115 protein-coding genes, 2 tRNA genes and 1 pseudogene (2 of these 118 cut by a window edge) are annotated in these 115,343 nt (G+C 45.3%); 83 read left to right on the forward strand and 35 right to left on the reverse strand.

Going from position 1 to position 115,343, the window contains the following annotated elements; translation table 11 throughout:
• From fliD (GQ359_RS02135) to GQ359_RS02175, 9 genes are all read left to right on the forward strand, one after another.
• Positions 1 to 4,345, forward strand: partial view of a flagellar filament capping protein FliD gene (gene fliD, locus GQ359_RS02135; RefSeq protein WP_215387304.1) — the 3' portion only. 119 nt of this gene lie to the left of the window's left edge; 4,345 of the gene's 4,464 nt are visible here — the last part of the coding sequence; the start codon falls outside the window, past its left edge; it ends in the stop codon at positions 4,343 to 4,345.
• Between the two features lie 269 nt (positions 4,346 to 4,614).
• Positions 4,615 to 5,175, forward strand: coding sequence for a hypothetical protein (locus GQ359_RS02140; protein ID WP_215387305.1), 561 nt, complete (start codon positions 4,615 to 4,617; stop codon positions 5,173 to 5,175).
• Positions 5,176 to 5,197: 22 nt separating this feature from the next.
• A complete protein-coding gene (locus tag GQ359_RS02145) occupies positions 5,198 to 5,608 on the forward strand; it encodes a flagellar protein FlaG (RefSeq protein WP_215387306.1) in 411 nt (136 codons plus the stop codon).
• A 371-nt stretch (positions 5,609 to 5,979) separates the two neighbouring features.
• On the forward strand, positions 5,980 to 8,331 hold the full coding sequence (locus GQ359_RS02150; protein WP_215387307.1) for a flagellin: 2,352 nt from the start codon (positions 5,980 to 5,982) through the stop codon (positions 8,329 to 8,331).
• Positions 8,332 to 8,405: 74 nt separating this feature from the next.
• Positions 8,406 to 8,792, forward strand: coding sequence for a flagellar protein FlaG (locus tag GQ359_RS02155; protein ID WP_215387308.1), 387 nt, complete (start codon positions 8,406 to 8,408; stop codon positions 8,790 to 8,792).
• Between the two features lie 101 nt (positions 8,793 to 8,893).
• On the forward strand, positions 8,894 to 10,327 hold the full coding sequence (gene fliD, locus GQ359_RS02160; RefSeq protein ID WP_215387309.1) for a flagellar filament capping protein FliD: 1,434 nt from the start codon (positions 8,894 to 8,896) through the stop codon (positions 10,325 to 10,327).
• 34 nt (positions 10,328 to 10,361) lie between these two features.
• Positions 10,362 to 10,805 carry a flagellar export chaperone FliS gene (gene fliS / locus GQ359_RS02165; RefSeq protein WP_215387310.1) on the forward strand — a complete coding sequence of 148 codons (444 nt, stop codon included), beginning with the start codon at positions 10,362 to 10,364 and terminating at the stop codon, positions 10,803 to 10,805.
• 81 nt (positions 10,806 to 10,886) lie between these two features.
• A complete protein-coding gene (locus GQ359_RS02170; protein ID WP_215387311.1) occupies positions 10,887 to 11,948 on the forward strand; it encodes a hypothetical protein in 1,062 nt (353 codons plus the stop codon).
• On the forward strand, positions 11,941 to 12,240 hold the full coding sequence (locus tag GQ359_RS02175; protein WP_215387312.1) for an EscU/YscU/HrcU family type III secretion system export apparatus switch protein: 300 nt from the start codon (positions 11,941 to 11,943) through the stop codon (positions 12,238 to 12,240). Before GQ359_RS02170 ends, GQ359_RS02175 begins: the two co-directional genes overlap by 8 nt.
• Positions 12,241 to 12,304: 64 nt before the next feature.
• On the opposite strand, the gene fliE is transcribed toward GQ359_RS02175, so the two are convergent.
• Genes fliE through GQ359_RS02190 form a run of 3 tightly spaced genes read right to left on the reverse strand, consistent with a single transcriptional unit; the run spans position 12,305 to position 15,322 of the window.
• On the reverse strand, positions 12,305 to 12,631 hold the full coding sequence (gene fliE / locus GQ359_RS02180; protein ID WP_215302772.1) for a flagellar hook-basal body complex protein FliE: 327 nt from the start codon (positions 12,629 to 12,631) through the stop codon (positions 12,305 to 12,307).
• 34 nt (positions 12,632 to 12,665) lie between these two features.
• Complete coding sequence (locus tag GQ359_RS02185) at positions 12,666 to 14,156, reverse strand: sigma-54 dependent transcriptional regulator (protein WP_215387313.1); 1,491 nt, start codon at positions 14,154 to 14,156, stop codon at positions 12,666 to 12,668.
• 23 nt (positions 14,157 to 14,179) lie between these two features.
• A complete protein-coding gene (locus GQ359_RS02190) occupies positions 14,180 to 15,322 on the reverse strand; it encodes a PAS domain-containing sensor histidine kinase (RefSeq protein ID WP_215387314.1) in 1,143 nt (380 codons plus the stop codon).
• A 179-nt stretch (positions 15,323 to 15,501) separates the two neighbouring features.
• On the opposite strand from GQ359_RS02190, the gene fliF reads away from it, so the two are divergent.
• The 32 genes from fliF to GQ359_RS02350 all read left to right on the forward strand — a co-directional run bounded on the left by fliF (position 15,502) and on the right by GQ359_RS02350 (position 45,416).
• Entirely contained in the window at positions 15,502 to 17,445 is a 1,944-nt protein-coding gene (gene fliF, locus GQ359_RS02195) for a flagellar basal-body MS-ring/collar protein FliF (protein WP_215387315.1), read from the forward strand.
• An 18-nt stretch (positions 17,446 to 17,463) separates the two neighbouring features.
• Positions 17,464 to 18,561 (forward strand): flagellar motor switch protein FliG, encoded by a 1,098-nt coding sequence (gene fliG, locus GQ359_RS02200; protein ID WP_215302778.1) that lies wholly within the window; start codon positions 17,464 to 17,466, stop codon positions 18,559 to 18,561.
• Positions 18,548 to 19,360, forward strand: a complete 813-nt coding sequence (locus tag GQ359_RS02205; RefSeq protein WP_215387316.1) for a FliH/SctL family protein — start codon at positions 18,548 to 18,550, stop codon at positions 19,358 to 19,360. Before fliG ends, GQ359_RS02205 begins: the two co-directional genes overlap by 14 nt.
• Complete coding sequence (locus GQ359_RS02210; protein ID WP_215387317.1) at positions 19,357 to 20,742, forward strand: FliI/YscN family ATPase; 1,386 nt, start codon at positions 19,357 to 19,359, stop codon at positions 20,740 to 20,742. The genes GQ359_RS02205 and GQ359_RS02210 overlap by 4 nt, the downstream gene beginning before the upstream one ends.
• Positions 20,743 to 20,748: 6 nt before the next feature.
• Positions 20,749 to 21,195 carry a flagellar export protein FliJ gene (locus GQ359_RS02215; protein WP_215387318.1) on the forward strand — a complete coding sequence of 149 codons (447 nt, stop codon included), beginning with the start codon at positions 20,749 to 20,751 and terminating at the stop codon, positions 21,193 to 21,195.
• Positions 21,196 to 21,221: 26 nt separating this feature from the next.
• Positions 21,222 to 22,811, forward strand: coding sequence for a flagellar hook-length control protein FliK (locus GQ359_RS02220; RefSeq protein ID WP_215387319.1), 1,590 nt, complete (start codon positions 21,222 to 21,224; stop codon positions 22,809 to 22,811).
• Between the two features lie 27 nt (positions 22,812 to 22,838).
• A complete protein-coding gene (gene fliL, locus GQ359_RS02225; protein ID WP_215387320.1) occupies positions 22,839 to 23,591 on the forward strand; it encodes a flagellar basal body-associated protein FliL in 753 nt (250 codons plus the stop codon).
• 32 nt (positions 23,592 to 23,623) lie between these two features.
• Positions 23,624 to 24,721 carry a flagellar motor switch protein FliM gene (gene fliM / locus GQ359_RS02230; protein WP_215302789.1) on the forward strand — a complete coding sequence of 366 codons (1,098 nt, stop codon included), beginning with the start codon at positions 23,624 to 23,626 and terminating at the stop codon, positions 24,719 to 24,721.
• A 32-nt stretch (positions 24,722 to 24,753) separates the two neighbouring features.
• A complete protein-coding gene (fliN, locus tag GQ359_RS02235; RefSeq protein ID WP_215302791.1) occupies positions 24,754 to 25,131 on the forward strand; it encodes a flagellar motor switch protein FliN in 378 nt (125 codons plus the stop codon).
• Between the two features lie 5 nt (positions 25,132 to 25,136).
• The gene (locus tag GQ359_RS02240; RefSeq protein WP_215387321.1) at positions 25,137 to 25,475 is read left to right on the forward strand and encodes a flagellar biosynthetic protein FliO; all 339 of its coding nucleotides are present in this window, start codon (positions 25,137 to 25,139) and stop codon (positions 25,473 to 25,475) included.
• Entirely contained in the window at positions 25,472 to 26,218 is a 747-nt protein-coding gene (fliP, locus tag GQ359_RS02245; RefSeq protein ID WP_215387322.1) for a flagellar type III secretion system pore protein FliP, read from the forward strand. Before GQ359_RS02240 ends, fliP begins: the two co-directional genes overlap by 4 nt.
• A 5-nt stretch (positions 26,219 to 26,223) precedes the next feature.
• Entirely contained in the window at positions 26,224 to 26,493 is a 270-nt protein-coding gene (locus GQ359_RS02250; protein WP_215387323.1) for a flagellar biosynthetic protein FliQ, read from the forward strand.
• A 3-nt stretch (positions 26,494 to 26,496) separates the two neighbouring features.
• Positions 26,497 to 27,279: a flagellar biosynthetic protein FliR gene (locus GQ359_RS02255; RefSeq protein WP_215387324.1), complete on the forward strand. Its 783-nt coding sequence runs from the start codon at positions 26,497 to 26,499 to the stop codon at positions 27,277 to 27,279.
• On the forward strand, positions 27,269 to 28,051 hold the full coding sequence (locus GQ359_RS02260; protein ID WP_215387325.1) for a hypothetical protein: 783 nt from the start codon (positions 27,269 to 27,271) through the stop codon (positions 28,049 to 28,051). The genes GQ359_RS02255 and GQ359_RS02260 overlap by 11 nt, the downstream gene beginning before the upstream one ends.
• Before the next feature lie 48 nt (positions 28,052 to 28,099).
• Positions 28,100 to 29,167, forward strand: a complete 1,068-nt coding sequence (locus GQ359_RS02265; RefSeq protein WP_215387326.1) for a carbonic anhydrase — start codon at positions 28,100 to 28,102, stop codon at positions 29,165 to 29,167.
• Positions 29,168 to 29,437: 270 nt separating this feature from the next.
• Positions 29,438 to 29,854, forward strand: coding sequence for a flagellar basal body rod protein FlgB (flgB, locus tag GQ359_RS02270; protein WP_215387327.1), 417 nt, complete (start codon positions 29,438 to 29,440; stop codon positions 29,852 to 29,854).
• Complete coding sequence (flgC, locus tag GQ359_RS02275; RefSeq protein WP_215302813.1) at positions 29,851 to 30,255, forward strand: flagellar basal body rod protein FlgC; 405 nt, start codon at positions 29,851 to 29,853, stop codon at positions 30,253 to 30,255. The genes flgB and flgC overlap by 4 nt, the downstream gene beginning before the upstream one ends.
• 36 nt (positions 30,256 to 30,291) lie before the next feature.
• On the forward strand, positions 30,292 to 30,987 hold the full coding sequence (locus GQ359_RS02280) for a flagellar hook assembly protein FlgD (RefSeq protein WP_215387328.1): 696 nt from the start codon (positions 30,292 to 30,294) through the stop codon (positions 30,985 to 30,987).
• Between the two features lie 85 nt (positions 30,988 to 31,072).
• A complete protein-coding gene (locus tag GQ359_RS02285) occupies positions 31,073 to 33,523 on the forward strand; it encodes a flagellar hook-basal body complex protein (protein WP_215387329.1) in 2,451 nt (816 codons plus the stop codon).
• Positions 33,524 to 33,545: 22 nt separating this feature from the next.
• On the forward strand, positions 33,546 to 34,307 hold the full coding sequence (locus GQ359_RS02290; RefSeq protein WP_215387330.1) for a flagellar basal body rod protein FlgF: 762 nt from the start codon (positions 33,546 to 33,548) through the stop codon (positions 34,305 to 34,307).
• A 28-nt stretch (positions 34,308 to 34,335) separates the two neighbouring features.
• Entirely contained in the window at positions 34,336 to 35,124 is a 789-nt protein-coding gene (flgG, locus tag GQ359_RS02295; RefSeq protein WP_215387331.1) for a flagellar basal-body rod protein FlgG, read from the forward strand.
• 2 nt (positions 35,125 to 35,126) lie between these two features.
• Positions 35,127 to 35,846, forward strand: coding sequence for a flagellar basal body L-ring protein FlgH (locus GQ359_RS02300; RefSeq protein WP_215387332.1), 720 nt, complete (start codon positions 35,127 to 35,129; stop codon positions 35,844 to 35,846).
• Positions 35,847 to 35,860: 14 nt separating this feature from the next.
• Complete coding sequence (locus GQ359_RS02305; RefSeq protein WP_215387333.1) at positions 35,861 to 36,979, forward strand: flagellar basal body P-ring protein FlgI; 1,119 nt, start codon at positions 35,861 to 35,863, stop codon at positions 36,977 to 36,979.
• Positions 36,979 to 37,422 (forward strand): hypothetical protein, encoded by a 444-nt coding sequence (locus tag GQ359_RS02310; RefSeq protein WP_215387334.1) that lies wholly within the window; start codon positions 36,979 to 36,981, stop codon positions 37,420 to 37,422. Before GQ359_RS02305 ends, GQ359_RS02310 begins: the two co-directional genes overlap by 1 nt.
• 13 nt (positions 37,423 to 37,435) lie before the next feature.
• Positions 37,436 to 39,556, forward strand: a complete 2,121-nt coding sequence (locus GQ359_RS02315) for a flagellar basal body rod C-terminal domain-containing protein (RefSeq protein ID WP_215387335.1) — start codon at positions 37,436 to 37,438, stop codon at positions 39,554 to 39,556.
• Between the two features lie 11 nt (positions 39,557 to 39,567).
• Positions 39,568 to 40,437, forward strand: a complete 870-nt coding sequence (locus GQ359_RS02320) for a flagellin (RefSeq protein WP_215387336.1) — start codon at positions 39,568 to 39,570, stop codon at positions 40,435 to 40,437.
• A gap of 18 nt (positions 40,438 to 40,455) precedes the next feature.
• Positions 40,456 to 41,316, forward strand: a complete 861-nt coding sequence (gene motA / locus GQ359_RS02325; RefSeq protein WP_215387337.1) for a flagellar motor stator protein MotA — start codon at positions 40,456 to 40,458, stop codon at positions 41,314 to 41,316.
• Positions 41,317 to 41,321: 5 nt separating this feature from the next.
• Positions 41,322 to 42,353 carry a flagellar motor protein MotB gene (motB, locus tag GQ359_RS02330; RefSeq protein WP_215387338.1) on the forward strand — a complete coding sequence of 344 codons (1,032 nt, stop codon included), beginning with the start codon at positions 41,322 to 41,324 and terminating at the stop codon, positions 42,351 to 42,353.
• Between the two features lie 4 nt (positions 42,354 to 42,357).
• A complete protein-coding gene (locus tag GQ359_RS02335) occupies positions 42,358 to 43,161 on the forward strand; it encodes a hypothetical protein (protein WP_215387339.1) in 804 nt (267 codons plus the stop codon).
• 27 nt (positions 43,162 to 43,188) lie between these two features.
• Complete coding sequence (locus tag GQ359_RS02340; RefSeq protein ID WP_215387340.1) at positions 43,189 to 43,596, forward strand: hypothetical protein; 408 nt, start codon at positions 43,189 to 43,191, stop codon at positions 43,594 to 43,596.
• Between the two features lie 26 nt (positions 43,597 to 43,622).
• Positions 43,623 to 44,216, forward strand: coding sequence for a tetratricopeptide repeat protein (locus GQ359_RS02345; RefSeq protein WP_215387341.1), 594 nt, complete (start codon positions 43,623 to 43,625; stop codon positions 44,214 to 44,216).
• A 66-nt stretch (positions 44,217 to 44,282) separates the two neighbouring features.
• Positions 44,283 to 45,416: a flagellar biosynthesis protein FlhB gene (locus tag GQ359_RS02350; protein WP_215387342.1), complete on the forward strand. Its 1,134-nt coding sequence runs from the start codon at positions 44,283 to 44,285 to the stop codon at positions 45,414 to 45,416.
• Here the strand turns inward: GQ359_RS02350 and GQ359_RS02355 are convergent.
• Both GQ359_RS02355 and GQ359_RS02360 read right to left on the reverse strand, forming a co-directional pair.
• Entirely contained in the window at positions 45,413 to 45,973 is a 561-nt protein-coding gene (locus tag GQ359_RS02355; RefSeq protein WP_215387343.1) for a hypothetical protein, read from the reverse strand. The genes GQ359_RS02350 and GQ359_RS02355 overlap by 4 nt on opposite strands.
• A gap of 103 nt (positions 45,974 to 46,076) precedes the next feature.
• Positions 46,077 to 47,012 carry a M23 family metallopeptidase gene (locus tag GQ359_RS02360; protein ID WP_215387344.1) on the reverse strand — a complete coding sequence of 312 codons (936 nt, stop codon included), beginning with the start codon at positions 47,010 to 47,012 and terminating at the stop codon, positions 46,077 to 46,079.
• A 215-nt stretch (positions 47,013 to 47,227) separates the two neighbouring features.
• On the opposite strand from GQ359_RS02360, the gene GQ359_RS02365 reads away from it, so the two are divergent.
• Positions 47,228 to 47,488 carry a hypothetical protein gene (locus GQ359_RS02365; RefSeq protein ID WP_215387345.1) on the forward strand — a complete coding sequence of 87 codons (261 nt, stop codon included), beginning with the start codon at positions 47,228 to 47,230 and terminating at the stop codon, positions 47,486 to 47,488.
• A 26-nt stretch (positions 47,489 to 47,514) separates the two neighbouring features.
• Here GQ359_RS02365 and GQ359_RS02370 read toward each other — a convergent pair whose 3' ends face one another.
• Positions 47,515 to 47,949, reverse strand: coding sequence for a surface-adhesin E family protein (locus GQ359_RS02370; protein WP_215387346.1), 435 nt, complete (start codon positions 47,947 to 47,949; stop codon positions 47,515 to 47,517).
• A 128-nt stretch (positions 47,950 to 48,077) separates the two neighbouring features.
• Here GQ359_RS02370 and GQ359_RS02375 point away from each other — a divergent pair, with 128 nt between their 5' ends.
• The 7 genes from GQ359_RS02375 to GQ359_RS02405 all read left to right on the forward strand — a co-directional run bounded on the left by GQ359_RS02375 (position 48,078) and on the right by GQ359_RS02405 (position 52,478).
• Positions 48,078 to 48,416, forward strand: a complete 339-nt coding sequence (locus GQ359_RS02375) for a polymer-forming cytoskeletal protein (protein WP_215302848.1) — start codon at positions 48,078 to 48,080, stop codon at positions 48,414 to 48,416.
• 20 nt (positions 48,417 to 48,436) lie between these two features.
• The gene (locus tag GQ359_RS02380) at positions 48,437 to 48,907 is read left to right on the forward strand and encodes a polymer-forming cytoskeletal protein (RefSeq protein WP_215302850.1); all 471 of its coding nucleotides are present in this window, start codon (positions 48,437 to 48,439) and stop codon (positions 48,905 to 48,907) included.
• Between the two features lie 9 nt (positions 48,908 to 48,916).
• Entirely contained in the window at positions 48,917 to 49,333 is a 417-nt protein-coding gene (locus GQ359_RS02385; RefSeq protein WP_215387347.1) for a polymer-forming cytoskeletal protein, read from the forward strand.
• Positions 49,334 to 49,352: 19 nt separating this feature from the next.
• A complete protein-coding gene (locus GQ359_RS02390) occupies positions 49,353 to 50,264 on the forward strand; it encodes an AAA family ATPase (protein ID WP_305848980.1) in 912 nt (303 codons plus the stop codon).
• Positions 50,265 to 50,302: 38 nt separating this feature from the next.
• Entirely contained in the window at positions 50,303 to 50,662 is a 360-nt protein-coding gene (locus GQ359_RS02395) for a hypothetical protein (protein ID WP_215387348.1), read from the forward strand.
• 113 nt (positions 50,663 to 50,775) lie between these two features.
• Positions 50,776 to 51,933, forward strand: a complete 1,158-nt coding sequence (locus tag GQ359_RS02400; RefSeq protein WP_215387349.1) for a hypothetical protein — start codon at positions 50,776 to 50,778, stop codon at positions 51,931 to 51,933.
• Positions 51,930 to 52,478, forward strand: a complete 549-nt coding sequence (locus GQ359_RS02405; RefSeq protein WP_215387350.1) for a hypothetical protein — start codon at positions 51,930 to 51,932, stop codon at positions 52,476 to 52,478. The genes GQ359_RS02400 and GQ359_RS02405 overlap by 4 nt, the downstream gene beginning before the upstream one ends.
• An 18-nt stretch (positions 52,479 to 52,496) precedes the next feature.
• On the opposite strand, the gene GQ359_RS02410 is transcribed toward GQ359_RS02405, so the two are convergent.
• Entirely contained in the window at positions 52,497 to 52,850 is a 354-nt protein-coding gene (locus GQ359_RS02410; RefSeq protein WP_215387351.1) for a hypothetical protein, read from the reverse strand.
• A gap of 66 nt (positions 52,851 to 52,916) precedes the next feature.
• On the opposite strand from GQ359_RS02410, the gene GQ359_RS02415 reads away from it, so the two are divergent.
• Together GQ359_RS02415 and GQ359_RS02420 are read left to right on the forward strand one after the other, a co-directional pair.
• The gene (locus GQ359_RS02415) at positions 52,917 to 53,528 is read left to right on the forward strand and encodes a hypothetical protein (protein WP_215387352.1); all 612 of its coding nucleotides are present in this window, start codon (positions 52,917 to 52,919) and stop codon (positions 53,526 to 53,528) included.
• Between the two features lie 59 nt (positions 53,529 to 53,587).
• On the forward strand, positions 53,588 to 54,766 hold the full coding sequence (locus GQ359_RS02420; protein WP_215387353.1) for an ion transporter: 1,179 nt from the start codon (positions 53,588 to 53,590) through the stop codon (positions 54,764 to 54,766).
• On the opposite strand, the gene GQ359_RS02425 is transcribed toward GQ359_RS02420, so the two are convergent.
• Complete coding sequence (locus GQ359_RS02425) at positions 54,759 to 55,058, reverse strand: hypothetical protein (protein ID WP_215387354.1); 300 nt, start codon at positions 55,056 to 55,058, stop codon at positions 54,759 to 54,761. The genes GQ359_RS02420 and GQ359_RS02425 overlap by 8 nt on opposite strands.
• Before the next feature lie 236 nt (positions 55,059 to 55,294).
• Between GQ359_RS02425 and fabI the strand changes: the two genes are divergently transcribed.
• From fabI to GQ359_RS02440, 3 genes are read left to right on the forward strand one after another with little or no spacing between them, the layout of a single operon-like run.
• Positions 55,295 to 56,053 (forward strand): enoyl-ACP reductase FabI, encoded by a 759-nt coding sequence (gene fabI / locus GQ359_RS02430; protein WP_215387861.1) that lies wholly within the window; start codon positions 55,295 to 55,297, stop codon positions 56,051 to 56,053.
• 10 nt (positions 56,054 to 56,063) lie between these two features.
• A complete protein-coding gene (locus GQ359_RS02435; RefSeq protein WP_215387355.1) occupies positions 56,064 to 57,473 on the forward strand; it encodes a bifunctional enoyl-CoA hydratase/phosphate acetyltransferase in 1,410 nt (469 codons plus the stop codon).
• 28 nt (positions 57,474 to 57,501) lie between these two features.
• Positions 57,502 to 58,695 (forward strand): acetate/propionate family kinase, encoded by a 1,194-nt coding sequence (locus GQ359_RS02440; protein ID WP_215387356.1) that lies wholly within the window; start codon positions 57,502 to 57,504, stop codon positions 58,693 to 58,695.
• A 29-nt stretch (positions 58,696 to 58,724) separates the two neighbouring features.
• On the opposite strand, the gene GQ359_RS02445 is transcribed toward GQ359_RS02440, so the two are convergent.
• The gene (locus GQ359_RS02445; protein ID WP_215387357.1) at positions 58,725 to 59,105 is read right to left on the reverse strand and encodes a hypothetical protein; all 381 of its coding nucleotides are present in this window, start codon (positions 59,103 to 59,105) and stop codon (positions 58,725 to 58,727) included.
• 90 nt (positions 59,106 to 59,195) lie between these two features.
• Here GQ359_RS02445 and GQ359_RS02450 point away from each other — a divergent pair, with 90 nt between their 5' ends.
• Entirely contained in the window at positions 59,196 to 59,804 is a 609-nt protein-coding gene (locus GQ359_RS02450) for a glutathione S-transferase (protein WP_215387358.1), read from the forward strand.
• Positions 59,805 to 59,861: 57 nt separating this feature from the next.
• Here GQ359_RS02450 and GQ359_RS02455 read toward each other — a convergent pair whose 3' ends face one another.
• On the reverse strand, positions 59,862 to 60,299 hold the full coding sequence (locus GQ359_RS02455) for a rubrerythrin family protein (RefSeq protein WP_114652135.1): 438 nt from the start codon (positions 60,297 to 60,299) through the stop codon (positions 59,862 to 59,864).
• A gap of 422 nt (positions 60,300 to 60,721) precedes the next feature.
• Between GQ359_RS02455 and GQ359_RS02460 the strand changes: the two genes are divergently transcribed.
• Together GQ359_RS02460 and GQ359_RS02465 are read left to right on the forward strand one after the other, a co-directional pair.
• On the forward strand, positions 60,722 to 62,059 hold the full coding sequence (locus GQ359_RS02460; RefSeq protein WP_215302875.1) for a heterodisulfide reductase-related iron-sulfur binding cluster: 1,338 nt from the start codon (positions 60,722 to 60,724) through the stop codon (positions 62,057 to 62,059).
• 23 nt (positions 62,060 to 62,082) lie between these two features.
• Entirely contained in the window at positions 62,083 to 62,667 is a 585-nt protein-coding gene (locus GQ359_RS02465; protein ID WP_215302877.1) for a DUF3501 family protein, read from the forward strand.
• A gap of 15 nt (positions 62,668 to 62,682) precedes the next feature.
• Here GQ359_RS02465 and GQ359_RS02470 read toward each other — a convergent pair whose 3' ends face one another.
• Complete coding sequence (locus tag GQ359_RS02470) at positions 62,683 to 63,609, reverse strand: LysR substrate-binding domain-containing protein (protein WP_215387359.1); 927 nt, start codon at positions 63,607 to 63,609, stop codon at positions 62,683 to 62,685.
• Complete coding sequence (locus tag GQ359_RS02475; protein WP_215387360.1) at positions 63,606 to 64,268, reverse strand: DsbA family oxidoreductase; 663 nt, start codon at positions 64,266 to 64,268, stop codon at positions 63,606 to 63,608. The genes GQ359_RS02470 and GQ359_RS02475 overlap by 4 nt, the downstream gene beginning before the upstream one ends.
• A gap of 440 nt (positions 64,269 to 64,708) precedes the next feature.
• On the opposite strand from GQ359_RS02475, the gene pcaD reads away from it, so the two are divergent.
• From pcaD to GQ359_RS02490, 3 genes are read left to right on the forward strand one after another with little or no spacing between them, the layout of a single operon-like run.
• Positions 64,709 to 65,500 (forward strand): 3-oxoadipate enol-lactonase, encoded by a 792-nt coding sequence (gene pcaD, locus GQ359_RS02480; protein WP_215387361.1) that lies wholly within the window; start codon positions 64,709 to 64,711, stop codon positions 65,498 to 65,500.
• A gap of 50 nt (positions 65,501 to 65,550) precedes the next feature.
• The gene (locus tag GQ359_RS02485) at positions 65,551 to 66,549 is read left to right on the forward strand and encodes a tripartite tricarboxylate transporter substrate-binding protein (protein WP_215387362.1); all 999 of its coding nucleotides are present in this window, start codon (positions 65,551 to 65,553) and stop codon (positions 66,547 to 66,549) included.
• On the forward strand, positions 66,518 to 67,426 hold the full coding sequence (locus GQ359_RS02490; protein ID WP_215387363.1) for an amidohydrolase: 909 nt from the start codon (positions 66,518 to 66,520) through the stop codon (positions 67,424 to 67,426). The genes GQ359_RS02485 and GQ359_RS02490 overlap by 32 nt, the downstream gene beginning before the upstream one ends.
• 200 nt (positions 67,427 to 67,626) lie before the next feature.
• Here the strand turns inward: GQ359_RS02490 and GQ359_RS02495 are convergent, their stop codons facing one another.
• The gene (locus GQ359_RS02495) at positions 67,627 to 68,550 is read right to left on the reverse strand and encodes a LysR family transcriptional regulator (protein ID WP_215387364.1); all 924 of its coding nucleotides are present in this window, start codon (positions 68,548 to 68,550) and stop codon (positions 67,627 to 67,629) included.
• A 112-nt stretch (positions 68,551 to 68,662) separates the two neighbouring features.
• Between GQ359_RS02495 and GQ359_RS02500 the strand changes: the two genes are divergently transcribed.
• From GQ359_RS02500 to GQ359_RS02520, 5 genes are all read left to right on the forward strand, one after another.
• On the forward strand, positions 68,663 to 69,859 hold the full coding sequence (locus GQ359_RS02500; protein ID WP_215387365.1) for a CaiB/BaiF CoA-transferase family protein: 1,197 nt from the start codon (positions 68,663 to 68,665) through the stop codon (positions 69,857 to 69,859).
• A 13-nt stretch (positions 69,860 to 69,872) separates the two neighbouring features.
• Positions 69,873 to 70,808: a hydroxymethylglutaryl-CoA lyase gene (locus tag GQ359_RS02505; protein ID WP_215387366.1), complete on the forward strand. Its 936-nt coding sequence runs from the start codon at positions 69,873 to 69,875 to the stop codon at positions 70,806 to 70,808.
• Positions 70,809 to 70,890: 82 nt separating this feature from the next.
• Positions 70,891 to 71,283 carry a VOC family protein gene (locus GQ359_RS02510; protein ID WP_215387862.1) on the forward strand — a complete coding sequence of 131 codons (393 nt, stop codon included), beginning with the start codon at positions 70,891 to 70,893 and terminating at the stop codon, positions 71,281 to 71,283.
• Positions 71,284 to 71,305: 22 nt separating this feature from the next.
• Positions 71,306 to 72,283, forward strand: coding sequence for a tripartite tricarboxylate transporter substrate binding protein (locus GQ359_RS02515; protein WP_215387367.1), 978 nt, complete (start codon positions 71,306 to 71,308; stop codon positions 72,281 to 72,283).
• A gap of 208 nt (positions 72,284 to 72,491) precedes the next feature.
• Entirely contained in the window at positions 72,492 to 72,734 is a 243-nt protein-coding gene (locus GQ359_RS02520; RefSeq protein WP_215387368.1) for a hypothetical protein, read from the forward strand.
• A 314-nt stretch (positions 72,735 to 73,048) separates the two neighbouring features.
• Here GQ359_RS02520 and GQ359_RS02525 read toward each other — a convergent pair whose 3' ends face one another.
• From GQ359_RS02525 to tsaE, 4 genes are all read right to left on the reverse strand, one after another.
• On the reverse strand, positions 73,049 to 74,455 hold the full coding sequence (locus GQ359_RS02525) for a DUF2252 domain-containing protein (protein ID WP_215387369.1): 1,407 nt from the start codon (positions 74,453 to 74,455) through the stop codon (positions 73,049 to 73,051).
• Positions 74,456 to 74,532: 77 nt separating this feature from the next.
• Positions 74,533 to 74,608: transfer RNA gene (locus tag GQ359_RS02530), tRNA-Lys, on the reverse strand.
• A gap of 85 nt (positions 74,609 to 74,693) precedes the next feature.
• Positions 74,694 to 76,031 carry an N-acetylmuramoyl-L-alanine amidase gene (locus GQ359_RS02535; protein ID WP_215387370.1) on the reverse strand — a complete coding sequence of 446 codons (1,338 nt, stop codon included), beginning with the start codon at positions 76,029 to 76,031 and terminating at the stop codon, positions 74,694 to 74,696.
• Between the two features lie 2 nt (positions 76,032 to 76,033).
• Positions 76,034 to 76,564 carry a tRNA (adenosine(37)-N6)-threonylcarbamoyltransferase complex ATPase subunit type 1 TsaE gene (tsaE, locus tag GQ359_RS02540; RefSeq protein WP_215387371.1) on the reverse strand — a complete coding sequence of 177 codons (531 nt, stop codon included), beginning with the start codon at positions 76,562 to 76,564 and terminating at the stop codon, positions 76,034 to 76,036.
• 43 nt (positions 76,565 to 76,607) lie between these two features.
• Between tsaE and queG the strand changes: the two genes are divergently transcribed.
• Genes queG through GQ359_RS02555 form a run of 3 tightly spaced genes read left to right on the forward strand, consistent with a single transcriptional unit; the run spans position 76,608 to position 78,871 of the window.
• On the forward strand, positions 76,608 to 77,702 hold the full coding sequence (queG, locus tag GQ359_RS02545; protein WP_215387372.1) for a tRNA epoxyqueuosine(34) reductase QueG: 1,095 nt from the start codon (positions 76,608 to 76,610) through the stop codon (positions 77,700 to 77,702).
• A 42-nt stretch (positions 77,703 to 77,744) separates the two neighbouring features.
• Positions 77,745 to 78,530 carry an AzlC family ABC transporter permease gene (locus GQ359_RS02550; RefSeq protein WP_215387373.1) on the forward strand — a complete coding sequence of 262 codons (786 nt, stop codon included), beginning with the start codon at positions 77,745 to 77,747 and terminating at the stop codon, positions 78,528 to 78,530.
• On the forward strand, positions 78,530 to 78,871 hold the full coding sequence (locus GQ359_RS02555; RefSeq protein ID WP_215302897.1) for an AzlD domain-containing protein: 342 nt from the start codon (positions 78,530 to 78,532) through the stop codon (positions 78,869 to 78,871). The genes GQ359_RS02550 and GQ359_RS02555 overlap by 1 nt, the downstream gene beginning before the upstream one ends.
• A 21-nt stretch (positions 78,872 to 78,892) precedes the next feature.
• On the opposite strand, the gene GQ359_RS02560 is transcribed toward GQ359_RS02555, so the two are convergent.
• Both GQ359_RS02560 and GQ359_RS02565 read right to left on the reverse strand, forming a co-directional pair.
• A complete protein-coding gene (locus tag GQ359_RS02560) occupies positions 78,893 to 81,979 on the reverse strand; it encodes an FAD-binding and (Fe-S)-binding domain-containing protein (protein WP_215387374.1) in 3,087 nt (1,028 codons plus the stop codon).
• Positions 81,976 to 82,659: a GntR family transcriptional regulator gene (locus GQ359_RS02565; protein WP_251367907.1), complete on the reverse strand. Its 684-nt coding sequence runs from the start codon at positions 82,657 to 82,659 to the stop codon at positions 81,976 to 81,978. Before GQ359_RS02565 ends, GQ359_RS02560 begins: the two co-directional genes overlap by 4 nt.
• A 179-nt stretch (positions 82,660 to 82,838) precedes the next feature.
• Here GQ359_RS02565 and GQ359_RS02570 point away from each other — a divergent pair, with 179 nt between their 5' ends.
• The 3 genes from GQ359_RS02570 to GQ359_RS02580 all read left to right on the forward strand — a co-directional run bounded on the left by GQ359_RS02570 (position 82,839) and on the right by GQ359_RS02580 (position 85,982).
• A complete protein-coding gene (locus GQ359_RS02570; protein WP_215387375.1) occupies positions 82,839 to 84,023 on the forward strand; it encodes an alanine--glyoxylate aminotransferase family protein in 1,185 nt (394 codons plus the stop codon).
• A 129-nt stretch (positions 84,024 to 84,152) separates the two neighbouring features.
• A complete protein-coding gene (locus GQ359_RS02575) occupies positions 84,153 to 84,557 on the forward strand; it encodes a heme-binding protein (RefSeq protein ID WP_215387864.1) in 405 nt (134 codons plus the stop codon).
• A gap of 6 nt (positions 84,558 to 84,563) precedes the next feature.
• On the forward strand, positions 84,564 to 85,982 hold the full coding sequence (locus GQ359_RS02580; RefSeq protein ID WP_215387376.1) for a DEAD/DEAH box helicase: 1,419 nt from the start codon (positions 84,564 to 84,566) through the stop codon (positions 85,980 to 85,982).
• Here the strand turns inward: GQ359_RS02580 and gluQRS are convergent.
• The gene (gene gluQRS / locus GQ359_RS02585; protein WP_251367908.1) at positions 85,969 to 86,922 is read right to left on the reverse strand and encodes a tRNA glutamyl-Q(34) synthetase GluQRS; all 954 of its coding nucleotides are present in this window, start codon (positions 86,920 to 86,922) and stop codon (positions 85,969 to 85,971) included. The two genes, GQ359_RS02580 and gluQRS, sit on opposite strands and share 14 nt — an antisense overlap.
• 15 nt (positions 86,923 to 86,937) lie before the next feature.
• Here gluQRS and dnaE point away from each other — a divergent pair, with 15 nt between their 5' ends.
• Positions 86,938 to 90,564, forward strand: a complete 3,627-nt coding sequence (dnaE, locus tag GQ359_RS02590) for a DNA polymerase III subunit alpha (protein WP_215387377.1) — start codon at positions 86,938 to 86,940, stop codon at positions 90,562 to 90,564.
• 30 nt (positions 90,565 to 90,594) lie between these two features.
• On the opposite strand, the gene GQ359_RS02595 is transcribed toward dnaE, so the two are convergent.
• Genes GQ359_RS02595 through GQ359_RS02605 form a run of 3 tightly spaced genes read right to left on the reverse strand, consistent with a single transcriptional unit; the run spans position 90,595 to position 93,328 of the window.
• Positions 90,595 to 91,752 carry a glycosyltransferase family 9 protein gene (locus GQ359_RS02595; RefSeq protein ID WP_215387378.1) on the reverse strand — a complete coding sequence of 386 codons (1,158 nt, stop codon included), beginning with the start codon at positions 91,750 to 91,752 and terminating at the stop codon, positions 90,595 to 90,597.
• Between the two features lie 20 nt (positions 91,753 to 91,772).
• A complete protein-coding gene (locus tag GQ359_RS02600) occupies positions 91,773 to 92,552 on the reverse strand; it encodes a glycosyltransferase family 2 protein (RefSeq protein WP_215387379.1) in 780 nt (259 codons plus the stop codon).
• Entirely contained in the window at positions 92,549 to 93,328 is a 780-nt protein-coding gene (locus GQ359_RS02605; protein WP_215387380.1) for a glycosyltransferase family 2 protein, read from the reverse strand. The genes GQ359_RS02600 and GQ359_RS02605 overlap by 4 nt, the downstream gene beginning before the upstream one ends.
• A 10-nt stretch (positions 93,329 to 93,338) precedes the next feature.
• Between GQ359_RS02605 and msbA the strand changes: the two genes are divergently transcribed.
• Positions 93,339 to 95,102 (forward strand): lipid A export permease/ATP-binding protein MsbA, encoded by a 1,764-nt coding sequence (gene msbA, locus GQ359_RS02610; protein WP_215387381.1) that lies wholly within the window; start codon positions 93,339 to 93,341, stop codon positions 95,100 to 95,102.
• A 7-nt stretch (positions 95,103 to 95,109) separates the two neighbouring features.
• On the opposite strand, the gene rng is transcribed toward msbA, so the two are convergent.
• From rng to GQ359_RS02650, 8 genes and pseudogenes are all read right to left on the reverse strand, one after another.
• The gene (gene rng, locus GQ359_RS02615; RefSeq protein WP_215387382.1) at positions 95,110 to 96,573 is read right to left on the reverse strand and encodes a ribonuclease G; all 1,464 of its coding nucleotides are present in this window, start codon (positions 96,571 to 96,573) and stop codon (positions 95,110 to 95,112) included.
• The gene (locus tag GQ359_RS02620; protein WP_215387383.1) at positions 96,570 to 97,193 is read right to left on the reverse strand and encodes a nucleoside triphosphate pyrophosphatase; all 624 of its coding nucleotides are present in this window, start codon (positions 97,191 to 97,193) and stop codon (positions 96,570 to 96,572) included. The genes rng and GQ359_RS02620 overlap by 4 nt, the downstream gene beginning before the upstream one ends.
• A 7-nt stretch (positions 97,194 to 97,200) precedes the next feature.
• A complete protein-coding gene (gene rlmH / locus GQ359_RS02625) occupies positions 97,201 to 97,644 on the reverse strand; it encodes a 23S rRNA (pseudouridine(1915)-N(3))-methyltransferase RlmH (protein ID WP_215302911.1) in 444 nt (147 codons plus the stop codon).
• Between the two features lie 13 nt (positions 97,645 to 97,657).
• A pseudogene (gene rsfS / locus GQ359_RS02630) lies at positions 97,658 to 98,044 on the reverse strand (ribosome silencing factor); the annotation flags it as partial.
• Positions 98,045 to 98,098: 54 nt separating this feature from the next.
• Positions 98,099 to 98,803: a nicotinate-nucleotide adenylyltransferase gene (locus GQ359_RS02635; RefSeq protein ID WP_251367909.1), complete on the reverse strand. Its 705-nt coding sequence runs from the start codon at positions 98,801 to 98,803 to the stop codon at positions 98,099 to 98,101.
• A gap of 1 nt (position 98,804) precedes the next feature.
• Positions 98,805 to 99,716: an oxygen-dependent coproporphyrinogen oxidase gene (hemF, locus tag GQ359_RS02640; protein ID WP_215387867.1), complete on the reverse strand. Its 912-nt coding sequence runs from the start codon at positions 99,714 to 99,716 to the stop codon at positions 98,805 to 98,807.
• Positions 99,717 to 99,781: 65 nt separating this feature from the next.
• Complete coding sequence (gene purD / locus GQ359_RS02645; RefSeq protein WP_215387384.1) at positions 99,782 to 101,059, reverse strand: phosphoribosylamine--glycine ligase; 1,278 nt, start codon at positions 101,057 to 101,059, stop codon at positions 99,782 to 99,784.
• Positions 101,060 to 101,120: 61 nt separating this feature from the next.
• Positions 101,121 to 101,840, reverse strand: a complete 720-nt coding sequence (locus GQ359_RS02650) for a YebC/PmpR family DNA-binding transcriptional regulator (RefSeq protein WP_215302914.1) — start codon at positions 101,838 to 101,840, stop codon at positions 101,121 to 101,123.
• Between the two features lie 141 nt (positions 101,841 to 101,981).
• Here GQ359_RS02650 and GQ359_RS02655 point away from each other — a divergent pair.
• The 4 genes from GQ359_RS02655 (at position 101,982) to GQ359_RS02670 (ending at position 105,032) form a co-directional block, all read left to right on the forward strand.
• Positions 101,982 to 102,066, forward strand: a tRNA-Leu gene (locus GQ359_RS02655).
• A gap of 115 nt (positions 102,067 to 102,181) precedes the next feature.
• Positions 102,182 to 103,081, forward strand: coding sequence for an L-threonate dehydrogenase (gene ltnD, locus GQ359_RS02660; RefSeq protein ID WP_215387385.1), 900 nt, complete (start codon positions 102,182 to 102,184; stop codon positions 103,079 to 103,081).
• Positions 103,078 to 104,340, forward strand: a complete 1,263-nt coding sequence (gene otnK, locus GQ359_RS02665) for a 3-oxo-tetronate kinase (protein ID WP_215387386.1) — start codon at positions 103,078 to 103,080, stop codon at positions 104,338 to 104,340. Before ltnD ends, otnK begins: the two co-directional genes overlap by 4 nt.
• Before the next feature lie 8 nt (positions 104,341 to 104,348).
• On the forward strand, positions 104,349 to 105,032 hold the full coding sequence (locus GQ359_RS02670) for an aldolase (RefSeq protein ID WP_215387387.1): 684 nt from the start codon (positions 104,349 to 104,351) through the stop codon (positions 105,030 to 105,032).
• Between the two features lie 19 nt (positions 105,033 to 105,051).
• Here the strand turns inward: GQ359_RS02670 and GQ359_RS02675 are convergent, their stop codons facing one another.
• From GQ359_RS02675 to lptF, 4 genes are all read right to left on the reverse strand, one after another.
• Complete coding sequence (locus GQ359_RS02675) at positions 105,052 to 105,981, reverse strand: tripartite tricarboxylate transporter substrate binding protein (protein WP_251367910.1); 930 nt, start codon at positions 105,979 to 105,981, stop codon at positions 105,052 to 105,054.
• Positions 105,982 to 106,109: 128 nt separating this feature from the next.
• Positions 106,110 to 107,051: a CysB family HTH-type transcriptional regulator gene (locus GQ359_RS02680; protein WP_215387389.1), complete on the reverse strand. Its 942-nt coding sequence runs from the start codon at positions 107,049 to 107,051 to the stop codon at positions 106,110 to 106,112.
• A 62-nt stretch (positions 107,052 to 107,113) separates the two neighbouring features.
• Complete coding sequence (gene lptG / locus GQ359_RS02685; RefSeq protein WP_215387390.1) at positions 107,114 to 108,268, reverse strand: LPS export ABC transporter permease LptG; 1,155 nt, start codon at positions 108,266 to 108,268, stop codon at positions 107,114 to 107,116.
• Positions 108,265 to 109,380, reverse strand: a complete 1,116-nt coding sequence (lptF, locus tag GQ359_RS02690; RefSeq protein ID WP_215387391.1) for an LPS export ABC transporter permease LptF — start codon at positions 109,378 to 109,380, stop codon at positions 108,265 to 108,267. Before lptF ends, lptG begins: the two co-directional genes overlap by 4 nt.
• A gap of 124 nt (positions 109,381 to 109,504) precedes the next feature.
• Here lptF and GQ359_RS02695 point away from each other — a divergent pair, with 124 nt between their 5' ends.
• The 6 genes from GQ359_RS02695 to GQ359_RS02720 form a co-directional block, all read left to right on the forward strand.
• On the forward strand, positions 109,505 to 111,100 hold the full coding sequence (locus GQ359_RS02695; protein ID WP_371822465.1) for a leucyl aminopeptidase: 1,596 nt from the start codon (positions 109,505 to 109,507) through the stop codon (positions 111,098 to 111,100).
• A gap of 16 nt (positions 111,101 to 111,116) precedes the next feature.
• Positions 111,117 to 111,581, forward strand: a complete 465-nt coding sequence (locus GQ359_RS02700; protein ID WP_215387393.1) for a DNA polymerase III subunit chi — start codon at positions 111,117 to 111,119, stop codon at positions 111,579 to 111,581.
• A 16-nt stretch (positions 111,582 to 111,597) separates the two neighbouring features.
• Complete coding sequence (gene lgt, locus GQ359_RS02705; RefSeq protein WP_215387394.1) at positions 111,598 to 112,395, forward strand: prolipoprotein diacylglyceryl transferase; 798 nt, start codon at positions 111,598 to 111,600, stop codon at positions 112,393 to 112,395.
• Positions 112,396 to 112,524: 129 nt separating this feature from the next.
• Positions 112,525 to 113,829: a malonyl-CoA decarboxylase gene (locus GQ359_RS02710; RefSeq protein ID WP_215387395.1), complete on the forward strand. Its 1,305-nt coding sequence runs from the start codon at positions 112,525 to 112,527 to the stop codon at positions 113,827 to 113,829.
• A gap of 108 nt (positions 113,830 to 113,937) precedes the next feature.
• Entirely contained in the window at positions 113,938 to 114,936 is a 999-nt protein-coding gene (locus tag GQ359_RS02715) for a tripartite tricarboxylate transporter substrate binding protein (RefSeq protein WP_215387396.1), read from the forward strand.
• 38 nt (positions 114,937 to 114,974) lie between these two features.
• On the forward strand, positions 114,975 to 115,343 hold the beginning of the coding sequence (locus GQ359_RS02720) for a malonyl-CoA synthase (protein WP_215387397.1). 1,155 nt of this gene lie beyond the right edge of the window; the window shows 369 of its 1,524 coding nt (coding positions 1–369); it begins with the start codon at positions 114,975 to 114,977; its stop codon lies off the right edge, out of view.

Below are 115,343 nucleotides of genomic sequence, written 5' to 3' on the forward strand. Positions count from 1 at the left end.
TCAAAAAGTAGTAATTAGCGACTTAGGAGTCATTAAAAGTAAGGTTGCCGCTCTTCAAGATGCATTGACAGTATTTGAAGATATCAATACCTACGGAAACATGTCTGCCAGCTCAGACAATACCGCGATCGTTACTGCCACCGCTGGTACTGGTGCAGCAGCAGGGACATATGCCGTGACTGTTGCGCAGGTAGCTCAAAAAAGTACTTACAACATTACTGGTCTTGCCAGTGCTACTGATGCAGTCAATTTCACCACCAGTTCAGGCTTTCAGATCACCGTGGGTACAACGGTGTACAGCAGTGATGGTAGTAAGACTGTTGCTGGGGTGACGACTGCTAATGCAATTGCAATATTGGCGGCAAACCCAACGGCAACAACGCTCAAAGATTGGATCAATAGCGTAAGTGGCTCAACCAATGTCACTGCATCTCTATCGCAGATGACTGCTGGTCATTGGAGCCTGGTGCTCAATGGAACTCAAGAAGGTTTGAGTAATGATTTTTCGATCTCTGGATTGCAGACTGGAGCTAGTATCCGGGGTTTTACGGCGTCTACAGATTTAGTGCTGCTAGATCAGGCTAATGGTTTTCAGTTAACTGCCGATGGCGTAACTTACAAAACTGGTGGGGCCGGCAGTAATGTCACAGCGATAGTTGGAACCGGCATGGCTGGCGCCGTTACTTTGGGCGACTTAGTGACCTGGATTAATGCACGTTCTACTGCAAACACGCTAGGCCTTACAGCCGCAATTGTGACGGATGCTACTGGCGCAAGTTTAGAGATTACACAGGCAGGCAATGGTGCAAAGACCTTAAGTATTGCAGGTGTTACTGCAAGCTCAACTTACCCCACTGTAGTTTCCAGAACTCAGGGTATTAGTGATGAGACTGCAACGTTTACATTTCCAGCAATGCGGGCTGGTGACTCTATCACCATAGCTGGCTTGACCATGACCGCTAAGATGGATTTAACGGCTGCTCAGTCAGCTGCCTCGTTTAATGCCTTGCAGGCAGGGGCAACTGCGCCATTGCAAACCAGCATATTGAACGGTAAGACTTCAGATCCCGTAAGTGGTGGATCTACAGTGAGCTTAAGTAATGTTGCATTGCCAACTGATTCAGGCGTTTATCGCTTAACCAGCGTAGGTGCAGTACTAACGATGACAAAATATGTCAGTGGCAGTGCTGTTGCATCCTCCTCTATCGAACTAGTGACATCGGGATCTGGCGATTCAACTGCAACACCTCCAAAAGCACTCTTTGCTGGTGCGCTCAATGGTGTGACGACATTAAGCTTTGGATCTCTTGGGTCATTTAACGTCAACACCTCATTGGCTGCAACGAATGTTGAAACTGCATCAGAAATTGCGGCAAAGATTGTTAACGCCAGTGCTGCAGATCCTGTGGCTATCGCCAACGCCTGGATCTCTGTTCCGGGGGCTGACTGGGCTGAAACCGCTAGAACCAATTTAAGTCTTGGTGCCAGCGATTTAATGAAGGCAGTTATTACAACAACCGGTAGTACAAAGCTACGCATTGGGGCTGCAACAACAACTGCCTTGACAGAGGTCTATGGCTACGCCAATAAAGCTGCAATGGATGATGGTTTGGTGACTGAGCTTGCATTTGTGGGTACTGCAGCTCAACTCAATTCTGCATTGGCCACTTTAGAGGCAAATAGCCCAGACGGTCTTGGAAAAATATCTATCAATATTGTTCCATCAGACATTATTTCTAGATCGGACTCCGTTACTGGTGATGCCTCTTACTACAAGGTAGTTTCCGGTTCAATTGGAATTGCTGATGCAACAACAGCGGCTTCAAGCAGCACATTTATGGGTCTCACAGGTTTCCTGACAAACATTACCAGTCAAGAAGAAAATGACTTTATTCGTGGCAAAGTAAACACCACATCTTGGATTGGGGCAAATGATGCAGCCAACGAGGGTAAATGGGTTTGGGGCGCGGGACCTGAAGCTGGCGTAGAGTTTTATGCCACAACAAATCCAACGAATAAGCGTGCTATTCCATCTGTCACTTTGGGTACACCTAGTTCAAAAGAAATTCGCACATGGGATTTTGAGAGTACAAACTCAAGCACGCTCTTTTTGGCAAATGCAAGATCGATTAGCTTTCAGTTGGTTAATCCTGCGGATGATCTTATAGATACAGTTGTTTACAACAATTCTTCTGGCACTACACAAAGTATTACAACAGTCTTAACGAATCTGAAAGCCTACTTTGACGCAGGTTCAGATATTGATGCAACCGGCGTCGGTTACTCAATAAATGGTACCAAAGCATCTGGAGCTGCAGGCACATTAGGGTTATTTTCAGAATATGATTTTTCTTATTCTGTTGCTGCAGACTCTCTGAGCGCTAGCCTCAGTTTTACTGGAAAAGTAAATGGCGTAGTGACAGATGGCGCACTTTCTGATTTCCAAATCCGCGGCATTAACCTCTATAGCAACTGGGCCACCGGTGAACCAAATGACTCTGGGGGTAACGAGGATTATGCAAATTTCTCGCAGCCACAGGGTTTTCAGTGGAATGATTTAAATGCTAATCCGATTGGTGCTTATGTTGTGGAATACAACGCCAGCTCAGGCTCTGCCGTCTTAAATAGTCTTAAGCGCGAATTTAGTCTACCCATTCCTGGGGTTATTGAAGTGGGTAATCCCGCTTCGGTCGCAGTTGGTAATGCGCTTAATTACGCAAACTTTTCTGGTGCACTGACTGGTTTTAGTTCAGTCGTTAATGGTAATGATGTGATTTTGACTTCAAGTACCGCCGGATCGGATGTATCAAATATCAGCTCCTCTTTTGTTAATCGGGCAGCATCAAGCAGTAGTACTCTGACAATAGAGTCATCTACTGCTGGATCAGATGGGGTCAATGAGCTATGGACTTTCAACTTTAGCGCATTAAAGGCTGGGGATGCTGTAACCCTGACTGAAGCTAGCGATGGCGGATCGATAACTTTTACCGCCAATCAAGACCTCACTGCAGAAAAAGTAGCCCAAGCATTTGCAGGCATCGCTGCAGGTACGACGAAGACGTCTAATCTCTTGGGTACGTTTAGTGGGACCAATATTGCTAGCTATGCATCAGGATTAGCCGATGGAAGTAAGGTGACCTTTACTGCATCTGTTGATGGTGATGCTGCCAATTTATCGGGAGCGATTGTTGGTCGTAGCGTTTCGACTACAACGTTTAGTGCACCCACAATTTCTGATGGTGGCGCCGCTGCTCAAGAAAGTGTGCAGTTTAAATTTGCACCTGCTGGTATAAAGTCAGGAGACTCCATCACCATTGGTGGACTAACTTTTACAGCGGGAAGGGCGTTGACTACTGCTGAGTTATCCGGAGCATTTGCTAGCCTTGCAAATAATGCAACAACGGGCGCAGGGTCTAGCTATGGTAGTTATTCCGGATCACTTTCAGGTTATTCCTCCGGGGCGGTTATTAGCGGTGATCAGGTTTTATTTACCTCAACTGCAGCAGCTGGAACAAACGTAACTGATCTAACAGCAAGTTCAGTTATCAGAACAATTTCTGGCACAGGCCTCACTGTGAATCAATATACAACTGCACGCAATGCTCAACTGAGCATCGGTGGTATTGCTTATGAGCGGTCAAGTAACTCCATAAGTGATATCTATTCAGGGGTCACTTTCAACTTAATGGGCACTGCCGGAACCACTAATGTGAAGGTGATATTAGGTGCTGATAACACTGAAAAAAGTATTACAGACTTAAAGGATGCTTATAACGATCTTATTAAGACTTACAGCAGCATGACTGCTAATAGCGCTAATTCCAGCACCCCAGGAACCTTTGCCAATAATCCAACAACACTCTCTTTCATAGAGGGTATTAAGCGCCGCTTTGCTACTGGACTCACTTACAACATCGGGACCAATAACTCTGAGGGTGATCCATACACATTGAGTCTTGCAAGTCTTGGTTTGGATTACCAGCTGGATGGCACCTTGAAATACAACGCAGTTTCATATTTGATGTCTCAGTCCGCGGGATTAAGAGAGAAGTTCCTCAAAGGTATCAAGATTGGTTACACCAGCGCAACAGATACTTTGGCAACTTTTGTTAAAGCCCAGTCTAGTAGTTTGGGCGCACTTTCTCAGCAGATTCAAAATGAAAGCAACCAAGTCAATAGCTTGACTAAAGAAAAAGAGAATATTCAAAATCGCCTGAATAAAGTCCAGGAAAGCTATATCGCCCAGTACTCAGGACTCAACGCGCTCCTATTCCAGCTTAATTCCACCAGCACCAGCCTTGGAAATGCCCTGGACAGTCTTACAAATATGAACTCGAATAAGTAGATATTCAAAGACACCTTCTTGCCTCTGCTTAGCCTTCAAAACCGCCAAACCTGAAACTAAGTACTAGTTTCTGTTCTAGGGGCTCCTAAATCATTGATTTTTATAGGAATTAGTAAATATTAAATAAATTATTAAATAAAGCTAAACACTTTCTTTTTTATTGCCGTAGGTAACGATATGGGCAGTCTCCGTTAGGGTTTTGGTATTTACATCTAATTTGGAGACTTTAAACAAGGGTTTTACGTGCTTATCGGGTAAGAGAGTGTTTTATGGCTATTTCAGTAGTTGCAAATTCAGGTCCTCAGCCACCTTCATTGGCTAGCCTGTTGCAAATTAATCGGATCAATCCGATTACCGGTAAAGATGCCGATGATGCCAAGGGCGTGTCAGGCGCAGCTTTGCCTAAGGCCGGCGCAAAACCATCTGTTATTCCAAGACTGGTTCAGGACGTTCTCAAAACTTTGAGTCAGCTAGGCGCAAATCCCTCGGCTACTCAGGCTGATAGCTCAGGAGCTCAGGCTCAAGAAATTAAAAAAACTGCTGTAGATTTTTTGACATCAGTAATCTCGGCACTTAAACCTCAGCCAGACAATTCATCTGCCAAAGCGGCTAACCCCTTGGAGCAATTAAGTGCTGGCATTTCTCAAATGATTAGTGCAGTGGGTAATGGCTCATCTATAGATGGGGCTGTTGCTCAAAGCGCTGATAAATTACTCAAGTCTGCCGGCGTACCAAGTAATTCAAATACCTTGGGTGGCTTACTGGAGGGCTTGCAAAGATCATTATTAGATGATTCTGGGGCTGGAAGTTTGATCAACGTGACGGCATAATTTATCTAGGGATAGCTTTGAAATGAGCAATACGATCAACAGTGCGAATGGAGCAGCAGCGCAATACGCCAATAGCGTATTGCCGGCCCCAACTCCGCCTGTTGCTTCTAGTGCTCCCAAGGTAAATATCCCAAGTGATGCTGAGGTTGTATCCAAAGTCATGAGTACACAAATTAAGCCATCAGGCGTTAATGAGATGGCTCAATCGACCAGAGCAACTATTGAAAAAGCCGCTCAAGAGCTTGAGAGCTTTATCCACTCCATGGGAAGAAATATCAATATCTCTGTAGACGGCAATACTGGATACCATGTGGTGACAGTAACTAATCCAGAGACTGGAGAGGTGATCCGTCAAATGCCATCCCCTGAGCTTCTCAAGATTGCTCAGAGCCTGCCTAACTTTGGCGGCTTACTTGTAAACCGTAAGGCTTAGCACCCCACTTAAGTTTTAACTAGTTTGGCTATTGATTTAGCCATTAGCTGCCTTATTACCAGCCCTACACACCGCTGCTCCAGCGAAGCCCAAAACACAATCCTTGAGGTCAAATGACCTCAAAATCAACCTTTTTACCAGTGAACAGTTAGAAAGAGTGCTGAGCTAACCAGTATTTAGGTGGGGCGGCTGGAAGCAAGCGCAGCTGAATAATATCCAATAAAAACAACGAGTTATCGATTATATAAGCGTCTCTTAAACAACAGAGTCAAATTGTCCTAAACGCTTGGGTCAACAGTGCCGTTAATAAAAGTACAGGGAAGCAAATCCATCTTGGGTGGCCCCAAAACGTATTTATTAAGGAGATTTAAATGCCTACAGTAATTAACACCAATTTGGCTTCTTTGTTTGCCCAAAACAGCCTATCCAATGCTCAAAACAGCTTGGCGACTTCAGTTCAGCGCCTGTCTTCTGGCTTGCGTATCAACAGCGCCAAGGACGATGCTGCTGGTTTGTCAATTTCACAAAACATGCAGAGCCAGATCAACGGCACAAACCAATCTATTCGCAACTTGAGCGATGCAACTAACTTGCTGCAAACAGCAGATTCTTCATTGTCAACAGTGCAAGACATGATGTTGCGCCTCAAGCAATTGGCAACACAAGGTTACGACGGATCACTGTCAACCAGCCAAAAATTAAATATCGTTCAAGAAATGAAAGACTTGAACGCTGAGATCAATGCAACAGCTGCACGTACTGCTTTTAACGGCATCAACTTACTGTCAAGTGGTTCTAGCGTTGACTTAAATAACTCAGATATTAAAACTGGCACACGTATTCAGAATACTGCTGTTACTGTATTAGGCACTGACAATACTAAGGGTCTTGGCTATTACTCAAGAACTGGTACAGGTACATCTACAGGTCTAAATGATTTGTCGCTTGGTGCTTTGGGAGGCATTGGTTCAGCCGCAGCCGGTACTGTTGCAACAACTTATGATGTGGAGTTAAGCTCTGAGATGTTAAAGCAGATTCCAGGTTCATATGTATTAACTAGCAATGGCGCTAACTTGACTTTGACTGGCACTTTCAATGGTTTGGCTCAGTCACAAACTGTTGCAGTTAAGGATGCAATTGCAAGCAACGTTAGTGGTCAGGCAACTACAACCGACCAGATCCTAGATTTCAGCAACTTCGGTATCTCTATCAACATGCGCTCTGTGCGTGGCACTGGTGATAAGGTAACTGGTGAAGCTCTTGCCTCACAGTTAGCTTCAAGCACATACAAGAATTTACAGGTTAACGGTACTGGCGGCGAAATTACAGGCATGAATTTGTCTGGAGTTGCTCCTGGAACCTATACCATGACTTATAACCGCACTGGTGGAGTTGGATCACTTGTTGCAGGCTTAGGGCAAAGCATTAATGCTTCAGGTAGCGCGCTGACTGGACAGGCGATTACTTTAAGTGGTGGATCTGGCTCTGGCGCAACTGCAACAGTTGATTTTGATGTAAGTGGAAACATTACAGGTTTAACAGTTACTGCTGCGGGCTCTGGATATAAAGCGGGGGACTTGTTGACTGGTACTGCAACTACAAGTATCACTGCCACTGTTGATGGTGCATCAACAGTTAGCTCAATTAAGGCAAGCGTTGGTGTTCAAACCAATGTATTGAAGGATGTGAAGGCTGGTGACTCTGTTTATGTTGGCGGTAAAACATTTGTTGCCTCACAAGCTATAACTGCTGCTCAACTTGCTACTGCAATGGCCGGGGCTAATGGAGATGTTTCTATTTCTAATAGGGGGGTCGTTGGAACGCTATCTGGTAGCTTTACTACAGGATTGACAGCCACTGCATCATCATCATCCCTTCTTTTGAGCAACGCTACTGGGGCTGATATTGCTGTTGCTGTTGCAGACAGGACCGCAGTAATTACTAAGGTGGCAACCAACATCATGGTTGGGCAAAACCTAACTTCAATTACTGGTAGCTCATCAACCTTGACTATGTCTGGTACTGTTAATGGTATTGCTACTACACAAAGTTTGGCTGTGAGTGATAATGCGGCTCTAGCAACACAAAAATTCAACTTTGATAGCTTTGGTATTGCCTTTGATGCTAAGAGTTACCAGGCTCAAACAGCTGATCAAATCGGCACTTCACTTGCAACATTGAACGCAGGCGTTGGCCAATCTGTTTCTGGTGGTCCTGGACAAGTAGTTGTTGCTAGCGGTAACAACAGTGCATTGAAATTCCAAAGCGGTCCTAATTCTGATGCTTACATCCAGATCGACACTTTAAATATTCAAACTGCAAGTACTGGCCAGTTTGCTGGTGACCAGTTGGAAATGGTTACTTTAGGTTCAGTTATTTCCGAAAGTGGTGCTGGCAAGTTGGGCACATTAGGTTTGACTGACACAATTGATACATGGCAGACAGCATTTAAGAACGCAGCTGCAGCAGTAGATAATGCACTTGAGTTTATTTCTACTAAACGTGCAACTTACGGCTCACAAATGAATCGCTTAAGTTTTGTTTCTACAAACTTGCAAGCTCAGAGCACTAATTTGCAGAATTCACGTTCCGCAATTATTGATACTGACTTTGCTGCAGAAACTGCAAAGTTGACTAAGGGTCAGATCATGCAACAGGCTGCAACAGCAATGTTGGCCCAAGCAAATCAAATGCCTAATGTAATCTTGTCATTGTTGAAGTAATTTAGAAGTTATGGCAAAAACCTAAGGTGGGAAACCACTTTGGGTTTTAGTCGATAGTAATAGGAGAGTTATGTATGAGCACAATTAATATTAATTCGGCTGCTAGCTCTGGTGCAATGCAATCCAGCGGAATGCCACAGGTGGTTGCCCAGCCTACTAGGTCTGATGCCGAGGTAGTTTCTAAGGCAGTTAGCACAGTCATCAAACCATCTAATATTGACGCTACAACTCAGCCAACACGTGAAGTTGTTGCAAAAGCAGCTGCAGACATTCAGCAGTTTGTTCAGTCAATGGGTCGTAATTTGAGTTTTTCAGTGGATGAAGCCACTGGATATCATGTGGTTCGGGTTGTTAATCCAAGTACTGGTGAGTTGGTTCGCCAATTACCCTCAGAGGAATTATTAAAGATTTCTAGGGATTTTCAGCGCCTGAACAATGTTTTGGTGAGTCAAAAGGCCTAAGTTCTATATGCCAACTGTAAAGATTGGCATAAATTTTGCATAAGATAAATGCCAATGCTTCGTTGTGTTGGCATTCATCTTTTTAATTAGAGAACAATAAAATGGCAGTTTCTTCAAGCAATTCAAGCACTTCCACCGCATCCATTGATGTGTCTGGAATCGTGCAGCAGTTAATGACTGCTGAGAACCGCCCGCTTGAAACCCTCAAAACTAAAATCACCCAGCAACAGGTGGTTATTAGCGACCTAGGGGCGGTAAAGGCCAAGGTGGCCACATTTAAAGATGCCCTAGCTAGTTTTCAGGATCCTGCCTCATATAACAATATGCGAGCCAGCTCGAGTGACAGCTCGGTGATAACTGCTGCAGCGGCGAATGGCTCCGTTGCTGGCAGTTACTCAATTGAAGTGTCTCAAATTGCTTCAGCATCAAAACATGCTTTGAGCGGTTATTCCTCAGCAACTACCCCAATTACGGTTGATGCAACCGATGGATTTGTGCTCACGGTGGGCAATACCCAATTTAGTTCAAAAGGTGTTGTTAAGGTCGATGGCGTTGTGAGCTCTCGAATCATCCCTTCATTAGCCACAAGCCCAACCGTAAGTGATCTGGCCAATTGGATCAATAGCTTGGATGGCAACGTCAAAGCCGGTGTTGTGCAAACCACTGCTAGCGATCAGTGGGCTCTCACAATTGAGGGTACGGAGACTGGTACTGCTAATGCAGTGACCTATACCGGATTAGAGACAGGCACAGTGAATGCTGCTGCCACTACCGTAGCTAAAAATGCAGAATTCTCGATTAATGGAATCGCTTTTGAGCGCCCAAATAATACTGTGAGTGATGCGGTAGATGGACTTACGATTAATCTGCTTGGTACTACCGCAGTTGGATCAAGTAAAACCATCGCAGTTTCACAAGGCGCTGATAACTCTGAAAAGAAAATCACCGACCTCGTATCGGCTTATAACGACCTTATTAGCCTGTACAAAACACTAACTGCGAATAACGCCAATTCAGATACGCCGGGAACTTTTGCAACGAATCCAACAATGCTTGGTTTCATTGGTGATATTAAGACACGATTGGCAACGGGCTTTGCTTATGGTGTGGCAGATTCAGTCATAGGCAAGCGTCCAACTATGAGCCTAGCTTCCTTGGGCATGGATCTGCAGCTAGATGGCACAATTAAATTTAATTCAATAACTCATGCAATGGCAGCCGCCGATGGATTGCAGGCTAAGTTGAGTAAAGATGTTGATGTCGGCTACGTAAGTGATAGCAATACATTGCTGACTTTTGTAACCTCCACAGCAAGCTTTAATGGCGCGCTCAGCAAACAAATTGAAGCGCAGAGTAATTCAGTGATTGAGTTGCGCAATCGTCAAGATGAACTAGAGACTCGCTTAAATGTCATTCAGAATAATTACATTAGTCAGTATTCAGCATTAAACGCATTGTTGTTTCAGTTGAGCTCTACTAGTAACTCGTTAACGAGTGCCTTAGATGCCCTGACAAACAACAATAACAATAATTAACGGCAGCAGAAGCTAAGGACCAATCGGAGAATATATGGTTTCCAAATCAGCAAGAGCGTATGCCGCTACTGAGGCCTTTACTGGTGTCAATGCCTCGGATCCTGGACAGTTAATAGTGTTGGTATATCAGCGCGTTTTCGATCATCTCAATATGGGAAAGAAAGCGCTTGAGGATGGTGATTATGGAATTGAGTCCTTCACCAAAGCCCATGATTTGATTCAACAGGGATTGTTAGCTTGCTTAGATTATGAAACAGGCGGTGAAGTCGCCCAGAGTCTTGGCGCAGTTTATGAATGGTCATTGCGTGAGTTAATTGCTGCGCGCTCTGCAAAGTCAGCTGAGCGAATTCAGGAAATTATTGATGTACTCACACCTTTATACGAAGCGTGGTCAGCGCTCGCCCCAAAAGAATTTACACCCACGCTGAATGCCCCAGAGCAGCAATCTGAGTTATTGCAGCAGGTGGTCAACTATTAAATGAATGCCATTCAGACTGCTATTGGTATTTTGGCGGCTAAGCATTAAAGTTGTAGAAACATATATGAAGGAGGATTGAGTATGGCCATACCAATTCCCTCGAATTTACCCATCAATCCTGTGGTGGATTACCACCGCAATGATTTAATTACCCCTCCATCTGCACCTGCTGTAGTAGAAAGTCTTGGTGCAATCGATCCCCGGGTAGCATTAAAGATGCCCTTACCAGTTGGGGATTCATCCGCTAGCGCAGCAATGCACGATGCATTGCAGAATGCGGCTGCTAGAGCGGGAGCCGCTGTTGCATCTGAGCCCAATGTTGATCAGGCAGTCTTCCTAGAGCTTTCCTCTATGACGGGTGATCTTGCAGAGGCTGCGGGTAATCCGTCTCAAGCTCGAGTAACGAGTTTGTTATCCCAAAGTCTGGCGCGCATGGATACCTTGGGTGGTGCCGCACTTGGGCAGCTACTCTCGGATATCCTGGCGGTTGATGTGCCTGAGCTTGGCAAGTCTATTACTACAGATGCAAAGGCTGCTGTAGCTCAAAATGCTGTGGTTAATTGGCCTGGAGCTAGTACTCAAACCCCACTTGTTGATGTTGCTGATCCTAAATTGGCAATGGCAACTCTGTATCAAAATTTGCAGAGCTCAGGAATATTTGCGGCTGATCAGCTTAAGCGCTTATTGTTTCCTGCAAGTGAGGAAGACGGAGCACCATTAGCCACCAGTAACAGTGTTGAGACTGAAACCGCAAATTTAGTTAACCAGCTTTCAACAGACTCACCGGCAGTACGAGATTCAGTCAAATTACTTTTGCGCGGCGATATTCTCTGGCAGGGTCAACTGATGCCAAACGTCCAAGGGCGCTTATATCGCGAGGATGCTTGGGAGGCGGATCCGGAGCAGCCTGGTCAATTACAAAAAGGTAGCCGCATCACGATGGAAGTTAGTTTGCCAAACTTGGGCCCATTTAAAGTTGTCGGCACACAGTTTGGCGAAAGTGTGCACGTAGCAGTAGAAGGTACTCCTGAGGCGCAAAGCATCCTGACAAATGCTTTTTCAGATTTGCTAGAGCAAATACGCGCGCAAGTGGACCCCGATGCAAAAGTAAGCTTAAAGGGTGGGGGATCATCCAATGGATGAGAAAAAGATCCGTAAAGCAGTTGCGCTTGCCTATGAGGTCAATAGCGCTGCACCACGCATTACCGGACAAGGTGAGGGCTTTGTAGCGGACGCTATTTTGGCTAGAGCAAAAGAGTTTGGTATTCCAACCAAAACAGAGCCAGAGTTAGTCGAGTTTTTAATGCAACTCAAGCTAAATGAATTAGTGCCCCCTAAACTCTATGCGGCTGTAGCGGAAGTGCTGGCTTGGGCCTATGAGGTGGATGGCAAAACCGTACCCAATCCAAATAACATTCCGATAGATTCTCGATAAGAGGTCTTGGTAATAAAAAAGCCCAGTTCAACTGGGCTTTTGCTTATCTTGGGACTTGAGCTTCTTAAACTTGTAAGTTAGTCACTTCTTTGTAAGCATCGACTAATCTGTTGCGAACAGCAATCATGCCTTGCAAAGAAAGATTGGCTTTTTGGAGGGAGACGATCACGTCTTCCAATGAGGTATCTGATGCACCAGTTGCAAAAGACTGGGCTTTAGCTTGAGCACTATTTTGGGCAGTATTAACGTTTTCAATGGCGTTTTTGAGAACTGCAGAGAAATCAACACCATTGCCAGCTTGGTTATCAGTAGCTACAGGCTGACCACTGGCTGCAGCGGCTAATGCCTGCATCCGGGTAATCATCGAATCTACGCTGGTTGTTGTGCTCATGCGCCTAATTATCTAACAAAAACAATCAAAATACTCATTCATTTAGAAAGCCTGCTTCTTTATAGGCTTTCAGCTTGTAGCGTAATGCCCTTGCTGAGATACCTAATACTTCTACGGCTTTCGTTCTATTTCCATTTACTTCTGCCAAAACTTTGAGGATGTGCTCACGCTCAACCGACTCAATATCCTGACTTGCTTCGCCCTTAGATAATGCAATTTCTGTGCCATTTTGGGGCATTTTGCTCTCTGGAGCACGATTTATTACTGCTTTTGTCGGTTGATCGAGCGTAGTTATGTGGGTCAGTTGGGAGTCATCCAGTTCTAAGTCTTCCGCATAAATTTGATCCCCATCTGCCAATAAAACCGCTCTTTGGATAATGTTCTCGAGTTCGCGGACATTTCCAGGCCAGGGGTACTTTTGTAAAAGTGCTCTAGCAGCAACACTCAGGGTAAGTGAATCACGACCAATATTCACGCTATAGCGTTTGAGAAAGAACTCCGCCAAAGGAATAATGTCCAGTGGACGGTTACGCAATTCCAAAACATGAATCGGGAACACGTTTAGGCGGAAGTACAAATCTTCCCTGAACTTACCTGCTTTTACTTGCTCTTGAAGATTGAGATTGGTTGCTGCAATGATGCGCACATCTGCCTGAATCGAATCAGTAGATCCAATCCGTTCAATCATTTTGTCTTGCAATACGCGCAAGAGTTTGGCTTGTAGGGGCGCTGGCATTTCTCCAATTTCATCTAAGAAGAGGGTGCCTTTATGGGCTTGCTCAAACTTACCTGCTTGTGATTTAGTGGCGCCAGTAAATGAACCTTTTTCATGGCCAAACAAAATCGATTCCAGCAAAGTCTCCGGGATAGCTGCGCAGTTAATCGCTACGTAAGGACCTTTTGCGCGCTTAGATGTTTTGTGAATGTGATGCGCAATCACTTCTTTACCTGCACCAGATTCACCAGTAACTAAAACACTTGTATCAGTTGCAGCTACTCGTTCGCATCTGGTGAAGGTGGCAATACTTTGTGGGTCTACGGCAATCACGTTGTGTTCAGCAGGTCGAATCTGTGAGCCCACTTCTTTAGTTTTTGACGTGGCTTCTACTAGAGCAGATGCTTCAGGTGTGCTTGCAGAATTCGTTTCTGGTGGGTGATACCGAGAAATAATTTCAATGAGTTGCTGTGGCACAAAAGGCTTAATCAGAAAGTCTCTTGCGCCCGCTTTCAGTGCCTCGACTGCAAGCTTAGTATCAGCAAAGGCAGTCATGATGACCACTGGTAAATCAGGACATTCTGTTTGTGCAATCTTGAGCAGATCTAAGCCAGTCATGCCAGGCAGCTTGTAATCTGTAACCAATACAGTCTTGAGCCCTGGGCGCAAGAGGGGCACTACTGTCTCAGCTCTTTGGTGGGTCACAAAGTCAATATTTTTCATGCGCAGTGTGACTGCGATAGCCTCTCTGAGGTCTTCATCATCCTCAACCAGAATCACAGGGAAACGTTGATCAATAGCGTCATTCATTTCAATAGTTCGTTTCTCAGTATTTATTGTTGCGTAATGGGTAAGGTGATCTTGAAGACTGCACCGTGCTTGGTGTTGTGAACGGCAATCGTTCCACGGTGGGCATCTAAAGTATTTTTGGCGATCGATAGACCAAGACCAGTGCCATTAGCGCTGGTAGTAGAGAAGGGCTCAAACAAGGAATCAATGATGGTGCTCGCAATACCGGGGCCTTGATCTTCAATGGTAATGATCAATTTCTTTGAATCAATATTTGCAGTCAGTGAGACAGTATCTTGAGGATGTGAGACTGCTAGTGCGTTTTCAAGAATAGCCACTAATGCATTCGGAATAGATTTTGGTTCTACTAGCAACATGGCCGTCTCAGGAATATTGCATTGAACATTCAGTTTTACTTGCTTTGTTTCAAACAGTGCTTGAATACTAGCTTGCGCTTCATCAATCAGTTGTTTAGCAGAGCTAAGTACAGTTTTAGTGGGGCGATTAGAAATAAATCGCAACATGTCTTGTGAAAGTTTTTCTAGATCAAGTAATTGCTTGCGTAAGCGCAAGGCAAACTCTTTAGCCATCTCTGGCTGCACTTCATCATCACAAAGGTGGGACGAATACAGGAGGGCGGTAGCAAGTGGCGTGCGAAATTGGTGTGCAATACCAGCAGCCATCTTGCCCATGGCAGTGAGGCGATTCTCGCGCTGGGTTTCTTGGTGAAGAGCAATGTTGGCGGTAATATCTTGAATCTGCACAAAGCTACGTATGCCCTCGTCAATGCGAATGACCTGAACCATTTTTTGCGGGGCGTTGCGATCTTCTGCGTTACCAATGAGGTATTCACCAGGTGCAATAGAGGCTTGCCAATCATGTGGCAACTCAAAATGATTGCCTGTGCTTAAGCTAGGTAAGAACTGAAGGACTGCCGGGTTATGAAGCAGAACAATGTTGTTCTCGAGCAGTATTACTCCAGCTGGAATGGCATTTAATAGGATCCCCAAGCGCTGATTGGACTTTTGCAACTCGGAGCTGAGTTGATTGATCTTCTCTTGAAGAGCTGCTTGCTGAGTCTCGAGTTTTTGAGATTCCGCATAAAAAATGGCAAATGCTTCCTCTAGGTGCTTAGCAGCTAGGGCGGGATCTTTCTCAGCGGTTATATTGGGGGCTGACTTGGTCAATGTATTTATCTATGGCTAAATGCGTATTAAATGACTTTGGTTTTGTAATGACTGGGGCGGCAAATTTTGCCTCTTTATTCCCATAGAATATCAATATTTAGGGAAAAAAGGCAAAAAGGTTCTATATTTAGTGATATTATGTTTACAGAATTTTTACCTGATTTGACGGAATCGACCCATTGAGCGAAGAGGCAAAGCCCGGAATACAGGAAAGCGAAAAGGATGCAGCAGTAGTCAGCATTGGCTCTAAAGCCGCCTCCGCAGCTATTCCAGCGATGGCCCCATCTAAGGGCAAGGTCAAACTCCCCTCAAAATTAGGCGAACTCCAACAGCGTTTTGGTGCATTAGGTCTACAACAGCGCCTGATCGTACTTGCTGCACTCTTCCTCTTTATTGCAGTCTTGGTCTTTGTTTCGATCTCTGGCCGAAGTAGGGATGACTACCGCGTACTTTTCTCCAGCATTAACGAGCGCGACGGCGCTGCAATCGTAGCTGCCTTGCAGCAGATGAATGTGCCTTACAAGTTCACAGAAGGTGGTGCTGCTATTTTGGTGCCAGAGTCATCTGTTTATGAAACCCGTTTGCGCCTTGCTGGACAAGGACTTCCCAAGGCGGGCAATGTTGGTTTTGAGTTGCTTGAAAACCAAAAGATGGGCACCAGCCAGTTCGTAGAGCAGGTGAACTATCAGCGCGGTCTTGAGGGTGAGTTAGCTCGTAGCATTAGCTCATTGGCGCAGGTTAAATCTGCTCGTGTGATGTTAGCCATTCCTAAGCAAACCGCATTCATGCGCGAGCAAGAAAAACCCACAGCCTCTGTTGTTGTCACAATGCACCCTGGTCGATTCCTAGATGCCCAGCAAGTTGCTGCCATCACGAATTTAGTAGGTTCTTCAGTGCCTAATCTAGGTCCAGCCAATGTCACTATTGTTGACGCTGAAGGCAGTCTCCTAGCCCCCAATGCCCAGCGTTTAATGGGCTTGGATAGCAATCAGTTGAAGTATGTAGCGGAACTTGAAGGCGCTTTATCTAAGCGAGTTCAGGCCATCTTAGAGCCCGTCACTGGTAAAGAAAATGTACGTGCTCAAGTAACGGTTGATATGGATTTTGGTGAGCTTGAGCGAACCGAAGAAACGTTTGGTCGCAACTCACCACCAAATCAATCCTCCATTAGAAGCCAGCAAACAAACGAAGCGGCAACACCTGGATCTGCAGCGGCAGGTGTCCCTGGTGCGCTCACCAACCAACCGCCTGGTGGCGGTCAGGCGCCGATTAATGCAGCAGGCGGAGCTGCTGCTGGACCGCAGAATCTCAATGCACCACCATCAAGTTCAAGCTCTACAGCTAGCAACATCAAAAAAGACTCAACAATCAACTACGAGTTAGATCGCGCGATTCAGAGAATTAAATCTGAAAAAGGTCAAGTCAGAAGAGTGTCTGCTGGTGTAGTGGTGAACTATAAGCAGCCTACCGGAGTAGATAAGGATGGCAAGCCACTCAAGCCCGTGCCTTATAACGCCAAAGAGTTGGATCAGATTAATAACTTAGCTCGTGATGCGGTTGGTTTTAATGAGCGTCGTGGCGATAGCGTCAGTGTTGCCAATATTCCGTTTAAGGTTGAAGCTGACGTAGAGCCTCCGTTTTACAAGCAGGCGGGTGTAATTGAGCTCAGCAAAGAGTTCTTTAAGTTTGCGATTATTTTGGGATCTCTAGGTATTATTTTCTTTGGCGTTGTGAAGCCTTTACTGTTTCCTAAGAAGATGGATGAGGCCTTGGAAGAGCAGCGTATAGAAGAAGAGTTTGATGAGAAGATGAAGGCTGAGATGGCCCAAATGGATCCGAAAGCTCGCGACAAGCGTCGCATGGAAATGGAATTGCTCAAAGAGCGTCAGCGAATTGCTGAAGAAGAAGAGCGCGCACGTCTTGAGGAAGAGCGTGCCAAGCTTGAAGAAGATCGTAAACGTGCTGATGAAGAGAAGAAGCAGGAGTACGACGAGCTACTCAAGTATGCGCAAGAATTTGTGGAGGAGAATCCAAAAGTGGTTTCTTCTATCTTTAAAGAGTGGTTGGCGGATGATGCAGATAAAACGAATACCGCTAACGCAGCTGCCGCTGCTGCTGGTTGAGATAAAGAGTAGATAGACATGGCTGACGAAGAAACCGGCGCCCCCAAACAGCTCTCGATTGCTGAAGCTCTGAAAGAGGGCGTCAAGGGCGCAACTCAATCTGGAAGTTTGACTTTCGAGGAGCTGGATGGTGCTTCGCGCGCTGCTGTGGTGTTGTTAGCAGTGGGCGCTGAATCTGCTGCAAACGTCTTGCGTCAAATGACGCCATTTGAAGTGCAGCGCCTATCTGGAAAGATGGCGGTCGTTCGATCCTTAAGTCGCGATCTTGTATTGCAAGTGTTGCGTCAATTTAAGGATGTCACTGCGAATAACTCACAAGTGGCTTTCGATACCGATTCCTTCATGCAGAACATGCTGACTAAAGCGATGGGTGCTGAAGGTGCTTCTGATTTGCTCGGTCGTTTAGAGTCCACACTCGACATGTCGGGTATTGAAACTTTGAAGCGTATGGAATCGGATGTTCTGTACGAGATGATTAAGAATGAGCATCCGCAAATTATTGCTACAGTGATGGTGTTCTTGGAGCCATCGCAAGCAGCCTCTGTTCTTAAGTTGTTTGCTGATGATTTGCGTAATGAATTGATCTTGCGTATTGCCTTGCTAGAGAAAGTCCAACCAGCTGCTTTGAAGGAATTGAACGAAGTTATGTCACGCTCCGCAGGTCCAGATGCCGACTTCCGCAGAAGCACCGTCGGTGGTGTTGTGCCTACCGCGGAGATTCTCAACATGTTGTCCGGTGGCTTGGACAAAGAAGCGCTCAATACGATTCGTAACTTCAATGGCGAATTGGCTGATGCAATTCAAGAGAAGATGTTCGTGTTCGAGGATTTCAACGACATCGAAGATCGTTCACTACAGACCCTGTTGTTAGAGGTTCCGCAAGAAACTTTGATCGTCGCACTCAAAGGCGCAAGTCCAAAGTTGCGCGAGAAGCTCTTCAAGAATATGGCCAAGCGTGCCGCCGATGGCGTGCGCGAAGATCTCGAGACTCGCCCACCAGTCAAGGTGCAAGAAGTCGAAGAGATGCAAAAAGAAGTTATTCGTGTTGCACGTGTCTTGGCTGATGAAGGCCGCATGATCATGGAAAGGGGCAAGTCAGCCGATGCCTTCCTCTGATGAGGACTCCCTGCTGACGAGGTGGGAGCCTCCCTCCTTTGATCCTCCAAAGCCCCCTAAACCTCCTAAGGTTGCGCCTATTCAATACCCAACGGTTGAAGAGGTTGAGGCGATTCGCGACAACGCCTATAAAGAAGCTTATGAGTTAGGCTCAAATCAAGGATTTGTAGAAGGCAGGGATGCTGGTTACAAAGAAGGCAAAGAATCAGGCTATCGCGAGGGTTATAAGCAGGGCTATGTCGAGGCAGACGAAGAAGCTAAACGTTTGCAAGATGCTCTGGGTCAATTGCTTGAAGCGATGACTGGAATGCCTGAGGCTATTGCTGAGCCCCTCACACAACTGAGTTTTGAGATTGCTTCACGCCTGACTGCCAATGTCTCGATGGAGCGTGCTCCATTCGTTGCAGCTGTTCAAGAAGCCTTGATGCGTCTCCCACGTCCTGGTGAAAATCTTTATCTGCGTCTGCGAGCAGAAGAGGTTGAGACCTGGAAAAAAATTGTTGATGATCCTGGCCTGCCATTTGCGTGCACTATTTTGGTTGATGCGGATGTACGCCCAGGACATGCTTATGTTGAAGTAAGTGGTGCACGTATTGATGTGGGCCTTGAAGCACGCTTAGCTCTCGTCAGAAACGCCTTAGGTTTGGATGGCACTGCTGAAGAGCTCGCAACGGTGAACACAGAAGCCTTGATCGATAGCAGTATCAATATGCTTGAAGACGAATCTGGTGATGACTCTCACCTGGATGAAGTACAGCATCTTGATCCCCCTGACTCTGGTGAGGTGGAGAAAGAGTGAGTCACTTGCAGCCGGCTCAATTAGCGGATCAACTGGAGATGCGCAGGCAGCATCTGGCGCAAGCACCTCGCTCGATTCGTGAAGGTAAGCTCAAGCGGGTTTCTGGAATTGTGCTTGAGGTAGAAGGTTTGCCAATGAGCATTGGTACTGGCGCAACCATTCTGTCTGAGCTCGGTGGCAAAACCTATGATGCGGAATGCATTGGCTTTAACGGTGCCATTACCTATTTAATGCCGATCGACACGATGGAAGGTATTTCTCCTGGAGCTTTGGTTTATCCAGCTGACACCCCCTTTAATTCTGGATCGGGATACACCTCCAATAGTATTGGTGAGCCATTGCCTATTGGCGAGAGTCTGCTTGGTCGTGTGGTCGATGGCCTGGGTCGTCCGATTGATGGCAAAGGTTATGGAGAAAAGCAATTCTCTCCATTTATTCAAAGAACTTTGAATCCATTGGATCGCACTCCCATTCATGAGCCATTAGATGTTGGGATTCAAGCAGTCAATGGTTTGCTCACAGTAGGTCGAGGACAGCGGGTTGGAATCTTTGCTGGTTCAGGAGTTGGTAAAAGCGTTTTATTAGGTATGCTAGCGCGCAACTGTGTTGCTGATGTGATCGTGATTGGTTTAGTAGGTGAGCGCGGTCGTGAGGTGCGTGAGTTTTGTGAAGACACTCTCGGTCCTGAATCATTTAAGCGCGCTGTTGTAGTGGCTGCTCCAGCAGATGCTTCACCCTTAGCGCGCTCTAAGGGTGCATCGTATGCAACTGATGTAGCGATCTGGTTTAGAGATCAAGGTAAGCATGTTGTTCTCATTGTGGATTCTCTGACGCGTTATGCGATGGCATTGCGCGAGATTGGTTTGAGCTTAGGTGAAGCGCCAGTAGCACGTGGATATCCGCCTAGTGTGTTTGCTCGCATGCCTGAGTTAGTTGAGCGCGTTGGTAATGGCGCTAATCCCGATGGATCGATTACGGCGTTTTATACCGTGCTGCTAGAAGGTGACGATACGAATGACCCGGTTGCGGATACTGCCCGCGGAATTTTGGACGGTCACTTCTTCTTATCTAGAGAATTAGCAGATAGCGGTCACTACCCAGCTATTGATGTTGAGAAGTCGATTTCACGTGTGATGCCTAAAGTCGTCTCCAAAGAGCACCTCTTATCCGCGAGGCGCCTAAAACAACTTTATAGTCGCTATATGCGAGGGCGCGATTTGGTTTCTATGGGTGCCTATATTGCCGGTACCGACCCAGATTTAGATGCAGCGCTCCAGGCTTGGCCAAAAATACAGGCATTTTTACAGCAAGATGCCGAGCAAACCATTCCAATTGATCAAACCGAAAAACTCCTTTTCGAGATCGCTCCTCCGGTGGTTTAATTCTTTATGTCTGCAATTGAGCTACTTCTGCGCCTAGCTAAAATCCGTGAGGATCAAGCGATGGCTCGTGCAAAAAGGGCTGCCGGACAGGTTAATCAAACAAAAGCCTTTAAAAATCAAGTGCTTGATTATGCAAAGGAATATGAGGTGCAGATGATTGCCGGTGGTAATCAAAGCGTTTCAGTGGCCTTCATACAGGATGCCAATGCATTTAGGGAGAAGCTGATTCAGAGCTCTATTGAGATGGATGGGCAGATTCAGGGTCTGGCCAGAGCCTCAGAAGATACCCTCAAGACCGCCACAGAAGCCAGAATGCGCACCCGAGGATTGACTAAATTAGTCGATAAAAAGAGGCTGGAAGTCAGGAAGAAGAAGGCTAAGGCGGAAATGAACCTCTTTGAGGATAACTACGCGGCGAGGGCTAGTGCCAATTCTGGCACGAAAGATGCATAGTAAGTAGTGTTCCTTTTGGAGAGGCTATGCCAACAGTAGGTCAAATTCGAATGCAAGCAGCAGCCAGTGGCGTAAATGCCGCAGGTAGCAAGTCGGGCTCAATGCCCGGCGGCTCCGCTATGCCTGTCGGATTTGAGGCTTTCTTGTCAGCGCTAGACCGCTCTACAGCTTCTCGTCGTGATGCCCAGTTAAATTCTAGTCAAACTAGTACACAAGGCGCTTTTGCTATGCAAAATTTGCCTACTATGGGCGCCAAACAAGCTGGGGCTGCAAAAAATTCCGATCCAGTCGAACTGTTGATGGCAGAAATAGCTGCACAGGGCTTGCTCAATGTTGCCTTCCAAAACCCAAGCCAGATCAATCAGATAAATGGCGGGAGTAATACGGATGCCAGCACTAATATCCAGAGCTTGCTCAGCAGCCTGAGTGCACAACAAGATCAGTCCTTATTGGGCGCACAACAAAATCAATCCCTGTTGGGATTAGCCAATGGGCAGCAGCTCGACGCAAAACAAACGGCTCTAATTAGCCAGGCACTTTCCAAGGCAATGAAAGCTTCTGGTCAGGGCGCGGAAATGGCTATGCAAGGTCAGGCGGCTTCTTTGCTGCAGGCATTGCAGCAACAGTCCTTAGGTCAGCAAAATACCCAAACTCCAGCCCAAATTGCTAGCGCTATTCAGAGTCTTGCTCAGAAAAATGGCATTACCTTACCTCCTGAGATTCAGACTCAGTTAACGAATCTAATGAATAAGGGTTCGGAAACAGGTGCAATTAAGCTTTTGGGAATCGAGGGCGCTGGACAGCAAACAGCTGCAGTGGTGGTTGAACAGGCTGGTGTAGTTGATCCTAATAAAGCAACTACCATTCAAAATGTAATTGACCCTAAGACCCCTAACGTTTTAACCAGTGCTGGCGACAAATTGGCCAAATCCAAGACCTTGGATGTCGCCTTAACCCCTGGCAATGTCACCGATAAAGGTCAGCTCACAAAAGGTGGCGCACCACTAATGAGTGCGAGTGCTGTTGATGCTAAGGGCGCAGTAGAGGCACAAAACTTGTCCCATGCTGAAAAGCAAGAATTTAAAGATACTTTAAATTTAAGTGAAATTACTGCAAGTAACGCCAGTCTAGCTAGAGCTGATGCCCAAAATTTAGGCAATCAACAGAAGATCGAATTGAAAGCCTCGGAAGTTTCCTTAGCCTCAGGACCACTGCATGAGCAGGTCATGAGTGCCGCCAAGTCAGGTGGCGGTCGGATTATGTTGGAATTGACCCCTCCAGAGCAGGGAACCATCCGTATTGACCTTCGGATCGACCAAGCTGGACGTGCTCACCTCATTGTTGAAGGTGCTAGTGATGCCACCAAGTCCCGTCTCGATCAGGGCGGTCAAAACCTGAAAAATGAATTTGCTCAAATGGGCCTGAATTTATCCCTCGATTTAAGGCAGGGTGGTCAATCTCAGCAGGCTAGAGAGCAAGGTTTTGGCAGTTCTCGACAAGGCTTTTACAACAGCCAATCTACGATTTCTCAAAGCTCAAAAACAACATTAGCCATCGGTTCAGCCGGATCAGGTGATAATAGGGGAAATAGCGATACAGTCCACCTGTATGCTTGATATTATTGAGTAAAGAGGAATACAGCGATGGCTGAAGAAGAGCGTATTGAACCGACTTTAGATCCAAATGCAGCAGCGCCTGCTGCGGCTGCTTCTGGCCCTCCCGCACATGGTGATGGCGCTGATGTAGTTGAAAAGCCAAAAAGTAAAAAAACTCTATTCATCATTATTGGTTTAGTGGTGGTCATCGTCGCTGCAGTTGGTGGCTATATGTATATGCAACACTCAGCTGAAGCAAAGCGTTTGCAAGAGGCTGAAGCAAAGCGCCCAGAAAATATTCTGAAAAAGCAGTTGATGGAGCGCAAAGAAAATGCGCCTCCTATCTATATCCCTCTTGAAGAAATGATTGTCAATCTCCCTGGCCGAGGCGGTGAGCACTATCTACAGGCGAAGATTGTTTTAAGAACTAATGACTCAGCTACTGAAGGCAAAATTAAGAATTTCATGCCAGTCATTCGTGACAAGATCATTACTGTTTTGTCATCACGTCAAATGCAAGAGTTAGCTACGGTAGAAGGTAAGGTCATGATGGCGCGAGAAATCGCCCTAGTGATTAATTCCATCATCGCTCCACAGCTAACCGCGATCTATATTTTGCAACAACAGCCGGGCACCGCTGATATGCAAAATTTAGAGCGTATTGGTGCAGTGCCTAAAGAGACATCCTCCGGTCAAAAAATTACTGGTGAAGCAGCAAGAGCCGCTGCTGAATTCTGGAATGTCACTGAAATGGATTTGCCAGTGCAAGCTGTGTTGTTCAGTTCTTTTGTGATGCAGTAATCGACCACTTTAGAAAGTCCACTTAGGAAAACATGGCGGCAGAGGAAATCAATGTCGAGATGAACATTGACGCTGAAGATCAGCGTGCAATGTTTGATAAATCGAAGATCATTGCTCGGCGCCGCATGCCGACCTTGGAGTTGATTCACGAGCGCTTTAGTCGCGCAGTTCGACTCACACTCTTCAACATGATTCGTGCACCGATTGAAGTGCAAATGCATCTTCCGGTAGTGAAGAGTTATCAAAAATTCGTCGATGAGTTTCCTGAGCGTACCAACATCAACATTGTTGGTATTCGCCCATTGCGTGGTGTGGGTTGCTGGATTGTGGATCCAGGCGTGGTTTACATTGCGATTGATAATATGTTTGGTGGCGAAGGGCGTTTAGCTCCGCGCCTGAATTTGCGTGAATACACTGCAACAGAATTACGTATCATTCGCCGCTTAGTGGATGCATTCCTCAGCGAGTACGAAAAAGCGTGGAAATCTGTCTATGAAATTAAGTTTGACTTCATGAGACAGGAAACGAATTTCGGTTTTGCCAAGATCACCTCTCCTGGTGAAATGGTGTTGCACTCTAAATTCACTATTGAGATTAATGGCCGACCAGGCGATATCGATCTGTGCATTCCTTTTTGGGTGTTGGAGCCGGTTAAAAGTATTTTGTATAACAATATGCAAGGCTTTGCGACCGAGCCTGATCAGCATTGGACTGACCTGTTAAATGATCAAGTACATGAAGCCCCTGTTACTGCAGTAGCTGTTTTAGCTCGCAAGCAAATGCTGCTCCGTGAAATTACCTCACTTTCAGTTGGGGACATCATTCCTATTGAGATTAATGATCCTGTGACAGTGTATGTGGATGGTTTGCCGGTAATTAAGGGTCAATATGGCACGAAAGATGGCCGTTATTCTGTAAAAGTTGGCACGATTCAACACCCTGCAGAATTCCTGAAGAGTCCTCTTGAAAGTGCTCGTCTTGGCCCTAGCATGATGCGCAGCGCTGAAAAAGGCGAGCTTTATGAGCAACTTCCAGAAGTCGCCAAAAGTCATGTTGAAGTGCCTGAAAATCCAGACGCAAGCGATACAATTAGCGCAGTGACTGATGGCCTAGTGCCTGATGGTCAATGAAGCACAAAGAAAGTAGAGAATAGGGAATCACCATGGCTGAAAACGATAACGATTTAGCAAAATCAATGACTAGTGCTGATGTATCTGGTTCATTGAGAAAAGCCACCTTTAATAATCTAGAGGAAGGTGCTAGAACTAACCCAGACTTTAACGAAATTGATTTGGTGATGGATGTGCCAGTTCAAGTCACAGTTGAATTGGGTCGCGCCAAAATGCAAATTCGTAATCTACTGAACTTAACTTATGGTTCTGTGATTGAATTGGATATTCTGGCAGGCGAGCCACTCGAAGTGGTCGTTAATGGATGCTTGGTTGCTCAGGGTGAGGTAGTGATTGTGAATGACCGTTACGGTATTCGCTTGACTGATATCGTTACTCCAGCAGAGCGTCTGCGCAAAATTAATCGTTAATTGACATGGACTCCTCGGTCGGAGGTATGTTGCTATTCTCATTTTTTTGGCTTGCACTTGCAGCCGCTCTCATTTGGGTTGTTGCATTTCTAATAAAGCGTGACTCTGCCACCCGCGCCACCAACCCGCATGTGATGATCTTGGCTCAGCAAGCGTTAGGTCCACGTGAGCGAGTGATTGTCCTCAATGTCTTGAATCGTATTTTGGTTGTGGGTCATACCCCCAGTCAAATTACCCTGCTAACTGAGCTTGATCCCGAAGATGTTGCTAATTTGAAGCCGCAAGCAGCAAGCGCAGATTTTGCAAATAATTTGCGCCAGTTTGTGAAAAGAAAATTAGGATGAAACGAAAAATATTCTGGTGCTCATTTGGAATTACAGCCCTGATAGGGCTGTTTCCATTAGTTGCCTGGAGTCAATCTTTGCCTTTAGTGACCGCTAAGGCGGGTGGCGGTGGCACGATGTACGCAGTGCCGGTAGAAACCATCATTGCGCTTACAGCGCTCAGTTTTTTGCCGGCCGCTTTGGTTCTCATGACCAGCTTCACGCGTATTCTGATTGTCTTTTCATTGCTACGTCAGGCCCTGGGTTTGACAACCATGCCGCCAAATATTGTTTTGATCGGTCTTTCATTTTTCTTGACGCTATTCATCATGAATCCCGTCTTTGATTCGATCTACAAGAATGCTTATCAGCCTTACTCTACTGGCAAGATGGGCTTTCCGCAGGCAGTAGAGGTAGGCGCTAAACCTTTAAAAGAATTCATGCTTAAGCAAACCCGTCGAGACGATCTCAATCTCTTTGCAAAAATGTATGGCCAAGAAATCGCCACGCGTGAGGATGTTCCGTTTACTGTTTTAATTCCAGCTTTTGCTATCTCCGAAATCAAGACGGGCTTTCTGATTGGCTTCGTAATTTATTTACCATTCTTGGTGATTGACTTTGCAGTTGCCAGTATCTTGACTTCGCTTGGTATGGTGATGGTCTCGCCAATGATGTTTTCATTGCCACTAAAGTTAATTGTGTTTGCATTGGCTGATGGCTGGGCACTCCTGTCTACCTCACTTGTGCAAAGTTACATTAATTAGCGCCTATGGAAAGCGGAGTCATTATCGATTTGGTGTATCAAGCCTTAAGAATGGCTGCGCTATTGGCTGGCCCAATCTTGATGGCCTTGCTAGTAGTAGGCTTAGTAATTGGTATTTTGCAGGCGGCTACTTCTGTTAATGAGTCGACCGTTGCCTTTGTTCCCAAGCTTATTGTGTTTGGCGTAGTCATCATGCTGATTGGGCCTGTCACCTTAGTCTTATTTACCGATTACATTAAAGAGCTATTTGCTCGTATCCCTGGTTTGGTGAACTGATTTATGTTGACCATCTCAGGTCTTCAGATTGAGCAGTACATGGCAATCTTTATGTTTGCCTCAATGCGAGTGTTTGGACTTTTTCTCACTACACCGCTATTTGCGTTTCGCGCTCTCCCAATGCAATTTCGTTTATTGGTAGCCCTCTCATTTGCTGCCTACATGATGCCCGTGATTTCTTCTGAGTTAATTCCTAATCCGGGTAGCATTACTTTCTTTGCCTCAGTGATTGAGTTATGCATCGGGGCGTTTATGGGATTTGTGATTCGATTGGGTTTTATGGTGATTGATATTGCTGCAGAAATCTTATCGTTTCAGGCTGGTTTTAGCTTTGCCTCAACGGCATTTCGAGATCCAGCTTTAGATTCTGGTTTGGTAGGTCAATTCTTGGGTCTCACCGCGATTGCTCTGGCTTTTTCTCTCAATATTCATTTGGTATTAATCGAAATCATCTTGAGTAGCTTTAAAACAATCCCGGTTGGGGTGTGGCCAGATGCGTGGTCATCTAAAGGAGTAATGGAGTTAGTTGCCGCTTCATTTCGTTTGGGATTAATCTTATCCATGCCTGTACTACTCGTGTATATGATGTTTAATTTGACACAAGCATTTTTGGGTAGAACCAGTCCACAAATGAATTTATTTTCGGTCGGTTTTGCTGTCAGTATTCCTTTAGCATTTCTAGTTATATTTATGATTCTTCCTGATTTAAAAATTGTTTTGGAGCGCTCTCTTGAAAACCCACTGCAACTTATTCGCCAAGGCGTGGAGACACCCAATGCAAGATAAATTCTTCATCCGGTTTTTGCTGACATTGTCACTATTGGTTCTTGGGTCTACTGGCTTTGCTCAGCCCTGGCCTGTCGGTCCAACTGCATCAGATGGCGATACCAGTCAAGTTATGTCTGCTGAAGATAGGGCGACTATTTCTCAGAATTCCTTAGACCAAGCCCCTGTCGGCCCGGATGATTGTGAGTCAAAGTTTCCTTTCCCTTCCTCAACCAAGCGCGATCCTTATGCTGAAAATGGTCAGGAGGTCTGCAAGAAATTACAGATTCGTGGACAAAGAATGCAATGTGAGGTGGATTCACTTTTATTAGAAAAACCTGTTGGTTCAACTACTGGCTCAAAAATTGAAATGGCTGCTTGGGCTCGTTGCAACAGCAAGGTGGCAACACTGTTAATTGAAGGTTATTACTTGCCGGCTAGTGAAATTGAACGTCGCCTACAAATTTGTAGCGCTAATTTTTATGCTGACCCAGGCAAGATGCCTAAATTAGGTTGGTACCAACGCTTTCTCAGGTGGGCCACAAGTAATGATCTAACTCCACCTCCAACTGATGCCGCGATTGAAGTGGCGCTAAAACAATCTACACCTCTCGAGAATCACCAAGATGCTGCCGGCCTCATGAAATGTGAGTGGATGTTCTCGCGGAGCAGGGCCCCTGCAATTGACGTTTTACCTGGCGGAAGTCTTGCGGATGGCGATGGTGCCCAGTCAGTGGCGCCGACTAAGAAGCCAGCAACCAAACGTCCTGCCAAAAGTGCTACAAAGCCCTGATTTATAAAGGAATATAAACACCAAGATAAAAATAACCGTTAGAAAACTATGAATAAAAATATTAAACTTTCTATTTCCTTGCTCGCACTTGCGTTGTCGTATGCAGTGAGCTCAAGTGCGATTGCTAGCGATGCGCCGGCCCCTGCCGCAAGCACTGATAAGCCTAAGGCTGCAGTCACGGCTACAGCCGCAACATCAGCATCAGGTCCTACTGATGACGATATGAGTAAGGCGCTCTTAAATAAGATTAATAAGGGCTCTGGTGATATCGTCATTCGTACTGGTGATCTTCCAGCCGGTAACGCTACTGCGCCATCCAAGCCTGAGACTAAGCCCAAAGCGACCAAGGCAGCTGCTAAGGCGGCAGAAAAGGATCACCATGACGTGCATTGGTCCTATGTCGATGGTCCTGGCGGCCCAGAAAATTGGGGTAACTTAAGTAAAGATAATTTAGTCTGCTTAAAAGGCAAGACTCAATCGCCTATCAATATTAATGTTGATAGAGCGGTTAAAGCAGAGTTAACACCCTTAGAGTTTCTTTATAGACCTTCCCAACTTGCTATTGTCGATAACGGCCATACGATTCAGGTGAACTACGGTGAAGGCAGTAATTTGATTGCTGATGGTCGTCAGTACAGATTGGTTCAGTTCCACTTCCATAAGCCCAGTGAAGAGGCGATCAATGGCGAGCGTACTGACATGGTGACCCATTTAGTACATCAACATCATGATGGAGGCTTGGCTGTCGTTGCGGTGTTAATGACTACAAAACCGCCGGTTTCAAGTAAAAAGTACTGGTGGGGTAGTGATGAGGTTAAGGAAAATGGACTCATTCAGACTCTTTGGAATAACGTACCGCTAATTAAAGGTAAGTCAGAGGCGCCTGGAGTGGTGATCGATGTAAACCAGATTCTGCCAGCTGATAAGAGTTATTTCACCTATATGGGTTCGCTTACAACCCCGCCTTGCAGCGAGAATGTACTGTGGTTTGTGATGAAAAACCCAATTTATGTTAGCGAAGAGCAGGTCAAAAACTTTGACCGCATCTATCCTATGAATGCCCGTCCATTGCAGCCAAAGGGTGATCGTTTGGTGAAAGAAACTAAAGCTAACTAATTCTTGGCTTATTGGCAAAAGCTGCCAAGAGGATTAGCAAGTTGAGTGACAATGCGGCAATATTTGCCGCTTTTAAGAAAAAACCCCATATTTTGGGGTTTTCTTCTTTGTAGGGATGGGCTTAGCCGTAAAGTCAGCAATAGAGCAGTTGGCTCAAAAAGTTAGCGCTTACTAATTTAATTCTCCATATAAAACTGGCACGGTCCTTGCATATTCATATGTGAGGATTTTCCCCTCAGGATTTGTATTCCCTTAATGGGTGGAGAGTAAATGAACGCTGTACCGCAATACGACCCTTTAACTTTTGGCGAAAACGCACTAAAACTGCGTACGTATCGCCAGCAAGTGCTCGGGAACAATTTGGCAAACTCCGATACCCCTGGTTACAAAGCCAGAGATATTCGCTTTGCTGATGTATTGAAGGCGCAGTTAGATGGCAAAACATCCTCTAGCGCTATCGGCATGGCAACAACACATTCAGCTCATATTCCTGGCAAGGTGCCTCAAGAAGATCCTCGCTTGCTATACCGCATCCCGAATCAACCATCAATGGATGGCAATACCGTGGATGCTGATACAGAGCTCACTGAATTTACTAAGAACTCTGTTTTTACTGAGTCAGCTCTCAATATATTGGGTGGAACTATTCGTTCACGCATGTCTGCAATTACAGGTCAACCTTCATGAGTTTATTAGGCGCATTCAATATTGGCTCTACTGGCCTTACAGCTCAGGCAATGCGCTTGAATGTGACTGCATCCAATATCGCGAATGCTGAGAGCGTATCCGGTCCAGATGGACGTCCTTATCGCGCTAGACAGGTTGAATTTACAGCGATCACTAAGCCAGGATCTCCTGGATCTGGGGTTGAGGTAAGCAAGGTATTGGAGAGTGATGCGCCGTTAAGAATGGAATATCGCCCAGGCCATCCAAAAGCAAATGCTGCTGGCTATGTGGAGATGCCAAACGTCAATCCAGTAGAAGAAATGGTCAACATGATTTCTGCATCACGCTCATATCAAATGAATGTGGAAGCAATGAATGTATCTAGGCAGTTGATGTTGAAGACCCTTGATTTAGGTAAGTAATTAATAGAGAGCATGCGTAAAGCGTAAGAGGAAATTATGGCAATCACTAATCCAATGAGTGGCATTCGTACTTATGACCCAACTACAGCAAATAAGCCGGCTGAGGCATCATCCTCTATGGGTGGTACTGCTGCTGAGCAAACGCAAAATTTCTTAAAGCTCTTGATTGCCCAGATTCAGAATCAAGACCCGATGGCCCCTATGGATGCCTCCACCATGACTGCGCAAATGTCTCAGCTCAATATGGTGAGCAGTATGGGCAATATGAATACATCGATGACCGCCATGCTTGCACAAATGCAAAGCGTGAATTTCATGAATCAAGCTGCATTGATTGGCCATAGCCCAGCTGTTGCTGGTAACGGTATTGCATTTGACGGAACCAACCAGGTGATGTTGGGTGCCAATGCAGAGAACCCATTGAAGTCAGTCGTTGCAACTATTACTGATGCTGCCGGCAACGTGGTCAATAGCGTTGATTTAGGCAATATCAATGCTGGCATGAGTAACTTTATTTGGAGCGGTCAAGATGCTGATGGCAACACAGTCGAGGCTGGAATGTACTACCTCAGTCTTACTGGCACCAATTCAGCCGACGCAAGTGAAAACCCAACGGCTTATGTTGCATCAGCAGTTGCTTCAGTCACCAAAGGTAGTAATGGCGATGCCATTCTGAATTTATTAGATGGAAGAACTATAAATTCTTCTGAAGTACAGCAGTGGATCAGTTAAGAAAAACGTAAGAAAAAATAAATAGTAGACAACAAACAAAGCAAGCAAGATAAACAAAATAGAGTAGAGATAAAAGGAATAGAAAATGGGATACGGAATCGGATTATCAGGATTAAAGTCAGCTTCAGAGGCAATTGACGTTACCAGTAATAACATCTCCAATGCGCAGACAGTTGGCTACAAGTCCGGCGAATATGTGTTCTCGGATCAGTTCTTTAGAGCACAAGATCCACAGTCAGTAGACCGTGCCGGTATGGGCTCATATCGTATGGCGATTCGTCGTACTGGCAGTTACGGCACAGTTGTAAATTCGCAAAATCCTTTGGATATGGCGATTACTGGCCCAGGCATGTTTATGTTGGCAAAGACAATTGATGGAACTGTGCCTACCGAAAATCCAACAAAGTTTCAATTTACTCGCAATGGTCAGTTTGCAGTGGATAACGAAAATCGCATCGTTAATCAAAACGGTATGTATTTAGTTGGCTATCCAGCAGATGCGTCAGGTGCAATTATTTCTAGCGCGAAGTCAGTAATGATTCTGGATAGGACACCACTTGCTCAGCAAGCAACTAAAAATTCAGAAATTCATTTGAATTTGGACAATCGCGTTGATCCAATTACTGGAAATGCTTTTAATACAACCGAACCTACAAGCTATAGCCAATCGACATCACAAACTGTATACGACGATAAGGGAACCGCACATACTCTCTCCGTGTATTACAAAAAGATGCATTCAGCAGAGTTAGAGCTAACAGGAAATGGAACTGGAACGACATTTACGTTCTCACCAAAGCAAGAGCTATCAACAACATTATCTGGTGAACAAACAAACTTAATTGCTTCAAGTTCAAAAGCATTGGCTGCAGCTGGCGGTACTACAGAAACCATTTCTAATGCAGTGCTAACTTACGTAAGTGGCGGTTCAGAAAAACTAGATACTGTTATTGGCGGCTTAGGTGGAATTACTGCTGGCTCTGGCTATACAAATGGAACCTATAACGGGGTTGCATTATCTGGCGGCTCAGGATCAGGCGCGACAGCAAACATCACAGTTTCCGGCAATAAGGTCACAGCAGTAACGTTGGTAAATCAAGGTGTGGGTTATGCGGCCAATGATCTACTTGGAGTAACGCCAAACTTAGTGGGTGGCACAGGAACTGGATTCTCAATCCCTGTAACAACAATTCAGACAAACCGAATTGGAGTATTGGGTGCCATAGGTGGCTCCGGTGGCGCAAATTATGTCAATGGAGAGACCGTTACTTTAACTGGCGGCGCTGGTTCATCAGGTGCGACGGCAACAGTTGCTGTAAACGGTTCTGGTGCCGTAACAGGAGTAACTCTTACCAATCCTGGAACAGGCTATATTGCTGGAGAGGTGCTGACAATCGTTGGTGCAACAGGTACAGGTGCAACAATCGCAGTAAGCTCATTGCGTGCTGGAGTTAAAGCGCTTGGTGCAGTTACGAGTGGTTCTGGTTATACAGATGGTATCTATGAGGATGTTCCTTTAACAGGTTCATCAACGGGTACTGGTGCTAAGGCAACCATTGTGGTTTCTGCTGGTGCCATTGTGAAGACTACTTTGACTGATTCAGGAAGTGGCTATCTCAATACAGATACATTATCAGTTGCTGCGAATTCAATCGGTGGAACAGGTAGCGGATTCTCAGTACCAGTTTCTTCAGTGAATACGGCAATCGCAGGTGGTGAGGGCACAAGGGGTGCAACATATAACCTACGATTGAAAGATGGTACAAATTTATCAGTTACGCAAATTAGCGAAGCTGGAAATGGTACGCCTAAATATACTGTTAACGTAGATCGTTATGCAGTGTTTGCAACTTTAGACGGAAACCCTGTAGGCCAAGATGCTGCTGCAACTGGTTTATCTACTGTAAAAATCGGCGGTATTTTGACTAATGAACAAACTTCATTAGGTACCGTTGCGTTTGTGGGTGGTAAGAATATCGACTCACTATCAAGAGATGCATTTGGTACACCTCAGTTTGATACTCAATTTAAGATTGATGCTAGTGGTGGTACAGGTTCTGGCTGGGGTCAAACTACTAATGGTGGTGTAGTTCAATTCACATTGAAGAGTACTGACATGACCGCATACTCATCCGCAGGTCAGACATACGGTAATAGCCAAGATGGATCAGCTACCTCACAGCTAGCTTCATATAACGTAGATTCTAGCGGCCGCTTAACAGCTCAGTATGACAACGGCAGTTCAGTCGTTAAGGGTCAGTTGATATTGGCTTACTTCAATAATCTTGAAGGATTAATCCCGAACGGTAACAATACTTATGAGGCATCACAGTCATCCGGAGAGCCATTATTAAGCTTCCCCGGCGATGGTACTTTAGGCGCAATTCGTTCAAAAGCAGTTGAGCAATCAAACGTCGACCTTACAGAAGAATTGGTGAGATTGATGGTGTTGCAACGTCAATATTCTGCGGTATCACAAGCAACTAAAGTAATGGCAGCTACATTGATTGATGATGCTATCAACATTGGTCGTTAATAAAAGCTAATTGGCCAACTAAATGATCAATCGTTACGCATACACCTCTATGACCGGAGCAACTGCTTCTACACAGCAGTTGGCGGTGACCTCGAATAACTTGGCAAATTCATTAACGCCAGGTTTTCGTGAGGTGATCAGCGCATTTCGTGCGGTACCTCTAAAAGGTGATGGTGTGCCATTTACTGGTAACGGTGCTGATACGAGAGTATTTTCGGTTGAGACAACACCTGGTAGTAATTTCACACAAGGCCAATTGCAAACGACTGGAAATGCTTTGGATGTGGCAATTAAAGGTGACGGCATGTTTACTGTTCGTCGCCCAGATGGTCAAGAAGCCTACACCAGAGCTGGTAAGTTCATGGTCAATGAAACAGGTATGTTGATGATTGGCAAAGATATACCAGTGGTGGGTGCCGGTGGCACTATCACGATTCCGATTGGAGCTACAGTTCAAATTGCTGAAGATGGTGCTGTATATACCCAGTTACCTGGAACACAGTTCTTGAATCAAGCTGGAAAATTAAAATTGGTAAACCCAAATACCAATGATCTAGTGCGAGCAGCCGATGGACTATTCGACCTCCCTGGCCAACAGGCAGCAGCTGATCCATTGGTTAGGATTGTGCAAGGCGCATTCGAAATGAGTAATAACAATCCGACTTTGGCAATGGTGCAAATGATTGATCAGAGTCGGATGTTTGATTTAAATAGCCGTTCAATTACCTTTGCAGACCAAAACGCAAGATCAGCAACAACTTTGCTATCACTGTCACGAGCTTAATCAACATTAAATAACAAGAGAAAAAACAATGTTACGTTCCTTATGGATAGCAAAAACAGGTATGGACTCTCAGCAGTTCAACCTGGACGTTATTACTAATAACTTAGCGAACTCGTCGACTACCGCTTTTAAGCGTGTACAGCCGATGTTTCAAGATCTGCTCTACACCACATTACGTTCTGCAGGTTCTGCATCAAATGCACAGAACTTGTTGCCAACCGGCTTGCAAATTGGTGCAGGTGCCGCTGTCACATCTACAGAGAGAAATAATATTCAGGGTGGATTGATTCAAACAGGTAATCAATTGGATGTAGCGATTCAAGGAAATGGCTTCTTCCAGATTCAGCTGGCGGATGGAACATTAGCCTACACACGAAATGGTCAGTTCAGCAAGAGCGCAACTGGTCAAATTGTTACTCAGGCAGGTAACGTTGTGGCTGGTGGTGGAGTCATACCAGCAAATGCAACATCCATCACGATTAACCAAGCTGGTTTAGTTCAGTACACATTGCAGGGTAATACCAATGCAATTCAGGCCGGCCAGTTGACGATGGCTAACTTTATTAACCCAGCTGGTTTACAAGCTCTTGGCGGCGGAAACTTTATTCCTACGCCTGCATCAGGTACCGCACAAAATAACATCGCTGGATCAAATGGTATGGGTACAACAAACCAATACTACATTGAGCAGTCGAACGTAAACGTTGCCGAAGAATTAGTTAATTTGATTGCAGCGCAACGTGCATATGAAATTAATACCCGCGCAGTAACAGCATCTGATCAGATATTGCAGCGCGTAAGCAATATGGGTCAGTAATCATGAAATTATTTAAAGCTCATCGCAGACTTTCAGTTTCAGTACTGAGCGCCATTATTTTAGGTGGTTGTGCCAGCGCTGATCGTCCATCACTGCTGACAACACCATCATCTGCAAGGCCAAGACCAATTCAGGAAACCTCTGCAAATATGGGGAGCTTATATCCAGCAAATTCCGGCGGCCCCTATGTGAACGCGGTGAGCCATCGCCCTCTATTTGAAGATCGCCGTGCCCGCAATGTAGGGGACACACTAACTGTTGTATTGAATGAGACAACGAGTGCAGCAAAGAACTCGGGAATGTCTGCTGCACGAAAAGCAAATGCAGCAATGGATTTTACTAATTCTGGAACCCCTCCCTTTCAGCCATATTTAAACTTAGGCAAGATAGGTAACTTCACAGGCTCAGGTGATATTAAGTCTGAAGGCACTGGTGCCAGCGCAGCAAGTAATACATTCGCAGGCACGATTACAGTGACGGTTGTCGAGATTCTCTCCAACGGTAATTTGGTGGTTGCTGGCGAGAAGCAAGTTGCCGTGAGTAACGAAGAAGAGATTATTCGTTTTGGCGGTGTAGTCAACCCAAATACATTGGTCTTTAATCAAGTTTCTTCACAGCAAGTGGCTGATGCACGAATTGAATATCGTGGACGTGGTGCTACGGATGACACTCAAGGTACCGGTTGGTTTACAAGGTTGATGTTAAAGCTCGCACCATTCTGATGATGAAGAAAAAAATGTACCTAACCAATCTTAAAAAGCAAGCGCTTGCATTGCTGTGTATTGGTGCAATGTCTACCAACTGCTTTGCGGATCGCATTAAAGATTTTGCCGATATTGCTGGACAACGTTCCAACCAATTGGTGGGTTATGGTTTGGTGGTTGGTCTAGATGGTACCGGTGACCAAACAACACAAACTCCATTTACCTTACAAAGTGTTTTGCAGATGATTGGTGTGTTGGGTGTAACCATCCCTCAGGGCGGTGGTCAAACTCAATTACGTAATACTGCTGCCGTCATGGTCACTGCAGATTTTCCAGCGCTGGCACGTCCAGGTCAGCAAATTGATGTGACAGTGTCATCCCTAGGTAACGCAACCAGTCTTAAGGGCGGTACTTTGGTAATGACCCCGCTAAAAGCTGCAGACGGACAGGTTTACGCTCAAGGCCAGGGAAATATTGTGATTGGTGGTGCGAGAGCTGCAACCGGCGGAGCCGCAACATCAGTGAATCACTTGAATGCAGGCCGCATCCCATCTGGTGGTTTGATTGAAAAAGCGGTACCTTCGTTACTTGCAGATGAATTTTTACAAATTGACTTACATCGTGCTGATTTTGCTTTGATGCAAAAAACGACAGAGGCAATTGGTAGAAGATTTGGCCTTGGAACAGCATTACCAGTTGATGCGCGCTCCTTAAATGTTCGCGTTCCTGTGGAGCCATTACGTAGAACTGCATTTATGGCTGCCCTACAAGATTTGGAAGTGCAGATGGTGAGTGGTCCCGCTAGAGTGATTCTCAATTCACGATCTGGATCAGTTGTGATGAATCAAGCAGTGCAATTGTCACCATCCGCTGTAGCGCATGGCAACCTGACTGTAAAAGTGCAACAGAGCCCAACAATTAGTCAGCCGCTACCATTCAGTCGTGGGCAGACGGCAGTAGCCTCACAAGATACTGCAACGATTAGCGATAGTGGAAAAGAAAATAGCTTGATTTCTGTGCCACCAGGAGCATCCTTGGATCAGGTTGTAAAAGCACTTAATATGCTTGGGGCAACGCCTCAGGATCTGATTTCCATATTGCAGTCATTGAAGTCTGCAGGAGCTCTAAGGGCGGAGTTAGAGGTTATTTAATGAGTGCTATCAACGCCATTACTCCATCGATTGATCAAAGTAGTGCGAGGATTATTGCCAATAGCAATTCCACGCCTGCAATGGCTACCAATGAGGAAAAGCTCAAAAAGGCGGCCCAAGGCTTTGAGCGTACATTGATACGCCAAATGCTCAGCACTGTCCGTAATACGAATTTGCGTGGCACTGAAGAGCAGAGCAGCGCCTCCAAGTCCTATTTGGAGATCATGGATGATCACATGGCTGACATGCTGTCTAAGGGCCAGGGAATGGGTTTTGGTACCAAAATGGCTGAGCAACTCATACAGCAGGCTAATGCTGGAAAGCTAATCGGAAACGGTGAAATAGCCGTTAAACCATTGAATGCACCAAGAGAAACGCCAGTATCAGCAGAAACTCTCAAGTCACTCCAGAGGCCGGACGGCTTTCTTGGCGCACCTAAATAAGTAAAGGCTCAATATGGGAATCTATTCCTTAACCGATTCAGCAATGGCTGGCTTGAATATTGCTCAAGCGGGAATATTGACGACTTCACAAAACGTAGCGGGTACCAGCGTTGAGGGTTACTCACGCCGCAATGCCAATGCCATCATGGATTCATTGGCGCCAAATTCATTAATGCTCAATGGATCAAGCTTTGCGGTTGAGGGTTTTACACGTCATTACTCATCCCTCATTGGCTCACAACTCTTAATTCAGCAATCTAAATCAAGCTATTCAGATACATTAGTTCAGTACACGAATTCAGTCGACAGTTTGGTTGCCGATAAATCAACCGGCTTAAATACTGCTATTAGTAATTTCTTTAATGCGATGGGTGCTTACGCGGCAGACCCAACGAATAAAGCGATGGCTGGCGCCATTACAGGTACTGCAAAAGAGGTAGCTCAGCGCATGACTGGCATGAGCACGTTAGTGAACCAGATTCAGAGCGATGCGCGTACTGCGCTGACTGATACTGTTGCTCAAGTCAATACCATCTTGCCAGCATTGGCAGACATTAATCAAAAAATTGTTGATGGAAATAGTCCTGGCGTGAGTGCGCCTTCTGCCGACCTATTAGATGAGCGTGATCGCTTGTTAAGTAAGTTGCAGCAATTAGTTGGTGGTCAAAGTCTAATTAATTCTGATGGCACAGCAACGCAGTTGGTTGCCGGCATGCCGCTAGTTGAAAGATCAATAGCAAACAAGGTCACTATAAACGCCGATCAAGAACATGTTGCCTTAACTTTCAATTTACAAAATGGACCCACAAAAGGGGTGCTCACTACCGTTCAAACTTTGGATGGTGGTCAAGCTGGTGCCTTGCTCGAGTTAAGTAATAACTTTGTGCCTACAGTGCAAAAACGCCTCGATACGATTGCAATGGGGTTGGTTAAAGTGGCAAATAGTGCTGCTCAAAGCAGTTCGGGTGTAGCAACTAATTTAGCAATCTTTGGATTTAAGGTTGCAGACAAAACCTATTCAAGTTTGGCAACCAATGATTTATCGGGAAATTTGCCAACGATTGAAAATGAAAACGATCTCTTGGATTTATACAGCAGCTTGGGCAATGCAATATCTTCCAATAGCGCAGTAAAAGTTGGGAGCCTAGTTGGTACCTATACAAGCATTAGCTCTTTGACTGCAGGATCAAATACCTTGGCTGGTGATTACACATTAACCAAGGTAGGCACAAATCAGCTCAATATTTCCGATAGCTCTGGTAAGAATCAAACGGTCTCTTTGATCACCAGTGTCTCAGGTGGCCTTCAGACAGTTGACTTTAATCAATTGGGCATCACATTGCAGTTGGAAAATTTCAGTCCAGCATTAAGCGCAGTCAGCTCTAGCAGTGTCGTTAAAGATGGGGCTACAGTTGGAGCGCAGACAATTTCCAATATGGAAGTGGAAAATAATGTTCAGTCTGGAACTTACACATTTAGCTACAGTGGTAGTCAAGTTACGTTGACCAGTAGCAATGGCGGTAGTCAAACACTGACGCTGGTCGATGGTACTTCTGCTGGTCAAACTTTAAACTTCACTCAAATGGGAATCTCATTTTCCATGGCAGATACAGGTAGTCCTGTTGAAACAGCGGCAACTATTGCGGCAACACTGAATGCCAAAACAATTACTTTGGTAAATGCTGAGGACTCACAGGCAACCATTGCTACAGCTTTAGATGGCCTCAAAGTGAAGGTCAGCGGCATGGGAAATCCTTTGGTGAATTATGGTTTCAGTGCTGCCAACTTTATCTCACTAGCACCGACTAATTTTGCTAGTTACTACAATGGAAATACACCACTCATTAGTTCTGAGAAGGCGAATGCCACTCAGCAGATGAGCGCTGTTTTTGGCAGCTCGATCTCCAATCTGGTAAATGAAGTGGGCGTTCAAGTTGCAACCTGGAAGAACGGTCAAAAAGCCGATTCAGTTGTCCTTGCCAATCTAAAGGCTCAAAGAGATTCCGTATCGGGAGTGAACTTGGATGAAGAGGCTGCCAATTTATTGAAATACCAGCAGCTTTACACCGCCTCAACAAAAGTGCTGCAGGCAGGCAATCAAATGTTCTCAACCCTTTTATCCATCATGAACTAAGGAGATAAGTCATGACAGTCCGATTTAGTTCAAATCAAGTTTTAGATTCTGGTGTTCAGGGAATGGACAATGCTTTAGCTGATGCTATGACCTGGAATAGGAAGGTAACAACTGGCAAGCAGTATGCTCAGGCATCAGACAATGCTTATGCGGTATCTAGAGGTGTGCGCTTAGATTTTGATATTTCACGCCTAGATATGTTCAAGGCTAATCAAAACTTTGTAGCTAGCTCTCATGCCAATGCTCAAACGCAAATGGATAGCTTGGTGAATGAAATGAATAGCCTAAAGCAGCTATTTGTCCAGTCACAGAGCGGCGCTTTAAATCCAACTAATTACAAGGCCATAAAAGTCCAGGCTGAGCAGATTTTGATTGCTATGAAACAGCAAATGACAGCCAAAGACGGTACTGGCAACCCGATTTTTGGGAATACCGTGAATCAAGTCCAGATTGAGCCTAATGTCATGGTTGAGTCTGGGGTCAAATTTACAGATGCATTTGGATCTGGCGGGGATTTGACCTACCCAGAAAATAGTGAGATGTATCTCAATATTCAGAAATTTGTCACTTATTTGGACGAAAAAGGCCAAAATACGGGCTTAACGACCCAAACAGCAGATCAGGTATCCGCGGGTCTAAATACCTCTTTTGATCAGTTAACAATGGCCGAGCAGCGTAGCGGTGGGATAGCTGCCCAGGTCGATAATGCCAAATCAGCCATGTCGGCATTTGGGGTTCAAATGGCGGCCGCTCAGTCCGCACTTTTAGATACTGACATGGCGGCAGCCACAGCGTCTTATACTAGAGCCCAAACCTTGTTAAACGCTGCTCAGGCAATGTTTGCTAGACTGCAACAAAGTAACTTATTTTCAAAACTATAAAACTGAGTAAATAGAAGTATGAATATCCCAATTGGGTGGATTATTGCGATGGCTTGTGCCTTGGGGGGATATGCCCTCCATGGCGGTCATATTATGGTTCTGTGGCAACCAACAGAGGTTCTGACTATTGTTGGTGCAGCTGTAGGTACGATGATTGCTGCTAATACCCCAACCAATCTGAAGAAAATGTTTTCAGCTTTGGGCGGCGCTTTTAAGAATGCAAAGAATGTTAAGCAAAAGTCTTTAGATCTCTTGTGCTTAATGTTTGAGATTTTGCAAAAAATCAAACGTGATGGATTGATGTCGCTCGAGGGCGATATCGAGGAGCCAGAATCAAGCCCACTCTTTGAGAAATATCCTGAGATATTGAAGGATCATCATCTAGTTGATTTTATTACTGACTACTTACGTATGATGCTGGGCGGATCATTAGATGTGATCCAGATCGAAAGCTTGATGGAGCAAGAGCTTGAAGTGCATCATCATGAAGCTCACATACCAGTTAATGCAGTGACTAACGTAGGCGATGGCTTACCAGCGTTCGGTATTGTGGCGGCGGTTATGGGTGTTGTGCACACCATGGGCTCCATTGGTTTGCCTCCTGCTGAATTAGGAAAGCTGATTGGTGCAGCTCTTGTGGGAACCTTCCTAGGTATTTTGTTGGCATATGCCTTCGTTTCGCCTGTAGCAAAGGTCCTAGAGCAAAAAGCAGAAGCCGACGGCCGTGCCTATATGGCCATTAAGGCAATTCTGATTGCAAGTTTGAATAATTTCCCTCCTGCAGCAGCTGTGGAGTTTGGCCGTAAAGTACTCTTTAGCTACCAGCGTCCTTCGTTTGCTGAGCTTGATGAGGGTACCAAAGCAGTTAAAGGAAAATAAGCGGTATGGCTAAGAACGACGCGCCGATTATTGTCATCAAGCGCGTTAAGAAGGGTGGTCACGGACATCACGGTGGCGCTTGGAAAATTGCTTACGCTGACTTCGTAACGGCCATGATGGCCTTCTTCCTGTTGATGTGGGTCTTGGGTTCCACAACAGCAGGAGACCTCGCTGGTATTTCCTCTTATTTCCAAAATCCAATGAGGGTATCGCTATCCGGCGGCCAAGGCTCTGGTGATGCTACGCGGATCATCAAGGGTGGTGGTGACAATATTACGAAAACCGTCGGTGAAGAGTCACGTGCAGATGCTGATACTGAGCAGCGTCGTATTAGTGATTCCTCTGTTACAGATGTTGAAAATGCCCGTAAAGACAAGACTAAGAATGAGCTTGTCAAAGAAGATATCCAGAAGAAAATTGACGCTGATCCAGAGTTAAAGAACTCCAAAGGTCAGGTATTTATGGATATCAATGCCGAAGGCTTGCGTATCCAGGTGGTGGATGAAAAAGGTAAGCCCTTATTTAGCAGTGGCGGATCTGTTCCTAGCGTATCTGCAAGAAGGTTATTGCGCATTATTGGAAAATCCTTAAAAGAAACCCCTAATCCAATCCGTATTGAAGGCCATACTGACGCAGTTAAATACGGTAACGGTGAAACGGGTTACACAAACTGGGAGCTTTCTACAGAGCGTGCCAACGTTGCTCGTCGAGAGTTGATAGCTGGTGGTTTAGATTCAAATCAGGTTGTTCAAGTGATTGGCTTTGCCAATACGGTGCCACTGAATCCCGAAGATCTGACCGACCCATTGAATCGTCGTATTTCAATCACGGTTTTGAATAAGAAACCTAAGCAGGAAGACAAGCCAGTTGTAAGGCCGGTTGAAAAATTGCCTGAGAGCTTGCCAAAGGGAGCTCAAGAGATTCCGCCAAATCTGCGTGCACCTGCCCAATTCCTGTCGAAAGACAATGCTCCAAAATCGCCTCCAATGGAGATACCTCCTAAGGTAACCCCGTCTTCGGATAAGACAGCGAGGTAAGGCCTTGTTTAGAGCCCTCGGTCTAGCCTTTCTCCTTGTGGCCTTGATAGGCAATGATGTACACGCATCAGATGCCAAGGCACCTGTTGTTGATGCACCCTCTAAACCTCAAAAGTCAGCACAAGCAAATGCAGGTTCTGAGCCTTTTGTGGGCCCTGCAAGTGAGGCTAGAAAGTTATACAGACGTTATAAACGCGCTCATGACAAAACGGTAGTCGCAATCGCTTGTGTCCGTGATCCAAAGTGCATTGAGCCCGAAGATGAAGTCCTTCGTCATAGCAAAGAGGCTTTAAATATTCTCAATAGGTTGGATGCTCTGGCTGCAGAGGGTGATGTACAGGCAAATTACTACCGAGGTTTAATTGCTTATGAACGCGGAAAATATTACGATGCCCAGGCAGAAATCATTACCCATCCAGACTTTATTTTGACGGCAACCGTATATCGCCGTTATTCCAGGGAACAGTTTCTGATTGCGGAAAAATACTTGAGTGTTCCAGCCAAGGCAATGAATCCTTTTGCCTGTCGCCTTATGGGGGATATTTATAGCTCCAATATTTTGGGATCGCCACGTAAAGATAAGGCAACCAACTACTATTACACTGCAGCAATCGGATTTTTGGATCAAGGCAATAAGGTAGAAGGTGCAAAAATGTATACCGCCATGAAAGAAAATGCAAACCCTGCAGACTCTCGTATTGTTCAAGTCTATGCCAAGTTGCATAATGAAGAGCCTGTAGCGAGTTGGAGAAAATTGCCCAATGACGTACTGCAAAAGCAGCCACTTAAAAAATCACAAGAACATTAAATTGGTATTTAACGGAGACCAACGGTCATGAAAGAAAAAATTGAGCTACTAGCGAGATTGCTTAAAAAAATGCTCTTATTGTTTATTTTTCCATTGGTTCTGCTGATCTTTTTCTTTGTCCTTGGAGAGCAGTTTGAGGTTGGTAGACTCTCAGCCGTTGCAAGTTGTGAGGGCAGCATCAACAATGCCGCATGTATTCGTAGCAAGGGATACTTAGCTACTTCGCCTTACTATCCAGATTTGACACGTCGTTACTTTGGTTCGTACGCTCGCATGATTGGTGGGGATTTGGGCGCAAGCTATCGAGTAGAACCTCAGTTACCTGCTTTAAATCTAAATAAGACTACCGATGGTAATCCTGATGAGGATCCAGAGGATGCTGAGGAGCCAAAAGCGGCTCCAACCAAAGATAAGCTCCCGCCTGCTAAAAAGTAGTTGACAGAGGAATTTAGGGCTTCAAGATGATTAATATTCAATGGCATTCGATCACTCGTTTGCCATTGTTGTTATTGGTCAGCGCTTTTCTGTTGGCTTGCTCCGATTACCAGCGGGCCCGTTCTGCTTATGAGGCTGGTGAATACACCAAAGCATTTCAGATTTTTGAGCGTTTATCGCAAGCAGGCGATAACCAAGCGCAATATGATTTATCTCAGATGTATCTGCAGGGTATTGGAACTCCTAAAAATATAGAGCAGGGCTGGGTCTGGCTCAACCGCGCTGCAGAACAAGGCAATATCCAAGCGATGCTGGAATTAGGGGTTCGTTATCAGGCTAGCGCCAGCCTGGAAAATGGTCAGGAAATGGCCTTTCTTTGGTTTCAAAAGGCGGCGATGGCAGGAAGCCCTGTGGGGCAGTACAACCTAGCTCATTTCTATGAATCTGGGAAGCAGGCCCCAGTGGATTTGGTGAAAGCCTATGTCTGGATGACGATCTCCAATAAAAGTGGAAACCCTGCTGCAGCCTCTGAAATGAAGGCTATCAAGGCCAGACTATCCCCGGATGAGCTAGCTAGCGCTGATCGAATGATTCAGGAAATCAAAAAGACCTTGCCATAAGCTTTCTAGACCCAGATCTAAATCGTTTATCCTCAAACTTCATTGAGTGCCTAGACGGAGTGTGTGGTGGCTGAATCTGGTGATAGTTCCCAGGAAAGAGAGTTAGAACCGAGTGAGCGGAGAATCATACGCGCTCGAGAACAGGGTCAACTACCGCAATCAAGGGATATCGCCACCTTTGCTTTGCTAACCGTTTTTATTATCTTTTTAATTGCTATTGGCCCTCTTTTGCTTCAGCAACTGGTGCTGATGACTAAATCCAGTTTTGTTTTTGCTGAGCCCATCAAGTTGCTCGACCACATTCAGGAATGGCTTAATGGCCCTTTGCTCGTTGTGCTCGGTTTACTATCTCTGGTTTTTTTGCCTGTGTGGTTGGTGGGCATATTAGCGCCACTTTCTCTGGTGAATTTCCGCGCCTATTTTGCCCCGAAGTTTGATATGGGCAGGCTGGACTTTATCGCCGGTCTTGGCAGAATGGTTTCACTAAATGCACTGACTGAGTTGATTAAAAATATCTTAAAGACTGCACTTGTTCTAGGTATTGGTATTACATATTTAGTGGGACTGTTTGTTTACATTCGCACAATTGTTAGTCAAGATTTTGATGCTGCGCTTTTGCATACAAGCTATTTCATTCTCAATGGTTTCTTACTGCTCATGGTTCCGCTACTATTAATTGCTGTAGGGGATGCGTGGATGCAGTGGTTTAATTTCCGTAAGCAAATCCGGATGAGTCCAGAAGAAATGAAGCAGGAGATGAAAGAGTCAGAAGGCTCTCCAGAGATTAAGCAGCGTTTACGTCAACGGCAAAGACAAATTGCTTCATCACGCATGATGGCCGCTATCGAGCGTGCTGATGTTGTTTTAGCCAACCCAGAGCATTACTCTGTCGCACTGCGTTACGATATCGAAAAAATGGCTGCACCGATTGTGATTGCAAAAGGGGCTGATCAAATTGCTTTACGAATTCAGGAAGTGGCGCGCGAGCATGATGTGCCAATTGCACAAATTCCACCACTAGCTCGTTACCTATACAGTCAGCTAGAAATTGGTGAAGCAATACCCATGTCCTTATTTGAGGCAATCGCCAAAATATTGGCGTGGGCCTATGAAGTCAAAGAGTCCGGAGGGGTAGAGGGCGAGATCCCTGAGGTCAGCTTTGTTCCCGAAGTACTTAAGCCAGGAAAAGCATTGCTTTAATTCATTACGCTTTTGGCAAATGTAGTTCCAACATCTTCTGGGAAGTAGTAAATCAACATGAGCTCATTGCGGTTATTTAAGCTGCGACCAATTTGAAAGGCGACTTGACCGCCACCAAAAATATAGGTTTTTGATTTACGAATACCGGCTGCAAAGGCGCTCTCTTGCCCTTCTGAGGGGGTGTAGTCAAGGCCGTATTTGATTGTGAAGCGCTCGATAATGGTATCGGCCACATCTTTATTGAAATAACCTAATTCTTTTTTCATCAACACTAGACGGCCAGCTTCGTTATAAATCAGCCAGATTGCTTCTTCCTTGCCATCTACTTTGATTTTGCAACTAAAGGATAGTTCATAGGCAGTGCAAGCAAATTTGTCCTTAGCCTCTTCCCGAGTCGTATTAAATGGGATGGTTGCGTACTCTTCCATAGGAAGTTTTACAACCTTAGTGTCAGGAAGCCAAATCTCAGTCTTCACTTGCTCTTCATTTTTTCCGCACGCAGATGCAAGAACTGCTAGGGCGCAAATTATCCATAATTTGAGTGAAGGTAAACGCATGGCTATAAGCTTTCTAAATGACGCGAAAATTAAACAGCTACCACTGGAATTACTATACCCGATCTTGATTCTTCGGCGTCAAGTGTTGGCGAGTTTGAATGCTTTACCAGTACGCACTTGGTGGTGCATACACTAAGATTTTTGCAGGGTTAAGGTAGTTCTTATTTTGATGAATCTCATAGTGCAAGTGAGGACCCGTTGAACGACCTGTAGATCCTGATTCGGCAATGAGCTGTCCACGAAGAATCTTCTGGCCAGGCTGAACGTGGAGTTTGCTGTTGTGAGCGTACTTTGAAACAAAGCCTTCGCCATGCGCTATCTCAATAAATTTTCCATATGCCGGGTCAACCCCAGCTTTGAGAACAACACCATCTCCAGCGGCAACAATAGGTGTGCCAGAAGGGGTTACGAAATCAATTCCGGAGTGCTGAGCCAATTGCTTGGTGAATGGATCTACCCGAACACCAAAATTACTAGTCATACCCAATCTAGCGTCTATCGGGGGCCCAATCGGAAGAGTGCGTAGCCATTGATACTGCTTTTCCCATTCAGGCTCTAGTTTGGTAAATATCTCGGCCATTTCAGTAGTTTTGCTAACTGACTCCTCTAAGTTTTCTGCTAGCGACTTAGCAGGCTCAAATTTAAAGCTCAAAGGCTTTAATGGGCCACCCAAATTTGATGGCTCGACAAATTTATTCTTTACGGTATAGGGTGTCGAAATAGCTAAGTAGCGGTCTTTAATCGACTTCAATTCATTAAAGTGCAGGGAGGCAGTGGCGAGTTGATCCTGAATATTTTTCAGTTGCTTTGTGTATCGTTGATCCAAAGCCATTCGCTCTTTGACAGTCACGACCCCGCTTACCTCTCTTGCAAAGTCGGGATTCACTTCTAATGCTATATGGATGCCGGTTGAAAAAATCAAAATCCCCAGCAGCAAAAATGAGCCGCAAACAATCATCGCCAAACGAACAAGACGTTCTTTAGTGATATTGATCTGCTTTATGGCTCCAGTAGAGCCTGATACCCAAAATAGTTGCATATACCAAGTATAAGTATTTGATTTATTTGGACTAAATGTCCAGCGTGTTTAATTTTTAGACTTATAATTCTCCAACTGCACCCAATTTTAACCGCAAAAACAGGCCTGTGATCACTTTAAAACGCTCCCCAAAGCAGATTCTTGCATTCAAATTTTGGATATTTTCTGCCCTTTGCGTGGTAACAGCACAAGGGAGCGCTGCAATTATTGGTCAAATGCCTGCTCACGGTGATGTTTTGTACATCACCTCAGAGCCTTGTACTGCTGAAAATGGGCGGGTAGAGCCCAATTGGTACTTCTCCTACTCCGTTAATTCTTTAGGATCCGTGACTCGCAGTTGTTATGTTCGGTACAACGACCAAATCTGGATTAAAGGCCCTTATGGCACTGAGTCCACGTTCCCAATGAGTTACTTTGGGAAGCCAGCAGTGGGCGATTCTGGTAAGACTGAGCAGGGATCGGAAGTGAAGCAGTAACTTGCAAGCCAAGCTCTAGCTTGCTTTTACGGGCTTGGGGGGACGCAAAAAAATTGATAGAGCAGATAGCTCATCGTGTCAGGAATGACCCTGTCCCATTGTGATCCTGAGGTATCTAGTTGCTCGACACTGACGCCGGATCCCCCGGTTCCAGAGTAATACCCTATATAAAACTGTTTATAGCTTTCGTAGCCAGTTTTACAAAAATACGATATATCTTGAATCACCGACTGGGTTAGGGCGCCATTGGGTGCAGTCAAAGCTTCGTTGTAGCTAATCAGCTGCCATGTGCTGACTTCACTGGAAGCGCTATCCCTGACGGTCTTGGTATCTTCGTAGTAATAGGAATTCCCAACGTTGTCATTTGAGATAAATACCCACTTTGCCCAGATCGGATTAAGTGGATTTATTAAAAAAACCGTTAAGCAAATAAATACTGATTTTTTGAGAATTACTGGCATTTATATACTCAAGTTAGAAATAACGAATTTATTAGCAAATAGTGCATTTTAAAGCCCAAAAGTAACGTTCAGCTGATAGAATTGCCTAAATCTTTATTAATGATAATGCGCGCTAAGGAGTGCTAAGTATGGCTGAAGTAAATCAACTAGGTTGTTTATTCGTTGGCGAGGGCGTGGTTCTCAAAGGAAATTTTGAGGTTCCCGATATTGCTTCCATTTCTGGAGTAGTAGAAGGTGAATTGACTGCCAAGCAAATCCTCATCGAGGCAACTGGTGTCGTGCATGGAAAACTCTCCGGAGAGTCTATTGATATCCGTGGCGAAGCGAATGAGTTTGTATCCTCAACACGTAGCCTTATTATTCGCTCCACTGGAAAAGTAACTGGATCTATTCATTACTCCGAAATTGAAATCGAAAAAGGTGGCCATTTACATGGCGACCTACATAATCTCAATCCACATTCCTAATCTTTTTGAGCTAAATCACGATGTCTATTTTTTCTAAAAATTCAACACCCGATAACAGTGAAGACAAAATTGCTGATGAGCAAGTTGAGACTTATTCTGAAGCCGCTGCAGTTGAAGAGTCAGTAGTCGTTTCAACATCAAGCTATGAGGCTGTGCGCAACGAGGCTTCAAGTCGTCCTGGTATTTCTAAGCCATCCATCATTAGCGAAGGTTTTACTTTTGAAGGCACGATTACTTCGGATGGTGTTTTGAATATTGCTGGTACTGTGCGTGGAAAAATTACCGCAAAGTCTGTGTTGATCGATGCTAGCGGTCAAGTTGATGGGGAATTAAATTCTGATCAGCTAGTGATTAAAGGGCAGCTGAAAGGCGAAGTTAATTGCGAAGATCTGAATGTTGGACCCCTTGCGCATGTTGATGGAACGATTAGTTACAAATACATTCATATTCAGCGCGGCGGTAAGGTGTCTGGAAAGTTCATCAAGAACTAGTAATGTGACATGGCCTTTAAACAAAGTCATGCAATTAGACTGCTGGATCCATCAAGGGAAACTTTTGGATCCATCATCGGCCCTGATTTAGAGATTTTCGGAAAGATTGTCGCTACTAAGAGTTTACGGATCGACGGCACCATTATTGGCGATGTTGAGACGAAATATGGTGCTGATGTCTGCATTGCGCTTGGTAAAACAGGTTTAGTACAGGGCAATATATTTGGTGTGCGCGTATTGGTTGCAGGGCGCGTGGAAGGTAATGTGCACGCCTCAGAGCGTGTTGAGTTACATAGTGGCGCTGACGTGCATGGCGATATCGTATATGCCCAAATTGGAATTGAGCATGGTGCTAGATTGAGTGGCAAGCTATCCAAGATTGCTGATGCCAATCTTTTACCCAGTGTTGATTTAGATAATTCTTAAATATTAAATAGCGTAAAAAATGAATATGCAAACTCATGAGGCTATTAAGATACTGGTGACCAACCAAAAAGGTGGGGTTGGTAAAAGCACAATTGCCGCCAACCTAGCTGCTTATCTTGCTATGCAGCAGGGTATTGAGGTTTCCTTAATCGACTTCGATAGACAGGCATCTTCTTCTCGTTGGACTAAAAAAGCCCCCGATGTTGGCATTCAGGTTCACTGTGCAGAAATTAATTACGAGAACTCGGGAATTGCATTGCTGAGCTCGCGCGCTGCGGTCAGAAAATATTCTGCTGGTGTGCAGGTAAGTATTTCCGATCTAACATGGCATCCCACTTTGTCTGATGAGTTCATGCTGGATTTTGATATTGTGATTGTGCCGAGCTCTAGCGCTAAATTTGAGATGGCTAGTACTGAAATTTTCATTTTGGAGTACGCGCAAAAACGTATGGCGCGCTTAGCTGCTAATAAGCAATTTATTTTGGTGGCTCCTAGCAAGGTTGTTCCTGGTTATGCCTCATCAGGCTCATTTACCAATTTAGAGTTCTTAATGAACTGCCATATCACGCCGCCGATTCATCAGACGCCAGATTTAGATGCCTATGTATATGAGGATTTTCTTTGTGTCTGCTCTGATCAGAAGGTTGCGGAAAACTTTTCAAATTTTGGAAAGTTCATGGCTAAAAAAATTGAAGAACGCCGAGTCATTAAGAAAACATTATCTTTATCAGGAACCTCGTTAAATCGCGAAATCGTTAAGAAGGTCAGCGTATTGGATGACTATCGTGTACGTGCACGTGAGTTGGGTATTTATGGTGGCTATGCGGCAAAGCCATCAACAGATGCCCCCCAAGAAGCTCCGCCTGAATCAAGTCCGGGGGTTGCGAGGGGCGGCCGTTTTATTCCAGCATTTTTGCGTCGCTCCGAATGAGTACTCTTAAACATAATTCTTAAAAGCAAAAAATTGTGATGACCGATCCGAAACGAAATGATATTTTTGAGGATGTAAATGGAGTAAGAGTTGCAGTGAAGCAACTTTATCCTCCAAACGCTTTGGGCGTTAGCTTTGTCGAATACAAAAATCTCAGCGACTCCAACCTTCGTTTCTTACCTCTGGATCAGTTTCATGAGCATTTTCGTTGGGTGGATAACTTTGGCTCTACAGATACCTTTGTTAAGGTAGTGTTGGAAAAAGAAGCTAAATCACTTGAAGAGGCAGCAGCTCCGGAATCTACCGAGGAGACAAGTTCTCCTGCTGAGACAGAGGAGCTTGCTGACAAGCCGGCTGACGATGGACTAAGAGCTGCTGCACCAACGCGCTCATCTTAATAGAGTAATTTAATTTTTCTACCTTCTTATTTCTAAAAGAGGGTGGAGGGGTTTCCAGAGATTCTGAAAGAATATAGATGTTAGATGTTTCACAAAAATCCCGATCGCTCGAAATGATTTTGAAGCTCATTGCACTCCTTGCTGGGGTGTTATTAATTGCCGCTTCTATCTTATCCGGAGATACTTTCCCTAGTGGATCTAGTCCAAGTCAAATTTTGCAAGACCAATTGCATCATTTGGACCAGTTGAAATGGTTGATTGGGGTCTTGTTGATCTTGTTTGGAGTCTTGTTTAGTCCGGGCAAGGCACCTATCAGACCAATATATTCTGGACCAAAGGATCTTGGTAGTGACTCATATAAGCTGTATTTGGTAGAAAAATATGGGATAGAGAAAAATACAGTTTTAGATCAGCTGACCTGTCAGAAAAGTTTGTTCGCCAATGTAGCGGATGCACTCTTTTTCGCGCATGAGCTTGAGACTGCAAATGGAAGAACTAATCGAGTTGATTCCTCAAAGGTAATTTACCAGCCGGAGAATGCACAACCTAACTTCAGCTCCATAAACCCAGTTGAAGTTGGCATTAATGATGTGAGTCCAATTAGCTCGTCACCATCTCAAGTAGAGTCCTCCGAAGTTGAGAGGCGTCGTCGATTCATTTTTCTTCTTGGTTTGATATTCATTGCGCTTGCATTGGGCAGTCTATATTACGCAAATACGCAGAGCGTAAAAGAAGAGGTGGTGGTTGTTAGCCCCACCCCTCCATCGAATACTGATCAAGTAGTGGCTAATAGTATTCCAACGAATCCCAGTCCTCCAGCTGAACAAGCTCCAGAGGCGACTACAAAATCTTCTGTCACCCCCATTAATGAGTTGTGGATTGGTACATGGAATGCGGTTGGTAATAAGCAAAAGCTAGTGATTTCCGCCTCGAACTTTAAATACGGTAACGATGACTTCACATGGGCAGGCGTCAGGCCCAAGGGAGTGATTCAGTGCTGCCCCGCTTTTTACGAGGGATCAAGCTCAAAAGCAGAATTATTAGCCCGCATTCAGGAGTCAGCAGCAAACTCTGCCGTAAAGGGTGACCAGCAAAAAACTATAGAGCTTGTGAATGGTCTCAGCGAGGGTAATTTTAAGAAAATTGTTTTAGCTGATCCTTTTTTGCGGAAATATTTTTTCATCTATGACCAAAATACGATTTACCGTATTAATAGAGACCTGGGTGATAACGCTGAATTGGTGCTTGAGCCATTTAGAAAGCAAGAATGAGTTCATCGTCTGACCTCAATGCTGCGCCTGTAGTCAAACTGCAGCCGTATGAGCAGTTGCGATTGCTGAGAGAGCAAACCCATGTTAAGACCATCACCAAAGAAATTGTAGGTCGACAGTGCATTTTCTTTTACAGCAAAAATTGGATTTTTGACTATTCTCTTGATAGCACTGATAAGCAGTGGGATATCACTAAACAAGTTTATTTTCGTAATGTCAGAAAACATAAGGCTTTGGCATTTGCCTTGCCTTACATCGTTGTTCAGCTTGCACTTGCTGACACTAGCAATTATTTAAGAGCAATCGTCACATACGGTGAGGACATCACCAAGATGATTGGCTCTATGGACCATTTCATTAAGCGAGAGCCGGGTATTCGGGCTTGGGTGGAGCAGCCAGACTTTAACTGGCAAGCATCCAGTATTGCTGAATTATCTAATCAAATTCTTGAGGACGATAACCGTTTTGGTGAAATTCAGTTTTATCAATATCATGAACCATTCCACGCCAAGTTAAATGGGGCCTGGGAGGCAATTCAGGTCTGACCAATAAAACTTAAAACTCTAGTTGTATCCACAAGGATAAAGTTCAATTAACTTTTTTAACAGAATTGGATCAATATCTAGAGATTGCCTCTCTATCTTGTTGGTAGATACATCCTTAATGCCTAGGGCGATAATTTCTTTGTAATTTGCTATGCTCAGCTTCAAAAAGGGCGGTAAGCAGAATAAAGGAGTGCTTTCAGTGGATACCAATGCATTATTTGCAGCATTGAGTCCGCTGGCAAGTCCTAGTACATAAGTGTCCACAGATTGAGTTTTCGATTTATTCTCAAAGCTTGAAACAGTCATGCTAGAAAAGGCGGTCTGGGATGCGAGAAGCATTAGCAAGCCAGAAAAAATATGGATGATTTTCATTTGATTGAATTTGCTAGTTTATATTTACTAAATGTAACAGAATCTTTTATAAACTAAGGATAATTCTTGCACGCTCAGTTAGGTGTATGTATATTTTTAAAGGCATCTATGGTCGATATTGATTGGGAATACTGGGTTTCTAGGCCCTATGTTTACACATGGCAGGCTGCCGCCCTAATTCAGGGAATTAATCCTAAGAAAATTAAATTTCCAGTGAGGGATGCTGCTGGAGAGTTGCACTTCGAGAGAGCTAATTTTGGCGATGCCTATCCTGAATTTAAGTTAAAGCTCGATCTCTTAACCGAGCACGCTTGGATCCAAAATTTTTCAGCTCAAAATATGCGCGTCGATTTCAAGCGTTTTTTGTACTGGGCATATCATGTTCAAAAGTGGCCATGTCCTGCTGAGCTCGCATCCTTTTCTCAGAGTTTGAGTTTGGATACATTGGTTGAGCTAGCAGACGAAGGTGATAATGCCATGCGGGAGAGCGAGAGAAACTCACTCCATTTAATTTGGGCTCTCAGGCAGTTGCTAAAAGAGCATCGATATGGAAAAACAGACCGAGAGTTAATTTATTTTTTATCGAAGACCTACTCCAGTCAACCGAGCTTCAAGCGACTCGCACTTGAGATGAAGTTTGCTGAAGCGCAGGCAGTTGTTGACGCAGTTGAGTCTTAGATTGATTTTAGTAAGCACCTAATTAAGAGTCTTTTCCACAGCGGGATTTGAGTAAAACCATGGTTTTGAATAAGAGTGCTATAAAAAAACTCAATTATCCAGCATACCTTTTTCATGCTGTGCATACCTTTATCCTGAGAAATAAAGGGCGGACTTTTCGTCAAAAAGTATATTCACTCCTCAATCCAACACCAAGCTCTGGAGAGCTCCATCACATCATTGATCATGTGATCGTGATATCTGTTTTGTTGTCGGTAGTGTCAATTATTTTAGAAACTGTATCCTGGATACATAACCCTTTTCGCTGGGAATTCTATTCAATTGAAATTGTTACCGTCATCATCTTTTCCCTTGAATACATTGGTCGAGTCTATTCTTGTTGTGAGCTAGAGAAATATCGTCAGCCCTTTGTTGGTAGATTGAAGTACATGTTTACGATTGGGGCCTTGATTGATTTGGTCGCAGTTCTGCCGTTCTATGTAGGGCTTGCATTTCATGAGGCTTTTGATTTGCGCTTCTTGCGAGTATTTAGGCTTTCGCGACTCCTGAAATTAACGCGCTATACGGGCACTCTCAATACGATGTACAAGGCAATTTATCGGGAGCGCCGCGTATTGTTTGCAGCAGCTTTCATGATGATATTGCTTGTCATCTTGACGGCAAGCTTGGGTTATGAGTTTGAGCATGCAGCTCAGCCAGATAAGTTCAATACCATTCCGGATGCGATGTATTGGGCCGTTATTACACTGGCAAGTGTTGGTTATGGTGATTTAACTCCAATTACTCCCATGGGCAAAGCAATGACCGTTGTCATCAGCCTCATTGGGATTGGAATTTTTGCTATTCCTGCCGGTTTAATGGCTTCAGCATTTACCGATCAACTTCGAATTGATCGTGAGGCATTTGAAAATGAGTTTAGAGATGCCATCGCCAAGGGCAGACTATCTCCGAGTGATCGTCTTGCTCTGGAGGCTGAGGCTGAAAGATTGCACTTGTCTCTAGAGGACGTAGATCGCATCACTGATAAGGTAAAAAGTGAGCTGATTAATGCTACTGGCGTACTTCCTGATGATATGGATCCAGAGATTGTGCTAGAAAAATATCGGCAGCAGGTTAGCCATCTGAAGGTATTTTCGCTGAGCAAGCAGTTTCAAGATATTGAGATGATGCTGAATGATCCAAATTGCTCAACTGAGCTAGAGCGTCAGATTTGGGTTTTGATAAAAAAATCTAACTAGATTGATTGACTCGTAAGAATTGATAGATGGCTTCATCAACCGGACTCGGTAAGTCTGGTTGACCAGATGCCGTCAACTCAATGCTGATTTTTCCTCTTAGAGTAATCAGACCCTTTAGTGTTTCGCGCTTATGAAAATGATCGTGCTCATGATCAATCTCTTGAATCAAAAATTGGTGCAGGTATGCATGATTCGAGAGATCAAGCTTTAGTGCAAATGCCAATCGATCAATTTCTTGGTTCAGTTGATGCACCACAGTTTCAAACTCATTATCCAGATAAGGCTTGTCCATTTGGCTCGTGTAATTTAAATAGTTAATTAATGCTTTTAACTAGAATTTTCCTTAAGTCGGTAATGATAGGGATTTAAGTCCTCATTATATCTAGAGACCCTGGGTGAGCTCAGATTTGAGCCTATTTGCAACTTATAATCCAATGACTGCGATACGAGTTTGGTTATAGGGTGCTTGAAGATGGGCTTTGGCTTCATGTTATGGTTAGGTATGCAGATTAAAGAATGAATCAAATGTTGAATTTAAGTGGAAAAAAAGGCCTCATTCTTGGGGTGGCAAACGATCAAAGTATCGCTTGGGGATGTGCGCTCATGGCTAAACAGATGGGCGCTGAGCTTATTGTTACCTGTCAAAATGAAAAGGCGCGGAAGTATGTTGAGCCTCTGACTAATGCTGAGAATATTCAGCTTGAAGCGTGTAACGTGGAGGATCCGGGTACACTAGAGATTCTGGTGAATAACGCTGTTAAAAAGTTGGGCCATTTTGATTTTGTAATTCACTCTATTGCATGGGCGCCGCTGGAAGATCTTCACGGACGTGTGATTGATAGTTCTAGTATTGGATTTTCTAGAGCAATGGAGGTTTCCTGTCATTCCTTTGCCACGCTTGCAAAGTTATGTGCCCCACATATGCCCTCTGGTGGTGCTCTTTTAACAATGAGTTACTTGGGTGCTGATGAAGCGGTACCCCATTATGGTCTGATGGGGCCAGTAAAGGCGGCGCTGGAATCATTAGTTAGATACATGGCTGTGGAATTGGGGGCGCAAAAAATTCGAGTGCATGCAGTTTCGCCCGGGCCCATAGCAACGCGCGCAGCTTCGGGTATTGATCATTTTGATGAGCTTATGCGCACCGCATCTCAGAAATCTCCACTGGGAAGGCCAGTTCGACTTGAGGAGATTGCCAGCTTATCTACATTTTTATGTTCTGATGGAGCTTCAGGCATGACTGGCCAAACTATCTACGTAGATGGTGGTTGCCATGCCGTCGCTTAAAGGAAATGTAATGAATTCCAAGACAGAAGAGAATGTGCTGATTGAGAACATTACCTATGACGAGCTTAGCATTGGCCAAAGTGCACGCTTATTACGTACTTTAACGCTTGAAGATATTCAGGCATTTGCTGCCGTCTCAGGGGATACGAACCCAGCGCATCTCGATAATGAGTATGCTAACGACACGATGTTTCATGGCGTTATTGCACATGGTATGTGGGGTGGGGCGTTAATATCTGCTTTACTGGGAACCAAGTTTCCCGGTCCTGGAACCATTTACCTGGAGCAGGACCTACATTTTTCACGACCAGTTCGCATTGGTGATACCTTGGTTGTGGTTGCTACCGTGAGCTCTAAAGATGACTTGAAAAAACGTGTTGAGCTCGATTGTGTGGTCCACAATCAAAATGGCGAAAAAGTTTTGTATGGTACGGCTCGCATTATTGCTCCGACACAAAAAATATCTCGTCCTAGATTAAGCGCTCCACAGATTCAGATTTTTGATCCCGAAGCTAGGTTTCATGCGCTATTAGAGAGAGCTTATCACCTTGAGCCAGTATTTTGTGCCGTTGTTCACCCATGCGACACAGAGTCCCTGATGGGCGCTGTTGATTCAGCGGCTGCGGGACTTATTAAACCTATTTTGATCGGTCCAGCCAAGAAAATTCAAGCGATCGCGCATGCCTCATCGATTGATATAACGCCATACGAGCTCATCGATGTTCCTCATAGCCATGCAGCCGCACAGAAAGCGGCAGAGATGGCTGTGGATCGTAAGGTGGAAATGATGATGAAGGGCAGCCTGCATACGGATGAGTTATTGCATGCCATATTGGCCTGCCCTCAGCTCAGAACAGGCAGAAGAATGTCGCATGTGTTTCGTTTTGATATTCCCATGTATACCAAACCATTATTAGTGACTGATGCTGCACTCAATATTCATCCGACACTGATGGAAAAAGTCGACATTATTCAAAATGCAATCGACTTTAGCGTCATCATGGGTGTGCCAAATCCGAAAGTGGCTATCTTGTCTGCGGTGGAGACGGTGAATCCTGACATTCCCTCTACGATTGAGGCCGCAGCACTTTGCAAGATGGCTCAACGCGGGCAAATTAAGGGCGGCATCTTAGATGGCCCATTGGCATTTGATAATGCAATCTCATTGCATGCAGCCCAAATCAAAGGAATCGATTCTCCTGTAGCGGGTGATGCAGATATTTTGAATGTCCCTGACTTGGAGTCTGGAAACATGTTGGCGAAACAGTTAGAGTATTTTGCTGGGGCTAGTGGTGCCGGTTTAGTTTTAGGTGCTCGAATTCCGGTGGCATTAACAAGTAGAGCTGATGGCCCTCGGACTAGGGTGGCATCTGCTTTACTGGGTTTATTGGTAGCTCATGCGCATCGCCAAATCGACTAATTTTTTCTAAGTACGATAAAGCGCTGAGATGGCAATTCTTTCTGTAAATGCAGGTTCATCAACCTTAAAGTTTGCTATTTATCCAGTTGAAAAGGGTGTCGTAAAGCCATCGATTTTAGTAGGTAATTTTGAGGGCTTGGAGCCGAATGGTTCACCAGTTCTAAATTATGGTTTTGGAGGTGAAGCCACATCATTGCCATTGTTGAGCACACTAGGGGATCCATTTACATCTGCATTGGAGAGCTTAAAGAACCTCATTATTTCTTTGCCCAATATTCCAAAGATTGATGCTATTGCGCATCGTATCGTGCATGGTGGCTTGTTATATACCCACAGCATCATTGCTACTGATGCAATTCTCAATGATTTATGCCAGCTCAATTCCCTCGCACCTTTGCATCAGCCCCATAACCTAGAGGGAGTGAGTGCGTTTGCAAGAGCATTTCCGGATATTCCTCAAGTACTGTGTTTTGATACTGCATACCATCAGACGATTTCTGAGACAGCATCTGCCTTTGCGTTGCCAACGGAAATTACTGCCTTAGGCGTGAAGAGGTATGGCTTTCATGGTCTCTCATACCAATACATCATGGGTTCCTTGTTAGATTATTCCAGTAGAGCAAAGGGGAGAGTATTGATGGCTCACCTAGGTAATGGTGCCAGTTTGTGTGCAGCTAAGACTGGTAAAAGCATAGCAACTACTATGGGATTTTCTGCTTTGGATGGCTTGATGATGGGAACAAGGGCAGGCTCATTAGATGCTGGTGTGCTTTTATATCTCATCGAGAAGGGTTACTCTCATGATCAGCTAGAGCAGTTGCTTTATAAGAAAAGTGGCTTACTTGGCGTGTCTGGTATCTCTGCTGATATGCGTAAGTTGAGATCCAGTCCAGAGCCATTGGCGAAAGCTGCGATTGAATTATTCACCTATAGAGTAGTTCGTGAAGCTGGTGCAATGATTGCTTGTCTAGGTGGTTTGGATGTTATCGGTTTTAGCGGTGGCATAGGGGAGCATGATTCACAGCTTCGCCAAGATGTAATTGATAAACTATCCTGGTTAGGGATCAAGCTAGATCATGCGCTTAACCAGAATGCAGTCAAGGATCAGATTATCAGAATCAGCGCAGATGACAGCTTAGTTGAGGTTTGGGTTGTGCCAACTGACGAAGGCATGGTTGCTGCCCGTGACGCGCAAACGCTACTTGAATTAGAGGCAAGTTAGCGGAAAGTATGACACATTGGTGTAGAGCTTTAGTTAGGTTGCTTTGGGTATGCGGTAGATTTTGCAACATCGTCAGCAGTCCAGGTTTTGCTGAGATCGCCAGTTGGCCCAAGAAAAACAAATGCCAAGCAAATTCCAATGACAAGTGCGGCTAATCCAAGGATTTTGAGAACCTTGTAGTCCCGTTCTTCCTTGATAACGAACTTAGGCGCAGGGTGACGCACTTCAAACACCTCGGGAAATGCGTCTTGAATAAGGTCTTTAGCAGATTTAATATGGCGATAACGCTCGTCTTCAGAGGCCCCAACTTCGATTACTTTAGCCGCTTTAAGGTAAAGTTCGCTAGCATTCCCCAAAATTTTGGCCCTGTGAATGCATTCTGTATAACGTTCTTTTTCAATTGGGGTCATAGTTTTATCCGATACTTATCAACTTAAATTCATTTTACTTTTTCCTGAATTAAAAGTCATCATTAACTGCGTGGACTAATACTTTAGAAAATGACTATCGTCCTGTATTCCTATCGAAGATGTCCCTATGCAATGAGGGCTCGCATGGCGTTGAGGTATTCAGGCGTTGAATACGAACATAGAGAAATTAGCCTAAGAAATAAACCTCAGTCTCTATTGTTGCTATCGCCCAAGGGAACTGTTCCGGTCTTGTGTGTTGACGGACGAGTACTTGAGCAGAGTCTAGACATCATGTATTGGGCGCTTGCGCAATCAGACCCAGATGGCTGGCTTCGATTTGATGAATCAATTGCCCATGCGTGGATTGAGAAAAATGATGGTCCGTTTAAGACTTTATTGGATCAATATAAATACCCTAATCGATATCCTGAATTGAAGCAGACAGAGGTGCTTAAGCAATTACAAGAAATGATGCTTAAGCCTATGGAGGCTGCCTTAGCAAAGGAAGCCTATTTAATGGGCGATCGTATCAGTTGGGTTGATATCGCCATTTTTCCATTTATCAGGCAGTTTTCTATGGTGGATGCGAAGGTTTTTGAAAACCTACCCGTCCCACACCTAAAGCAATGGCTGCTTCGCCTGCTTGAAACCCCTCTTTTTAATGCAGTGATGGATAAACATCCAACTTGGGTGGAATGATTTAATAAAAAAACCCCCGAACTTTCATTCGGGGGTTTCAAATAAATGACTACGCTATTAAGCGTTTGCCAAATGTGCTTCTAATGTTTTAGTAAATTTGTTAGCGTGACTACGCTCAGCTTTAGCTAAAGTTTCGAACCAGTCAGCGATTTCGTCAAAGCCTTCATCGCGTGCTGTTTTAGCCATACCTGGGTACATATCTGTGTACTCATGTGTTTCACCAGCAATAGCTGCTTGCAAAGCTTCTGCAACTGTCTTAGCTGGCATACCAGTACCTGGCTCGCCTGCGCCGCCTTCGATTAGGTATTCCATGTGACCATGGGCATGACCTGTTTCGCCTTCAGCTGTTGAGCGGAAAACTGCTGCAACATCGTTTGCACCAGCGATATCAGCTTGGTTCGCGAAATACAAATAACGACGATTTGCTTGTGATTCACCAGCAAACGCTTCCTTCAAAGACTCTTCAGTCTTTGTACCTTTTACGGATTTAGCCATGATTGACTCCTAAAAACGGTTAGTTGAAATTGGGTGATTCGCTAAATTACTAGCTCAATAAAGTTCACCTGGGAGTGATTATGACCAAATCTACGGATTTGAATAATCATATTTTTGTATTGACTTGATAGCTAAAAACAACTGATAAGCAAATATCAATTAATAAAATATAACAATAGATTGGTGCTTTGGGGCGTGCTGCACGAGTTCTACAGGCCAAGAAAGGGGTAAATATTTAATTAAGTTAGTAAACGCTATCGTTTTTTTACTATTGTAAGAATGTATTTATGACTTTTACCATCTAATTAGTTAATTACTATGAATATTGTTAATTAATACAATTTTACTATCGATTGGCCCCGCCCTAAACTGTGGAACATTCGATTTACACGCTACAACTGTAGAAACATTAGAGGACAGATATGACAACTCGCGAAGGTAGTTTAGAGGCCCCAACCAGACATCCTTTGGATTGGCAAAATCCAAAGTTTTACGACAAGGCTGATTTAGAAGCTGAGATGGAGCGCGTTTTTGATCTTTGTCATGGTTGCCGTCGTTGCGTCAGTCTCTGTGGATCGTTTCCAACTCTTTTTGATTTAGTTGATGCCACTGAAGATCTGGAGATGGAGCAGGTCGATAAGGCGGATTACCAAAAGGTAGTTGATCAATGCTACCTCTGTGATGTGTGCTACATGACTAAGTGTCCTTATGTCCCACCACATCCTTGGAATATTGACTTCCCTCATCTCATGCTGCGTGCAAAGGCTGTTAACTTTAAAGATGACAAGGCTACTTTCCGCGACAAACTTCTCTCCTCTACAGATAAGCTCGGACACTTTGCAGGCATTCCGATCGTGACTCAAGCTGTAAATGCAGTCAACAGCACCGGCCTTGCGCGCTTGGTGATGGAGGGTGCCTTAGGAGTAGATAAGAATGCTTGGATCCCTGAATACGCTCCGAAGACATTCCCGCAACTAGCTCAAAAATCTGAAGATCTGCCTGTTGTAGATGGCGCAAAGACACCTGGAAAAGTTGCTATCTATGCCACTTGCTATATCAATTACAACGAGCCAGGTATTGGGCAAGATCTCATTAAGATTCTGAAACACAATGCTATTCCTTATGAGTTGGTAGATAAGGAAGCCTGTTGTGGCATGCCAAAGCTAGAGCTAGGTGATTTGGAATCTGTTGCTGAAAACAAGGAAAAAAATATTCCTAAGTTGGCAAAGTTGGCGCGCGAAGGTTATGCCATCTTGACTCCAATCCCATCTTGCACTTTGATGTTCAAACAGGAATTGCCACTCATGTTCCCAGATTGCGCTGATACGCAATTGGTGAAAGATGCTATGTGGGATCCGTTTGAGTACTTCATGGCTCGTAACTCCGATGGACTCTTAAAGAAAGACTTCAGCAAAGAGTTAGGCCATGTCAGCTATCACATGGCTTGTCACTCACGCGTACAAAACGTGGGTCAAAAAACTGCAGAAACTCTTAAGCTAGTTCCTGGAACAGAGGTCAATGTGGTTGAGCGTTGCTCAGGACACTCGGGTACTTGGGGTGTAAAGAAAGAGTTTCATGAAACAGCTATGAAGATTGGTAAGCCTGTGTTTAGAAGAATGGCTGAAGAAGAGCCTAACTACATTAGCTCTGACTGCCAACTTGCTGGTCATCATATTGAGCAGGGCATGGAGGAGTTGGGATTGCCTAAATCAGAAATGGCTCACCCTTTAACCCTGCTTGCTAAGGCATACGGTCTTTAATTTATTAATAGGAACACAGCAGCATGAGAACGATTACTCGCGATAGTTTATTGAGCCTTGAGGCTTATCACAAAGAGCGCCCTGCTTTTCGTGAAAAGGCGATTAAAGAGCGCCGCCTAAGAACCGTTCATCTTGGAGATCACGTCACACTGATTTTCGAGAATGAGTTTTTAATGCGCTATCAAATTCAAGAGATGTTGCGCGTAGAAAAAACATTTGAGGAAGATGGCATTGAAGATGAGTTGAATGCCTATAACCCTCTAGTGCCAGGTGGATCAGATTTCAAAGCCACCATGATGATTGAATACCCTAATGAGGCGGATCGTAAAGTTGCGCTTGCGAAGTTGGTGGGTATTGAGCATCAAATGTTTATCGAAGTTGAAGGCCAGCCACGTGTTTATGCAATTGCTGACGAAGACTTAGAGCGCTCAACCGCTAATAAAACCTCTGCAGTGCACTTTATGCGCTTTGATCTTACAAACGATATGAAGATGGCATTAAAAGCGGGCGCTCAGATGATGGTAGGTTGTGACCATAAGGGTTACCCAATGCATGTTCAGACACTTCCTCCAGAAACTTTAGCCTCACTCGTTTCTGATTTGAGTTAATCCAAGGAGCAGGTCTTACAGGTATTGAACACCTGGTAGGGCGCATTGGCGAATCACTTCAGCTAGCTCATTCATTGCGGCTGCACGTGGAAAGTTCTTCCGCCAGACGAGGCAAACTCGTCTGGTTGGAATAGGATCCTCAAATGGGATGTAACGAATCAGCTGATCCGAAGAGGCAGTGTCAGAGGCTGATGTTCTCGGTAGCACTGAAATTCCGATGCCACTGGCTACCATCTGTCTAATGGTTTCCAATGATGAGCCTTCAAAGCTACGCTGCTCTCCAATGGTTGCGCCAGATCCAAGGCGATTTAATTCTGGGCAGACGCCAAGAACATGGTCTCTAAAACAGTGACCCGTGCCAAGTAATAAAGTATTTTGTTCTTTAAGCTCTCGATGCGGAATTGATGTTCGGTTTTCCCAGGGGTGACCCTTGGGTACCGCGACTAAAAATGGCTCGTCATACAGGTCAATCTGGTTTAGTCCAGTGCTGGCAAAGGGCTCGGCTATCACGACACAATCTAATGCCCCTTGACGCAAGACTTCTAATAGACGAACAGTGAAGTTCTCCTCTAAGAATAAGGGGGCATGGGGTAGTCGCTCTCGTGCAACTCGTACTAGGCTAGGTAATAAGTAAGGCGCAATTGTGTAGATGGCGCCAAGTCTCAGTGGACCTGACAGAGGGTCTTGACCATGCTTTGCCAAGTGCTTTAAGGAGTTGGCCTCCTCGAGTACTCTTTGGGCTTGATCGACAATCAATGCGCCAAGACTAGTCATTGCAACTTCAGTATTAGTACGCTCAAAAATTTGCGTGTTGAGCTCTTCCTCTAATTTTCTGATAGCTACTGATAGGGTAGGTTGAGATACAAAGCAAGCATCAGCGGCCCTGCCAAAGTGGCGTTCTCGAGCAACTGCGACGATATAGCGAAGTTCTGTCAGGGTCATGCTTGTTCGGTCTGAATTAATTGTTCAAATGCGTTGATAAAAGACTCAGGGGCTTGAGCCCCTTGGACGAGATATTGGTCATTCAGAATTACTGAGGGTACAGAGTGAATTCCTGCACCAGTATATTGAGCCTCTTCTTCACGTACTTCATTTGCGTATAGCCCGCTATCAAGAATCTGCTTTGCTTTATCTGGATCCAAGCCGGCCGTAATGACTGCATTGAGAAGGTTTTGTTGATCATCTAAATTGACTGCCAGGCAGAAATACGTCTTCAGTAATTCTGTTTTTAAACTTGCTTGCTTCTCAAGGCCATACTCTTTACCGGCCCAATGCAAAAGACGATGTGCATCGAAGGTGTTATAGACTCGCTTGCGACCATCTGGATGGAACTTAAAGCCAGCCTCAAGGGCGCGCTCTCTAATCTGAGCTTGGTTAGCCTGTACTTGCTCTACGGTAAGACCATACTTTTCAGTAAGATGCTCAATAGCATCCTGGCCGCCCAAGGACATATTCGGATTAAGTTCGAAAGGTCGAAAGCGAACTTCAAAGTTTGCTTTATCACTGAATGCGGTGATAGCCTTATTGAGGTTGCCTAAGCCTACAGCACACCATGGGCAGGCTATGTCCGATACAAAGTCAATTTTGATGGTGGGTTTCATAGAAACTATTCTACAGAGGCTTATGAATCAATGCTCACCAAGTAAGTGTGATAACTGTTTTGGGTGGTTTTTAGCGGGTATATGTGCGCCAGAAAGTGTTGAAATGCTTTCATGTCAGATGGTAATTATTAAAGAATTTGTCTGAGATTGTTCCTGGGTAAGTTATTCATGAGTCGGGCGAGCCCGAGCTCGCGACCAACGGACAGAAAAGAGCTTACAGGTCTAAAAACCTAAATTAGCAATTAATAGATGCACAAATCAGCCGTTCGGTTAAGTGTGCTCAGCCTAATTAGCCACCTCAATGCTCACGAGATAAAAGTCATTAATTAAGCCCTAGGCCTTCGCTTTATATTTTTTCCAAGATATTGAGAAACTCTATGTAGGTAAGCAGAGTATTGAGAGTTCTGTTACTGTATTTGGGTATATTTTGGAGAGCATTCATGAAAAAATTTATCAGCGCCAATCATATTCAGATGGCTTATCAAATCGATGGACCAGAGGATGGACCGCCAGTTTTCCTTAGCAATAGCCTGATGTCTAGTTTAGAAATGTGGGATGACAATATTGATGCTCTGATAGATCGCTACCGTGTTATTCGTTACGATACTCGTGGCCATGGTCAATCCCAGGTAACAGATGGTCCATATAACATTGGATTGCTGGGTCAAGATCTAGTTGGCCTAATGGATGCGCTCCATATTCAGCAGGCGCATCTGGTTGGGTTGTCTATGGGTGGCATGATTTGCCAATATGTTGGCGCTAATTTTCCAGACAGGGTACTGTCCTTAAGTCTTTGTGATACCGCCAGTGAAATGCCACCTCGTAGCTTATGGGAAGAGCGTTTTTCTATCGCTCAAACTTCAGGGATTGCTGGTTTAGTTGATGGGACTATTAAGCGCTGGTTCCTGGAGGGTTTTATCAATCGCGAACCTCAGAAAATTGATGTGGTCAGGAAGATGATTCTTGCGACACCTGTGGATGGTTATCTAGCTTGCGGTAGCGCGGTTCGGGATATGGCGCAATCCACTATGCTGCTTAAGATTAAGGCGCCGACTATGGTGCTAGTGGGCAAACAGGATCCAGCCTGCACCCTTGATCAGGCGACTGTTTTACATCGTTTAATCCCTCAGTCGTCTCTTAAGGTGATTGATCAGGCAGCGCATCTATCAAATATTGAAAAACCCCAAGAATTTAATTTTCATCTCAGGGAATTCCTAGATTCTGTGGCATAGTCATATTTAGTTGAGCGCCAAAAATAATAATTAACTACTAGGAGATATTGATGAATTCATTTTCATTTACTCAGCTTATGAAGCCAATAACGCTTTCGATGGCTGTGTTTTTTAGTTTACAAGTGCAGGTGACTAATGCGCAGAATGCTGCAGCCAGTTATCCAGATAAAACTGTCAAAGTTATTGTCCCTCTGACACCAGGCTCAGGTGCAGATATTGCTGGTCGTATTGCATTTAAGACTGTTGCTGAAATGTGGAAACAGCCTGTGATTATTGAAAATCGCCCAGGTGCAGGTGGCTTAGTTGGAACTGGCGTAGTTGTAAATTCTGATCCGAACGGCTATACCTTGTTAGTTCAATCAGCTTCTTATGCAGCTAACCCAGCAATTTATAAAAAATTACCCTATGACTTAAAAAGTCTTACCGATGTCAATATTTTAGGTACCAGCCCTTACGCATTGGTTGTCTCTGCAGATAGCCCATATAAAACTCTAAGCGATCTTGTTAATGCAGCAAAAGCGCAGCCAGGAGCAATTCCTTTTGCAAGCGCTGGCGTGGGAAGTTCAACGCATCTTGCTGCCGAGTACTTTAATCAAACCATGGGAATTAAAATGTTGCATGTTCCCTATAAAGGTTCGCCAGAGGCAATATCTGAAACTATTTCACAACGTACCGCCTATTACATGGCGCCGTTGCAAACCGCGATTGCTCAAATTCAAGGCGGTAAAGTACGAGCTCTTGGGGTTACAAGTGCCACCCGTGCTGAAGCAGCACCAGAGATTCCTACTATTGCCTCACAAGGTTTTCCAGGTTTTGAAATTGGTTTATGGGTAGGTCTCTGGGCGCCATCAGCAACGCCAAAAGCTATTTTGCAGAAGATCAATACTGACGTTAATGCCGCACTTCAGGATCCTCAAGTGGTCTCCGCCTATACAAAGGCTGGTATTACTATTAAGTTGATGAATTTGGCAGAAACTGAAAAATTCGTTCAATCTGAAATTAATAAGTATCAGAAAATTGCCAAACAAGCAGGAATCGAACCGCAGTAACATTCCCATATGCCAAGCACCAGATCCGCTTCTTAAAAAACCGGATCTGCGTGTTTGTTGGGGTGCTACAGATTGTCATGCGCATATCTGTGGGCCTCACTCTATCTATCCTTACTCGCCGCAGAGGATATACACACCACCAGATGCGCTACTTCCGCAATATCAAAGTCTTTTAGAGACATTGGGTATTGAGCGTGCTGTACTAGTTCAGCCGAGCATTTATGCTGATGACAATCGAGCCCTACTCAATGCACTAGGCACCAATCCTAAGCATCTCCGTGGTGTGGCGGTGGTCAATACTAACATTACAGATTCCTATCTTGAGGAGCTGCATCATGCGGGTGTTAGGGGTGTCAGATGCAATATTGTTGATTTGGCGGACGCGAAGGGCATTTTGCCCATGGATAATCTACGTTATCTTGCAGATAAGATCGCGCCTTTTGGTTGGCATATGGAATTCTTAATGCATGCCAATGAGTTTCCTGACCTCAATCAGATTTTGAAAGAATTTCCAGTGCCTGTTGTGTTGGGTCATTTGGGCTACATTAAAACGAGCCATGGAATTCATGATCGTGGTTTTCAAAATCTTTTAGCTTTAATGCGTGAGGGGCGTGCATGGGTCAAGCTAACAGGACCTTATCGCATTTCTTCTTTTGCTCAACCGCCTTATTCCGATACAAATGCATTCGCTCAGGCCTTACTTGAAGCGAATTCCAATCAATTGGTATGGGGGAGCGATTGGCCGCATGTGATGGTAAAAGGTTTTATGCCAAATGATGCCGACTTGTTGGATTTATTAATAAACTGGGTCCCAGATTCACTATTAAGGGAAAAAATTCTTCGCGAGAATCCAGCAAGGCTATATCAATTTAATTGAAAGTCGCCATTCAATATGCGGGAAATTTTAAGGGATAGTTCTTTGAGAATTTTCTCGATCCCAGCGATTAGTCTCCAGCATACTCTGGCACTTGAGGCTAGGTAGTGCTGGTAGGTCAGGTAGAATTGACTTAGTTAGAACTTCGTTGTCGAATTCGCCACGAGCGGAATCAATTATTTAAAATTGTTGAGTCAAGAGATTTAAGTCAATGATTTTGGAGTTGGCGTAAGAAGATGTTGGCTAAGCAATGTTGCAGCAGGCAACTGATTGATTTTTGCCTTCATTGCTAAGAGAAGATTTCTATGAGCCCAAGAATCCTCAAGTTGAATAGTCTTGAGATCCAATGCCTTGATTTGAGCTGCGCAGGCCTGAAGTGGTAAGACGCCTATTCCCAAGTTCACTGCGATCATCTGGCACATGGCATCGTAGCTTCTAACCTGAATTCTCAGTTTCATATGTTTTCCCAACTTCTCAGCGCTTCGAGAAGTGAGTTCAAGTAATGAGCTGCCTCTGTTAAGTCCTACAAAATCATATTCAAGACATTCTTCAAATGAGATGTGCTTCCTTTTGCCTAACTGATGCCCCTTGCTGCACACAATGACCAACTGATCTCTACCAATGATTTGAGTATCCAATCCAGATGTAGCTGGTCCTTCAGCAAAGACACCAATATCAGCTATTCCATCCATTAATGCTCTTACGATATCGCCACTCAATTGCTCCTCCACTTCAACCTGTATTTCAGGGTGAATTTTTAGGAAGCTAGCCAGTGAAGCTGGTAGAAACTCAGTTAAGGCAGACATGTTTGCCCAGAGCCTGACGTGGCCTTTTACCCCTTTAGAGTATTCACCTAATTCATTACTTAATTGTTCGAAGCCTTGAAATAGTCTTAATGCATGCTGCATCACTGCATGGCCTGCAGGTGTAAGGGATACGCCTCTAACAGAGCGCTCTAGTAAGGGGATTCCTACTGTTTCTTCAAACTCGGAAATTCGTCTGCTAGCAGCTGATAGAGCTAGATTACATGCGCTGGCCCCCTTGGTAATGCTTCCGGATTGCACTATGGAGCAGAAGAGCTTGAGAGTAACAAAGTCCACTCTGGCGGGGTTGAGCGGGTTTTTCATGGAGTAATTCTAACCATACCTTCGCAAAATGAGAAGGAGTCGACCTGAAATAGCAATTTTCAAGATTGATGAAGGGGAGTACCTTTGCTAAAAAGATATATCAGAGGGTCGTATGGAGCCATTAGCAAAGTTAAAAGTAATTGAGATGGGTCAGTTGATTGCCGGCCCATTTGCGGCCAAAACTTTGGCTGACTTCGGTGCCGATGTCATCAAAATAGAGCCGCCAAATGTGGGTGATGCGCTACGTAAATGGCGATTGCTGAAGAATGGAACCTCTGTTTGGTGGCAGGTTCAGTCACGCAATAAGCGATCCCTCTCATTAGATCTAAAGCTAGTAGAGGCTCAAGAAATTGTCAGGACGCTCGTAAAAGAAGCGGATGTATTAATTGAAAACTTCCGTCCCGGAACGCTAGAGGGGTGGGGTCTTGATCCACAAAAATTACTGGAACTTAATCCACACCTCATTGTTCTTCGTATCAGTGGTTATGGTCAAACAGGTCCCTATCGTGATAAGCCGGGATTTGGTGTAGTAGCAGAAGCCATGGGAGGCTTACGTCATCTTACTGCTGAGCCTGGAAGGGTGCCGGTTCGGGTGGGCATCAGCATTGGGGACACCTTAGCGTCCTTACATGGTGTTATTGGAATATTACTGGCTCTGCAAGAGCGACATCACAGTGGCCAAGGGCAAATTATTGATATCGCACTGTATGAGGCAGTATTTAATTGCATGGAAAGTTTATTGCCTGAATACAGTGCATTTGGCGAAGTAAGGCAGGCAGCTGGAAGTGCTTTGCCGGGTATTGCTCCCACCAATGCCTATCTGTGTGCAGATGGAGGGTATGTTCTTGTAGCTGGCAATGGCGATAGTATATTTAAGCGTCTTATGGCGGTCATCGGGCGTGATGATCTGGGTAGCGATCCTCAGCTAGAGAATAACGATGGCCGTGTGAAGCGTGTTGCTGAGCTTGATGGGGCTATTGGTGAATGGGCTAAAACAGTTAGCACTGATCAGGCTTTGGAGATTCTGGACTCTGTTTCTGTTCCTGCCGGTCGAATTTATACCATTGCTGATATTGCTAGCGATCCTCATTACAAGGCACGGGGCAATATTGAAACGATTCAAATGCAAGATGGATCTAAATTAGATGTGCCTGGTGTGATTCCAAAACTTTCCCGTACGCCTGGATCCATTAAGACTCTTGCTCCTGATATTGGAGAGAATACTGATGAGATATTACGTGGTCTTGGCTTGAATGAATTTCAAGTTACGTCCTTAAAAGAACGCGGTGTTGCGTTTACTAAAAGCTAATGAACAAAAGATTATGACAAGAATATATTTTAACGATGTAGTTACAAGAGATGGGTTTCAAATTGAGTCCAACTTTATTCCTACCGATGACAAAGTAAAGTTGGTAGATGAGCTGAGCGGATGTGGTTTCGCAAAAATCGAGGTGACATCATTTACTTCCCCAAAGTCTATCCCTATGCTCAGAGATGCGGAAGAGGTTATGGGCCGCATTAAACGATTGCCTGGTGTGGAATACACCGTTTTGGTACCAAATCTTCGAGGTGCAGAGCGAGCCTTTGAATCTAAGGCTGATGAATTTAATTTGGTGATGTCCACATCTGAAACGCACAATCTAGCGAATCTTCGAATGGGAAGAGAAAAAAGCTTTTCTGGATTAGCGGAGGTAATTAAATACGTTGATGGCAGAACACCCATCAATGTTTCACTCTCCACCTGCTTTGGTTGCCCTATGGAGGGTGAGGTTCCTCAAGATGTTGTGGAGGGATTTGCACAGCGCTTTGCAGATCTAGGTGTAAGGGGTATTACGATTTGCGATACAACGGGGATGGCCAATCCAGATCAGGTAAAGAGGATGTGTGATTCACTTCAAAAACGCTTTCCTAATCTTCAGTTAACTTTGCACTTCCACAATACACGAGGCATGGGTTTAGCCAATATTTTGGCGGCGGTTCAGTCTGGCATTGTGCAATTTGATGGATCACTCGGTGGCTTAGGAGGGTGCCCTTACGCGCCTGGAGCAAGCGGAAATGTTTCTAGCGAAGATGCCATCCATATGCTTGATGCCATGGGGTATGACACAGGTATCAACATACCTAAGTTATTGCAGCTTGCTAAGGAGTTGCCACAGATCGTCGGTCATGAGGTTCCAGGTCAGGTTGCCAAGGCTGGTAGCACTTACACACTGCATCCCGAGCCAAGTTATGTTGAAGAGTTACGCCGCGCGCAATAAATTCTAAAGAAACTTTGATTGCGAAACCCCTATTTCCGGGTGCATTACCTAAACTGGAAGAACTTTATATGAGGAGAAAATGATGATTAATCACTTAGATCATCTGGTGCTTACGACAGCTAAGGAAGCTGAGTGCGTGGATTTTTATACCCGTGTTCTTGGAATGAAGCTCGAATCTTTTATTGGCGGCACTCCGCCAGTTGAGAGAAAAGCATTTAAGTTTGGTAATCAAAAAATTAACCTGCATATTAAAGGCAAAGAGTTCGAGCCAAAAGCAGACATTCCTACTCCAGGATCACTAGATCTTTGTTTTATTGCTGATCGACCGCTGGAGAAGGTCATTGAAAAATTGATGGTAGAGGGTTGGCCTATTATTGAAGGCCCAATTCTTCGTACTGGCGCTACGCAAAAAATAAATTCAGTTTATGTGCGCGATCCAGATCAAAATTTAATTGAAGTATCTGAGTTAATTTAAATAAATAATTAAGGAGACAAAAATGAAGATGAATGCATTTATAAAAACACTAGCGGCCCTTTCACTCGGAACTTTGGCCTTATCTGGGCTTGCCCAAGAAACTTATCCAAATAGGCCGATAACACTAGTTGTTCCCACCTCGCCCGGAGGAACTACAGACTTTACTGCCCGTTTAATTTCTGAGTCGCTATCTAAAGCGCTTGGACAGCCTGTCGTGGTGGAGAATAAGGGGGGTGCATCAGGCAATATTGGCGGACAAGCAGTGGCAACTGCTAAGCCTGATGGATATACCTTATTGGTAGCGTATAGCGGCTATCAAGTAGGCAATCCCCATTTGTTTAAAAAGGCCCCATGGGATCCAATTAAAGACTTCACACCAGTAGCCTTTTTAACTAAAGCTCCACAAGTAGTTGTTGCTACTCCTAGCTTACCAGTGAGTGACTTGAAGGAGCTAACAGCTTACGCCAAAGCCAATCCTGGTAAGTTAAATTACGCCTCTTCAGGAAATGGTTCGATTCAACATATTGCAGGTGAATTATTGAAACAAATTACTGGAACTCGCATGGCGCATATACCCTATAAAGGAGCGGGCCCAGCAGTGCAAGATTTAATGGCAGGTCAAGTAGATTTGATTATTACTACGCCAGCTTCAGTTGTTGGACAAATTAAAGGGGATAAATTAAAAGCCTTGGGAGTTACTAGTCAAACACGGCTAAGTGCTTTGCCTAATGTGCCAACAACAAGCGAGCAAGGTATTAAGAACTTCAATCTTGACTCTTGGTTTGCCTTATACGCTCCAGCAGGAACTCCTCCAGATGTAGTTAAGAAATTAAATACAGAGATCAATAAGATACTTGCTCGCCCTGAGATCCAAAAGAAGGCAGAAGACTCGGGAACTTTTGTTGAGCAAATGACCCCAGCCCAATTGGCAAGCTTTACAAAGAAGGAATACGATTACTGGGGAAATGTGATCAAGAATGCGAGTATTACTGCGGAATAAGTTGCTTATCGACTAGAGGTAGCCCTAAACATTCTGAGCGATAAAAAGAAAGGGGGTCGCATTCTTGTGACCCCTTTGTATTACTCATGGATTAGGTTAGATTGACTTCATCGAAACTTCGTTTTCGAACTCGCGGCAAGATTTTTTGGAAAATGACCCGCTGATGCTACGATAGAATTGCTGAATTGCCAACACAAAGGACCAGACCATGAAAATTATTAATTCCACATTGATTGCTCTGGCAGCGGGCCTTGTATTAACAGCTTGCGCTCAGCAGACAGAATTAATCCCCACCAAAGGCCAATCAGCTGAGCGCTACAACCAAGACCGTGCAGCTTGTATAAAAGAGTCCAATACATACTACGGCAACAGCGGCGGTGCTCCATCCGAGTCTGATGTATTTTTGGGGTGCATGAAGTCAAAGGGGTATCAAGTTAAACAAAAGTTCTAATGCTGATAGATCTGAGTGCTAAGTACTTGGACCGTATTAAAGAATGCAAATTGTCCTAAGGGCAGGAGATACACGTCAGCCACCCCCTTGGTTAGCGACTACAAGACCATACTTACTACCAACTGCCTCTCATTCCATCCAGTCTAAAAAGAAAAAGCCCCTAGATTTCTCTAGAGGCTTTTGTATTACTGGGATGTCAGTTGAAATTCGAACTTGCGAGCACTAGATTAAAAGAAATCAAACTTCTTCAAAAATACAGCGTAATCAATTCTTTTAAGCGCAGAATGCCATGTGCGATTTTGTGCACAAAAAATTTAGAAATTGTCAGTAGCGCAGGGGACTTTACCGGATTTAATTGCTTTTAAAAATGTAGCATAGTCAGCCTCATTTTGTTTGCTGTAAGCAATCGAGAACTTGACGAGAGCATCATCTAGGGCTTCACTTTTTCCGCAGTAGCCGGCAAGAACGGCAGGGTCTCCTGAACGGGCATGGGCGTTGGCCAATGCCCATCCAAATAGTTTTGCAAAATCTGGAAATACTTTAGTGTTGATGCCGTCTCCCCCAACTGAAATTCCGCCCTTCATGTCACGTAGCTGCCTGACATAAAAATCTACTTCTGATGTTTTTCCAAAACCTAGAAAGAGATCTGGAGCCCCTTGTATTAAGCATTGCCCATGAACGACGCGTTCCCCTTCGGACTTAAATTGCGTATCTGGAAAAAAGGAAGCGAGAACTGATTTTTGGGCCTGCTTTGTCTGGAGGAAAAGCGGATCATTGTTATCGAGTCCTTCAAAATACATTACCCAGCAACCGGTCCCCACACTGCCAACCCCAACAACTTTTCTGGCCCAATCAATCCATTTGTAGCGTAGTAATAAGTGCTTGCGATCTGGTGCTAGAGACTGAATGTAGGAATTTAGACCTTCGTCATTGAGCTCGGCAATACTTTTTCCATGAGGCGAGAATTGGGGATGCTCTATCAGTGGGGGATTATTAATGAGTCGAGTCCCCTCATCACTAAATTCTGTCAGCTTTCCAAGCATGCCGTGGCTACTATTTTTTCTAGCCTTATTCAATAAATGCTCTAAATACTCTTGGCTTGCAGCGTTTGCCTTTTTCGCCGCAATACTTGCCAGTGATTTCTCATCTATATAAGTATGTTTGAGATCTATATAGGGCATAGAAGCATATTGATGAAGATTATTTCTATATGCTGTCGTGATATTTCGAACAATATCTTCTCCATAAGCCTGATCTTGACCAAGTAACTTCGATGCAATCATGGCGCTTGCTGTCAGTCGCTTTAAATCCCAGTCAAAATTTCCGGGAAGAGTTTCATCAAAATCATTAATTCCAAAAACCAACTGATGTTCGGTTGTGGAAAAGAACCCAAAGTTACTAACGTGCATATCTCCGCATAATTGAACTTGAATGGAAGGGCTCGGGAGTTTGGCTAAGTCATGCGCCATAGTTGCAGCACCACCTCTAAAAAATGCAAAGGGGTCGGCTGCCATTCGAGCATGGCGAATTGGGATGTATTCAGGAATTCTGGTTTTAGCTTGAGCAAGCAGAATCTCAATTGGGTCTTGGCGCTTGCTGACTTCAGTAAATTGCCCAAGCGAGGATCTATCAACCTCTTTGCGAATCGATTTTCCTAAGCTAAGTCGTTCTTGAGGATTTGGATTCTTTTTAAGAAATGATTTGTACAGTTTGCTGGACATGGTTCTATGATCTCATAGACTTTGGGCGGTAAAAGCCCCAAAAGAAAAAGCCACCCGAAGGTGGCTTTTGGTATTACTGGTGGGTCGGGCGAGATTCGAACTCGCGACCAACGGATTAAAAGTCCGCTGCTCTACCGACTGAGCTACCGACCCAGTAAGACAGAAATTATAGCAAGAACTTGGTTTGGCTTCCCCGGTTTTCGGGTGTTGCCCTGTATGCCTTGTACTTACAAGTGCGCTAGGCGTTAGCGCGTCTGGCAACAGGTGGATTTTTGGAGAAATAGTCCTTAATTCCTCTCAGAATGGCTTCTGCAATGCGGTCTTGATAAGCATCATCATTCAGACGAGCCTCTTCTTGAGGATTGCTGATAAACGCTGTCTCAACGAGGATTGAGGGGATGTCAGGAGCCCTGAGAACAGCAAAGCTAGCTTGCTCCACCTTATTTTTATGTAGCGGAGCAAATCCACCAATTTGCTTCAAGATCGACTGCCCTACTTGTACAGAATCTTTAATTTGTGCGGTTGTAGACATATCCAATAGAAGATTAGCAACCTGCTTGTCCTGCGTCTTGATATTGATACCACCAATTAAATCGGAAGCATTTTCTTTATTGGCCATCCAGCGTGCAGTAGTACTGCTGGCACCCATTTGGGATAGGGCAAAAACGGATGCGCCTTTGGCTCTAGGTTCGATAAATGCATCTGCATGAATCGATACAAATAAATCCGCCTCCACTCGACGTGCTTTTTGCACTCTAGTATGGAGTGGTACAAAGTAGTCGCCATCCCTAGTCAAAAATGGACGCATATACGCATCATTGTCAATTTTGTCGCGTAAGCGTTTCGCAATAGAAAGAACAACATTCTTCTCTTTAGAGCCCATCGCGCCAATAGCGCCTGGATCCTCTCCACCATGACCCGCATCGATTGCAATGGTGATGAGGCGCTTTTGTTTTGCTGGAGCAGCTGGTTGTTTTACATCTGGAATGGCTTGAGCTACTGGAGCCCTTGGAGCTTCCTTTTCTTTCTTGGTTGCGAACTGTGCAATCAAATCGATTTCTTCATTGGCCTTTTCTAGTGCATTCTCTTTGCGGGCACTACTCTTAACTAATTCCATCAAAGGATCTGGCGGAGTCGCTGGGTAGAGATCAAGCACCATGCGATACTGATATTCCGCAATGGGGTCTAGTGTGAAGAGTTGAGGTTTAACAGGCTCTTTAAGGTCAAAAACGATACGCACCATACCAGGTTGAAATTGCCCCACACGAATTTGTGAGACATAGGGATCGTTGGGCTTAACCTTAGCTACCAAGTCTTTCAGGGTGGAATTCAATTCCATGCCTTGAACATCGACCACCAAGCGATCGGGATTGCTCAGTAATTGTTGTGTAATGGGTAGCGCTTTATCGGATTCCATCGTGATCCGTGTGTAATCTTCTGCGGGCCAAATACGTACACCCAAGATCTTTGCACCCCAAGCAATCTCTGCCTCGCCAAGGAAGAGGATGAAACCCAGCATCTTTGCTGAAGTTTTAAGATGTTTTCTTCTAGAGGAATTGATGGGTGACTTGCTCATCTCTATTGTGGCAATAGTTCTTCTATAACCGCTATTCCATGACGGGTGTTGGCTTGCAGGCTAATATTTCTTGCGCCTTCATCTTCACCGGCGCGGAGATGAATTTCAATATCAAAAGCTGGTAGCGTGCCCTCAGCTTTACCCGGCCACTCTACCAAGCAGAATCCAGGTTCATCAAAATGCTCTGCAAAGCCAGCTTCTTGCCACTCTAGTGGATCTCTCATGCGGTAGAGATCAAAGTGGTGGGCTGTAATGCGTACTGCTGACGATGGGTTGCCACTGTTGATTTCAATAGGGTAGGGCTCACACAAGGTATAGGTTGGGCTTTTGACTCGCCCTGCATATCCTAGGGCTTGTATCAGGTGGCGGGCAAAAGTGGTCTTACCCGCCCCAAGATCGCCTTCTAGGGAAATATTGAGGTGAATGCTTTGGTCTGCTTGAAAAAGATGGCTGAGGTAGATGGCAAGCTTTTGTGCCAATACGGTCGTATCTACTTCTTGCCTACAATATTGATTAAATGAATTCTGTGCCATTTGCCTAGTTTATTCAATTATTAAGCTACATTCTGTATTACACATGACTTCTTCCCAAATACCGATCGCTGTTGATCAGACCCATCTTCTTGAATGGCTTAATGAGCAGTCTCGTCAATTGGGTTTTGATGGCTTGCGCATCACCGATACCCATCTTGGATCGGCCACAGAGAGGCTGCGTGAGTGGTTAGATCAAGGTCGTCACGGGCGGATGGAGTACATGGCTAAACATGCTGATTTACGCTCTGATCCCGGCATGCTGGTTCCCGGTGCTGTGAGGGTCATTTGCGTAACGATGAATTATTTATCCCCAACAGTTGATTTTGACCATGAGTGGCAGCGTTTAGCTGAGCCAACTCAGGCGGTTGTATCCATGTATGCGCGTGGGCGCGACTATCACAAGGTGATGCGCAATCGTTTACAAGAGTTTGCACAACGAATTGAAAAACAAATTGGCGCATTTGGTTATCGTGTATTTACCGACTCAGCACCATTAATGGAGGTGGAGTTGGCTCGTAAGGCGGGCCTAGGTTGGCGGGGCAAGCACACGCTCTTGCTTAATCGTGAATCTGGGTCTACATTCTTTTTGGGCGAGATATTGGTTGATGTCCCGCTACCGATTGATCAAGAGGAAGATTCCCATTGTGGTACTTGTCAATCTTGTATCGAGATTTGCCCAACTCAAGCTATTACCGCTCCTTATCAATTAGATGCACGACGCTGTATTTCTTATTTAACAATTGAAAATCCAGATGTCATTCCGGTGGAATTTCGTAGAGCAATGGGTAATCGTATTTATGGATGTGACGACTGTCAGCTGATTTGTCCTTGGAATAAATTTGCGCAACGTACGGCCTTACCCGACTTTGCTGAACGACATGGTCTTGGAAGGGCTAGTCTCTTGCAGCTTTGGTCTTGGACTGAGGAGGAATTCGAGAAGCGTCACGAAGGTAGTGCAATTCGTCGTATTGGGTATACCCGCTGGCGCAGAAACTTAGCTGTTGCGATGGGGAATGCCTTGGCTGATAGCGATGTATTAGAGATTGATAAATGCGCTCTGCGGGAAGCATTGTCTGTCTGCTTGCCAAGCTCGGATAGTTTAGTGGCTGAGCATATTCAGTGGGCCCTAGATGCCTAGATAAATTGGAAGATTAAGCCTTAACTCACTTACAATCATTTCATGTCATTAGCCGATAAACCTTATATAGACCCTAGCGAAATTGCTCTTGAGGGTTCGGCTGCACAACGCTTTAAAGATTCCAGTCATGCTTTTTGGTCTGGCATTCGTGATGCAGCAGGAGCCCCAGCTATGGTCTTGTTTGCAGGTATGGTGGGTTTTGGTGCGATGGGCAAAACGAATGGTATGGATGTCTGGTTTACCGGCGCCACCAGTTTCTTGATGTTTGCATTGCCTGGTCAGGTGGTATTGCTAGAGATGGCTATAACAGGATCTTCACTGCTAGCTATTGCATTGGCAGTGACTTTGACGTCTACGCGCTTTATCACGATGACTGTGACGCTCTTTCCTCAGTTTCATGAAAAAGATCGAAATCACGGTCTATATGCTTCGGTTCATCTGCTAGCAATGACAGCATGGGCAATTTCGATGCGAGAGTTTCAGACTATTGAGGCAAAGCATCGATTGAGTTATTTCATGGGTCTTGGCCTCTTGTGTTGGCTGATCTCAGTGCCCGGTACTATTTTGGGTTACTACTTGGCCGGTATGGTGCCTCCAGCCATTACGCTTGGTTTAGTTTTTATTAATCCTTTATTCTTTTTGCTCACCTTTACTGAAGTAAAGGTCTGGATTAATCGAATTGCTATTGGTCTGGGATTTGTACTGGGTCCATTTTTCTTTATTTTGGATCGCGATACGAGCTTGCTGACCACTGGTTTAGTCGCTGGAACTGTTGCCTATTTATTTGATCGCAAAGTGTTGCGTAAGAAAGCAGGGGTAATAGGCTAATGAATACCGCTCTTCAAGGCTGGGGTTTATGGATTGCCTTAGCTGGCGCTACCCTTGGAACTTATTTTTGCCGTGCCATTGGTGTTTTGCTCGCAAAAAAAATTAACCAAGACAGTGAAATCTTTCGTTGGCTTGCCGCAGTAACCTATGCCATGGTTGCAGCTTTAGTAGTCAGAATGGTCTTGATGCCAATTGGCCTATTAGCAACTGTTCCTGTATGGATTCGAATTCTGATTTGCCTTCTCAGTTTGGGTGTAATGGTTTCTAAGCCAACCCACCGCCTCGTTCCAGCCCTATTGACTGGAACGCTTCTGATGTTAGCTTACGGCGTTATACGCTAAGCAAATCTTAAGTAGTTTGATTCAAAGATGGGCAGCCAAAATTTTAGCAATGTGTACTGCATCTCTTTGTGTGCCATCGGCAATCTGGTGGCGACAGCTTGTCCCATCTGCAACAACCCAACTATCCGGTGCTTTCCGTATCGCTGGTAATAGGCTTGCTTCAGCCATTTGTTTGGATACTTCAATGTGCTCAGCTTCATAACCAAAGCTACCTGCCATGCCGCAGCAGGATGACTCAATCAGCTTGGGTTCAGCATTCGGGATTAACTTCAAGAGCTCCATCGCCGGTGTTACAGCAGCAAATGATTTTTGATGGCAATGACCATGAAATAAGACTGGACGGGATGCTGGCTTTAATTGAAGTTGAAGTTTTCCACTCTTTGCTTCTTGAGCTAAAAATTCTTCTAAGAGTTGCACATACTTGCTTACTGTCACTGCACGCTCACCAAAGCCCATGACTAAAGCCTCATCTTTTAAGGTGAATAGGCAAGAAGGCTCTAGACCAATGATGGGAATATTTTTTTCTGCAAATGGCGCAAGATGATTTACCAATTCATCTAAGCTAGCTTTGGCTTTGTCGACCATGCCGGCGGCTAAATAGGTACGGCCACAGCAAAATTCCTTGGAACACGTATTTGGTGTGGAGTCTGCCTTTTCCTTGGCCAAGCTCTTCTGTGGAATATGAACACGATATCCGGCAGCCTTCAGTACCGCAAGTGCGGCTTGTAAATTCTCATCCTCAAAGTAGGCATTGAAGGTATCTGCCAACAGTACAACGCCTTTATTGCCCTTATCATCATCTTGACTGAGTTCAGCCGGGGTAAATTGATAAGGTGCAATTGCATTCTGATTACTCCAGAATGTTTTTGCTTTCCAGATCGGCAAACTTCTTTGTGCAGAGATGCCCATGATCCATTCTTGTAATTTAGCAATCGGGGCAATGTGATTTCGTAGATTGAGTAGCGCAGGCAAACCAGGAATGCTGCTAATAATGGGCGCATATTTCGGTAGATAGGCAACAGCTAGATCTCGTAATGAGTGCCCAACCCGTTTTTTGTAGGCTGACAAAAACTCAATCTTCATCTTCGCCATATCGACGCCAGTAGGGCATTCACGGCGGCAGGCCTTGCAGCTCACACAGAGCTCCATCACTTCCTTAATAGCATCACTTCCAAGGGGTGAACTTTCATCTTTGATATCCAATTGATTGGAGAGTGCGAGACGTAAGGTATTAGCGCGACCACGGGTGAGGTGTTTTTCATCGCGAGTCACGCGGTAACTTGGGCACATTACTTCCGCATCAAATTTACGGCAGTGACCATTGTTGTTGCACATCTCCACTGCTTTGGCTAAGCCCATTGCTGGGTCGCCGCCAGTACCCGGCGCACTGGTCTCTTCAGTGACTGGATTATTTTGTACGTTCCAAGCAGACCAATCTAAAGCGGGTTGAAGCGGAATGACCTTATAGCTTGGTGGGAAGCGGAAGTTGCTTGCATCATCCATCTTGGGTGGATTAACAATCTTGCCGGGATTAAATAAGCCACTCGGATCAAACTCATGCTTAATCTCTGCAAGTGCTTCAGTAATCTTGGGGCCAAATTGCCAAGAGATCCATTCGCCACGGCAGAGTCCATCGCCGTGCTCACCACTATAGGCACCTTTATATTTGCGCACCAATGCAGATGCCTCTTCAGCAACGGCACGCATTTTTTGTGCGCCATCACGGCGCATGTCCAATATAGGGCGTACGTGGAGCGTACCTACTGAAGCATGTGCATACCAAGTGCCTCGTGAACCATATTTAGAAAATACATCTGTGAGTGCTTGGGTGTATTCAGCAAGGCTCTCGAGTGGGACTGCGCAGTCTTCGATAAAGCTCACTGGCTTGCCATCACCTTTAAGGCTCATCATGATATTTAAGCCGGCCTTACGCACTTCCCATAAATTCTTTTGCAAGCCGGCATCAGGCATCGCAACTACAGAACCGGGCAGACCTAGATCACCCATCAGGCTCTGCAAAGACTTTAGTTTCTCGAGCAAGGGCGCGTGCGCTTCACCAGAGAACTCCACCAATAAGATTGCTTCAGGAGTGGGGCCGCTAGCATCAATGAGAGCAGTCTCAATGGTTTTCTTAAAGCTGGGGTTGTGACGCGCTAAATCAATCATGGTGCGATCGACTAATTCAACTGCAGTGGGCCCAAGTTTGACGATATGCTGCGCGCTATCCATTGCCTTGAAGAAGCTTGCAAAGTTCACTACTCCAAGCACTTTATGTTGTGGCAAGGGTGCCAACTTCAACTCAAGTGATTTGAAATATGCCAAAGTGCCTTCGCTACCCACCAACAGGTGTGCTAAATTCACGCTGCCATCTTGAGTGTAGGGGCGTTCGCTTTGTGGATGAAAGACATCCAGGTTGTATCCAGCAACACGACGCAGCACTTTAGGGAAGTGCGCTTCGATTTCGGGTTGAAGGCTATTCGCCAAACCTTTTACAAAGTCACCGAGTTGTTTTGCTGCGCCAGAGCTATTGGCGTAATTTCCAAAGCTTGCTACTTGCCCGTTGGCTAACCAAGTATCAATACCCAAAACGTTGTGCACCATGTTTCCATAGGCGATAGAGCGACTGCCGCAAGAGTTATTGCCTGCCATGCCGCCGATGGTTGCTTGACCAGCAGTAGAGACGTCTACCGGATACCAGAGTCCATGAGGCTTGAGTGCAGCATTGAGGTGATCTAAAACAATGCCAGGCTCCACTACTGCAGTTGCTTTTTCTGGATCCGCATGTAGAAGCTTGCGAAAATATTTTGTGTTGTCGATGACGAGTGCAGTACCGGTGGTTTGACCGCACTGACTGGTGCCACCTCCGCGAGGCAAAACTGGCACACCCAAATCAGCTGCAATCTGAATAGCTGTCGCAATATCTTCAGCAGTTTTGGGAACAAAGACAGCAACTGGCATGGCTTGATAAATTGAAGCATCTGTTGCATAACGTCCGCGACTAGCCATATCGGTCATAACTTCACCAGAGGTTTCTTGCCTGAGGCGCTTAGCTAACTCTGCCTTGTTGGCAACGAATTCTGGAAGAGGGAAATCGAGTGGCTTGTTCATGCTGCAACTTTCTGTTTGGATTCTGAGTCAACTAATTGGATCACTACATCACGTTTATTCATCACGTGCTGCATCATGACTTTGCGCATGCGTGTGCTATCGCGAGCCTTTAATGCGTCTAACATTTCTTGATGTTCGCCCACTGCCTTCTCCCACTTCACGCCATCTTGGTTGGAGCGAAAGCGCAGTGCCTCAATTCGGGCATTGACTTGGGTAAAAAGCTGACTCAAGACGGGATTGTTTGCCGCTTTATTAATGGCCTGGTGAATCTTGAGATTGAGTTGGTAGTAGCTCGAGAGATCTCTGCGAGCATACGAGGCCATCATTTCATATTGGAGTGCTTCCAGTTCAATAAGAGCTTGATTGCTAATGTTTTGCGCTGCTAGTTCTCCGGAGTAGCCCTCTAAGTTCGCAATCACATCAAAGGTGTGAAGGATGTCATCCCGCGTGAGTTGTACTGCAATCGCTCCGCGGTTGGCAATCAGCTCTACCAGCCCATCCGCTGCCAAACGTCGAATTGCCTCACGAATAGGGGTGCGTGACACGTTGAGCTGTTCTGCTAATTCACGTTCATTCAATTTGCTCCCCGGCGTAATGGCGCCCTCTACCAATAAAGCTCGCAGCTTTTGGAAGGTGACCTCGTGCAGGTTTTGGGTATTTGGGGGTGCAGTGAGCATCATTTGGAATGCCTTAATTTTGTATACATATTTACTATAACCTATCAATAGCTTTAAATAACGCTATAAATTGCTTATTTTTCACTTATTTGAAAATTATTTTGCATACAAAATTGTAAATTACCAAAAAGTACCTTACACTGGCCAGCAAGATTAACAACAAAAACCAAGCGAGACTCAGCATGCTAAAACTAGATAACCACCTCTCAGGGCGTCATTTTTTACATATTCCTGGCCCAAGCCCAGTGCCATCCCGCATCCTGCGGGCAATCAGCTATCAAACGATTGATCACCGTGGACCTGAATTTGGTCAGTTTGGTCTCAAGGTTTTGGATGGTATTAAAAAGATTTTTAAAACTGAGCAACCAGTCATTGTTTACTCAGCCTCTGGAACGGGTTCATGGGAGGGGGCTTTGGTTAACGTCCTCAATCCTGGCGACAAGGTGCTCTTTTATGAAACCGGTCAGTTTGCTAATTTGTGGCGCGCTTTGGGTAAGCGTCTTGGTTTGGATGTTGAGGTGGTGACTAAGCCTGGTCAAGATACTTGGCGCTGGGGTGTTGATGCATCAGTCATTGAAGAGCGCTTACGTAAAGACACTGGCCATGAAATCAAGGCGGTTTGTGTAGTTCATAACGAAACCTCCACGGGTGTAACTTCGAACATTGCCGCAGTTCGCAAGGCAATTGATTCTCTCAAACACCCAGCGCTATTGTTGGTTGATAGCGTTTCTGGTTTGGGTTCTGCAGACTACGAGCACGACAAATGGGGTGCGGACGTTACCGTGTCTGGCTCACAAAAAGGATTAATGCTGCCTCCAGGCATTGGCTTTAATGCCTTGTCAGCACGCGCAATTGAAGTTAGTAAAACAAACAAGATGTCTAAGGCCTATTGGGCTTGGGATGAGATCTTGGAGTCGAACAAAACAGGTTATTGGCCAACCACTCCGAGCACGAATTTGATGTATGGCTTACATGAGGCTTTGGACATGATGATGGCTGAAGGATTAGACAATATCTTTGCTCGCCACCAGCGTCTTGCGGCTGCTTGCCGTGAAGCGGTAAATGCTTGGGGCCTAGAAGTCCAGTGCCAAGATAAAGATTGCTACTCGCCAGTACTCACTTGTATTGCTACACCAGAAGGTATGGATGCGGATGTTCTGCGTAAGCATGCTCTGGAGAAGTTCAATTTATCCCTGGGTACAGGTCTTGGAAAAATTAAAGGTAAGGCCTTCCGTATTGGCCATTTGGGTGATTGCAATGAGCTTAGTCTGATGGCTGCACTCAGTGGGGTGGAGATGAGTTTGGGCGCGATGGGCTATAAGCCTAAGGCAAGCGGTGTTGTTGCCGCCCAAGAATTTCTAAAATAATCAGTAAGTTGGGTGTAAATGGGGTGTCGGCTGGAGAATCTATCGGCCAACACCCCTTATAATTCAAGTACTTATATAGATAGTACTTTCATCAAATAAAACATATTCGAGACAGAAAGATTTCACATGTTGGCAACTAAACCATATTTAACCCAGGCTGATGTTCAAAAGATTTTGGATGCAGCAGATAAGCATGCTGCAGCAAATAACTGGGCAGTGACTATCTGTGTCTGTGATGATGGCGGGCATGTATTGGGATTAACGCGTCGTGATGGTTGTGCCCCTGTCTCTGCTTACATCGCTCAAGAAAAAGCGCGTACTGCTGCGATGGGTAAACGCGAGAGCCGTGTTTACGAAGAAATTATTAATAACGGACGCTTTTCCTTTTTATCTGCCCCACATATTTCGGGCATGTTGGAAGGTGGTGTCAATATCGAGGTAAATGGGTTTACCATCGGCGCAGTCGGCGTTTCCGGCGTTAAATCGACTGAGGATGCCGAAACCGCGAAGGCCGGCATTGCAGCCATTCTGTAAGTTACCTTGACAAATACTGTTCCTGAAATAAATTCCCCTACCGGCGCTACTGAGAGTAGCGCCACCCCAGCAACAATTACCTTTGCTGACTTTGGCTTAGATCCAAAGATTCAAAAAGCGGTATCTGAGCAGGGTTACAACACCCCAACTCCGATTCAAGCGCAATCTATTCCGCACGTTTTGGCGGGAAGTGATTTGATGGGCGCAGCCCAAACCGGCACCGGTAAGACGGCCGCTTTTGTGTTGCCGATCATTCAAAAGATTTTGCGTCATGCAAGTAGTAGTGCTTCGCCAGCTCGTCACCCAATTCGTGCATTGGTACTAACGCCGACACGTGAGTTAGCTGTGCAGGTTGCCGAGAATGCAGCAAGCTATTCCAAGCACACTGATTTGCGTGCTGCCGTGGTGTACGGTGGCGTGGATATGAAAGAGCAAGTTGCTACATTGCGTAGTGGTGTAGAGATTTTGATTGCCACCCCAGGACGCTTGCTAGATCACATTGGCTCTAAAGTTGCCAATCTCTCCCAAGTAGAAATTTTGGTTTTAGATGAAGCAGATCGCATGTTAGATATGGGCTTCTTGCCCGACTTGCAGCGCATCATTGATTTGATTCCCGCGCAGCGCCAAACACTCTTGTTCTCAGCAACATTCTCGCCAGAGATTAAAAAATTAGCGCAAAGTTATTTGCGCACACCGGTTACTGTTGAAGTGGCACGCCAAAATGCCGCAGCCGATACCGTCAAGCAAGTAGTCCATATGGTAGCCAGTGAAGACAAGCAACGCGCGATTGTGAAAGTCCTTGAGGCGCGCACTCGTCAAGGTTTATCTCGCCAATGCATCATTTTTACAAACAGCCGTTTAGGTTGTGCTCGATTAGCTCGTTCTTTGGAGCGCGATGGTATTAAAGCGGGCGCGATTCATGGTGATAAGAGTCAAGGTGAACGTACTCTCACTTTAGATGCATTTAAATCTGGCGCGATTGAAGCTCTGGTAGCAACTGACGTAGCTGCACGTGGTTTAGATATTCCGTCGATGCCTTGCGTTATTAATCATGAGCTGCCATTTAATGCGGAAGACTTTATTCACCGTATTGGTCGTACGGGTCGAGCAGGTAGCAAGGGTGATGCGATTGCATTGGTCGATGCCAGTGAAAAACGTTTACTCGACGATATTGAAAAGTTGATGAAACGCAAGTTGGATATCCAGCCTCTACCCGAAGGTAATCCTAGCTACGTTACTAGCAGAAGCTCATCTAGATCAGATGCGCCAGCAAAAATGTCGGACCCATTTTTCTATAAGCCTTATGAGCCTAGCGCTGTCAATAAGTCATCATCAGGGGCTGGCAATCCTGAAGAGAAAAAAGTGGGTATTACGCCTGCAAGACCGGCTGTTGGTGCTTTGCTCGGTGGCTTTAAGAAGAAGTAATTTTTCTATTCCAAGCTTGGGTGGCAGCTAAAAGCCACTCAGCAATCGAAGTATCTTTTCCATTCGGAAGATCCCTCAATCCTAAATGCTCTCCAGCTTTGCGTAATTCTTGTAAAGCCTGTTGAGTATTCTCGGTATGAATGGCGCTTGCCAAAGTTTGCTTACTGAGTTTTTCACCATGCTCATCTAGCACTAGTGGTAGGTGCAAGTAGCTTGGTGCTGGATATCCCAAAATACTTTGTAGATGTATTTGTCGTCCCGTGTTGTTGAGTAAATCTGCGCCACGCACAATATGAGTGATGCCTTGTTCAGCATCATCTACCACCACGGCAAGTTGATAGGTGAATACGCCGTCCCGACGACGCAATACAAAATCCCCCACTTCTTGATTCAGGTTTTGACTTTGCTTCCCTAGGGCTAGATCTTCAAAATGAATACTGAGATCTGGGGGAAGGGCGAGCCTCCAGGCTGCTTCAACCGTAAAGATGTTTTCATCCTCATACAGGGGTATTTGTTGAGGGCGGCAGCTACCTGGGTAGACTATTTCTTGATTGCGAGGTGTGACTACACCACGAGCCTCTAGAGCGCTTGCAATGCTTTGCCTGGAACAGGTGCAGGGATAGATGGTTTGGAGCTCATTTAAGCGCTTTAGAGCCTTTTTATAGCGATCTTGGTGCTTGGATTGCCAGGTTGGCGCCTCGTCCCAGTTAAGGCCACAGGCAAGCAATTGGCGTAGGATTTCTTGATCCGCCCCCGGAATGCAGCGGGGGGTATCTAAATCCTCGATTCTGATTAGCCATTTCCCTTGATTTTGTCGGGCATCCAACCAGCTTCCTAGGGCGGCAACCAAGGATCCCGCATGAAGCGGGCCAGTAGGCGAGGGGGCAAAGCGCCCGCGATAGCCGTCAGCTGGGGGTGAGGGGTTTTTGAGGTTCGGCACAGCTAAAATGATCTCATGGCTTCACCCCGTTTTGTTCATCTGCGCGTCCATTCCGAGTTTTCAATTACGGATGGTGTCGTTCGTATTGATGATGCGGTAGCTGCAGCCGAAAAAGACGGCATGGGAGCCTTGGCGCTCACTGATTTGAGTAATTTATTTGGCTTAGTCCGTTTTTATAGCGCTGCACGCTCGAGCGGAGTTAAGCCAATTGCAGGTGCGGATGTTTGGATTAGCAACCCCCAAGACCCAGATCAACCCCATCGTTTATTACTCCTGGTACAAAACCACTCTGGCTATCTCAATTTATGTCAGCTATTAAGCAAAGCCTCCCTGGAGAATCAATCTCGTGGTCGGGCAGAGGTAGACCCCAAGTGGTTTAGTGAGCCCGCTTCTAAAGCTGAAGATAAAGCTAGAAAAAGAACACTGGCATATGGACTGATTGCGCTTTCGAGTGGACGCTGGGGTGATGTGGGTAGCGCGCTCTTAGCCGGCCAAGAAGATCAAGCTAAAGATGCTGCTAAACATTGGGCAAAGTTATTCCCAAATACTTTTTACATTGAAGTGCAGCGTGGCGGTCATCCTCAAGATGAAAAGCAACTTCAGCTAGCCTGCCATCTCGCAAGTGAATTGGATCTACCCATCGTTGCTACGCACCCAGTGCAATTTATGCAAAGAAGTGATTTCACGGCCCATGAGGCGCGGGTTTGTATCGCTGAGGGTGAGCTTTTAGGCAACCCCCGTCGCACCAAGAAATTTAATGAAGAGCAGTATTTCTTATCTCAAGAGGAGATGGAAAAGCGGTTTGCAGATTTGCCTGTCGCATTGGCTAATTCAGTGGAGATTGCCAAACGTTGCAATCTTTCCCTAACGCTAGGTCAGCCGCGTTTGCCGGATTTCCCAACGCCTCCTGGTATTACGCTCGACGATTATCTATTGCAGCAATCGGAGATTGGTTTGAAGCGCCATATGGAGCGCAATTTCCCAGATCCAGAAGAGCATGCAAAGGAAGAGGCTCGTTATCACGAGCGCCTAGTCTTCGAGGTGAAGACCATTTCTCAAATGGGTTTCCCGGGCTACTTCCTGATTGTTGCGGACTTTATCAATTGGGCAAAAAACAATGGTGTACCAGTCGGCCCAGGTCGTGGATCTGGTGCCGGCTCTTTAGTTGCTTATTCACTCGGTATTACGGATCTTGATCCACTGCGTTACAACCTCCTCTTTGAGCGCTTCTTAAATCCTGAGCGGGTATCGATGCCCGACTTTGATATTGATTTCTGCCAGCATGGGCGGGATCGCGTTATTCAGTACGTAAAAGATAAGTACGGCAAAGATGCGGTCAGTCAAATTGCTACCTTTGGAACCATGGCTGCTAGAGCGGCAATTCGTGACGTTGGTCGTGTGCTAGAGCAAGGTTATAACTTCGTTGATGGTATTGCCAAGTTGATTCCGAATAAGCCAGGTCAGTACATGACTATCGAAATGGCTAAGAAGGAAGAGAAGCAATTAGGCGAGCGCGAAAAGAATGAGGATGAAGTTCGCCAGCTCTTATCTCTCGCTCAACAGCTTGAAGGTATGACCCGTAACGTGGGTATGCATGCAGGTGGCGTATTAATTGCTCCTGGCCGTTTAACCGATTTTTGCCCGCTTTATACACAAGAGGCAAAAGATTCTAAAGATCAAGAGAGCGGCTCTGTCATTAGTCAGTTTGATAAAGATGACGTCGAAGCTATCGGCTTAGTGAAGTTTGACTTCTTGGGATTGACGACGCTGACTATTTTGGCGGCTGCTGAGAAGTGGATTAAGACACTGCATTCTGATCGTAAAGATTGGAATATTGGAGAAATTCCACTCGATGATGAAAAAGCGTTTGAAGTCTTAAAGAATGCCAATACGGTCGCAGTCTTCCAGCTAGAAAGTCGTGGCATGCAAGGCATGCTTCGTGAGGCTAAGCCTGACCGCTTTGAAGACATTATTGCGCTCGTCGCACTCTATCGCCCAGGTCCAATGGATTTGATTCCGGACTTTATTGAGCGTAAGCATGGACGTCAAAAAGTAGAGTACCCAGATCCGCGTATTGAGCCCGTTCTGCAAGAAACCTACGGCATCATGGTCTATCAAGAGCAGGTTATGCAGATGGCCCAGATGATTGGTGGCTACTCACTTGGTGGTGCCGATATGTTGCGTCGTGCCATGGGTAAAAAGAAGCCTGAAGAGATGGCACAGCATCGCAAGATCTTTAGTGATGGTGCAAAAGCCGGCGGTATTACTGAAGGCAAGGCCAACGAGATTTATGACTTGATGGAGCGCTTTGCAGGGTATGGATTTAATAAGTCTCATGCCGCTGCCTATGCGCTCCTGGCATATCAAACTGCCTGGCTTAAGGCTTACTACCCTGCTGAATTTATGGCAGCCAACTTATCACTCGCGATGGATGACACCGATAAGGTGAAGATTCTGTACGACGATTGTTTGGCAAATAATATTCGGGTGTTCTCACCAGACATTAATACTGGTGTTTATGTGTTCACACCATTACGTGCGCCAGACGCTGCTCCAGATTCCCCAATTAGTCATATTCGCTATGGTTTGGGTGCTGTTAGAGGTACTGGTGAGGCGGCAATTGAAGTGATTGTGAAGGCGCGTGAGGCTGGTGGTCCGTTCAAGGATTTATTTGATTTCTGCGCACGCGTTGATCGTAGGCAAGTCAACCGTCGAGCAATTGAGGCTTTGATGCGTGCTGGCGCTTTTGATAGCTTGTATAAAGACTCTATTCCTGCTGGTGGTAATCCATACGATATTCGATCCACCTTATTGGCCTCTCTTGCACGCGCAATTGAGGCGGCCGAACAAGCTGAAGCTTCAATCAATCAAGTTAGTTTGTTTGAGGTGGCGGGGGAGGAGGATCGCCACCTACCTGAGTTGGTGCGCGAACCAGTCTGGTCTGAAAAGAAACGCCTTCAAGATGAGAAGAGTGCCCTCGGACTCTGTTTGACTGGTCATATGTTTGATGCCTATCGTGATGAGACGGCACATTTCATTCGTCAACCATTGGCTAAGGTGACCGAGGGTAAGGATCAGTTGATCGCCGGCATTATTACTTCTGCTCGAATGCTGACTGGTCAGCGTGGCCGCATGATGATTGCAACCATTGATGATGGCACCGCTGCTATTGAAGTGACTCTCTATAGCGAAGTGTATGAACCGAATCGCTCTTGGCTTAAAGAAGATGAGTTATTAGTGGCGAAAGTAAACGTTACTCCCGACAAGTTTTCTGGCGGAATGCGGATCGTATCTGAGGCGGTGATGGATATTACGGGAGCTCGTATGCGTTTTGCTCGCAACATCCATTTATCGATTGATTCAGCGATCGACCTTAAATCCTTGCGTAGCCAAATTGGACCTTACTTGATGAGTAATCGAGTGCGAGATCCGAAGTTAGGGTCTGCAGCAGCCTCTATGCCAAGTGCTAGCGAAGGCTTAAAGGGTTTAATGCTCACAGCTGCAGTCACTACTAGTGGTGGAGCTTGCTTGATGCAATTCCCAGAAGAGTTACGCATCTATCCTGATGATGCTTGCTTGCATAGTCTGAATCAAATATTGGCGGCCAAGCAATCCAATACTGTTCAAGTTCAGTACCTCTAAATCAGCAGCTCCAAAACAACTCAGTGTGATTTATTGATTTGTAGCGTCTTGAAGTGCTGCAATCACTTGATTGGGTTCTAAGAGATCCAAGCATTCGCTACGACTATTTGCGCGATCTTCACAGCCTGCTTTGCGACAGGGGACGCATTCACCGGGCCCTTGCAAAATCGTGACATTGCCAACTGTCTGCGAACGAGTTCTTAATTGGTAGGGCTGTTTACCAATAAAACCATTAGGCCATGGCCCAAAGTTGGTGGGTGGCGTTGGACCAAATAAGGCAATGGTCGTTGTATTACATGCTGCCGCTAGGTGTGTGATGGATGTATCTACCCCGACATAGGCAATTGCACCGCGAATCAGTGTTCCCGCTTGCGGGATAGTAAGTAGGCCTGCTGTATCAACAACATGACTGCGAGTGTCTTCATCAAGTAATGACAGAATATCTTTGTTCAGCTGAAGATCTTGCTTGGCGGGTGATGCACTCAATACAACTTGCCAACCTTGTTTTGCAATCCATGTCAGCAATGTTTGCCAATAGGCAAGCGGCCAACGCTTGTAGGCGGTCAAGGGTCCTGGATGCACTACAAGGTAAGGTGCGTGAAGTTGACCAGCAATGCTAGGGGTAATTGGGTCGCCAGCAGGTGGAGTGACTGAAATAGGTTTGCTAAATAAATCTCCCTGCTTTTTGTAAAAGATCTCAAGTAGGCGAAGCTTTTCAGTAATGACATGCTGGGCAAAATAATCCACATCAACTGTATGTAGGCTGATAGCCTTTTTCCAGACGTTTTGCTTATCGCTTTTACTTTTCTTGGCTTTATCTTGATCTGTGAGACCTTGAGGGTGGCCGCCTAGTACGCCAACGCGGTGATGGGCAGCTACTAGACCATAAAAATAGGCGCGATCACTAGGTTGCGTAACCACAGCCAAGTCGTAACGCTGAAATAGTTTAAAAAATAAAGAGAGATACTCTTTGAATTTGGGACGATCGGAAGTTTCGATGATCTGGACAATATCGGGATTACCTTTGAGCATCTCGAGCTTGCCGCGGTAACCTAAAAAATGAAACTCAGCATCAGGCCAGAGTTCACGTGCTTGAGAGATAAGCGGCGTAGTGACAAGGACATCTCCAATCTGACGAGTCGCAATAAATAAAACTTTTTTAGGCTTTAGTGCTGAGAATGCAGTCATAGGGCTAATTTAACTGAATCCTACTGAGCTTTAGCCAGAATTTTTTCACGGACGCGACGTGCATTTTCTGCGGCATTGGATTGATCGTTGATACGGTGATAGAGATGAAGTACTTCAGTCGACCAGGATCCGGATTTACGAATCAAACCCCTGTTTTGTAGTCTGAAAACAAAATCCGCATCCTCGTGCCCCCAGCCTGTCATGGTTTCATCAAAGCCGCCAATGACTTTGGCGTCGGCTTTCCAACAGGCCATATTGCAACCCTTAATACGACGCCATACGAATTTCTTATAGTTGCGCCAGGCACCATCCCCTAGCTTCATTTTGAGGGGCCAGTATTTGTTGACGCCACCAGAGAGTCGATAGCTCAACAGCTTGTCGATAAATTTTTTGAAATCCCACTGCTGCCATGACAGTAATTGTTTGCTGAGTTCGGCATTTAGCAAGACGCGACTGCCTGTAACTAGGTGGTTGGTCTGAGATAGGATTCGATGCTGGGCAATAAAGTCTGGTTGTACAAGGCAGTCGCCATCTAAAAATACGAGATAGTCGCCACGCGCTGCCTCGATTGCTTGATTAAGAATGCGGGTCTTGCGAAAGCCGTGATCTTCCTGCCAAAGATGGGTAATTTTTACTGGGAAATTTTTCTGGATGACTTCTATCAAGCTCTTAGTTTCTCCTGTAGAGCCGTCATCAGCAATGATGATTTCAAAATCTAAATCAGTTTGAGTGCCAAGCGACTCAAGACAGAGTTTGAGGGCTTGAGGCCAGTTATAAGTTGCCAACAGTACGGAGATCATTTGCGGTGATATGAATTATTTTCAGCTTCTTGATGCAATTGCCATAACTTCATGTAGCGATAGTAGGTTCCTTGCCCGTTGGAGATCGCTAAGGCAAAGCCCTGAGTGCCATCTAAGAAACCAAGGCGGATAAAGTAGGTTCGAGTAAAGGCCCAGATGCCATGAAGCACGGCCTTTAATGGACTACTCTTTTTCCCTTTGGCAAATGCCTGCTCTGCAGAAGCTGTTGAATAGCGATCTAACTTTTGAAGCACTTGTGAATAGTTCATGAAGCTGTAGTGCAGCATGGGATTCTCAAGCTTTGCTACTTGCCCATTCGGAATGAGTCGTTCATGAACCAAATCATTTGAAAAGCGGGCAGTACCTCGTTTAAATAACCGATCCACATAATCGGGACTCCAGCCAGAGTGGCGAATAAATCGACCGCAATACCAAGAAAGGCGTGGAATGGCAAAACAGTCGACATGCGCCGAGTGATGAATGGCTGTGAGAATTTCACTTCTGAGGGCAGGAGTGAGGCGCTCATCAGCGTCCAGAGACAGAACCCATTCGCCTGTTGCGAGCTCTAGAGCACGGTTCTTTTGGGGTCCAAATCCTGGCCAATCCGCTGGCCGGCTAATGAGGGCCCCATGGCCTCTGGCGATTTCTAGGGTGCTATCGATGCTATTGGTGTCGACCACCACGATTTGCTGGGCAATCCCCTCTAGGGAGGCCAAGCAATCGGCCAAATTGGCCTCTTCATTGCGAGTGATGAGTATGACTGATAAGGTGGGCATAATTCATTATATGAATGCTCAAGACCGCACCTCCCTAAATCGCTTAATTCAGTACCTGAAGCCCCATATCTGGACGATTATTGGGTCCTTATTAGCCATGGCGCTGGTCGCTGGGGCTGAAACTTCCATCCCAGCCTTAATGAAGCCTTTGCTTGACCGGGGATTCACTGGTCAGATGGATAACAAGCTGTGGCAGGTGCCGGTTTTCTTGGTGGGTTTAGCTTTTGTGCGGGGAATGTCGCAGTTTCTATCTAGTTACCTTTTAAATCGCGTTATCAATGCTGTTTTGCTCAAGATGCGTATGCAGATGTTTAAGGCATTGCTGCATTCAAGCACTACCTTCTTCCAAAAGAATTCTGCATCCAACTTAATTAATGCGGTAGTTTTTGAAGTGAATAATGCCCTTTCGATTATGGGTGGAATGTTGATTAGTTTGGTGCGAGACTCCCTTACGGTGATTGGATTAATTGGCTACCTGATTTACCTAAACTGGCAACTTACATTGGTGGTGCTTATGATTTTCCCAATCATTGCACTAATCATCGGCAGAATTAATAAACGCTTACGCTCACTCAATCGTGAGCAGCAGACGATGACAAGCGATCTCGCTTACATCGTTGAGGAATCTGCTGCTGGGTACAAGATCGTGAAAGTACATGGTGCTGAAGAGTATGAGATGAGTCGCTTTATGGAAAAAGCTGACCGCCTCCGCAAATTCGCCATGAAGTCAGCGGTAGCTGGAGGTCTGAATCAGCCGATTACTCAACTGATTGCCTCCATGGCGCTATCGATTGTGCTGGTGATTGCTTTAATGCAGTCATCCTCCGAAGGTGTTACGGTAGGTGGCTTTGCATCTTTTATTACTGCGATGATGTTGGTGATCTCGCCGATCAAGCATCTGGCCGATATTAATCAACCCTTGCAACGCGGCTTAACTGCAGCGGAAATGATCTTCTCCCTCATGGATCAACCTTTTGAAGAGGATGAGTCCCGAAAAGAAAATATGAAATCCTTGGGTAAGACTAAGGGTGGAATTCGTTTTGAGAATGTAGGCTTCTCTTATCAGCAAGAAGCCGGGCGTAAAGATGCTCTCACTGGTGTGAATTTAAATATCAAGCCTGGCAAAGTCGTTGCCTTTGTGGGGCCATCTGGTGGTGGCAAATCTACCTTAGTTAATTTATTGCCCCGATTCTTTAAGCCAACAAGTGGGCAAATTTTCTTAGACGATATTCCGCTCGAAGATATTGTTCTTGCAGATGTTCGTAAGCAAATTGCTTTTGTGAGTCAGGATGTCATTTTATTTAATGACAGCATTGCGGCAAACGTAGCCTATGGTGCTGTTGGTCCAGAAGGCATTGATCGTGGGCGCGTGATGGAGGCGCTGGAGGCAGCTAACTTATCTGCACTCATGAAAGAAATGCCTGAAGGAATCGATACTCAAATTGGGGATAACGGCAATCGCTTATCTGGTGGTCAGCGTCAGCGTCTAGCTATTGCGAGAGCCATTTATAAAGATGCGCCCATCCTCATCCTGGATGAGGCAACCTCAGCGCTCGATTCTGAATCCGAGCGTCAGGTGCAGGATGCTTTGGAGCGTTTGATGGCGGGTAGGACCACTCTGGTAATTGCGCATCGCCTATCGACTATTGAGCATGCCGATCGGATTGTGGTCCTAGAGCATGGTCATGTGATTGAGAATGGCTCACACGAAGAGTTGATTGCTAAGGATGGCATGTATGCCAACTTACACCGTATCCAGTTTTCAAATGCTTAATTAATGATTAACTGAGAACGATATCGTACTGCTCTTGGCGGAAGCTACCTTCTGCCTGAAGTTTGATGGGCTTACTGATGAAGTCGCCAAGCTGCGCCAAGAATTGATTTTCTTCTTCAAGGAAGAGATCAATCACATCGGGCGCCGCAACAATTCTAAATTCTCGAGGATTAAATTGGCGATGCTCACGCACAATCTCGCGCAAAATCTCGTAACAAATAGTTTGTGCTGTTTTGACTTCACCCTTGCCTTGGCAGGTAGCGCAGGGCTCGCATGTAATGTGGGCAAGGGATTCTCGAGTGCGTTTGCGTGTCATTTCTACCAGGCCTAGCGAGGAAAAGTCGCTCACCGAAGTACGAGCGTGATCACGATCTAAATTCCGATTGAGTTCATGTAACACTGACTCTTGATGGTCTTTGCTCAACATATCAATAAAGTCAATAATGATGATGCCGCCAAGATTGCGTAAACGGAGTTGACGAGCGATAGCCTGAGCAGCTTCAAGATTGGTTTTAAAGACGGTGTCATCTAGATTGCGTGCGCCAACATAACTACCAGTGTTGACATCAATCGTAGTCATTGACTCTGTTTGATCAATCATCAAGTAGCCACCTGACTTGAGATCAACTCTTCTGCCTAAGGCCTTATTGATTTCAGCATCTACATCAAACAAATCAAAGAGGGCGCGCTCGCCGCGATGCAGGGTAAGCTTATCCAAGAGGTTAGGCATGTATAAGGTAGCGAATCCTTTGAGCTTTTCAAAGTTCTCTGCAGAGTCAACCCGAATTTTTGTAGTTTCTTCGCCAGCAACATCGCGTAATACGCGTTCGGCTAAGCTAAGGTCCTGATAAAGCAGGCTGGGGGCAGCCTTATGGTTCACGGCTTCTCGGATCCTCTCCCAGGTCGTGCGTAGGTAATGCATGTCGTGCTCAAGCTCGGTATCGCTGGCATCTTGTGCGCTGGTGCGCACGATAATTCCACCTTTTTCATCTGCAGGCATGAGTCCTGCAAGGCGTGCCTTGATAGCCTCGCGTTCCTCGGGTTGATCAATTCGTTGGGATACGCCAATATATTTTTCTGTAGCTGCATCAGTTCCAGCTGGGGGTAGATAAACCAAATTACGCCCAGCAATACTGAGCTGGGTGGTGAGGCGTGCACCTTTAGTACCCAAGGGATCTTTTAGAACTTGCACTAAAACATTTTGACCCTCAAAGAGCAACTTTTCAATTTGTGCTTGGGGGTTATTTTGCGTGATATCAGCGACGTGCATAAATGCAGTGCGCTCTAAACCAATTTCAATAAAAGCAGATTGCATACCCGGTAGCACACGTACTACTTTGGCTAGATAGATGTTGCCAACGATGCCGCGTTGACGGGTACGCTCAATTTGCAGTTCTTGAACAGCACCTTGCTGAATTAATGCCACCCGTGTTTCCTGTGGGGTGATGTTGATCAGAATTTCTTCATTCATATGCGGGCAACTTTAGCGAAATCCAATAATTGGTTAACTTCAAAAATAGGTAATCCCATGATACCGCTATAGCTGCCTTTAATTGAGGGAATAAAAGCCCCTCCCAAACCTTGAATGCCATACGCTCCGGCCTTACCAAAGGGCTCCCCGCTTTCAATATAGCTGTCAATTTGTCCTTGAGTTAAATGGGCAAACTCCACTTCGGAGACTTGTACTAAACAAAGTGGGTTTGTTTTAGGGTCAATTGTGAGCACAACTGCAGTGAGTACTTCATGTACTTTGCCGCTGAGCATTTTTAGAATGCGTTCAGCATCGGCGGCATCACTCGGTTTTCCTAGAATCTCGCCGGCAGGATTGCCAGGCAAGCTGACAGTGGTATCTGCACACAGAATGGGTGCCCAAGGTCTTCCGTTGTTTTGCCACCTCGCTAATGCAATAGCACTTTTGGCGAAGGTGACTCGCTCAACATAATCACGCGCCTTTTCATTGGGGAGAGGAACTTCAAGAGTCTCCGTATCTTCACCCGGTCCTGCAACCAGCATTTCGAATTGGACACCAATCTGTTTGAGTAACTCTTGGCGACGTGGACTTTGTGAGGCAAGGTAAATATAAGAAAACATGAATGACTTACTCGCGGTGATAGGGGTGACCCTGCAAAATAGTCCAAGCTCGATAGAGCTGCTCAACTAATAAGACTCTTGCCATTGCGTGAGGCAATGTCAGGCTTGAGAGGCGCCACATTGCTTGAGCACCCTCCTTGAGACTGGGATCGAGTCCATCGGCACCACCAATCAAGAAGGTGATGTCAAAACCTTCTTGCCGCCAGTTTGCCAGCTGCGTAGCTAGATTTTGAGTGGTCTGATCTTTGCCGCGTTCATCCAGCGCAATGACGCGAGAACCTTTTGGAATAGCTGCTGCAATTTTGATAGCCTCTTTAGCTGGGGTGAGATCGGGCTTAATCTCTTTGATTTCGATGCTGCAGTCTGCGGGCATGCGCTTAATGTAATCATGGGTTGCAGTTGCAACCCATTCTGGCATTTTGTGACCAACAGAAACAATCGTTAAACGCATTGCTAAGACATTAATCTTCGTCGTCGGGTTCGCTTGCTTTCACAAGACCTTTGTCTGCTGCCAATTTGACGCGCACCGGCTTGGCGCCCCACATACCTTCAAGTTGGTAGTAAGCGCGCAATGCGGGTTGCAAAATGTGAACCACGATGTCGCCACAGTCGACGAGCACCCATTCACCAGTTTCTAAGCCTTCGACGGAAATGACTTCGCCGCCCTTTGCATTAACCGCTTCTTTAACTGACATGGCTAATGATCTAGTCTGGCGATTAGATGTACCGGTGGCGATGATGACGCGATCAAACAGTTCGCTGAGTTTAGTGGTGTCGTAAACGCGAATATCTTGAGCCTTGACATCTTCAAGGGCATCGATCACGACACGTTGTAATTTAGTTAAGTCCATAGTTTCTTTAATATTTTTCTGAGATTTTTGTATATAAGGGTGATCTTAGCCTGATTACTTATACAGACACAGATTTGTGATGATTTCTAAAGCGTGTGATGGAATGTGCTCGGAGGCAATAGCACTACGAGAAGTGCTTTTAAGCTGATTCCGCAATTCGGTTGATGAAAGGTCTACTGAAAGACTGTTATCTAGGTAGATGCGGCCAAATGGGCTTTTTTCAAGGGTATCTGGGTCATTACATTGATGATTTGCCAATAAAGCCTTAATTTCAGGGCTCATCTCTGCGGAAAACTCGTAATGAGGCCTGCTGGCTACTGCGAAATTCACAAAACCCAACAATTGATCCCAGGAGTTCCAGGAGGGGAGGTTTAGAAGGGAGTCAGCCCCCATTAACCAAGTCAGGCTAACTTGAGGTCCAAAACGCTCTCTGAGAGCTTCTGCGGTATCAATGGCATAGCTTGGGCCTGCACGATCAATTTCAATGCGATCAACGCCAATTTGAGTCGGTATTTTTAAATATAGAAATGCACGAGCCAGATCAATGCCTGCTGCTTCAGTTAGTTTCAGACGTAACTCAGCAGGCGTGATGTCAGAGTCTTTTTGCCAAGGTTCGCCACTAGGGATGAGTAGCAAGACATCAAGATGCAAAACCTTTGCAAAATGGGTAGCTAATTTAAGGTGGCCAAGATGTGGTGGGTCAAACGTACCACCCAGAATGCCAATTTTTTTTGGGGTATCCAAATGCGCTGAGCTCAACTTAGGCTAGCCAGTCGCGTGGCTTAAGGTAGTAGTCGTAAAGCTTGGCTTCTGGCGTGCCAGGTTTTGGCTGCCAGTTGTACCACCACTGTACTACCGGGGGCATAGACATCAAAATAGACTCTGTACGTCCACCAGAGTGCAGACCAAAAATAGTGCCACGGTCAAATATCAAGTTGTATTCCACATAACGACCGCGACGGTATTCTTGAAACGCTTTTTCTTCGGCGGTAAAGCCGTCTTTATAGCGACGCTCGACAATCGGCAGATAAGCATCAATAAAAGCATCCCCAACAGCGCGCGTCATGGCAAAGCTCTTCTCAAAACCAAGCTCGTTAAAGTCATCAAAGAAAACACCACCAATACCCCGTGGCTCTTCACGATGTTTTAAGTAAAAATATTCATCACACCATTTTTTGAAGCGTGGATACAGATCCTCGCCAAATGGATCCAAAGCATCTTTTGCTGTTTGATGAAAGTGTTTGCAATCTTCATCAACGCCGTAATAGGGCGTGAGATCAAAGCCACCACCAAACCACCAGACCGGCTCCTTGTCGGGGGCTTGTGCAATAAAACAGCGCACATTCATATGGGTAGTGGGTGCCTTGGGATTGTTTGGGTGAAACACCAAAGAAACACCCATTGCCTCAAAGCTGCACCCTGCAACTTCTGGGCGATGGTGGGATGCTGAAGGCGGCATTTGATCGCCACGGACATGCGAGAAGCCAACACCACCTTTTTCTAAAATATTGCCACCATCCAGAATGCAGGTACGCCCATAGCCTTTTAATTTACTATCTTCCGGTTTTTGCCAGGCATCCGCCATGAAAGCTTTGCCATCGAGCTCACTCATTGCAGTCGTGATGCGATCTTGCAGTCCTAAAAAGTAATTTTTTAATTCTGCAATATTGATTTGAGTTTGTTCGGCTGATGACAAGGTTTAAAGGTCGCTATATTGAGATGGATAAATGGATTGAATTACTTCACAGCGCGATAGCCAATATCTTTGCGATATTGCATGCCATCAAATTGAATTTTAGAAATGGCCTCATACGCTTTTTGCTGAGCGCCACGAACGGTATCTGATAGACCCACTACGCACATCACTCGACCACCTGAGGTGAGAAGTTTGCCATCCTGTAGCTTAGTACCAGCATGAAAGGTCAATTGATCTTCAGTATCAGCTGGTACCCCAGTGATGACATCGCCGTTGCGCGGTGTATCTGGATAGTTATGGGCTGCGAGCACTACACCTAATGCGGTGCGGCGATCCCAGTCTAATTCCACTTCGTTTAGAGTTCCGTCAACTGCATGATCTAAGGCATTCACTAAATCACTACGCAGGCGCGCCATGATGGGTTGTGTTTCTGGATCACCCATGCGGCAATTAAATTCCAATGTCTTGATCTTGCCATCAGGAGAAATCATCAGGCCTGCATAGAGAAAGCCGGTGTAAGGAATACCATCAGACTCCATACCTTTGACTGTAGGCATGATGACTTCTCGTAAGGCGCGTGCATGAATTTCTGGAGTAACAACTGGGGCTGGAGAGTACGCACCCATGCCGCCGGTATTGGGGCCCTGATCAGCATCGAGTAGACGTTTGTGATCTTGACTGGTAGCTAAGGCTAAAACATGCTTGCCATCCACGAGCACGATGAAGCTGGCTTCTTCGCCAGTTAAAAATTCTTCAATGACTACGCGTGCACCGGCATTGCCCAGTTTGTTATCGGCGAGCATCATATCGACAGCGGCATGAGCTTCTGTTAGATTCATTGCCACAACAACGCCTTTGCCCGCAGCTAGACCATCGGCTTTGATCACAATAGGCGCACCCTTAGCATCAATATAAGCATGCGCCTCTAATGCGTTCGAAAATGTTTGGTACTCAGCCGTTGGAATCCCATGGCGCTTCATGAAGGCTTTAGAGAAATCCTTTGAGGACTCTAATTGGGCGGCAAGTTGGGTTGGGCCAAAAATGCGCAAACCGTTATTGCGAAACACATCTACGATACCGGCAGCCAATGGGGCCTCTGGACCAACAACGGTTAGATGAATTTTTTCTCGCTTAGCAAAGTCTGCCAACTCTTGAAGGTCAGAGATAGGGAGGTTTTCAATTCCGGCTGCAGCTTGTTTTGCAGTTGCGGTACCACCATTACCTGGCGCTACATATACGGTTTGAACTTGTGGGGATTGGGCCAGCTTCCATGCCAATGCATGCTCACGACCGCCGGATCCAACTAAAAGAATTTTCATAAAGAGCTAAAAGAGATATTGATGAATAGTATTGAATGAATTGAACGAACAAATTAACTGGTTACAAAGAAGCATTCGTAAATACTTCTTGCACATCATCTAGGTTCTCAAGGGCATCTAATAGTTTTTGCATGCTTTCAGCTTGATCACCTTCGAACTCAGTCTCTGTTTCTGGGCGCATTGTTACGGTGGCTATTTCTGCTTTTAAGCCTGCCTGAGTGAGTGCATCCTGAACTCTCGGAAAATCGGGAACTGGTGTGAGCACTTCAAGTGATCCATCTTCATGGGTAATCACATCCTCAGCGCCTGCATCTAGTGCAATTTCCATGAGTTGATCTTCATTGGTGCCAGGAGCAAATAACATCTGACCGCAGTGTTTAAACATAAAGGCAACAGATCCCTCTGCACCCATATTCCCACCATTTTTTGCAAATGCATGGCGTACTTCGGCAACAGTACGAGTGCGGTTATCGGTTAGACAATCCACGATGATGGCTGCTCCATTAAGACCGTAACCTTCATAACGAATTTCTTCGTAGTTCACACCTTCTAGTGAGCCCGTACCACGCTGAATTGCACGCTGTACGTTGTCATTGGGCATATTGGCATCTTTGGCCTTATCAATAGCCAGGCGCAAACGGGGGTTCGTAGCAATATCGCCGCCGCCTAATTTAGCTGCAACCGTGATTTCTTTAATGAGTTTGGTCCAAATCTTGCCGCGCTTTTCGTCTTGACGTCCTTTGCGGTGCTGAATATTGGCCCATTTCGAATGGCCGGCCATACGGGTAAGTCCTTTTGAGTAATGTGGCTTGAAGTCGTTATTTTAAGGGCTTCTGAACCCGAGAATGGGGGTGATGCAACTTTTTTGTTACACTCTCACCTCTTAGTGAGCTTCAATGCAGTTTTTCCACTGCAAACACCTGCCCCGGTGATGGAATTGGTAGACGTGCCGGACTCAAAATCCGGTGCCGCAAGGCGTGGCGGTTCAAGTCCGCCCCGGGGCACCATCCCCCTTCTTATTTTTAGCCCTGATCAATTAGGTTCACGGGTAGCCTTTGCTATGATTATTAGCAATAAAAGCTTCTAGCAAGCATCAAAAAATAACCTAAACGAGACCAAATCATGAAAAAAGTAGGATTAATCGGGCTGGGCGCCATGGGCTCCGGTATGGCCTCATCTCTCCGAAGAGCGGGTTTTGATCTGTATGTATTTGATGTACGTTTAGATCATGCCCATCAATTTTGTGAGGCTGGTGGGACGGTCTGTAAGTCAATCGAAGAGTTAGGTTCAATCTGTGAGGTAGTTATCTCAGTCGTAGTGAATGCTGCACAGACCGAAGAGGTTTTGTTTGGCTCATCAAGTAGTCCTGGATTAGTAGACTCATTAAAGCCCCAGAGTGTTTTCGTGATGTGCTCCACTGTCGATCCTAATATTTCGATTTCATTTGAGTCACGTCTCGCTGAAAAAAATATTCTCTATGTAGACGCACCTATATCGGGTGGAGCTGCTAAAGCTGCCTCTGGTGAAATGACCATGATGACTTCAGCCTGCGCTGCTGCATATGAGAAGGTGAATCCCATTCTTGATGCGATGTCTGGAACTGTTTATCGCTTAGGCGATAAGGCGGGTATCGGCAGTAAAGTGAAGGTCATTAATCAGTTACTTGCTGGCGTGCACATTGCCGCTGCTGCAGAAGCAATGGCGCTCGGTTTGAGGGAGGGCGTAGATGCAAATGCACTCTACGAAGTGATTACTCATAGTGCTGGTAATAGCTGGATGTTTGAGAACCGCATGGCACATGTACTTGCAGCCAACTACGAGCCCTTATCTGCAGTAGATATATTCGTGAAGGACTTGGGAATAGTTCTAGATATGGCCCGTGCGAGTAAGTTTCCATTACCCCTCTCATCTACTGCACATCAAATGTTTATGCAGGCATCAACTGCTGGTTTTGCTAAGGAGGACGATAGTGCTGTTATTAAAATCTTCCCTGGTATCGAGTTACCGAAAGCTACAAAGTGAGCATCCTTTTAGGTTGCATTGCGGATGACTTTACGGGCGCTACTGATCTGGCGAATAACCTCGTGCGCAATGGCATGCGCGTTGCGCAAACAATTGGCATTCCACATCAAGACTTAAATCCTGAGTTAGATGCAGTAGTCGTGGCACTCAAGTCCAGAAATATTGAGCCTGAGGCTGCAATAGCGCAGTCATTAAAGGCTTTAGAGTATCTTCTCGCGCAAGGAGCGCAACAGATCTTCTTTAAATATTGCTCCACCTTTGACAGCACTCCTAAAGGGAATATTGGCCCGGTTACAGAGGCGCTGATGGCAGCCTTAGGGGCTGACTTTACTATTGCAACCCCCGCTTTTCCGGATAATGGGCGGAGTGTATTTAAGGGATATTTATTTGTCGGCGATCAATTGTTGAGCGAGTCTGGCATGCGTGATCACCCCTTAACTCCAATGACTGATGCAAATCTTGTGAGAGTAATGCAGGCTCAATGCCAAAATCAGGTGGGATTGATTGAGTACAAAACTGTTCTTGCCGGTGCTGATGCAATCTCTTCGAGAATTACCGACTTAAAAGCATCCAATACAAAAATTGCAATTATTGATGCGGTGACCAATGATGACTTGTATCGCATTGCACCTGCATTAAAAGGCCTCCCTTTAATTACGGGAGGCTCTGGCATTGCAATTGGACTACCTTCCAACTTTGGACTACAAGCTCATCTGGCATCTAGCAAGCTTCCACCTGCTAGCGGATATCGCGCTATTGTTTCAGGCAGTTGTTCTCAGGCCACTAACCTCCAGGTTGAGTGCTTTAAAAGTTTAGGTGGTGAAATGTATGCAGTAAATCCACTTGAATTAAATGAGAAATCTACAGGGCAAATGTTGCAGGAGATCTTAACTTGGGCAGAACCTCGACTCCCACATGGCTCAGTCTTGATTTACTCATCAGCAAGCCCTGATCAGGTGAAAGAAGTGCAATCACAGCTTGGTGTTCAGGCTGCTGGTAACGCAATTGAAAACCTTTTAGGCTCGGTTGCCAAAGGCCTTGTTGCTCTTGGAGTTGGGCAGTTATTGGTAGCTGGCGGAGAGACCTCCGGTGCATGCGTGAAAGCTTTGGGTATTGATCAAATGCAGATTGGTCAGCAAATTGACCCAGGCGTACCTTGGTGTTATGCAAAGGTTCAGAACAAGCCTCTACATCTTGCGTTAAAGTCTGGGAACTTTGGCGCAGCAGATTTTTTTACAAGTGCCTTCTCAAAACTGTGAGCAAAAAGATGAATGAGCAATTAGCAAGAGAAGAGATTTGCCGGATTGGAAAAAGTTTATTTGATCGATCCTATGTCCATGCAACTGCGGGCAATATTAGCGTTCGTATTGAGGATGGTTTTTTAATTTCACCCACAGATGCCTGTCTCGGATTCCTTGATCCTGATCGATTGGCTAAGATTGACATTCATGGGCGACAGCTTAGTGGTGACAAGGCCAGTAAGACAATGGCTCTACATGCCGCCATTTACAACAAAGCAAGACAATTTGATCAAGATACCTCTTGCGTTATTCATACTCACAGCACTCACTGCGTAGCCTTGACTCTGGAGTCCAATCCATTTACAGGCGATGGAGTTTTGCCTGAACTATTGCCTGCAATCACGCCGTATTTTGTGATGAAGGTGGGTCACGTGCCAACAATTCCCTATGCAAGCCCTGGCTCTGTAAAAACTATTGAATTTGTAGAGAAGGTAATCGAAGCTTATGGGGAGGTGGGAACCCCTTTGCGAGCTTGCATGCTGTCACGCCTCGGGCCATATGTTTGGAACAACTCATCCAGTTCAGCAATGGCCACCCTTGAGGAGTTGGAAGAAACGGCAAAACTGTTTCACCTCAAAAATGCGCCGATCAATCCGCTTACGGAAGCACAGTTAAATGAACTGCGGACTGCATTTGCAGTCCGCTGGTAGTTACTGGGCGTAAATTGAATTAATCTAATTCGATTTTGGCGTAATCAACTACCTTTTTCCATCTTTGTGCATCGGCCTTAATAAATTCGGCTGACTTGCTTGCATTCATAAAGTCTACAGTAGCACCAAGTTTAGTGAGTGAGTCAGCCACTTCCTTTTGAGATACTGTCTTTTGAATACTGTTTTGTAATTTCAAAGCAATATCTGCTGGCAAACCTTTTGGTGCAGCAATACCGAAATAAGCTGTAACCTGAAAGTTCGGAAAGCCTGCTTCTTGCATTGTTGGGACCTGGGGAAGCGCAGGATTTCTGGTGGTGCTGGTAACAGCAAGCGCTTTCAACTTGCCGCTTTTAATTAAGCCAAGCGCAGAGGGAAGGTTATCAAACATAAAATCGATATCTTTAGATACTAGAGCTACATTCGCTAAGGATGAACCTCTGTATGGAATGTGAACTACAAAAATGCCAGCTTGGCTTTTCAGCATCTCGGCGCTGAGGTTCAATGAGGTGCCATTGCCGTTGGAGCCGTAGTTCATCTTGCCTGGAGACTGTTTTGCGCGTTTTACTAATTCAGCTACTGAATTAATTCCGGAGTCAGGATTGACTAAAAGTACATTCGGCAACTGCCCAAAAATAGCAATCGGTTCAATGCTGCTGGGACTGTAAGGCAGTGTTTTATAAATTGCTGGGCTAATAGAGAGTGGCGGGGATGCCATGAGAAGTGTGTATCCGTCGGGACTTGCTTTTGCAACCTCTGCGGCACCCAGATTGCCGCCAGCACCAGGCTTGTTTTCTACAACAATAGCTTGCCCAAGATCTGTTGAAAGCGCTGGAGTAATGAGGCGGGCAACGTTATCGATCAGTCCGCCAGGAGGAAATGGCACTACCAGTTTGACGGGCTTATTTGGATAAGGGGTTTGTGCAAATGCAAGGCCAGAGCTGGCCAGCATTAGAAAAACTGCACATTGTTTAAATATGGATATCAGATGATTTTTCATAAAGGGTAAATTTTTTGTTGTAAGAAAATATAAAGTCTCATTGCAAAGATTAGCACGAAGTGGTGCACTCGGAATTTGGCTTAAATTTCATAGGTTTCTGACTCGCTATTCATCGCTTGCTCCACAATTTTCTTGGTGAGGGTTGGTGAGAATAGCTCAATGAAGGTATATACAAAAGAGCGCAGATAAGCCCCTTGCTTAACGCCTAAGTGCGTCACATTGTTTCCAAACAAGTGCCCAACTGGAATGACTCTGAGATTGCGATCTCGATCTGCGTCATAAGCTAAGCCAGCAACAATCCCGACACCCATTCCGGTTTCAACATAGGTTTTGATCACATCTGCATCAATTGCTTCCAAAATAATGTCTGGACTTAGATTACGTTGCGCAAATGCAGCATCAATCTTGCTACGCCCTGCAAATGCTCTGTCGTAAGTGATGAGCGGATACTTTGCAATTTCTTCCAGGGTGATGGTTGACTGATTGAGAAGGGGGTGGCTCAGCGGCACCATGACGACGTGTTGCCATTGGTAGCCGGGAAGCGCAAGGACACCAGGAGTATTGGCAATACCTTCGGTTGCTATTGCGATGTCAGCGCGATCATGAATGAGTAGCTCTGCAATTTGACCGGGGCTTCCCTGCTGAATGCTGACCCGAACCTTTGGAAAGCGTTTAGTAAATTCGGTAAGCACTTTAGGTAAGGCGTAGCGGGCTTGAGTATGTGTGGTGGCAATTACAAAGTTACCTTGATCTTGGCTGGCAAAATCTTTTCCAACTCTTCTTAATGTTTCCACCTCGTCCAAAATGCGCTCAATTGAGGCAAGAATTCTTTTGCCAGGCTCAGTCAGTGAGCGAATCCTCTTGCCGTGGCGTCGGAAGATTTCTACACCGAGCTCATCTTCTAACTCAATAATGGCCTTAGAGACTCCCGGTTGAGAGGTAAAAAGTGCTTTAGCTGCAGAGGTCAGATTGAAGTTCTGTCTTACAGCTTCACGTACAAAGCGAAATTGGTGCAAATTCATAAGGATCCCATTCTTTATATCAACTGAGATATAGGAATGAAATTCTATATGATTTTCAGGTATTAAGCTCTAGATACCCAACGTAAACCTGCAATTGCCAAAATGAAATACAGCAATGGAGGTGTGAGGGCGGTCAGCAGCGCAGGCCACGACCCCAAAAGACCAACATTCGAGAAGAGTGAGTTAAAAAGCTGAAAGCTCATTCCCAACATGATGCCGCCGAATACCTTGATGCCAACGCTACCAGCGCGTACCTTGAGATAGGCAAACGGTAGCGCCAATGTCAGCATGACAAAGATCGTAAATGGGTAGATTACTTTCTTCCAAAACGCTATGGCATGGCGGTGCACATCTTGTTTGTTATCTCTTAGATGAGAAATGAAGCGACCTAAACTAAAAATCGACATTTTTTCCGGACTAACCAAGAGCACGCTCAGAATTTGTGGCGTGACTTCAGATTCCAGGCTCACGATTGGATGGGCAAAAGTTTGCGCTGAATAGACTGGGTTGAGTGGGTCAGCCTGTTTAGTTTCTTTAAAGCGAGTTTCTATAACGTCATCCAGAATCCAGGTGCCTGTTTGGTCAAAGCGCCCTGAAGCCGCACTTCGAATGGAGAGCAAGCGGTACGCATCATCAAATTCATACATGCGAATATTTTTGATTTCGTTGTCATGTTCAATTTTGCCAACGTTGACATAGCGGACTCCAGGCCTAACAGGACCGCTGCCATCTTCATCACGTAAGCGATCTTTCACCCATATCCCAGTCTTAAATTGAGAACTGTAGGATGAGCCTAAAGCCTTCATTCGAATTTGATCTGATAGCTTTTCTGTGTAGGGCCCTAACCATTCACTCATCACAAGCGTGACGATCACCAGTGGTAACGAAATCTTGGCCAAGGTAGTTAAACCTCTGCGTATATCTAATCCAGCAATACGTAAGATCGTGAACTCTGACTGGCTGGCCAACATAGCAAAAACATAAATACTTCCGATGAGGCCTGCAATAGGAATGATCTCGGAAATCCGACTTGGCGCTTTCAAAATAACATGTAGCAGGGCTAATGGCAGGGTGTACTGACCTTTTACAGACCCAAGCTCACTCAGAATGTCAAAGAATAAAAACAAAGCCACTAAAGCAAACAGAATGAAACCAAAGGCAGCATATATCTGCTTGGCTAAGTAGCGTTCAAAAATATAAGGAAATAGATATTTCATCTACTAGCCAAGAAGGAGGGAAGTTGGCGGCGCCACCATTTCAAGGATGGGTTGATGCGGTTGCGGATCAGTAGGAAGGCAATACCAAACGCTAGGGCATGTATAGGCCAAGCTGCTACAAAAACATTTACTTTGCCTTGTGAAACAAAGTTTTGAGTGAGGTTCAACAGATTGCTATAAATTAGGTAAATTAGCACGGCATAAAACATCGCAGTGTAGTTGCCTAGTCTTGGGTTGACGTAGGCAAGCGGAATGGCAATGAGCACTAAACCAAGGGCCATGAATGGCAGGCCTAAGCGCCAGAGTAGCTCTGCATAATTTGGGTTAATGGCAGCTGGATTGGGATCGTTTAACAGTTCCATAACTGTTTTTTCACGATCGCGTGGCGCTGGATCAAGTGCACTTTTGCTATGAATATGAGTGCTGTACTCAGCGAATTCTAAAATCCTGAAATCCGGTTGCGTTGGGAGTCCTTCGTAACGACGGCCATTATTTAGCACAATCGATTTTCCGCCTCCCTCTGCATTCTCCATGAATCCAGTAGCTGCAACAGCAACACTGAGCCGCCCATTTTTGGTTTCTGCAGCAAAGATATTTTTCACTTCACTTTTATCGACATCCAACTCTTCAATAAAAAATACCCGATTCGCTTTGGCTGATTCTCTAAATTGACCTGCGGCAACCATGGAGACATCACTGCGTTGCTGAAAGCGTTGGCTGATGATGGTGGATTCACGATTGGCCCAAGGCCAAACAAAAAGGGCTAATAGGGCAATGATGACAATGAGTGGCGCCGCAAAGCGCAGAATGGGTCGAATAAGACTGGCAATACTCAGACCGCTAGCAAACCAAACAATCATTTCCGAATCTTTGTACCAGCGAACTAACACTATTAAGACGGCTACAAACAGGGAGACCGTGAGGAGAACGGCCATATAGCCTAGCGTGGCTAGCGCTATTAAAACTAGGGCATCTTCTGGATTTACAGCGCCATTAGCCGCAAAGCCCAAAATTCGAATGACTAGGGTGGTAATCATGATGGTGACCAAGACCAAGAAAACGCCACCAGTCGTAAAACTGAGTTCGCGGCGAAGGGCTTGGTGAAAAATCATGAATAGATAATGAGTTAGCTGTTATTGGCTCACTCAAGATGTGAACCTGCATCTCGGAGGATAATGGATAAACACCCATTTTTCCCCTTGAATTGACTTAAAAATACTTTTAGACATCATGACTATTCAATTTAGCACCAAGATTTTTGCGCAAGCCGATCTCAATAATCCCAAGCAACTCAAGGCAAGCCTAGCCACTTTATTGGCGCAGAGCTCTGATTGCTTAGTTTTAGCCTACTCAAAGGCAGATTTAAATGCCTTAGGGGGCGGTAAATCTAAGTCTGGGCTATTGCTCGAATTGGATCGATTGCTTGGGGGTTCTGTCACCCATGCCAATCTTGTTGGTGATTTGGATGCTCAGCAAGCATCTACTTGCGTCATTCGAGCTGAAAAATCTTGGGCAGGCTTGGGAGTCAAGGTTAAGCGCATTCTTTTGGTATCCCTGGGTGATATCACTCCTGCTAGCGCACGCAGTCTGAGTTCTTTCTCCAAAATTGCCCGAGCCGCATTAAAGCAATTAAGTGGCGGCTCCATCCAAAACGCTTTATGGTTTATTCCGAGCTTTGCCTTGGGACATCGCGCTGAGTTCATTGCTGAAGAAGTACGCTTGACCATTCAATATGCAGGCGATCAAGCATATCGTTTTGGCGTTCGTCAGCCAGCCATGAAATTTAAGGCTAAAGATAAGCCGGATACTTTTGCACATCTCATCTTTGCAGGTAATGACACTTGCGCCAAAGAGCTCAAGGCCTCAGTTCCAGAAGGTGCTGCGATGGTTGAGGGTATGAACTTGGCTAAAGACTTGGGTAATTTACCTCCGAATATTTGTACGCCAACTTACTTAGGTAAAGCGGCGCAGGGCTTAAGCAAGAAGACTGGCCTCAAGGTGGAGGTCTTGGGTCGCAAGCAAATTGAAGCTTTGGGCATGGGCTCTTTTTTATCGGTAGCCCAAGGTTCAGATACGCCGCCACAATTTATTGTGATGCGTCACCAAGGTGGTAAAGCAGGCGAGGCTCCGATTGTATTGGTGGGTAAAGGCATCACCTTTGATACCGGCGGTATTTCCTTGAAGCCTGGCGAAGCCATGGATGAGATGAAGTACGACATGTGCGGCGCTGCCTCTGTGATTGGCACGATGTATGCCACAGCTTTAATGAAGCTCAAAAAGAATGTTATCGGCGTGATTCCTACTTGTGAAAATATGCCTTCCGGTAATGCCACACGCCCCGGCGATATTGTGAAGAGCATGTCGGGTCAAACGATTGAGATTCTCAATACCGATGCAGAAGGTCGATTGATTTTGTGCGATGCCTTAACTTACGTTGAGCGCTTTAAACCTAAGGCTGTGATTGATGTAGCCACTTTAACTGGAGCCTGCATAATTGCATTGGGTCATGTACATAGTGGTGTGTTTTCAGATGATGAGGGTTTAGTGAACTCTCTCACTAAAGCGGGTCATGCCTCTTTGGATACCGTATGGCGTTTGCCTTTAGATGCGGCCTACCATGAGCAGCTCAAATCGAATTTTGCGGATGTTGCCAATATTGGCGGACGTCCAGCAGGCAGTGTGACTGCCGCTTGTTTCCTATCACGCTTCACTGAAAAATATAAATGGGCTCATTTAGATATTGCTGGAACGGCTTGGAAGAGTGGTGCTGCTAAAGGTGCAACTGGACGCCCAGTGCCTTTGCTTGTGAATTACTTGTTAGATCAGAAATAAGCGTAGAGAGTAATTCATGGCTCGTATTGATTTTCATAGTAACGTAAGCGATAAGCTGGAATACGCTTGTCGCTTAACGCGCAAAATCTGGAGCGCCACACCTACTGGTGAGTCTGTGCGCAATATTGTGATGGTGGGCGAGAAAGTTGACCTCAAAAAATTAGATGAACTGCTATGGACATTTAGTGCAACAGATTTCCTGCCACATTGCTTTATTGAAGATGAAGCAGCGATAGATACACCCATCTTGCTGACAGATCATTTTCTGTCTCCCGCTTTATCTCAGTTGCCTCATGCGGATGTACTCATTCACTTGGGTATGAAAATGCCATCAGATGTTCCAGCATTGCTTGCTCGCTTCCCTCGCATTGTTGAGGTTGTCACAATCAACGAAGCAGAACGTCTTGCAGGTCGCGAACGATATAAGGCTTATCGTGACTTAGGTCATGAGTTGCACAATTTTGATCAATCCAAAGCGTGATTGCTAAACACTCAGTATGTTGATTCATCCAGAATTTGATCCTGCTGTTATTCGGATAGGCGCATTTGCCATTCATTGGTATGGGCTAATGTATCTATTGGCATTTGCGCAATTTTTATTATTAGGTCGTCTGCGCATCCGTACTCCGCGATATCAATCTTTGGGTTGGACATATAAAGACCTTGAGGATCTTTTATTTGCTGGCGTTTTAGGTGTGGTGCTGGGTGGGCGTTTGGGCTACACCTTGTTTTATATGCCTGGCTACTATCTTGCAAATCCTCTCAGTATCTTCAAGATATGGGAGGGTGGTATGTCTTTTCATGGCGGCCTGCTAGGCGTCTTATTGGCCTTGCTCTGGTTTGCTTATCGCCGCAAGGTTTCCTTCTTTGTTGTGAGTGATTTGGTTGCGCCACTTGTTCCATTTGGTTTGGCATTTGGTCGCTTAGGTAATTTCATTAATGGCGAGTTATGGGGGAGGCCAACAGACCTACCATGGGCTATGGTGTTCCCAATGGTGGACTCCATTCCACGTCATCCTTCCCAGATTTATCAATTCTTGGGTGAAGGCATTTGCCTGGGGATTGTGCTTTGGATATATTCCAGTAAACCGCGCAGGGTAGGGCAGATTTCTGGCTTATTTTTATTGGGTTATGGCATTTGCCGCTTCTTGGCGGAATTTGCTCGCGAGCCTGATGCCTTTTTGGGTCTCTTGGGCCTAGGTTTATCTATGGGGCAGTGGCTTTCTGTGCCCATGATTATTTTTGGAATTTACCTTATAGTGAGGGTAAATGCGAAAAACGGCAGTTATCAGTAGTTAAAAATCGAGTTTTCTAGGTCTTTTGTAGTCAATTCCCTGGATTTGACCGAATTACCTGGTAATGCATTGCCTTTTTACAAAAATTGCCTATTTTCTGAGCATATTTACTAAAACTGAAAGATATCCATGCTGGAGAAGTTAACTAAAGCGCGCAATTTATCCAAGGCAAATAACGCCATCAAGCGTTTGATATCGGAGCGAGGCGAATCTAACGCCCTCAGCATGGCTGATGATGTAGTTAACAACTATCGCAAATTAGCAAAAGATCAGCATGTCTCATTTTTTACTTTTCTGTTTGAGAAGCTCAATCCCGCAGCGGATGCGGTACTCAAGGCGGCGCAAAATTTTGTTGCTGATTCCAGTGCACGTAATTACATCCAACTCCAAAAGGTTTCAGAGTCTCCTCGCCAAGAATTCTTTAGACGCCTCAATCGTGCCAGCCACGGAACAGCGGCAGTGGTTCAGATGCGCCGAGATCTATTGCAGTTGTTAGATAAAAAACCAGAGTTGGCTGCGGTGGATTTCGATATGCGCCATTTGTTGTCATCTTGGTTTAACCCAGGCTTTCTAAAAATGCACCGGGTGGACTGGAAATCTCCAGCAGAGGTCCTTGAGAAGTTAATTCAACATGAAGCAGTTCATGCTATCGATGGTTGGGATGACTTGCGTCGTCGGCTTCAGCCAGATCGTCGCTGCTTTGCCTTCTTTCACCCGCAGTTGCCAAGCGAGCCCTTGATCTTTGTGGAAGTGGCGCTTTTGCCCGAGATCCCAACGGTGATCACACCATTAGTTGATAAAAAAGCAGAGACAGTCGATCAGGCATCTCAATATAAGGTCGCTGTTTTTTATTCCATCAGTAACTGCGAGCCTGGTCTACGTGGCGTATCCATGGGGAACTTCCTGATTAAGCGGGTGGCAGAGCAATTACATGCTGAATTCCCTGGAATCAAAACTTTTGTAACCTTATCACCCATTCCAGGATTTATGGATTGGGTCGCCGCCGGCGCTCATTTGGGTGAGGGCGTTCCAGGTGAGAGATTGAAGCCAAACCTCAAGTTAGCGCGCGATGCTGCACTAGCAGTCTTAAAGCTCGAGAGCCAGTCTTGGAGCGAGCGATTGGCGGGTGGTTGGCACCCAGATCTCGCCCCAGAGGAAGAGAAGGCTGCTTTATTAAGCTTGGCAAGTATGTATTTGGGGCTTGCCTCTACTGGGCGCGATGGCAATCCGGTGGCCAAATTTCATTTGGGTAATGGTGCAAAGTTGCATTTAGTGAATTGGGCAGGGGATTTATCGCGCAAAGGATTGCGCCAATCTGCTGGACTAATGGTGAACTACCTATATGACTTAGGAAGCGTAGAGGACAACCATGAGCGCTTTGCTAATGGAGAAATTGTCTACTCCAGGGCCGTAGGCCGCTTAATGGCGCCCTAGTGTTTTCCCTTGTATGGACTTTTGCAGTAAGTGTTAAGTGCCCTTAGAATGAATGCTGTATTTATAAAAACGAAGTCAATCACTAGATTGATACAAAAGGAGACAAAGATGTTTAATCAAAAAACCAAAGCGTCGCTTTTTTCTATAAGCACGTTAAAGAAATCACTATTTCTACTTTGCGCAGCACCGCTAGCAGTAATGGCACAAGAATGGCCAGCTAAGCCAGTTACCTTTTTAAACCCATTCCCTGCGGGTGGTGGAACTGATGCGTTCGCCAGACCTTTGGCAGCGCAACTAACCGAGCAGTTGGGCAAGCAATTCGTGATCGATAACCGTGGTGGCGCAGGCGGCACTGTTGGTGCTTCGCTCGCTGCAAAGGCTGCACCCGATGGCTACACTTGGTTCATTGGTGCAACTCACCACACTATCGCGCCATCAATGTACAAAAATCTTGATTACGATATTGAAAAGAGCTTCATTCCAGTAGCTATGTTGGCAAACGTTCCTCAGGTTTTGGTGGTCAATCCACAACGCGTGAGTGCACGTAATGCTAAAGAGTTCATTGAGCTCATGAAGAAGAATCCTGGTAAGTACAACTTTGCTAGCGCGGGTAGTGGCACTGTTCACCACTTAGCTGGTGAGCTGTTTAAGATTCAGACAGGCACCTTTATCACTCACATCCCATACCGTGGAGCTGGTCCAGCAATGAATGACTTATTGGCTGGTCAGATTGATCTAGAGTTTGATGGTCTAGCGACTTCTGCTCCACAGATTAACGCTGGAAAGTTGGTAGCAATTGCTGTGGCGTCTAGTAAGCGTTCAACCGCGATTCCAAGCGTGCCAACTTTTAAAGAAGCAGGTTTGCCAGACTATGAGGTATCTACTTGGTATTCCATGTTTGCTCCAGCGGGTACTCCAAAGCCAATCGTTGACAAGATGATTGTTGAAGTACAGAAGGCTCTAAATTCTCCGAAACTCAAATCAATTTGGGAGAAAAATGGCTCTGATACTCCAAATTTATACGGTGAAGCTTTTGGTAAGCAAGTGCGTGCTGACGTTGCCCGTTGGTCTGCGGTGGTTAAGAAGTCTGGTGCGCAACTCGATTAATTAGTAATAGTAAAAGTTAGAATGGTTTTGAGACTCGAATGAATTTATATTCTTTATTGGAAAAAGGTTTTCCAAAAGATAAGCAAGCTTGTGCATTGGAAACGCATGATGGTCTTTATTACTCCTGGAGTGATTTAGAGCGTGCCACTGCCAAGATGGCAAATTTTCTGAAGAGTCTCAAACTACCAGCTGGATCGAGGGTTGCTGTACAGGTGGAGAAATCTCCTGAAGCTCTCTTTCTGTACTTGGCTACTATTAAAGCGGGTTATGTTTATTTACCCCTGAACACGGCATATCAAGCTGCAGAAATTCAATACTTTATTGAAAATGCAGAGCCTGCAGTCGTAGTTTGCAGTAGTAAGAATTTCTCTTGGGTATCGAAGGTTGCCTTTAAGGCAGGCACTCAG

Source organism: Polynucleobacter sp. AM-7D1 (assembly GCF_018688455.1).
Lineage (GTDB): Bacteria > Pseudomonadota > Gammaproteobacteria > Burkholderiales > Burkholderiaceae > Polynucleobacter.

Coding starts and splice junctions, on each gene's coding strand:
- GQ359_RS02140 (WP_215387305.1), top strand. CDS start 4,615: ATGGCTATTTCAGTAGTTGCAAATTCAGGTCCTCAGCCACCTTCATTG.
- GQ359_RS02145 (WP_215387306.1), top strand. CDS start 5,198: ATGAGCAATACGATCAACAGTGCGAATGGAGCAGCAGCGCAATACGCC.
- GQ359_RS02150 (WP_215387307.1), top strand. CDS start 5,980: ATGCCTACAGTAATTAACACCAATTTGGCTTCTTTGTTTGCCCAAAAC.
- GQ359_RS02155 (WP_215387308.1), top strand. CDS start 8,406: ATGAGCACAATTAATATTAATTCGGCTGCTAGCTCTGGTGCAATGCAA.
- fliD (WP_215387309.1), top strand. CDS start 8,894: ATGGCAGTTTCTTCAAGCAATTCAAGCACTTCCACCGCATCCATTGAT.
- fliS (WP_215387310.1), top strand. CDS start 10,362: ATGGTTTCCAAATCAGCAAGAGCGTATGCCGCTACTGAGGCCTTTACT.
- GQ359_RS02170 (WP_215387311.1), top strand. CDS start 10,887: ATGGCCATACCAATTCCCTCGAATTTACCCATCAATCCTGTGGTGGAT.
- GQ359_RS02175 (WP_215387312.1), top strand. CDS start 11,941: ATGGATGAGAAAAAGATCCGTAAAGCAGTTGCGCTTGCCTATGAGGTC.
- fliE (WP_215302772.1), bottom strand. CDS start 12,631: ATGAGCACAACAACCAGCGTAGATTCGATGATTACCCGGATGCAGGCA.
- GQ359_RS02185 (WP_215387313.1), bottom strand. CDS start 14,156: ATGAATGACGCTATTGATCAACGTTTCCCTGTGATTCTGGTTGAGGAT.
- fliG (WP_215302778.1), top strand. CDS start 17,464: ATGGCTGACGAAGAAACCGGCGCCCCCAAACAGCTCTCGATTGCTGAA.
- GQ359_RS02205 (WP_215387316.1), top strand. CDS start 18,548: ATGCCTTCCTCTGATGAGGACTCCCTGCTGACGAGGTGGGAGCCTCCC.
- GQ359_RS02215 (WP_215387318.1), top strand. CDS start 20,749: ATGTCTGCAATTGAGCTACTTCTGCGCCTAGCTAAAATCCGTGAGGAT.
- GQ359_RS02220 (WP_215387319.1), top strand. CDS start 21,222: ATGCCAACAGTAGGTCAAATTCGAATGCAAGCAGCAGCCAGTGGCGTA.
- fliL (WP_215387320.1), top strand. CDS start 22,839: ATGGCTGAAGAAGAGCGTATTGAACCGACTTTAGATCCAAATGCAGCA.
- fliM (WP_215302789.1), top strand. CDS start 23,624: ATGGCGGCAGAGGAAATCAATGTCGAGATGAACATTGACGCTGAAGAT.
- fliN (WP_215302791.1), top strand. CDS start 24,754: ATGGCTGAAAACGATAACGATTTAGCAAAATCAATGACTAGTGCTGAT.
- GQ359_RS02240 (WP_215387321.1), top strand. CDS start 25,137: ATGGACTCCTCGGTCGGAGGTATGTTGCTATTCTCATTTTTTTGGCTT.
- fliP (WP_215387322.1), top strand. CDS start 25,472: ATGAAACGAAAAATATTCTGGTGCTCATTTGGAATTACAGCCCTGATA.
- GQ359_RS02250 (WP_215387323.1), top strand. CDS start 26,224: ATGGAAAGCGGAGTCATTATCGATTTGGTGTATCAAGCCTTAAGAATG.
- GQ359_RS02255 (WP_215387324.1), top strand. CDS start 26,497: ATGTTGACCATCTCAGGTCTTCAGATTGAGCAGTACATGGCAATCTTT.
- GQ359_RS02260 (WP_215387325.1), top strand. CDS start 27,269: ATGCAAGATAAATTCTTCATCCGGTTTTTGCTGACATTGTCACTATTG.
- GQ359_RS02265 (WP_215387326.1), top strand. CDS start 28,100: ATGAATAAAAATATTAAACTTTCTATTTCCTTGCTCGCACTTGCGTTG.
- flgB (WP_215387327.1), top strand. CDS start 29,438: ATGAACGCTGTACCGCAATACGACCCTTTAACTTTTGGCGAAAACGCA.
- flgC (WP_215302813.1), top strand. CDS start 29,851: ATGAGTTTATTAGGCGCATTCAATATTGGCTCTACTGGCCTTACAGCT.
- GQ359_RS02280 (WP_215387328.1), top strand. CDS start 30,292: ATGGCAATCACTAATCCAATGAGTGGCATTCGTACTTATGACCCAACT.
- GQ359_RS02285 (WP_215387329.1), top strand. CDS start 31,073: ATGGGATACGGAATCGGATTATCAGGATTAAAGTCAGCTTCAGAGGCA.
- GQ359_RS02290 (WP_215387330.1), top strand. CDS start 33,546: ATGATCAATCGTTACGCATACACCTCTATGACCGGAGCAACTGCTTCT.
- flgG (WP_215387331.1), top strand. CDS start 34,336: ATGTTACGTTCCTTATGGATAGCAAAAACAGGTATGGACTCTCAGCAG.
- GQ359_RS02300 (WP_215387332.1), top strand. CDS start 35,127: ATGAAATTATTTAAAGCTCATCGCAGACTTTCAGTTTCAGTACTGAGC.
- GQ359_RS02305 (WP_215387333.1), top strand. CDS start 35,861: ATGTACCTAACCAATCTTAAAAAGCAAGCGCTTGCATTGCTGTGTATT.
- GQ359_RS02310 (WP_215387334.1), top strand. CDS start 36,979: ATGAGTGCTATCAACGCCATTACTCCATCGATTGATCAAAGTAGTGCG.
- GQ359_RS02315 (WP_215387335.1), top strand. CDS start 37,436: ATGGGAATCTATTCCTTAACCGATTCAGCAATGGCTGGCTTGAATATT.
- GQ359_RS02320 (WP_215387336.1), top strand. CDS start 39,568: ATGACAGTCCGATTTAGTTCAAATCAAGTTTTAGATTCTGGTGTTCAG.
- motA (WP_215387337.1), top strand. CDS start 40,456: ATGAATATCCCAATTGGGTGGATTATTGCGATGGCTTGTGCCTTGGGG.
- motB (WP_215387338.1), top strand. CDS start 41,322: ATGGCTAAGAACGACGCGCCGATTATTGTCATCAAGCGCGTTAAGAAG.
- GQ359_RS02340 (WP_215387340.1), top strand. CDS start 43,189: ATGAAAGAAAAAATTGAGCTACTAGCGAGATTGCTTAAAAAAATGCTC.
- GQ359_RS02345 (WP_215387341.1), top strand. CDS start 43,623: ATGATTAATATTCAATGGCATTCGATCACTCGTTTGCCATTGTTGTTA.
- GQ359_RS02355 (WP_215387343.1), bottom strand. CDS start 45,973: ATGCGTTTACCTTCACTCAAATTATGGATAATTTGCGCCCTAGCAGTT.
- GQ359_RS02360 (WP_215387344.1), bottom strand. CDS start 47,012: ATGCAACTATTTTGGGTATCAGGCTCTACTGGAGCCATAAAGCAGATC.
- GQ359_RS02365 (WP_215387345.1), top strand. CDS start 47,228: ATGCCTGCTCACGGTGATGTTTTGTACATCACCTCAGAGCCTTGTACT.
- GQ359_RS02370 (WP_215387346.1), bottom strand. CDS start 47,949: ATGCCAGTAATTCTCAAAAAATCAGTATTTATTTGCTTAACGGTTTTT.
- GQ359_RS02375 (WP_215302848.1), top strand. CDS start 48,078: ATGGCTGAAGTAAATCAACTAGGTTGTTTATTCGTTGGCGAGGGCGTG.
- GQ359_RS02380 (WP_215302850.1), top strand. CDS start 48,437: ATGTCTATTTTTTCTAAAAATTCAACACCCGATAACAGTGAAGACAAA.
- GQ359_RS02385 (WP_215387347.1), top strand. CDS start 48,917: ATGGCCTTTAAACAAAGTCATGCAATTAGACTGCTGGATCCATCAAGG.
- GQ359_RS02390 (WP_305848980.1), top strand. CDS start 49,353: ATGAATATGCAAACTCATGAGGCTATTAAGATACTGGTGACCAACCAA.
- GQ359_RS02395 (WP_215387348.1), top strand. CDS start 50,303: ATGACCGATCCGAAACGAAATGATATTTTTGAGGATGTAAATGGAGTA.
- GQ359_RS02400 (WP_215387349.1), top strand. CDS start 50,776: ATGATTTTGAAGCTCATTGCACTCCTTGCTGGGGTGTTATTAATTGCC.
- GQ359_RS02405 (WP_215387350.1), top strand. CDS start 51,930: ATGAGTTCATCGTCTGACCTCAATGCTGCGCCTGTAGTCAAACTGCAG.
- GQ359_RS02410 (WP_215387351.1), bottom strand. CDS start 52,850: ATGAAAATCATCCATATTTTTTCTGGCTTGCTAATGCTTCTCGCATCC.
- GQ359_RS02420 (WP_215387353.1), top strand. CDS start 53,588: ATGGTTTTGAATAAGAGTGCTATAAAAAAACTCAATTATCCAGCATAC.
- GQ359_RS02425 (WP_215387354.1), bottom strand. CDS start 55,058: ATGGACAAGCCTTATCTGGATAATGAGTTTGAAACTGTGGTGCATCAA.
- GQ359_RS02435 (WP_215387355.1), top strand. CDS start 56,064: ATGAATTCCAAGACAGAAGAGAATGTGCTGATTGAGAACATTACCTAT.
- GQ359_RS02440 (WP_215387356.1), top strand. CDS start 57,502: ATGGCAATTCTTTCTGTAAATGCAGGTTCATCAACCTTAAAGTTTGCT.
- GQ359_RS02445 (WP_215387357.1), bottom strand. CDS start 59,105: ATGACCCCAATTGAAAAAGAACGTTATACAGAATGCATTCACAGGGCC.
- GQ359_RS02450 (WP_215387358.1), top strand. CDS start 59,196: ATGACTATCGTCCTGTATTCCTATCGAAGATGTCCCTATGCAATGAGG.
- GQ359_RS02455 (WP_114652135.1), bottom strand. CDS start 60,299: ATGGCTAAATCCGTAAAAGGTACAAAGACTGAAGAGTCTTTGAAGGAA.
- GQ359_RS02460 (WP_215302875.1), top strand. CDS start 60,722: ATGACAACTCGCGAAGGTAGTTTAGAGGCCCCAACCAGACATCCTTTG.
- GQ359_RS02465 (WP_215302877.1), top strand. CDS start 62,083: ATGAGAACGATTACTCGCGATAGTTTATTGAGCCTTGAGGCTTATCAC.
- GQ359_RS02470 (WP_215387359.1), bottom strand. CDS start 63,609: ATGACCCTGACAGAACTTCGCTATATCGTCGCAGTTGCTCGAGAACGC.
- GQ359_RS02475 (WP_215387360.1), bottom strand. CDS start 64,268: ATGAAACCCACCATCAAAATTGACTTTGTATCGGACATAGCCTGCCCA.
- pcaD (WP_215387361.1), top strand. CDS start 64,709: ATGAAAAAATTTATCAGCGCCAATCATATTCAGATGGCTTATCAAATC.
- GQ359_RS02485 (WP_215387362.1), top strand. CDS start 65,551: ATGAATTCATTTTCATTTACTCAGCTTATGAAGCCAATAACGCTTTCG.
- GQ359_RS02495 (WP_215387364.1), bottom strand. CDS start 68,550: ATGAAAAACCCGCTCAACCCCGCCAGAGTGGACTTTGTTACTCTCAAG.
- GQ359_RS02500 (WP_215387365.1), top strand. CDS start 68,663: ATGGAGCCATTAGCAAAGTTAAAAGTAATTGAGATGGGTCAGTTGATT.
- GQ359_RS02505 (WP_215387366.1), top strand. CDS start 69,873: ATGACAAGAATATATTTTAACGATGTAGTTACAAGAGATGGGTTTCAA.
- GQ359_RS02510 (WP_215387862.1), top strand. CDS start 70,891: ATGATTAATCACTTAGATCATCTGGTGCTTACGACAGCTAAGGAAGCT.
- GQ359_RS02515 (WP_215387367.1), top strand. CDS start 71,306: ATGAAGATGAATGCATTTATAAAAACACTAGCGGCCCTTTCACTCGGA.
- GQ359_RS02520 (WP_215387368.1), top strand. CDS start 72,492: ATGAAAATTATTAATTCCACATTGATTGCTCTGGCAGCGGGCCTTGTA.
- GQ359_RS02525 (WP_215387369.1), bottom strand. CDS start 74,455: ATGTCCAGCAAACTGTACAAATCATTTCTTAAAAAGAATCCAAATCCT.
- GQ359_RS02535 (WP_215387370.1), bottom strand. CDS start 76,031: ATGAGCAAGTCACCCATCAATTCCTCTAGAAGAAAACATCTTAAAACT.
- tsaE (WP_215387371.1), bottom strand. CDS start 76,564: ATGGCACAGAATTCATTTAATCAATATTGTAGGCAAGAAGTAGATACG.
- queG (WP_215387372.1), top strand. CDS start 76,608: ATGACTTCTTCCCAAATACCGATCGCTGTTGATCAGACCCATCTTCTT.
- GQ359_RS02550 (WP_215387373.1), top strand. CDS start 77,745: ATGTCATTAGCCGATAAACCTTATATAGACCCTAGCGAAATTGCTCTT.
- GQ359_RS02555 (WP_215302897.1), top strand. CDS start 78,530: ATGAATACCGCTCTTCAAGGCTGGGGTTTATGGATTGCCTTAGCTGGC.
- GQ359_RS02560 (WP_215387374.1), bottom strand. CDS start 81,979: ATGAACAAGCCACTCGATTTCCCTCTTCCAGAATTCGTTGCCAACAAG.
- GQ359_RS02565 (WP_251367907.1), bottom strand. CDS start 82,659: ATGATGCTCACTGCACCCCCAAATACCCAAAACCTGCACGAGGTCACC.
- GQ359_RS02570 (WP_215387375.1), top strand. CDS start 82,839: ATGCTAAAACTAGATAACCACCTCTCAGGGCGTCATTTTTTACATATT.
- dnaE (WP_215387377.1), top strand. CDS start 86,938: ATGGCTTCACCCCGTTTTGTTCATCTGCGCGTCCATTCCGAGTTTTCA.
- GQ359_RS02595 (WP_215387378.1), bottom strand. CDS start 91,752: ATGACTGCATTCTCAGCACTAAAGCCTAAAAAAGTTTTATTTATTGCG.
- GQ359_RS02600 (WP_215387379.1), bottom strand. CDS start 92,552: ATGATCTCCGTACTGTTGGCAACTTATAACTGGCCTCAAGCCCTCAAA.
- GQ359_RS02605 (WP_215387380.1), bottom strand. CDS start 93,328: ATGCCCACCTTATCAGTCATACTCATCACTCGCAATGAAGAGGCCAAT.
- msbA (WP_215387381.1), top strand. CDS start 93,339: ATGAATGCTCAAGACCGCACCTCCCTAAATCGCTTAATTCAGTACCTG.
- rng (WP_215387382.1), bottom strand. CDS start 96,573: ATGAATGAAGAAATTCTGATCAACATCACCCCACAGGAAACACGGGTG.
- GQ359_RS02620 (WP_215387383.1), bottom strand. CDS start 97,193: ATGTTTTCTTATATTTACCTTGCCTCACAAAGTCCACGTCGCCAAGAG.
- rlmH (WP_215302911.1), bottom strand. CDS start 97,644: ATGCGTTTAACGATTGTTTCTGTTGGTCACAAAATGCCAGAATGGGTT.
- purD (WP_215387384.1), bottom strand. CDS start 101,059: ATGAAAATTCTTTTAGTTGGATCCGGCGGTCGTGAGCATGCATTGGCA.
- GQ359_RS02650 (WP_215302914.1), bottom strand. CDS start 101,840: ATGGCCGGCCATTCGAAATGGGCCAATATTCAGCACCGCAAAGGACGT.
- ltnD (WP_215387385.1), top strand. CDS start 102,182: ATGAAAAAAGTAGGATTAATCGGGCTGGGCGCCATGGGCTCCGGTATG.
- GQ359_RS02670 (WP_215387387.1), top strand. CDS start 104,349: ATGAATGAGCAATTAGCAAGAGAAGAGATTTGCCGGATTGGAAAAAGT.
- GQ359_RS02675 (WP_251367910.1), bottom strand. CDS start 105,981: ATGCTGGCCAGCTCTGGCCTTGCATTTGCACAAACCCCTTATCCAAAT.
- GQ359_RS02680 (WP_215387389.1), bottom strand. CDS start 107,051: ATGAATTTGCACCAATTTCGCTTTGTACGTGAAGCTGTAAGACAGAAC.
- lptG (WP_215387390.1), bottom strand. CDS start 108,268: ATGAAATATCTATTTCCTTATATTTTTGAACGCTACTTAGCCAAGCAG.
- lptF (WP_215387391.1), bottom strand. CDS start 109,380: ATGATTTTTCACCAAGCCCTTCGCCGCGAACTCAGTTTTACGACTGGT.
- GQ359_RS02700 (WP_215387393.1), top strand. CDS start 111,117: ATGGCTCGTATTGATTTTCATAGTAACGTAAGCGATAAGCTGGAATAC.
- lgt (WP_215387394.1), top strand. CDS start 111,598: ATGTTGATTCATCCAGAATTTGATCCTGCTGTTATTCGGATAGGCGCA.
- GQ359_RS02710 (WP_215387395.1), top strand. CDS start 112,525: ATGCTGGAGAAGTTAACTAAAGCGCGCAATTTATCCAAGGCAAATAAC.
- GQ359_RS02715 (WP_215387396.1), top strand. CDS start 113,938: ATGTTTAATCAAAAAACCAAAGCGTCGCTTTTTTCTATAAGCACGTTA.